This window comes from Curtobacterium luteum, from assembly GCF_014646995.1.
Classification (GTDB): Bacteria; Actinomycetota; Actinomycetes; order Actinomycetales; family Microbacteriaceae; genus Curtobacterium; species Curtobacterium luteum.
Genome location: NZ_BMOI01000001.1, coordinates 498,894 through 612,386, shown reverse-complemented (window position 1 = coordinate 612,386; position 113,493 = coordinate 498,894). Strand labels below are relative to the sequence as shown.

The 113,493-nt window shown below is 71.2% G+C and carries 108 protein-coding genes, 5 tRNA genes and 2 pseudogenes (2 of these 115 running past the window's edge); 55 read left to right on the top strand and 60 right to left on the bottom strand.

What is annotated here, in order from left to right; genetic code table 11:
- The 6 genes from IEY20_RS02745 to IEY20_RS02720 all read right to left on the bottom strand — a co-directional run.
- Positions 1-169, bottom strand: partial view of a hypothetical protein gene (locus IEY20_RS02745; RefSeq protein WP_175327848.1) — the start only. The gene continues 464 nt to the left of window position 1, outside the view; 169 of the gene's 633 nt are visible here — the first part of the coding sequence; its start codon is at positions 167-169; its stop codon lies off the left edge, out of view.
- A 478-nt stretch (positions 170-647) separates the two neighbouring features.
- A complete protein-coding gene (locus tag IEY20_RS02740; protein ID WP_175327847.1) occupies positions 648-2,384 on the bottom strand; it encodes a choice-of-anchor D domain-containing protein in 1,737 nt (578 codons plus the stop codon).
- A 384-nt stretch (positions 2,385-2,768) separates the two neighbouring features.
- Complete coding sequence (gene mgrA, locus IEY20_RS02735) at positions 2,769-3,812, bottom strand: L-glyceraldehyde 3-phosphate reductase (protein WP_175327846.1); 1,044 nt, start codon at positions 3,810-3,812, stop codon at positions 2,769-2,771.
- A gap of 145 nt (positions 3,813-3,957) precedes the next feature.
- Entirely contained in the window at positions 3,958-4,377 is a 420-nt protein-coding gene (locus IEY20_RS02730) for a VOC family protein (protein ID WP_175327845.1), read from the bottom strand.
- Between the two features lie 83 nt (positions 4,378-4,460).
- Entirely contained in the window at positions 4,461-6,752 is a 2,292-nt protein-coding gene (gene katG, locus IEY20_RS02725; RefSeq protein ID WP_175327844.1) for a catalase/peroxidase HPI, read from the bottom strand.
- Positions 6,753-6,764: 12 nt separating this feature from the next.
- The gene (locus tag IEY20_RS02720; protein WP_175327843.1) at positions 6,765-7,229 is read right to left on the bottom strand and encodes a DUF2231 domain-containing protein; all 465 of its coding nucleotides are present in this window, start codon (positions 7,227-7,229) and stop codon (positions 6,765-6,767) included.
- Positions 7,230-7,386: 157 nt separating this feature from the next.
- Between IEY20_RS02720 and IEY20_RS02715 the strand changes: the two genes are divergently transcribed.
- The 6 genes from IEY20_RS02715 (at position 7,387) to IEY20_RS02690 (ending at position 13,216) form a co-directional block, all read left to right on the top strand.
- Complete coding sequence (locus IEY20_RS02715; RefSeq protein WP_175327842.1) at positions 7,387-8,106, top strand: VIT1/CCC1 transporter family protein; 720 nt, start codon at positions 7,387-7,389, stop codon at positions 8,104-8,106.
- A gap of 168 nt (positions 8,107-8,274) precedes the next feature.
- The gene (locus IEY20_RS02710; protein ID WP_175327841.1) at positions 8,275-8,958 is read left to right on the top strand and encodes a response regulator transcription factor; all 684 of its coding nucleotides are present in this window, start codon (positions 8,275-8,277) and stop codon (positions 8,956-8,958) included.
- Positions 8,955-10,313 (top strand): HAMP domain-containing sensor histidine kinase, encoded by a 1,359-nt coding sequence (locus IEY20_RS02705; protein WP_175327840.1) that lies wholly within the window; start codon positions 8,955-8,957, stop codon positions 10,311-10,313. Before IEY20_RS02710 ends, IEY20_RS02705 begins: the two co-directional genes overlap by 4 nt.
- Before the next feature lie 121 nt (positions 10,314-10,434).
- Positions 10,435-11,886 (top strand): ferredoxin reductase family protein, encoded by a 1,452-nt coding sequence (locus IEY20_RS02700; protein ID WP_175327839.1) that lies wholly within the window; start codon positions 10,435-10,437, stop codon positions 11,884-11,886.
- Positions 11,886-12,464 (top strand): FMN-binding protein, encoded by a 579-nt coding sequence (locus IEY20_RS02695; RefSeq protein WP_175327838.1) that lies wholly within the window; start codon positions 11,886-11,888, stop codon positions 12,462-12,464. The genes IEY20_RS02700 and IEY20_RS02695 overlap by 1 nt, the downstream gene beginning before the upstream one ends.
- Complete coding sequence (locus tag IEY20_RS02690; protein ID WP_022904837.1) at positions 12,461-13,216, top strand: FAD:protein FMN transferase; 756 nt, start codon at positions 12,461-12,463, stop codon at positions 13,214-13,216. The genes IEY20_RS02695 and IEY20_RS02690 overlap by 4 nt, the downstream gene beginning before the upstream one ends.
- A gap of 164 nt (positions 13,217-13,380) precedes the next feature.
- Here the strand turns inward: IEY20_RS02690 and IEY20_RS02685 are convergent, their stop codons facing one another.
- Both IEY20_RS02685 and IEY20_RS02680 read right to left on the bottom strand, forming a co-directional pair.
- Entirely contained in the window at positions 13,381-14,133 is a 753-nt protein-coding gene (locus IEY20_RS02685; protein ID WP_175327837.1) for an ABC transporter permease, read from the bottom strand.
- Positions 14,130-15,713, bottom strand: a complete 1,584-nt coding sequence (locus IEY20_RS02680; protein ID WP_175327836.1) for a Na+/H+ antiporter — start codon at positions 15,711-15,713, stop codon at positions 14,130-14,132. The genes IEY20_RS02685 and IEY20_RS02680 overlap by 4 nt, the downstream gene beginning before the upstream one ends.
- A gap of 114 nt (positions 15,714-15,827) precedes the next feature.
- Between IEY20_RS02680 and IEY20_RS02675 the strand changes: the two genes are divergently transcribed.
- Entirely contained in the window at positions 15,828-17,288 is a 1,461-nt protein-coding gene (locus IEY20_RS02675; protein WP_175327835.1) for a hypothetical protein, read from the top strand.
- Positions 17,289-17,385: 97 nt separating this feature from the next.
- On the opposite strand, the gene IEY20_RS02670 is transcribed toward IEY20_RS02675, so the two are convergent.
- From IEY20_RS02670 to IEY20_RS02660, 3 genes are all read right to left on the bottom strand, one after another.
- Positions 17,386-20,475 carry an alpha-mannosidase gene (locus IEY20_RS02670; RefSeq protein ID WP_175327834.1) on the bottom strand — a complete coding sequence of 1,030 codons (3,090 nt, stop codon included), beginning with the start codon at positions 20,473-20,475 and terminating at the stop codon, positions 17,386-17,388.
- Positions 20,476-20,538: 63 nt separating this feature from the next.
- Positions 20,539-21,879: a 6-phospho-beta-glucosidase gene (locus tag IEY20_RS02665; RefSeq protein ID WP_175327833.1), complete on the bottom strand. Its 1,341-nt coding sequence runs from the start codon at positions 21,877-21,879 to the stop codon at positions 20,539-20,541.
- On the bottom strand, positions 21,876-22,631 hold the full coding sequence (locus IEY20_RS02660) for a DeoR/GlpR family DNA-binding transcription regulator (protein ID WP_229727819.1): 756 nt from the start codon (positions 22,629-22,631) through the stop codon (positions 21,876-21,878). The genes IEY20_RS02665 and IEY20_RS02660 overlap by 4 nt, the downstream gene beginning before the upstream one ends.
- A 116-nt stretch (positions 22,632-22,747) precedes the next feature.
- On the opposite strand from IEY20_RS02660, the gene IEY20_RS02655 reads away from it, so the two are divergent.
- The 5 genes from IEY20_RS02655 to IEY20_RS02635 all read left to right on the top strand — a co-directional run bounded on the left by IEY20_RS02655 (position 22,748) and on the right by IEY20_RS02635 (position 29,915).
- A complete protein-coding gene (locus IEY20_RS02655) occupies positions 22,748-23,752 on the top strand; it encodes a carbohydrate kinase family protein (RefSeq protein WP_175327831.1) in 1,005 nt (334 codons plus the stop codon).
- Positions 23,753-23,837: 85 nt separating this feature from the next.
- Positions 23,838-25,103 carry an extracellular solute-binding protein gene (locus IEY20_RS02650; protein ID WP_188888877.1) on the top strand — a complete coding sequence of 422 codons (1,266 nt, stop codon included), beginning with the start codon at positions 23,838-23,840 and terminating at the stop codon, positions 25,101-25,103.
- Positions 25,100-26,056 (top strand): carbohydrate ABC transporter permease, encoded by a 957-nt coding sequence (locus tag IEY20_RS02645; protein ID WP_022904038.1) that lies wholly within the window; start codon positions 25,100-25,102, stop codon positions 26,054-26,056. Before IEY20_RS02650 ends, IEY20_RS02645 begins: the two co-directional genes overlap by 4 nt.
- Positions 26,053-26,943, top strand: coding sequence for a carbohydrate ABC transporter permease (locus IEY20_RS02640; protein WP_022904039.1), 891 nt, complete (start codon positions 26,053-26,055; stop codon positions 26,941-26,943). The genes IEY20_RS02645 and IEY20_RS02640 overlap by 4 nt, the downstream gene beginning before the upstream one ends.
- Positions 26,940-29,915: a glycoside hydrolase family 2 TIM barrel-domain containing protein gene (locus IEY20_RS02635; RefSeq protein WP_175329341.1), complete on the top strand. Its 2,976-nt coding sequence runs from the start codon at positions 26,940-26,942 to the stop codon at positions 29,913-29,915. The genes IEY20_RS02640 and IEY20_RS02635 overlap by 4 nt, the downstream gene beginning before the upstream one ends.
- A 174-nt stretch (positions 29,916-30,089) precedes the next feature.
- Here the strand turns inward: IEY20_RS02635 and IEY20_RS02630 are convergent, their stop codons facing one another.
- From IEY20_RS02630 to IEY20_RS02605, 6 genes are all read right to left on the bottom strand, one after another.
- Entirely contained in the window at positions 30,090-31,649 is a 1,560-nt protein-coding gene (locus IEY20_RS02630) for a helix-turn-helix domain-containing protein (RefSeq protein ID WP_175329340.1), read from the bottom strand.
- Between the two features lie 91 nt (positions 31,650-31,740).
- A complete protein-coding gene (locus IEY20_RS02625) occupies positions 31,741-32,799 on the bottom strand; it encodes a hypothetical protein (protein ID WP_175329339.1) in 1,059 nt (352 codons plus the stop codon).
- A 9-nt stretch (positions 32,800-32,808) separates the two neighbouring features.
- Positions 32,809-33,660 carry an anti-sigma factor gene (locus tag IEY20_RS02620; protein ID WP_175329338.1) on the bottom strand — a complete coding sequence of 284 codons (852 nt, stop codon included), beginning with the start codon at positions 33,658-33,660 and terminating at the stop codon, positions 32,809-32,811.
- Positions 33,661-33,665: 5 nt separating this feature from the next.
- The gene (locus IEY20_RS02615; protein ID WP_175329337.1) at positions 33,666-34,211 is read right to left on the bottom strand and encodes an RNA polymerase sigma factor; all 546 of its coding nucleotides are present in this window, start codon (positions 34,209-34,211) and stop codon (positions 33,666-33,668) included.
- A gap of 97 nt (positions 34,212-34,308) precedes the next feature.
- Complete coding sequence (locus tag IEY20_RS02610; protein ID WP_229727818.1) at positions 34,309-34,962, bottom strand: class F sortase; 654 nt, start codon at positions 34,960-34,962, stop codon at positions 34,309-34,311.
- 2 nt (positions 34,963-34,964) lie between these two features.
- Positions 34,965-35,822 (bottom strand): DUF4397 domain-containing protein, encoded by an 858-nt coding sequence (locus tag IEY20_RS02605; protein WP_175329336.1) that lies wholly within the window; start codon positions 35,820-35,822, stop codon positions 34,965-34,967.
- A 266-nt stretch (positions 35,823-36,088) separates the two neighbouring features.
- Here IEY20_RS02605 and IEY20_RS02600 point away from each other — a divergent pair, with 266 nt between their 5' ends.
- From IEY20_RS02600 to csrA, 13 genes are all read left to right on the top strand, one after another.
- Positions 36,089-36,370, top strand: a complete 282-nt coding sequence (locus IEY20_RS02600) for a flagellar FlbD family protein (RefSeq protein ID WP_175329335.1) — start codon at positions 36,089-36,091, stop codon at positions 36,368-36,370.
- 1 nt (position 36,371) lies between these two features.
- The gene (locus tag IEY20_RS02595) at positions 36,372-37,187 is read left to right on the top strand and encodes a motility protein A (RefSeq protein ID WP_175329334.1); all 816 of its coding nucleotides are present in this window, start codon (positions 36,372-36,374) and stop codon (positions 37,185-37,187) included.
- A gap of 2 nt (positions 37,188-37,189) precedes the next feature.
- The gene (locus IEY20_RS02590; protein ID WP_175329333.1) at positions 37,190-38,155 is read left to right on the top strand and encodes an OmpA/MotB family protein; all 966 of its coding nucleotides are present in this window, start codon (positions 37,190-37,192) and stop codon (positions 38,153-38,155) included.
- Positions 38,156-38,288: 133 nt separating this feature from the next.
- Entirely contained in the window at positions 38,289-39,212 is a 924-nt protein-coding gene (locus IEY20_RS02585) for a flagellar motor switch protein FliM (RefSeq protein ID WP_229727817.1), read from the top strand.
- Positions 39,209-39,919: a flagellar motor switch protein FliN gene (gene fliN, locus IEY20_RS02580; RefSeq protein ID WP_175329332.1), complete on the top strand. Its 711-nt coding sequence runs from the start codon at positions 39,209-39,211 to the stop codon at positions 39,917-39,919. Before IEY20_RS02585 ends, fliN begins: the two co-directional genes overlap by 4 nt.
- Before the next feature lie 2 nt (positions 39,920-39,921).
- Complete coding sequence (locus tag IEY20_RS02575) at positions 39,922-40,479, top strand: FliO/MopB family protein (protein ID WP_175329331.1); 558 nt, start codon at positions 39,922-39,924, stop codon at positions 40,477-40,479.
- Complete coding sequence (gene fliP, locus IEY20_RS02570) at positions 40,476-41,330, top strand: flagellar type III secretion system pore protein FliP (RefSeq protein WP_175329330.1); 855 nt, start codon at positions 40,476-40,478, stop codon at positions 41,328-41,330. Before IEY20_RS02575 ends, fliP begins: the two co-directional genes overlap by 4 nt.
- Positions 41,330-41,605 (top strand): flagellar biosynthesis protein FliQ, encoded by a 276-nt coding sequence (gene fliQ, locus IEY20_RS02565; protein ID WP_058726005.1) that lies wholly within the window; start codon positions 41,330-41,332, stop codon positions 41,603-41,605. Before fliP ends, fliQ begins: the two co-directional genes overlap by 1 nt.
- Positions 41,605-42,381 carry a flagellar biosynthetic protein FliR gene (locus IEY20_RS02560; RefSeq protein WP_175329329.1) on the top strand — a complete coding sequence of 259 codons (777 nt, stop codon included), beginning with the start codon at positions 41,605-41,607 and terminating at the stop codon, positions 42,379-42,381. The genes fliQ and IEY20_RS02560 overlap by 1 nt, the downstream gene beginning before the upstream one ends.
- Positions 42,382-42,387: 6 nt before the next feature.
- Positions 42,388-43,596, top strand: a complete 1,209-nt coding sequence (locus IEY20_RS02555) for an EscU/YscU/HrcU family type III secretion system export apparatus switch protein (protein ID WP_175329328.1) — start codon at positions 42,388-42,390, stop codon at positions 43,594-43,596.
- Positions 43,593-45,647, top strand: a complete 2,055-nt coding sequence (locus IEY20_RS02550) for a flagellar biosynthesis protein FlhA (RefSeq protein ID WP_175329327.1) — start codon at positions 43,593-43,595, stop codon at positions 45,645-45,647. The genes IEY20_RS02555 and IEY20_RS02550 overlap by 4 nt, the downstream gene beginning before the upstream one ends.
- Positions 45,631-46,530 carry a hypothetical protein gene (locus tag IEY20_RS02545; RefSeq protein WP_022904539.1) on the top strand — a complete coding sequence of 300 codons (900 nt, stop codon included), beginning with the start codon at positions 45,631-45,633 and terminating at the stop codon, positions 46,528-46,530. Before IEY20_RS02550 ends, IEY20_RS02545 begins: the two co-directional genes overlap by 17 nt.
- Before the next feature lie 4 nt (positions 46,531-46,534).
- On the top strand, positions 46,535-46,795 hold the full coding sequence (csrA, locus tag IEY20_RS02540; RefSeq protein WP_022904540.1) for a carbon storage regulator CsrA: 261 nt from the start codon (positions 46,535-46,537) through the stop codon (positions 46,793-46,795).
- Here the strand turns inward: csrA and IEY20_RS02535 are convergent.
- From IEY20_RS02535 to IEY20_RS02525, 3 genes are all read right to left on the bottom strand, one after another.
- Complete coding sequence (locus tag IEY20_RS02535; RefSeq protein ID WP_022904541.1) at positions 46,792-47,427, bottom strand: hypothetical protein; 636 nt, start codon at positions 47,425-47,427, stop codon at positions 46,792-46,794. The two genes, csrA and IEY20_RS02535, sit on opposite strands and share 4 nt — an antisense overlap.
- Entirely contained in the window at positions 47,424-48,050 is a 627-nt protein-coding gene (locus IEY20_RS02530; protein ID WP_022904542.1) for a hypothetical protein, read from the bottom strand. Before IEY20_RS02530 ends, IEY20_RS02535 begins: the two co-directional genes overlap by 4 nt.
- Positions 48,051-48,128: 78 nt before the next feature.
- Positions 48,129-50,219 (bottom strand): acyl-CoA dehydrogenase family protein, encoded by a 2,091-nt coding sequence (locus IEY20_RS02525; protein WP_175329326.1) that lies wholly within the window; start codon positions 50,217-50,219, stop codon positions 48,129-48,131.
- 215 nt (positions 50,220-50,434) lie between these two features.
- On the opposite strand from IEY20_RS02525, the gene IEY20_RS02520 reads away from it, so the two are divergent.
- On the top strand, positions 50,435-51,901 hold the full coding sequence (locus tag IEY20_RS02520; protein WP_175329325.1) for a peptide MFS transporter: 1,467 nt from the start codon (positions 50,435-50,437) through the stop codon (positions 51,899-51,901).
- Positions 51,902-52,089: 188 nt separating this feature from the next.
- Here IEY20_RS02520 and IEY20_RS02515 read toward each other — a convergent pair whose 3' ends face one another.
- The 5 genes from IEY20_RS02515 to IEY20_RS02495 all read right to left on the bottom strand — a co-directional run bounded on the left by IEY20_RS02515 (position 52,090) and on the right by IEY20_RS02495 (position 58,482).
- The gene (locus tag IEY20_RS02515; protein WP_022902521.1) at positions 52,090-52,380 is read right to left on the bottom strand and encodes a hypothetical protein; all 291 of its coding nucleotides are present in this window, start codon (positions 52,378-52,380) and stop codon (positions 52,090-52,092) included.
- Positions 52,381-52,601: 221 nt separating this feature from the next.
- A complete protein-coding gene (locus tag IEY20_RS02510; RefSeq protein WP_188888875.1) occupies positions 52,602-55,994 on the bottom strand; it encodes an ATP-binding protein in 3,393 nt (1,130 codons plus the stop codon).
- Complete coding sequence (locus IEY20_RS02505; RefSeq protein ID WP_175329323.1) at positions 55,991-56,770, bottom strand: DUF4194 domain-containing protein; 780 nt, start codon at positions 56,768-56,770, stop codon at positions 55,991-55,993. Before IEY20_RS02505 ends, IEY20_RS02510 begins: the two co-directional genes overlap by 4 nt.
- Positions 56,767-58,314 (bottom strand): DUF3375 family protein, encoded by a 1,548-nt coding sequence (locus IEY20_RS02500; protein WP_175329322.1) that lies wholly within the window; start codon positions 58,312-58,314, stop codon positions 56,767-56,769. Before IEY20_RS02500 ends, IEY20_RS02505 begins: the two co-directional genes overlap by 4 nt.
- Positions 58,315-58,409: 95 nt before the next feature.
- Positions 58,410-58,482, bottom strand: a tRNA-Val gene (locus IEY20_RS02495).
- 255 nt (positions 58,483-58,737) lie between these two features.
- On the opposite strand from IEY20_RS02495, the gene IEY20_RS02490 reads away from it, so the two are divergent.
- The 3 genes from IEY20_RS02490 to IEY20_RS02480 all read left to right on the top strand — a co-directional run bounded on the left by IEY20_RS02490 (position 58,738) and on the right by IEY20_RS02480 (position 59,052).
- Positions 58,738-58,809 (top strand) — tRNA-Gly (locus IEY20_RS02490).
- Positions 58,810-58,891: 82 nt separating this feature from the next.
- Positions 58,892-58,965 (top strand) — tRNA-Cys (locus IEY20_RS02485).
- A 15-nt stretch (positions 58,966-58,980) separates the two neighbouring features.
- A tRNA-Val gene (locus IEY20_RS02480) sits at positions 58,981-59,052 on the top strand.
- Positions 59,053-59,148: 96 nt separating this feature from the next.
- Here IEY20_RS02480 and IEY20_RS02475 read toward each other — a convergent pair.
- From IEY20_RS02475 to IEY20_RS17470, 3 genes are all read right to left on the bottom strand, one after another.
- Positions 59,149-59,979 (bottom strand): DUF1883 domain-containing protein, encoded by an 831-nt coding sequence (locus tag IEY20_RS02475; protein ID WP_049976580.1) that lies wholly within the window; start codon positions 59,977-59,979, stop codon positions 59,149-59,151.
- A 118-nt stretch (positions 59,980-60,097) separates the two neighbouring features.
- Positions 60,098-61,240, bottom strand: a complete 1,143-nt coding sequence (locus IEY20_RS02470; protein ID WP_022904026.1) for a site-specific integrase — start codon at positions 61,238-61,240, stop codon at positions 60,098-60,100.
- Complete coding sequence (locus IEY20_RS17470; protein ID WP_261976562.1) at positions 61,240-61,371, bottom strand: hypothetical protein; 132 nt, start codon at positions 61,369-61,371, stop codon at positions 61,240-61,242. The genes IEY20_RS02470 and IEY20_RS17470 overlap by 1 nt, the downstream gene beginning before the upstream one ends.
- Positions 61,372-61,706: 335 nt before the next feature.
- Here IEY20_RS17470 and IEY20_RS02460 point away from each other — a divergent pair, with 335 nt between their 5' ends.
- From IEY20_RS02460 to IEY20_RS02450, 3 genes are all read left to right on the top strand, one after another.
- Positions 61,707-62,450 (top strand): hypothetical protein, encoded by a 744-nt coding sequence (locus IEY20_RS02460; protein WP_175329321.1) that lies wholly within the window; start codon positions 61,707-61,709, stop codon positions 62,448-62,450.
- 240 nt (positions 62,451-62,690) lie between these two features.
- Positions 62,691-63,566 (top strand): hypothetical protein, encoded by an 876-nt coding sequence (locus IEY20_RS02455; RefSeq protein ID WP_175329320.1) that lies wholly within the window; start codon positions 62,691-62,693, stop codon positions 63,564-63,566.
- A complete protein-coding gene (locus IEY20_RS02450; protein WP_148286195.1) occupies positions 63,563-64,420 on the top strand; it encodes a hypothetical protein in 858 nt (285 codons plus the stop codon). Before IEY20_RS02455 ends, IEY20_RS02450 begins: the two co-directional genes overlap by 4 nt.
- Before the next feature lie 305 nt (positions 64,421-64,725).
- Here IEY20_RS02450 and IEY20_RS02445 read toward each other — a convergent pair whose 3' ends face one another.
- Complete coding sequence (locus IEY20_RS02445) at positions 64,726-65,091, bottom strand: DNA N-6-adenine-methyltransferase (protein ID WP_175329319.1); 366 nt, start codon at positions 65,089-65,091, stop codon at positions 64,726-64,728.
- Between the two features lie 386 nt (positions 65,092-65,477).
- Here IEY20_RS02445 and IEY20_RS02440 point away from each other — a divergent pair, with 386 nt between their 5' ends.
- Together IEY20_RS02440 and IEY20_RS02435 are read left to right on the top strand one after the other, a co-directional pair.
- Entirely contained in the window at positions 65,478-66,656 is a 1,179-nt protein-coding gene (locus IEY20_RS02440) for a hypothetical protein (protein WP_175329318.1), read from the top strand.
- Positions 66,653-67,090, top strand: coding sequence for a hypothetical protein (locus IEY20_RS02435; RefSeq protein ID WP_022904019.1), 438 nt, complete (start codon positions 66,653-66,655; stop codon positions 67,088-67,090). The genes IEY20_RS02440 and IEY20_RS02435 overlap by 4 nt, the downstream gene beginning before the upstream one ends.
- Before the next feature lie 35 nt (positions 67,091-67,125).
- Here IEY20_RS02435 and IEY20_RS02430 read toward each other — a convergent pair whose 3' ends face one another.
- A complete protein-coding gene (locus IEY20_RS02430; protein ID WP_175329317.1) occupies positions 67,126-67,704 on the bottom strand; it encodes a hypothetical protein in 579 nt (192 codons plus the stop codon).
- A 417-nt stretch (positions 67,705-68,121) separates the two neighbouring features.
- Here IEY20_RS02430 and IEY20_RS02425 point away from each other — a divergent pair, with 417 nt between their 5' ends.
- The gene (locus tag IEY20_RS02425; protein WP_175329316.1) at positions 68,122-68,889 is read left to right on the top strand and encodes an SDR family NAD(P)-dependent oxidoreductase; all 768 of its coding nucleotides are present in this window, start codon (positions 68,122-68,124) and stop codon (positions 68,887-68,889) included.
- A 90-nt stretch (positions 68,890-68,979) separates the two neighbouring features.
- Here the strand turns inward: IEY20_RS02425 and IEY20_RS02420 are convergent, their stop codons facing one another.
- Positions 68,980-69,444: a DUF2231 domain-containing protein gene (locus IEY20_RS02420; RefSeq protein ID WP_188888873.1), complete on the bottom strand. Its 465-nt coding sequence runs from the start codon at positions 69,442-69,444 to the stop codon at positions 68,980-68,982.
- Between the two features lie 157 nt (positions 69,445-69,601).
- Between IEY20_RS02420 and IEY20_RS02415 the strand changes: the two genes are divergently transcribed.
- Entirely contained in the window at positions 69,602-70,321 is a 720-nt protein-coding gene (locus tag IEY20_RS02415) for a VIT1/CCC1 transporter family protein (RefSeq protein ID WP_188888897.1), read from the top strand.
- Here IEY20_RS02415 and IEY20_RS02410 read toward each other — a convergent pair.
- The 6 genes and pseudogenes from IEY20_RS02410 to IEY20_RS02385 form a co-directional block, all read right to left on the bottom strand.
- Positions 70,284-71,336 carry a lysylphosphatidylglycerol synthase transmembrane domain-containing protein gene (locus IEY20_RS02410; RefSeq protein WP_175329314.1) on the bottom strand — a complete coding sequence of 351 codons (1,053 nt, stop codon included), beginning with the start codon at positions 71,334-71,336 and terminating at the stop codon, positions 70,284-70,286. The genes IEY20_RS02415 and IEY20_RS02410 overlap by 38 nt on opposite strands.
- A gap of 86 nt (positions 71,337-71,422) precedes the next feature.
- Positions 71,423-72,004 (bottom strand): pyridoxamine 5'-phosphate oxidase family protein, encoded by a 582-nt coding sequence (locus IEY20_RS02405; protein WP_175329313.1) that lies wholly within the window; start codon positions 72,002-72,004, stop codon positions 71,423-71,425.
- A 26-nt stretch (positions 72,005-72,030) separates the two neighbouring features.
- Positions 72,031-74,565 carry a cation-translocating P-type ATPase gene (locus IEY20_RS02400; RefSeq protein ID WP_042726681.1) on the bottom strand — a complete coding sequence of 845 codons (2,535 nt, stop codon included), beginning with the start codon at positions 74,563-74,565 and terminating at the stop codon, positions 72,031-72,033.
- Positions 74,562-74,906 (bottom strand): universal stress protein, encoded by a 345-nt coding sequence (locus IEY20_RS02395; RefSeq protein WP_175329312.1) that lies wholly within the window; start codon positions 74,904-74,906, stop codon positions 74,562-74,564. The genes IEY20_RS02400 and IEY20_RS02395 overlap by 4 nt, the downstream gene beginning before the upstream one ends.
- A gap of 130 nt (positions 74,907-75,036) precedes the next feature.
- Positions 75,037-75,423: pseudogene (locus tag IEY20_RS17410) on the bottom strand (universal stress protein); the annotation flags it as partial.
- The gene (locus tag IEY20_RS02385) at positions 75,423-76,304 is read right to left on the bottom strand and encodes a universal stress protein (RefSeq protein ID WP_167510066.1); all 882 of its coding nucleotides are present in this window, start codon (positions 76,302-76,304) and stop codon (positions 75,423-75,425) included. The gene IEY20_RS02385 and the pseudogene IEY20_RS17410, both read right to left, overlap by 1 nt.
- A gap of 189 nt (positions 76,305-76,493) precedes the next feature.
- On the opposite strand from IEY20_RS02385, the gene IEY20_RS02380 reads away from it, so the two are divergent.
- Complete coding sequence (locus IEY20_RS02380) at positions 76,494-76,883, top strand: bactofilin family protein (RefSeq protein ID WP_022904009.1); 390 nt, start codon at positions 76,494-76,496, stop codon at positions 76,881-76,883.
- Positions 76,884-77,117: 234 nt separating this feature from the next.
- Positions 77,118-77,552, top strand: a complete 435-nt coding sequence (locus IEY20_RS02375) for a DUF8173 domain-containing protein (protein ID WP_175329311.1) — start codon at positions 77,118-77,120, stop codon at positions 77,550-77,552.
- Positions 77,553-77,625: 73 nt separating this feature from the next.
- On the opposite strand, the gene IEY20_RS02370 is transcribed toward IEY20_RS02375, so the two are convergent.
- The 6 genes from IEY20_RS02370 to IEY20_RS02345 all read right to left on the bottom strand — a co-directional run bounded on the left by IEY20_RS02370 (position 77,626) and on the right by IEY20_RS02345 (position 83,084).
- Positions 77,626-78,021, bottom strand: coding sequence for a hypothetical protein (locus tag IEY20_RS02370; RefSeq protein WP_175329310.1), 396 nt, complete (start codon positions 78,019-78,021; stop codon positions 77,626-77,628).
- Positions 78,018-79,088 carry an alcohol dehydrogenase AdhP gene (adhP, locus tag IEY20_RS02365; protein ID WP_175329309.1) on the bottom strand — a complete coding sequence of 357 codons (1,071 nt, stop codon included), beginning with the start codon at positions 79,086-79,088 and terminating at the stop codon, positions 78,018-78,020. The genes IEY20_RS02370 and adhP overlap by 4 nt, the downstream gene beginning before the upstream one ends.
- Positions 79,089-79,170: 82 nt before the next feature.
- Entirely contained in the window at positions 79,171-79,773 is a 603-nt protein-coding gene (locus IEY20_RS02360; RefSeq protein WP_188888871.1) for a hypothetical protein, read from the bottom strand.
- Positions 79,774-79,968: 195 nt separating this feature from the next.
- Positions 79,969-80,520, bottom strand: coding sequence for a BON domain-containing protein (locus tag IEY20_RS02355; protein ID WP_175329307.1), 552 nt, complete (start codon positions 80,518-80,520; stop codon positions 79,969-79,971).
- 145 nt (positions 80,521-80,665) lie between these two features.
- Positions 80,666-81,670, bottom strand: coding sequence for a cytochrome d ubiquinol oxidase subunit II (cydB, locus tag IEY20_RS02350; protein WP_175329306.1), 1,005 nt, complete (start codon positions 81,668-81,670; stop codon positions 80,666-80,668).
- A 1-nt stretch (position 81,671) separates the two neighbouring features.
- Complete coding sequence (locus IEY20_RS02345) at positions 81,672-83,084, bottom strand: cytochrome ubiquinol oxidase subunit I (protein WP_175329305.1); 1,413 nt, start codon at positions 83,082-83,084, stop codon at positions 81,672-81,674.
- A gap of 353 nt (positions 83,085-83,437) precedes the next feature.
- Here IEY20_RS02345 and IEY20_RS02340 point away from each other — a divergent pair, with 353 nt between their 5' ends.
- From IEY20_RS02340 to IEY20_RS17250, 3 genes are all read left to right on the top strand, one after another.
- Positions 83,438-85,966 (top strand): phosphoketolase family protein, encoded by a 2,529-nt coding sequence (locus tag IEY20_RS02340; RefSeq protein WP_175329381.1) that lies wholly within the window; start codon positions 83,438-83,440, stop codon positions 85,964-85,966.
- A 32-nt stretch (positions 85,967-85,998) separates the two neighbouring features.
- Positions 85,999-87,054 carry a 2,3-butanediol dehydrogenase gene (locus IEY20_RS02335; RefSeq protein WP_175329304.1) on the top strand — a complete coding sequence of 352 codons (1,056 nt, stop codon included), beginning with the start codon at positions 85,999-86,001 and terminating at the stop codon, positions 87,052-87,054.
- A gap of 106 nt (positions 87,055-87,160) precedes the next feature.
- Complete coding sequence (locus IEY20_RS17250; RefSeq protein WP_268239137.1) at positions 87,161-87,289, top strand: hypothetical protein; 129 nt, start codon at positions 87,161-87,163, stop codon at positions 87,287-87,289.
- Positions 87,290-87,350: 61 nt separating this feature from the next.
- Here the strand turns inward: IEY20_RS17250 and IEY20_RS17405 are convergent, their stop codons facing one another.
- The 4 genes and pseudogenes from IEY20_RS17405 to IEY20_RS02320 form a co-directional block, all read right to left on the bottom strand.
- The gene (locus IEY20_RS17405) at positions 87,351-87,992 is read right to left on the bottom strand and encodes a response regulator (protein ID WP_229727838.1); all 642 of its coding nucleotides are present in this window, start codon (positions 87,990-87,992) and stop codon (positions 87,351-87,353) included.
- A gap of 435 nt (positions 87,993-88,427) precedes the next feature.
- Positions 88,428-89,702: pseudogene (locus tag IEY20_RS17400) on the bottom strand (GAF domain-containing protein); the annotation flags it as partial.
- 214 nt (positions 89,703-89,916) lie between these two features.
- Complete coding sequence (locus IEY20_RS02325; RefSeq protein WP_175329302.1) at positions 89,917-90,774, bottom strand: universal stress protein; 858 nt, start codon at positions 90,772-90,774, stop codon at positions 89,917-89,919.
- A 1-nt stretch (position 90,775) separates the two neighbouring features.
- Positions 90,776-91,648 carry a universal stress protein gene (locus IEY20_RS02320; RefSeq protein WP_022903771.1) on the bottom strand — a complete coding sequence of 291 codons (873 nt, stop codon included), beginning with the start codon at positions 91,646-91,648 and terminating at the stop codon, positions 90,776-90,778.
- A 252-nt stretch (positions 91,649-91,900) separates the two neighbouring features.
- Here IEY20_RS02320 and IEY20_RS02315 point away from each other — a divergent pair, with 252 nt between their 5' ends.
- The 5 genes from IEY20_RS02315 to IEY20_RS02295 all read left to right on the top strand — a co-directional run bounded on the left by IEY20_RS02315 (position 91,901) and on the right by IEY20_RS02295 (position 96,417).
- Positions 91,901-92,692, top strand: coding sequence for a universal stress protein (locus tag IEY20_RS02315; protein ID WP_175329301.1), 792 nt, complete (start codon positions 91,901-91,903; stop codon positions 92,690-92,692).
- Positions 92,689-93,651 carry an ABC transporter ATP-binding protein gene (locus IEY20_RS02310; RefSeq protein WP_229727815.1) on the top strand — a complete coding sequence of 321 codons (963 nt, stop codon included), beginning with the start codon at positions 92,689-92,691 and terminating at the stop codon, positions 93,649-93,651. The genes IEY20_RS02315 and IEY20_RS02310 overlap by 4 nt, the downstream gene beginning before the upstream one ends.
- On the top strand, positions 93,648-95,255 hold the full coding sequence (locus IEY20_RS02305) for an ABC transporter permease (RefSeq protein WP_175329300.1): 1,608 nt from the start codon (positions 93,648-93,650) through the stop codon (positions 95,253-95,255). The genes IEY20_RS02310 and IEY20_RS02305 overlap by 4 nt, the downstream gene beginning before the upstream one ends.
- Positions 95,256-95,310: 55 nt before the next feature.
- Positions 95,311-96,162 carry a universal stress protein gene (locus tag IEY20_RS02300; protein WP_114851142.1) on the top strand — a complete coding sequence of 284 codons (852 nt, stop codon included), beginning with the start codon at positions 95,311-95,313 and terminating at the stop codon, positions 96,160-96,162.
- 81 nt (positions 96,163-96,243) lie between these two features.
- Positions 96,244-96,417, top strand: coding sequence for a hypothetical protein (locus IEY20_RS02295; protein WP_167510070.1), 174 nt, complete (start codon positions 96,244-96,246; stop codon positions 96,415-96,417).
- 17 nt (positions 96,418-96,434) lie between these two features.
- On the opposite strand, the gene IEY20_RS02290 is transcribed toward IEY20_RS02295, so the two are convergent.
- Positions 96,435-97,145, bottom strand: coding sequence for a hypothetical protein (locus IEY20_RS02290; RefSeq protein ID WP_175329299.1), 711 nt, complete (start codon positions 97,143-97,145; stop codon positions 96,435-96,437).
- A gap of 395 nt (positions 97,146-97,540) precedes the next feature.
- On the opposite strand from IEY20_RS02290, the gene IEY20_RS02285 reads away from it, so the two are divergent.
- Together IEY20_RS02285 and IEY20_RS02280 are read left to right on the top strand one after the other, a co-directional pair.
- A complete protein-coding gene (locus IEY20_RS02285) occupies positions 97,541-98,107 on the top strand; it encodes a hypothetical protein (RefSeq protein WP_175329298.1) in 567 nt (188 codons plus the stop codon).
- 85 nt (positions 98,108-98,192) lie between these two features.
- The gene (locus IEY20_RS02280; protein WP_022903220.1) at positions 98,193-98,708 is read left to right on the top strand and encodes a hypothetical protein; all 516 of its coding nucleotides are present in this window, start codon (positions 98,193-98,195) and stop codon (positions 98,706-98,708) included.
- Positions 98,709-99,050: 342 nt separating this feature from the next.
- On the opposite strand, the gene IEY20_RS02275 is transcribed toward IEY20_RS02280, so the two are convergent.
- Positions 99,051-100,232: an MFS transporter gene (locus IEY20_RS02275; protein WP_175329297.1), complete on the bottom strand. Its 1,182-nt coding sequence runs from the start codon at positions 100,230-100,232 to the stop codon at positions 99,051-99,053.
- 148 nt (positions 100,233-100,380) lie between these two features.
- Positions 100,381-100,797, bottom strand: coding sequence for a DUF2127 domain-containing protein (locus IEY20_RS02270; protein ID WP_188888869.1), 417 nt, complete (start codon positions 100,795-100,797; stop codon positions 100,381-100,383).
- A 60-nt stretch (positions 100,798-100,857) separates the two neighbouring features.
- On the opposite strand from IEY20_RS02270, the gene IEY20_RS02265 reads away from it, so the two are divergent.
- The gene (locus tag IEY20_RS02265) at positions 100,858-101,031 is read left to right on the top strand and encodes a hypothetical protein (protein ID WP_175329295.1); all 174 of its coding nucleotides are present in this window, start codon (positions 100,858-100,860) and stop codon (positions 101,029-101,031) included.
- Positions 101,021-101,470, top strand: a complete 450-nt coding sequence (locus tag IEY20_RS02260) for a glycosyltransferase family protein (protein ID WP_188888867.1) — start codon at positions 101,021-101,023, stop codon at positions 101,468-101,470. The genes IEY20_RS02265 and IEY20_RS02260 overlap by 11 nt, the downstream gene beginning before the upstream one ends.
- Before the next feature lie 40 nt (positions 101,471-101,510).
- Here the strand turns inward: IEY20_RS02260 and IEY20_RS02255 are convergent, their stop codons facing one another.
- The 7 genes from IEY20_RS02255 to IEY20_RS02225 all read right to left on the bottom strand — a co-directional run bounded on the left by IEY20_RS02255 (position 101,511) and on the right by IEY20_RS02225 (position 106,541).
- Positions 101,511-102,134: a cation efflux transmembrane domain-containing protein gene (locus IEY20_RS02255; protein WP_175329293.1), complete on the bottom strand. Its 624-nt coding sequence runs from the start codon at positions 102,132-102,134 to the stop codon at positions 101,511-101,513.
- Entirely contained in the window at positions 102,131-102,904 is a 774-nt protein-coding gene (locus tag IEY20_RS02250; RefSeq protein WP_175329292.1) for a phosphatase PAP2 family protein, read from the bottom strand. The genes IEY20_RS02255 and IEY20_RS02250 overlap by 4 nt, the downstream gene beginning before the upstream one ends.
- Positions 102,901-103,182, bottom strand: a complete 282-nt coding sequence (locus IEY20_RS02245) for a hypothetical protein (RefSeq protein WP_175329291.1) — start codon at positions 103,180-103,182, stop codon at positions 102,901-102,903. The genes IEY20_RS02250 and IEY20_RS02245 overlap by 4 nt, the downstream gene beginning before the upstream one ends.
- Before the next feature lie 108 nt (positions 103,183-103,290).
- A complete protein-coding gene (locus tag IEY20_RS02240) occupies positions 103,291-103,956 on the bottom strand; it encodes a response regulator transcription factor (protein ID WP_022904659.1) in 666 nt (221 codons plus the stop codon).
- Entirely contained in the window at positions 103,953-104,993 is a 1,041-nt protein-coding gene (locus IEY20_RS02235) for a sensor histidine kinase (RefSeq protein WP_175329290.1), read from the bottom strand. The genes IEY20_RS02240 and IEY20_RS02235 overlap by 4 nt, the downstream gene beginning before the upstream one ends.
- Positions 104,990-105,712: a phosphatase PAP2 family protein gene (locus tag IEY20_RS02230; protein WP_175329289.1), complete on the bottom strand. Its 723-nt coding sequence runs from the start codon at positions 105,710-105,712 to the stop codon at positions 104,990-104,992. Before IEY20_RS02230 ends, IEY20_RS02235 begins: the two co-directional genes overlap by 4 nt.
- Before the next feature lie 67 nt (positions 105,713-105,779).
- Positions 105,780-106,541, bottom strand: a complete 762-nt coding sequence (locus tag IEY20_RS02225) for a glycoside hydrolase family 16 protein (protein WP_175329288.1) — start codon at positions 106,539-106,541, stop codon at positions 105,780-105,782.
- Between the two features lie 292 nt (positions 106,542-106,833).
- On the opposite strand from IEY20_RS02225, the gene IEY20_RS02220 reads away from it, so the two are divergent.
- Positions 106,834-106,905, top strand: a tRNA-Gly gene (locus IEY20_RS02220).
- Positions 106,906-107,193: 288 nt separating this feature from the next.
- On the opposite strand, the gene IEY20_RS02215 is transcribed toward IEY20_RS02220, so the two are convergent.
- Genes IEY20_RS02215 through IEY20_RS02205 form a run of 3 tightly spaced genes read right to left on the bottom strand, consistent with a single transcriptional unit; the run spans position 107,194 to position 108,820 of the window.
- On the bottom strand, positions 107,194-107,451 hold the full coding sequence (locus IEY20_RS02215) for a DUF6510 family protein (RefSeq protein WP_022904057.1): 258 nt from the start codon (positions 107,449-107,451) through the stop codon (positions 107,194-107,196).
- Complete coding sequence (locus tag IEY20_RS02210) at positions 107,448-108,230, bottom strand: FAD-binding oxidoreductase (RefSeq protein ID WP_188888865.1); 783 nt, start codon at positions 108,228-108,230, stop codon at positions 107,448-107,450. The genes IEY20_RS02215 and IEY20_RS02210 overlap by 4 nt, the downstream gene beginning before the upstream one ends.
- The gene (locus IEY20_RS02205; protein ID WP_175329286.1) at positions 108,227-108,820 is read right to left on the bottom strand and encodes a molybdopterin-dependent oxidoreductase; all 594 of its coding nucleotides are present in this window, start codon (positions 108,818-108,820) and stop codon (positions 108,227-108,229) included. Before IEY20_RS02205 ends, IEY20_RS02210 begins: the two co-directional genes overlap by 4 nt.
- A gap of 213 nt (positions 108,821-109,033) precedes the next feature.
- Between IEY20_RS02205 and IEY20_RS02200 the strand changes: the two genes are divergently transcribed.
- The 4 genes in view from IEY20_RS02200 to IEY20_RS02185 are tightly spaced (each overlapping or abutting the next) and all read left to right on the top strand, a layout consistent with a single transcriptional unit that may run on beyond the window.
- On the top strand, positions 109,034-110,635 hold the full coding sequence (locus IEY20_RS02200; protein ID WP_188888863.1) for an ABC transporter substrate-binding protein: 1,602 nt from the start codon (positions 109,034-109,036) through the stop codon (positions 110,633-110,635).
- Complete coding sequence (locus IEY20_RS02195) at positions 110,632-111,675, top strand: ABC transporter permease (RefSeq protein WP_031273695.1); 1,044 nt, start codon at positions 110,632-110,634, stop codon at positions 111,673-111,675. Before IEY20_RS02200 ends, IEY20_RS02195 begins: the two co-directional genes overlap by 4 nt.
- The gene (locus IEY20_RS02190; protein WP_022904061.1) at positions 111,672-112,565 is read left to right on the top strand and encodes an ABC transporter permease; all 894 of its coding nucleotides are present in this window, start codon (positions 111,672-111,674) and stop codon (positions 112,563-112,565) included. Before IEY20_RS02195 ends, IEY20_RS02190 begins: the two co-directional genes overlap by 4 nt.
- On the top strand, positions 112,562-113,493 hold the 5' portion of the coding sequence (locus IEY20_RS02185; RefSeq protein WP_175329284.1) for a dipeptide ABC transporter ATP-binding protein. Its footprint extends 928 nt past the window's final position; only the first 932 of its 1,860 coding nucleotides appear in the window; its start codon is at positions 112,562-112,564; the stop codon falls past the right edge of the window. The genes IEY20_RS02190 and IEY20_RS02185 overlap by 4 nt, the downstream gene beginning before the upstream one ends.

Sequence of the window (113,493 nt, the reverse complement as noted above, 5' to 3'; positions counted from 1 at the left end):
CCGCGGAAGACAGACCTGCGGCGTGCATGGTGGCGCGGACGCTGCGCTCTTCGCTGAGCGTGATCCCGCTCTGCGCCGCTCTCGCGGGCGTCGGGAAGAACGAGGCCGTGAGGACAGCGGTGGCGATCGCGAGGGCACCACCCCAGACGTGGACAGGTGAACGTCGCATCAGGACCTTCTCTCCCTGGCAGGACCTGCCAGTGTGTCAGTCGGCGTCATCGCCGACACAGCAATACTGGCCTGCTGCATTTCACACTTCAAGTTCTACGCACATCACCGTGGACTGACCCGGACGCGAGGACTTCCTCGAAACCGATGCGGTGACCCGGATCGCAGCCGTTCTCAATCGGTGCTCGGACGCCGGTCTCGCCGGGCGCGGTGCAGCTGCGGACGGCGGTGCACCGCCGGAATCCGGTCGACACGATCGTGCACGCGGACCGGGCAGCCGGTTCCGGTCGGAGCGGTTCGTCCGCGAGCTCCACGATGCCTTGCCGTTCGGATGGTGGGGGCGAGTCGGAGCATGCGCGGACGGCGCAGCAACGGAATCGTTCCTCACGCGCCTGCAGGAGAACGTCTCGGATCGGCGGCGATCGCCCACGCGCGGAACGCTCCGGCTCGTGTGCGGGTCTGGCTGACGGACCGGAGCCCTACCCGACCGTCACCAGCCTGGCGTAGGCCGGGAGGCTCTTCCCTGATGCGTTCACCGCCATGACGGTGACCTGTGTGCTCCCGGCTGGCAACCCGGTGAGCGTCAGCGGGCTCGACGTCCCCGTCACGGTGCGCTGCCCGGATCCGGAGAGGATGTAGCTCGTGATCGGCAGTCCACCATCACCCGCCGGCGCGTCGAACGACACTGTGACCGACCCAGGACCGGGCGTCGACCCGGTGATGGTGGGCCGTCCCGGCGCCGTCACGGTGACCGGTGTGGTGCCGAAGGACGTCGAGGCTGCCTTGCTGACGTTCCCCGTCCCGTCGACAGCGAACACGACGATGGTCCAACGCTGCCCGGTCGGGAGCTTCGGCACTGCTGCGGAGGCGCCGGAGACCACCAACGGCACACCGCTCTGCGCGGTCGCACCGGCGCCGTCTCCCTGCACGAGTCGAGCGACGACCGATGCCGCATCCTTCGAGACCGAGGACGTCCACTTGACCTTCGTCGGTGTCGCTGACGCGACGCGGACCCCGGTCGGGGCCGCGGGCGCTGTGACGTCGGAACGCGCCTGCCACTGCAGCGTGCCGTGCTGCGCGATCTTGTCCGCACAGTACTGCGTGAACGCCATGTCGACCGTGGCCGGCAACCCGGTCACCGGGTCGAGGGCGAACTGCTTCACCGTCATCGTGCCGGTGGTGTCACATCCGTAGGAGTCGACCGTGGTGACGATCGAGTACTTCCCGCTGGGTGACGTCTTCGTCGTCCCGAGCGGGAACGCCTTGCCGTACGGACCGCCGAGGCGGACGCTGACGATGTTGCCACCGCCGTCCAGGTCGTCCGCCTGGAACCACCAGTCGAGCGCAGCGTACGAGATGGACATCTGGGTCGAGCCGGACGTGGCCTTCGTCGTCTTGCCCTTGTTGACCATGTCCTTCCCGGAGGAGGTGATCATCGTCTTCCCGAGGAACGCCGAACCGGTCAGCGCCACCGTCTGCGTCGCCGCCCCGACGGGCAGGCTCACCGAAGCCGTGGCGGGTCCGGCCACCCTCGGACGGAAGTTGATGCTGAAGGTGCACGTCGCGTCGGCCGCGAGTGTGGCGCCGCAGGTGCTGTTGCTGACGGAGAACGACTTCGCGTCCACACCCGTGACGACGGGCGTCCCCAACGAGACCGGAGCTGTTGCCGTGTTGTGGACCGTCTCGACCTGGCTCTTCTTCGGCAGCCCGATGAACCGCTTCTCGAACACGACGTTCCGCGCGCCGAGGATGACCGAACCGGCCGGGTCCGAACCGAACCGGAACTCACCGATCCCGGGGACGACCGCGTCGAACCGGGTGATCCGACCGTTCGTCGGGTCGGACTCGAGGTCGAGGACCGTGAAGTCCCCGTAGATGTCCGTCCCGTCGATCTCGAGGGCCGGGAGGGCGTCGCTGTGTTGGCGGTCGGGGTCCAGCCAGTACGCGCCGGTCGTGAGCGGCTTCCCCTGCGGAGGGGTCAGCCGGAACGACCCGCGCTTCGATCCGGTCGTGCGCGCGTCGACACCGCGGGTGGTGTCGGCGGTGACGAGTTCGATGTCGTCCCCATCGGCGAACTCGGCGTCGCCCCTGGTCTGGTACCACGGGGACGCGATCTGCAGGACCGCGCCGGGCGTCGCGGCGGCGTCTGCTGCGTCTGCTGCCGATGTGCCGATGGTGCTGATCAGTCCTGCGGTGAGGAGTGTGACAGCGCTCATGGCTGCCGAGCGGGCGATGCGCCGCATTGCGTGGTCCGTTCTGTCCCCGTGCACGCTCCGGACAGAACGGCTCGTTGACGCTACTCCGCGGCAGTCGAGGTGTCCGTTCGTACAGCTGTGGGGTGCACGAGCGGTCAGGGGTGCTGCGCCGAGCGACTCAATCCCACTCGTCGCCGGGGCCGACCGCGCGGGGCGGCTCAGCCGGGCAGGCCGATCGCGGGCTGAACCCGATCACGGTGACGGCCAGCCGAGCACGTCCGCGATGCCCCAGGACCCCGCGAGGGACACGACGATCGGCGTCGAACCGGAGAACCGACATCGAACCAGGTGGTGGCCCTGGTTCGACGTCGGTTCCGTGGTTCGATGCGGCCGCGGTGCCGCGCCTCAGCTCACCGCGCCCGACCGGGCTCCCGACCACAGGTCCACGTCGAGCACCCCGACCGAGTGCTCGTCGATGCGGCGGAGTTCGTCGTCCGTGAACGACAGGTTGCCGAGCGCGGCGACGTTCTGCTCGAGCTGCTCGACCCGCGACGCACCGATCACGAGCGAGGTCACCCGCTCGTCACGGAGTGCCCAGGCGAGCGCGAGCTGCGCCAGGCTCTGGCCGCGCTCGGACGCGATGTCGTTCAGCGCTCGCAGGTGGTCGACGACCTCCGGGGTGAGCGACCCGGCGTCGAGCGACTTGCCCGCCGCCGCGCGCGAGTCCTCCGGCACCCCGTCGAGGTACCGCCCCGTGAGCAGCCCCTGCGCGAGTGCGGTGAAGCCGATGACGCCGAAGCCGAGGTCGCCGGCCGCGTCGAGGAGCCCCTCGTCCTCGATCCACCGGTTGAGCATCGAGTACGACGGCTGGTGGATGAGCAGCGGCGTCCCGAGGTCGCGGAGGATCTCGGCGGCCTGCCGGGACCGGTCGGCGTCGTAGGAGGAGATCCCGACGTAGAGCGCCTTGCCCTGCTGGACGGCGGTGTGCAGCGCGCCCATGGTCTCCTCGAGCGGCGTCGACGCGTCGAGGCGGTGCGAGTAGAACACGTCGACGTAGTCGAGTCCCATGCGCTGCAGCGACTGGTCGAGCGAGGCGAGCACGTACTTCCGCGAGCCCCCGCCCTGCCCGTACGGCCCGGGCCACATGTCCCAGCCGGCCTTCGTCGAGATGACCATCTCGTCGCGGTACGGCCGGAAGTCCTCGCGCATGAGGCGACCGAAGTTCACCTCCGCGGCGCCGTACGGCGGGCCGTAGTTGTTCGCGAGGTCGTGGTGCGTGATGCCGAGGTCGAACGCGCGACGGCTGATCGCGCGCTGCGTCTCGAAGGGCTTGTCGTCGCCGAAGTTGTGCCAGTACCCGAGCGAGAGCAGGGGCAGGTCGAGGCCGGAGCGCCCGGTCCGGCGGTAGGGCATGGAGTCGTAGCGGTCGTCCGCCGCGGTGTAGGACATGCTTCCGAGCCTACGGACGCGGCGCGGCGCGTGTCGCGTCTCCCCGCGGGTCGGACGGAACGGCAGCACGACCGGACCGGAGGCGCACTGCGGCGCCGCCACGTGCCTCCCGTCCGGACGTGGGCACCGCGTCGGCGGTGCCGTGTCAGGACAGCTGCGTGGTGGTCGCGTTGACCAGCCAGGTGGTGCCGAAACGGTCGGTCAGCATGCCGAAGGTGTCGCCCCACGGGGCCTGCGTGAAGGGCTCGATGATCGTCGCTCCCTCGGACAGACCGTGCCACCAGCGGGTCAGCGCCTCCACCTCGTCGCCGCTCAGGGACACCGAGATGCTGCTGCCGGAGTCGACCGGGTGGTCCGCGGGGGCGTCCGAGGCCATCAGGACGAGCCCGCCCCCGACGTCGAGCTGACCGTGCATCACCTTGTCGGCGTCGTCCGGACCCACGTCGGCGCCCATCTCGCGGAAGGTGCCGATCCGGAGGTCTCCGCCGAACACCGAGTGGTAGAACTCGAGCGCCTCGCGGGCGGAGTCCCGGAACCCGAGGTAGGGGTTGAGGTGGACGGTCATGGGGTTCTCCTTCGAACTGCGCGGACGACGGCGCCCGCTCCGCCACCATCGTGACAGAGCGGGCGCCGGGTCGGGAAGGGGTGTCAGGCGGCCATCGGGCCGTACCGCCTGTGCCCCTTCACGTCGAACCGGTCGAGCATCATGAGCTTGTCCCAGGCGGCGACGAAGTCGTGGACGAACCGCTCCTGGCCGTCGCTGCCCGCGTACGCGTCGACGACCGACCGGAGCTGCGCGTTCGACCCGAACACGAGGTCGTGCCGGGAGGCCGTCCAGCGCTGCTCGCCGGTCGCCTGGACGGTGCCGGCGAACACCGTCTCGGTGTCGTCGGTCTTCGTCCACACGAGGTCGGTGTCGGTCAGGTTGACGAACCAGTCGGTCGAGAGCGTGCCGACGCGGTGCGTCAGGACGCCGACGTCGGAGCCGTCCCAGTTCGTGCCGAGCACCCGCAGGCCGCCGGTCAGGACGGTCCACTCCGGCGCGGTCAGCGTGAGCAGGTTCGCCCGGTCGAGGAACACCTGCTCGAGCGCGACACCCGGCGCGAACTGCTCGAACCGCTCGGACCGGAAGTTCCGGAAGCCGTCGGCGATCGGCCGCAGCCACTCGAACATCTCGATGTCCGTGCGCTCCTGTGTGGTGTCCACGCGGCCCGGCGTGAACGGCACGGTCACCTCGACCCCGGCGGCACGGGCGGCGTCCTCGACCCCGACGCAGCCGGCGAGGACGACGAGGTCCGCGAGGGACACGGACGGGTGCTGCTGCTGGATGCGCTGCAGTGCCTCCACGACCGGCACCGTGCGGCGGTTGACCGCCCAGTCCTTCTGCGGGGCGAGGGCGATCCGGCCGCCGTTCGCACCGCCGCGCTTGTCGCTGTCGCGGTAGGTCGACGCGGCTGAGTAGGCGGTGAAGACGAGGTCGGACGAGTTGATGCCGGCGGCACGCACCGCGGCCTTGAGCGCTTCGACGTCGGCGTCACCGATCGGCACACCCTCGGCGTCGGGGAGCGGGTCCTGCCAGAGCAGCTCGTCCTGGATCGTGACCTCCGGGCCGAGGTACCGGTGCTTCGGACCCATGTCGCGGTGGGTCAGCTTGTACCAGGCCTTCGAGAACGCCAGCGTGAAGGTGTCGAAGTCGGCGAGGAACTTCTCGCAGACCTTCCGGTACTCCGGGTCGACCTTGAGCGCGATGTCGGACGTCATCATCATCAGCGCGTGCGTCTGACCCGGCACGTGCGCGTCCGGGGTCCTGGGCGCGTCCGGGTCCTTCGGCGTCCACTGCAGCGCGCCGGCGGGGCTCTTCGTCTGCTCCCACTCGTGCCCGAACAGGTTCTCCAGGTAGCTGTTGTCCCAGCGGGTCGGGTCCTGGGTCCAGCTGCCCTCGATGCCGTTCGTCGAGGTGAACTCGGCGTTGCCCGTGCCGCGGGGGTTGTGCCAGCCGAGCCCCATCTGCTCGATCGGCGCGAGCTCCGGCGACGGGCCGATCTCGGTCGCCGGCACCTGGCCGTGGCTCTTGCCGAACGCGTGACCACCGGCGATGAGCGCGACGGTCTCCTCGTCGTTCATCGCCATCCGGGTGAAGGTGACCCGGATGTCCCGCGCGGAGCCCATCGGGTCGCCGTTCGCGTACGGACCCTCCGGGTTGACGTAGATGAGCGCCTGGTGCGACGCCGCGAGCGGACTCTGCAGGTCGTAGTCCTCGTCGCCGTTCTGCCCGTGCCAGCGCTCGTCGCGCGAGACCATGTCGTCGCCGCTGTGCACGTCGTGCGGGTTCCACACCTCAGGGCCCCACCACGTGCCGTCGTCCGGCTCCCACGCGTCGAGCCGCCCGCCACCGAAGCCGTAGGTCGGCAGGCCCATGAGCTCGAGCGAACAGTTGCCCGTGAGCACCATGAGGTCGGCCCAGCTGAGCGCGTTGCCGTACTTGTGCTTGATCGGCTGCAGCAACCGCCGCGACTTGTCGGTGTTGCCGTTGTCCCACCAGCTGCCGATCGGCGCGAACCGCTGCATCGCAGTCCCGGCGCCCCCGCGACCGTCCGCGATCCGGTACGTGCCGGCGGCGTGCCAGGCCATGCGGATCATCTGCGGGCCGTAGTTGCCGTAGTCGGCCGGCCACCAGTCGACACTCGTGGTCAGCAGCGTCTTGATGTCCTGCTTGAGCTCCTCGAGGTCGATCGTCGCGAACGCTGCCGCGTAGTCGAAGTCGGCGCCGAGCGGGTCCGCGTCGACCCCGTTCCGGTGCAGCAGCTCCACCCGGAGCCGCTGCGGGTACCAGTGCTCGAGCGTCGGCGACTGGCCGAACGCCCCGCCCAGGTGGTCACCGCCCGCCGGGAGCGACCCGGCCATGTGGTAGCTGCACGTGTTCGTCTCGTCGTGCTCCATCGTTCCCGTTCCCTATCCCTTCCAGACGGACACGGCCCCTGCGTGTCCGATGACGACGACCTCGATGAGCGAGCCGATCCCGGCTGCGACCAGGAGGACCGGTCCCACGATCCCGACCGCACGGACGAGTCCGCGGGCGTCGACCCGTGCGACGCCGAAGCGCTGCCACCCCCACCAGAGCGTGAGCAGGGCGAACACCGCGATCGACCACGGGAGCAGTCCGTCGGCGAGGTGCGTGTGCCGCTCCAGCAGCGCCGTCTCCTCCTCGTGGTGCTCCAGCCACTCCCCGGACGAGGTCGCGAGCGGCACCGACACGAGCGCGACGAGCCCGATGATCGGCGCACCGACCGCCAACCACCGGCGGGCTGCGGGCCACGCGGCCACGGCGATCGCGACGAGCGCGGCGACCGGAACGGCGACGGAAGTGAGGTGGACGAACAGTGGGTGGAGCGGGATGCCCCCGAACTGCCAGTTCATCGAAAGCCCTTCTTCGTGCGCCGGACGACCCGGCGCGCTGGTGTCCACACAACGCGGTCCGGCCGCGCGACGCACGGCGCCAGGCCGGTCGGCGCACTGATCCGTTCGTTCGAGAACACACACGAACCCGCGTTCCGCCGCGTGGTTGTCTGGCCGGGTGACCGACACCCCACAGCACGAGGGCGAAGCCCACGCCGGCGGCCTCTCCGCCCGGCTCAACTGGCTGCGCGCCGGCGTCCTCGGCGCGAACGACGGCATCGTCTCGACCGCGGCGATCGTGGTCGGCGTCGCCGGTGCCTCCACCTCCGTCCCCGCCATCGCCACCGCCGGCGTCGCCGCCCTCGTCGGCGGCGCGATCTCGATGGCCCTCGGCGAGTACGTCTCGGTCAGCAGCCAGAGCGACAGCCAGCGCGCCCTCATCGACGAGGAGCGACGGGAACTCGCCGACGACCCCGAGGTCGAGCTCGAGGAGCTCACCCGACTCTGGGAGCAGCGCGGCCTCCGACGCGACACCGCCGAACGCGTCGCGGCCGAGCTCACCGAACGGGACGCCCTCGCAGCGCACCTCTCGACCGAACTCGGCATCGACGAGGACGAGGTCGTCAGCCCCTGGCACGCAGCCCTCGCCTCGGCCGCGTCGTTCGCGATCGGCGCACTGCTCCCGCTGCTCGCGATCCTCCTCCCGCCCGACGGCGCACGCCTCCCGGTCACGTTCGTCGTGGTGCTCATCGCGCTCGCGCTGACCGGTGCGACCGGCGCGAAGATCGGCGGCGGCTCCGTCCCACGGGCCACGATCCGCGTCGTGGTCGGCGGTGCGCTGGCGCTCGCCGCGACCTTCCTCATCGGCTCGCTCCTCGGGACGAGCGGCGTGGCCTGACCCGAGGTGCCGAGCCCGGGGCGGACGGGCGACGGACGGACGGTGACCGCCTGGAGGCCCGGTGCCGGTCCCGCGGACCCGCACCGGGCCTCCAGGCGGTCGCGTCCGCCACCACGCACGTGCGCGACCGGACCGACGTACGGCACCATGGGGACGGGAAGGAACGGCATGGCGGAGATCCTGGTCGTCGAGGACGACCCCGAGATGGGCGCGCTCGTGGAGCGCGGACTCCGCGGCGAAGGTCACACGGTCACACTCGTGACCGACGGGGTCGCCGCGCTGGTCGCCGCCCGCACGCAGGCGTTCGACGCCGCCGCCATCGACGTGATGCTCCCCGAGATGACCGGCTTCGAGGTCTGCCGTCGGCTCCGCGAGATGGGGCAGGACCTCCCGGTCGTCCTCGTGACGGCCCGCGACGCGGTCGACGACCGGGTGTTCGGACTCGACTCCGGCGCCGACGACTACCTCACCAAGCCGTTCGCGATCGCCGAGCTGAACGCCCGGCTCCGCGCCCACCTGCGGCGCCGGGCCGCGGGCACCCCGACCGTCGTCGAGGCCGGCGCCGTGCGGCTCGACACCGTCGCCGTCCGTGCGACGGTCCGCGGACGCGACCTCCCGCTCAGCGTCAAGGAGTTCTCGCTCCTGCGGTTCCTCGTGCAGGGGGTCGGCACCGTACGGTCCCGCACGGAGGTCCTCGACGAGGTGTGGGGGAGCGCCGAGCACTTCGACCCGACCATCGTCGACCAGTACGTCAGCTACGTCCGGAAGAAGCTGCAGGCCGCGGACGCCGACGTCGCGATCCGCACCGTCCGCGGCGTCGGCTACGCGCTCGACGTCGTGGCCGCCCCGTGAGGGTGCTGCGCCGGCTCTCGATCCGCACCCGCATCACGCTCGGGAGCCTGCTCGTCGGCGCCGTCGTGCTCGTCGGCACCGCGCTCGTCCTGCACCTGCAGATCGAGCGCGCGACGATCGAGACCGACCGGTCCCTCGCGGAACGGGACGCGGCACCGTTCGTCGCGGACCTCCGGAGCAACCCCGGCGAGTCGCCGGACCGTCCCTCCCAGGGGGTGCTCGTCGGCGTGCGCGACGCAGCGGGCGCGTGGACCGTCGACGCCCTGCCGCACGAACTGCGGGACCGCCTGCCGGACACCGTGCGCGACGAGACCACCCTGCGGCTCCGCGACCACCGCGGCGTGGTCACCGTCGTCGGTGTCCCGGTGACGACCTCCGCCGGGTCCTTCGTCGTGTGGGCGGCCCAGGACGGCCGCGGCGGGCACGAGACGCTCGAGCGGGTCGACCGGTCGCTCGTCGTCGGGACGGTCCTCGCGCTCGCGGCGTTCGGCGGGACCGCGTGGCTCCTGACGACGCTCGCGCTCCGACCGGTCGGCCGGATGCGCCGCACGGCCGAGGCGATCAGCACGGGCACCGCTGCCGGGCACCTGCCGATCGGCCGCTCCGACGACGAGCTCGCCGGGCTCGCACGGACGCTCAACGCGTTCCTCGACCGGCAGCGCGAGCACGCCGAACGCGAGCGCCGGATGGTGTCGGACGCGAGCCATGAGCTCCGGACACCGCTCGCGGCGCTGACCGCACGGCTGGAACTGGCGCACCGGTCGTCCGGGGATGCGGCCGCGCTCGAACGCGAACTGACCGCCGCCGAGTCGGACGCGGCGCGGCTGGTGGCGCTCGCGAACACGCTGCTCGAGCTGAGCCGGCTCGACGAGGACACCCCCGTGCCGTCCACACCGGCGCGGGACCTCGTGTCGGAGCTGATGGCGTCGGTGGACCGCGCGCGGGCGATCGACGTCGTCGGTCCCCGGGACGTCGACTTCTCGGTCGACGTCGGCGACCCGGACGCCCGCTACGACGTCGCACCCGCCGCGTTCGCCCGGGTGGTCGACAACCTCGTCGCGAACGCCATCGCCGCCGGCAGCGACGGCGGCGTCGTCCGCGCGACGCTCCGGCAGGACGACACCCGCGCGCTGGAACTCGCGGTGACCGACGACGGGCCCGGCGTGCCGGAGGCGTTCCTGCCGCAGGCGTTCGACCGCTTCACGCGTGCCGACGAGTCGCGGACCACGCTCGGCGGCAGCGGGCTCGGGCTCGCGCTCGTCCGGGGCATCGCCGAGCGCGGCGGTGGGACGGCGACGCTCGCAAACCGCGACGGGGGCGGAGCCGTCGCGACCGTGCGGTTCCCGGCGCGCTGAACGGCGCCCGGCGCCATCACTCGAGATCTCGAACGAACGGCTCTGCCCGCTCCGGGCTGGTTCATGGTTCCGATGCAGATGCTGGGTGGCACCCGATCAACCGCTGGAGAGGACCACGACGATGATCGACACCGCCGGCCCTGCCACCCGACCCGGCGCGGCGAGCCGTCCACGGCTCCGCCCCGCCCCCTCCGAGCCGCTCGCCGCCGCAGCCCGTCGACGACGGCGGTCGAAGCGGGCGCGGACCGCCGCGGCCGACCTGCTCGGCGTGCTCGCGTGGGTGTCCGCCGCGGTCGCCGTCCTGCTCTGGCTCGTCACCCCGGCGTCGCGGACGGTGACCGGGGTCGGCAGCGTCCTCACCGACGCCGGCATCGTCGCGGGCCTGATCGGCACCGACCTCACGCTGGTGATGCTCGTGCTCGCCGCTCGTGTGCCGCTCATCGACCGCGTGTTCGGGCAGGACAACGCGATCGCGGTGCACCGGTCCCTCGGCAAGCCGGTGCTGTACCTCCTGCTCGCGCACGGCGCCCTGCTCACCCTGGGCTACTCGGCCGAGTCGGCGAAGAGCCCGGTCGCCGAGACGATCGCGCTGTTCTCCACGCCGGACATGCCCCTGGCGTACCTCGCCCTCGGCCTGTTCGTCGCGGTCGTCGTGTCGTCGCTCGTCGCGGTCCGTCGTCGGCTGCCGTACGAGGCGTGGCACGTCATCCACCTCCTGAGCTACGCGGCCGTCCTGGTGGCGCTGCCGCACATGCTCAGCGTCGGCGGGGTGCTGTCCGTCGGGTCGTGGCAGCGCACCTACTGGATCGCGCTGTACGTGCTCGCGCTCGGGCTGATCGTCCTGTACCGCTTCGTCCTGCCGCTGGTGGTGACCCTCCGGCACCGGATCCGGGTCACGGCCGTGGAGCCGATCGCGCCCGGCGTGGTCTCGATCCACCTCGCCGGCCGGGCCCTGGACCGGCTCGGCGTCGAAGGCGGCCAGTACGGCGTGTGGCGCTTCTGGACCGCGCGCACCTGGTGGCACGCGCACCCGGTGTCGTTCTCGGCGGTCCCCGGCTCCGGGCACGCACGCATCACCGTCCGCGACCTCGGCGCGGGCTCGGCCCGGCTCGGCCGCATCCGCCCCGGCGCCCTCGTGTCGCTCGAGGGACCGTACGGGCTCTTCACCAGCCGTGCCCGCACCGCGCCGTACCTCGCCCTCGTCGCGTCCGGCATCGGCATCACGCCGGTCCGCGCCCTCCTCGAGGACACCGACCTGCGGCCGGGCGAGGCCACCGTCCTGCTGCGCGGGACCGACGCCGACCAGCAGTACCTCTGGGACGAGACCGTCGCCCTCGCGAACGCGACCGGCAGCACGCTCTTCGCCATGGTCGGGCACCGCGCGCACTCGCGGGAGAGCTGGATGACCGAGGAGGACGTCCGCCGCGGGGTCACGCTCCGGTCGGTGTTCCCGCGGCTGCTCGAGTCCGACCTGTACGTGTGCGGGCCGCGGGTGTGGTCCGACCTGGTCGTCCGGGAGGCGCGGCTCGCCGGTGTCCCCGAACACCAGATCCACCAGGAACGGTTCGAGTGATGCGCGCTCGGGTGATCGCCGGCGGCATCGTGTCGTCGGCGGCGGTCCTGGTCATCGGTTGGCAGCTCGGCGGGCAGCCTGCCGCGACGGTGTCCCGGTCCCAGGCGGCGACGTCGGGTGGCACCAGCAGCGCGGACAGCGGCAGCACGGCCGGCGGCAGCGCCGGCAGCGGCAGCGCTGCGGCCACCGGCGGCAGTGGTACGAGCGGCAGCGGCGGAAGCAGCAGCAGCGGCGATGCCGGTAGCAGCACCGGCAGCTCCGCTTCCGGGTCCGCGTCCGGGTCCGCGTCCGGTGCCGTCAAGGACGGCACCTACACGGGGCAGACCGTCCAGACCCAGTACGGGCCCGTCCAGGTGCAGGTCACCGTGGCCGGCGGCAAGCTCACCGACGTCACGGCCCTGCAGCTGACGAACAGCGACGGCCGGTCCGTCATGATCAGCCAGCAGGCGGCGCCGATCCTCCGGCAGGAGGCACTCCAGGCGCAGTCGGCGCAGATCCAGGCCGTCAGCGGCGCCACCTTCACCAGCGAGGGGTACACCACTTCGCTGCAGTCCGCGCTCGACCAGGCGGGCTCGTGAGCGTCCAGACGTTCGAGACCATGGGCACCGTGGTGAGCCTCCGGGGCGCGACCCCCGAGGCCGCCTCCGCGGTCCGTGCGGTCTTCGCCGGCCACGACCACCGCTACAGCCTGTACGACCCGGCGTCCGTCCTCAGCCGTGTGGCGGCCGGGTCGCTCCGACTCGCCGACGCCCCGCAGGAGGTGCGGGACGTGTACGCCCTCGCGCTCGAGTGGCGTGACCGGACGGGCGGCGCGTTCACCCCGCACCGGCCCGACGGCGTCGTCGACCTGTCCGGCGTCGTGAAGGCGCTCGCGATCCAGGAGGCCGGGGCGGTCCTCGACCGTGGGTCGTCCGACTGGCTGATCGCGGCGGGCGGCGACGTCCTCGCCCGCGGGCGGCTCGTCGGACCGGACGGACCTCCCGAGCCCTGGAGCGTCGGCGTCGTGGACCCGGCACGCCGGGACACGGTCGTCGGGGTCGCCCGCCTCGAGGGCACCCGACGCGCCGTGGCCACCTCCGGGACGGCCGAGCGGGGTGAGCACATCTGGCGCCGCTCGACGCCCGCGTTCGTGCAGGCCACCGTGATCGCGGACGACATCGTGACCGCGGACGTCCTGGCCACCGCGGTGGTCGCGGGGGACGCGGACGACCTCCGCGCGCTCACCGCCGACGGTTCGGTCGACGTCCTCGCGTTCGGGGTCGACGGCACGGTCTGGGCGACCCCGGGGGCCCGGTCCGTGGTCGAGCCGGCGGGCGCGACCGGTCCCTGACGCGGTCGGCAGCGGCCTGGAGGCGCGGCTCGCGTCCGTCACGGACGGTGCGCGGCGGGGACGCGCGCCGCTGGCAGCGCCACGCTGTCAGGGCGACGGGCGGGGCACGACGCGACCCGCTGCCTCCAGGCCGGTGCGTCAGCGCGGCGGGGGGCGCGACGGTGTCAGCTCGACGTGACGGGCCGCGTCCGCACCGGCGCGAGCAGGTGCGTCAGCGTGACGGCGACGAGTGCGCCCGCGGCGATGATCGCCGCCAGCACGACGACCTGGAACCGTCCGGCCTCGATCGGGGACACCCCGCCGAACACCGCGCCGACGAAGGCGCCGGGCAGGGTCACGAGCCCGGTGGTGCGGGTCTGGTCCGTGCTCGGGACCATCGCGGCGTGGACGGCCCGTCGGACGAGGGCCGCGGTCGAGCGGCGGGGTGTGGCCCCGAGGGCGAGCCAGCCCTCGACGTCGTCCCAGCGGTCGTCGACGAGCTCCACGAAGCGCCGGCCGGAGAGCGTGGCGCTCGTCATCGCGTTGCCGACCACGATGCCGCCGATGGCGAGGACGTACCGCGGGGTGAACTCGATGGCGCCGGTCACGAAGACGACCGTGAGCGCGGCGCCGATGCCGATCGCCATCGACACGGCCACGGGCAGCAGCCGGTCGCGCAGCGTGCCGAGTCGCCGTGCCGCGGTCGTGGTCGCGACGCCGAACATGACGACGAGCGCGACCGCGATCCACGCCGGATCCCGGATCACCCCGGTCAGGACGACGCTGAGCACCGCGAGCTGGAGGGTGCCGCGGAGGACGGCCAGCGCGGGCGCCCACGGCGACGGGGCCCGGGCGAGCAGGAGCACGGCGGTGGCCAGGGCGACGAGCACCGCGACGCCGAGGAGCGTCCTGAGCAGCACGTCGACGTCGAGGGTCACGGCGGCGTCGCCCCCTCGAGCCGGGCCTCCTCGGCGTCGTAGCCGGCGCGCACCTGGCGGAGGACGAGGTCGTCGATCTCCTCGGCGTCGCGGAGCCGGAGGAGCGTCGCGGCCTTGTGCTGGACGAGGGCGAGCTCCAGGGCGACCGCGGCGTCGTGTCGCTGCAGGGCCGGGTGGTCGTCGTCCTCGGCTTCCTCCCGGGCCTGGATCACGTCGAGGTGTGCCTCGTAGTCCTTGCGCACGCGGTCGACGGTGGCACGGTCGGCGCCGGCCGTGCGGGCGAGGCGGGGGAGTGCGTCGAGGGCCTCCTCGATCGCGGTCCGCTCGGCGTACCGGCGCTCCTCGCCGACCGACTCGTCCTCGGGGAGCGCCGCATGGCGGAGCACCGCGGGCAGCACGAGCGCCTGTCCGACGATCGTGAGCACGACGACACCCGCGGTGACGAAGACGATGAGGTCGCGGTCCGGGAACGCTGCGCCGGACTCGAGGGTGCGCGGGACGGCGACCGCCATCGCGAGCGAGACCGCGCCGCGGAAGCCGGCGAAGCCGCTGACCAGTCGGTCGCGATGGCCCTCCCGCGGTCGGCCGCCGGTGCGCCGGGTGACGAGCCAGATCGTGCCCCCGGCGGCGTTGAGGAACGCGAACCGCACCACGACGAGCAGCACGGCCACCGCGGCGATCAGTCCGCCCGCGCGGAGCAGTTCGGTCGGGTCGAGGGCCCGCGCAGCGATCATCGCCTCGATGCCGACGAGCACGAAGAGGGCGCCGTTGAGCAGGTACGTCAGGAAGGACCAGAACGCGCGCACCTGCTGCCGTGTCTCGGCGCGGTCGAGCTTCGGCGCGACCTGGCTCACGACGATCCCGGCGGTGACGACCGCGAGCACCCCGGACGCGTCGACCGCCTCCGCGCCGAGGAAGGCGACGAACGGGACGAGCAGGGTCACCAGGTTCTGGAGCACCACCGACTCGACGCGGCGGAGGACGAGGGTGCCGACCCAGGCCGCTGCGAGGCCGGCCGCGACCCCGCCGACGTACGACAGGAGGAGCATGCCCGAGACGCCCCAGACCGTGAGCTGCTGCGTGCCGACGGTCACCGCGACGGCGATGCCGTACACGACGAGGGTCGTGCCGTCGTTCACGAGGCTCTCCGCTCGGAGCACGGTGACGTTGCGACGGGGGAGCATCCGCGTGAGCGCCCCCACGGCGGTCGCGTCCGTCGGGGCGACGGCGGCGCCGAGCACCCACGCCGGCCCCCACGGGAGCCCGAGCAGGTGGAGCAGCGCTGCCACGGCGCCCGCGGTCAGGACGACGAGCAACGTGCCCATGAGGACGATGCCGCGGAGGTTCTTCCGGATCTCCCGCAGCGACGTCGTCAGGCTCTCCCAGTAGAGCAGCGCCGGCAGGAAGAGGAGCAGGACGGCGTCGGCGGGCAGCTGCACGTCGGAGAACTGCGGGACGAGCGCGAGCCCGGCGCCGAACACCAGCAGCAACACCGGCGGTGCGACCCGGATGCGGTCGGCGATGCCGGCCGTCACCGCGATGGCGAGGCCGAGCACGACCACCAGTTCGGGTCCGAGCACGCATTCCTCCTCGTCAGGCCGACACCCCAGTCAACGCGGTCCGCGCTGATCGCGTCGCGGTGTCCGCGCTCAGCGCACGAGCCGAGCACGCCAGGCCACGGTAGCGTCGGCCGCGTGACCGCTCGAACCGACCGCGCCGACGATGCTGACCATCTCCTCCCGCTCGACGTCGTCGAGGTCGGGAACCGCCTGGTGGTCCCCGACCTGCACCGTCCGGTGGCGGCGGTGATCGAGGACGGCGCCGTGGTGCGGTGGTTGACGTGGCCGTCTGCGCCGTTGCCGGAGCGTGCCGTCGAGGAGGCCGCGGCCTGGCCCACCACCGAGGGCATCTGGGTCGTGTACTCCTCCGACGGCATCGACGGTGGGTCTCGCACCGCGGTGCACCTCGACCCGGACCGCGTCGGGGCGGCCGTCGACCTCGGCGACCGGCGTGTGGTCGGCGCGGACAGCGGCGGCCTGTGGCTCGCGGATCCTCGCGACGCGTCGGAGTGGATGGCCGTGAGGATCGAGGACGGCCCCTTCGACGAAGACGTTCCGGCGTCCTTCGCCGCGGCCGACCCCCCGTGGGCTGAGGTCGAGCCGTTCTGGCCGGACCCCGAGACGTGGACAGAGCCCGAGGACTCCGAGGACTCCGAGGACTCCGAGGACTCCGAGGACGACGGTGGACCGGCGGCCGATGCCGAGCGGGACTTCGACGGCTCCGACGACCCCGACACGACGGTGGCCACGAAGTACCAGTGGACCATCGGGTTCGCCGACTGGGCCGGCGACTCCGACGGACCCGTGGAGGACGAGACCGATGCCGACGGCTCGGACGACCCCGGCCCGCCGTCGCCGACCCCGCCGACGGACGTCGAACGCATCGCGCCCGACGGCACGCGCACGACCATCCGGGTCGACCACCTCGTGGAGCGGGTCTCGGTGGAGGGCGACACGATGACCCTGCGGTTCCACCGGACCGGTCCGGACCTCGTTCCTGCGGAGGACGGTGGCCGCGACGTCGTCTACCGACCCCGGGAGGTCGTGGTGGACGTGTCCGCCGGTCTCCCGGCCTCGGTGGACACCGACACACTCGACTCGTCGCCGCTGGAGGACGCCGCGGAGGACGACGCCGCCGACCTCGAGTGGGAGCGGTCGATCGAGGAGCGCGAGGCACGTCGGGCGCCGTGGGTCGAACGGCTCGACCTCGAAGGCATCGACGGCAGCCGGTGGCCGCTGTGGGACCGGGACACGGTCAGACGGGAGCACAGCGTCGCCCGGCTCGTCGAGCAGCTCACGCACCTCGACGCCCCCGCGATCACCTGGACGCGCGGCGTCGACGGTGTGCGTCGGATGCGGAGTGACTACCGCGACGTGCACGTCGAGGTCGAAGGAACGTTCCCCGACACCGCGGTGGTGGTGTCCTTCGAGCACACGGCGGTCCCGTTCCTCCGGCTCCGTCGCCGCTTCCGAGTGTTCGACGACACGGGTCGACCCGTCGGCCACGGGTACGTCGGGGTGTACCTCGACGAGGACGTCACAACCGGACACATCCCGCCGCGACGTGACGCGGTCGACGGCGTCCTCGACATCTGAGCGGACCGGCACCGGACGGGATCGACGGACGGGAGGCGCGGTGCGGACCCGCACCGCGCCTCCCGTCCGTCCCGCCGTCGCGTCGTGACGGCGGCCGTCAGCGCCGCGGACGGATCCGCAGGGTGACCACCTGGAACGGCCGCAGCCCGAGCGACACCGTCCCGCCGTCCCACGCGAAGGTCCGGGCCGTGCGCTCCGGGTCGGTGATCGAACGCTCGCGCAGGTCGACCTGCTCCACCGACTCGGCGTCGATCCGCAGGTCGAGCACGGTGTCGGTGCGCGCGCCGAGCGCCTCGTACAGCCTCACGACGACGTCGCCCGAGCGGTCGTCGGCCAGCTTGACCGACTCGACGCGCACACCCGGTGTCGTCGGCACGACCGGCGCCGTGAGCGTCTCCACCGGTGCGGCTCCCTCGGCGGCCGGCACCGCACGCAGCGGCAGGTTCTGGTCGTACCCGCTCGCCACGACGTCCGCGATCGTGGCGCCGGGGTGCACGGCGTACGCGAACGCGTGGTGTCCGAGGTCCTGCTCGGGGTCGGGCGACTGGGCGCCGCGCACCAGGCTGAGCCGGACCTCGGTCTCGACCTCGCCGGAGGAGCCCACGCGGCGGGTGACGTCGTGGCCGTAGGTGCCGGCGTTCGTGACGCCGATCCCGTAGCCGGGCTCCTCGACGTGCACCCAACGGTGCGCCATCACCTCGAAGCGTGCGTCGTCCCACGAGGTGTTCGTGTGCGTCGGTCGCCGGAGGTGCCCGAACTGGATCTCGGCGCTGTGGTGCTGCGCGTGCACGACGAAGGGCAGCGACGCCTTGAGGAGCTTCTCGCGCTCCTGCCACTCGACGTCGACCCCGAGGTGGACCCGGACGTCGTCGGCGTGGACCGCGATGGTCTGCACGAGCTCGGACGACCCGAACACCCGGCGGACGCGGACCACGGCGCGGAGGTCGTCGTCGGTGGTGAGCTCCACCGACCGGGCGGCACGGAGCTCGACGACCGAGTGCCGGTAGTGGGCGTCGATGTCCCACGCGTCCCAGGCGTTCGGCAGGTCCTCGTGCAGGTGCAGCAGGTTGGCGCTGCGGTCCGACGGCACGAGTTCGCGGTCGTGGGCGAGGTCGCGGATCGAGTCGACGAGCCCGTCGGTGTCGACGTGCACGCGGACGAGCCCGTTGTCGAGGACGGTGCCGTCGGCGTCCTGCGTCGCCGTGACGGGGTGCGTCGGTGTGACCGGCCGCAGGGGGGACAGGGCGTGCGCCGCCGCCTCGACGACGCCGATCGGCGAACCGTCCGCGCCGACGACGAGGGCGCGGCGGTCGTGATCGGCGGGGTTCGCGACCGCACCGCCGACACCGAGCCGCGTGAGGGCGTCCGTGATGAGCGCCTCGATCTCCGCGTGGTTGCGGGCGTAGGTGTCCTCGTTCTCCTCGTGCACCCACTGGATCGACGAGCCGGGCAGGATGTCGTGGAACTGCTGGAGCAGCGTGGACTGCCAGAGCCGGTCGAACGCCTCGTACGGGTACTCGGCACCGCGGAGCGCGGCGGCGGTCCACCACAGCTCCGCTTCCCGCAGGAGGTGCTCGGCCTTCCGGTTGCCGCGCTTCTCGCGGGCGTGCGAGGTGAACGTGCCGCGGTGCAGCTCCAGGTACAGCTCGCCGACCCACGTCGGGGCGTCGGGGTACTCCTCGCGGGCCCGGGCGAAGAAGTCGTCCGGGTGCTCGATCTCGACGCGGGGCGATCCTTCGAGGGACTCGACCCGACGCTGCCGCTCGAGCATCTCGCGGATCGGACCGCCGCCGCCGTCGCCGTAGCCGAACGGCACGAGCGAGGTCGTCGCGGCCCCCTTCTCGCGGAACTGCCGGACGGCGTGGTGCAGCTCCTCGCCCTCGAGGGTCGAGTTGTACGTGTCGATCGGGGGGAAGTGCGTGAAGATCCGGGAGCCGTCGATGCCCTCCCACCAGAACGTGTGGTGGGGGAACGTGTTCGTCTGGTTCCACGAGAGCTTCTGCGTGAGGAACCAGTCGAGTCCGGCGAGCTTGGCGATCTGGGGGAACGCGGCCGTGTAGCCGAACGAGTCCGGCAGCCAGATGCCGTGGGTCTCGACGCCGAGCTCCTCGGCGAAGAACCGGAGTCCCTGGGTGATCTGGCGGACCATCGCCTCGCCGCCGGGCAGGTTGCCGTCCGGCTCGATCCACTGCGAGCCCACGACGATCCACTGTCCGCGGGCGATCGCGGCCTTGATGCCCTCGAACACCGCCGGGTACCGCTCCTTGACCCAGGCGTACTGCTGGGCGCTGGACGCGGCGAACTTGAACTCGGGGTACTGCTCGGCGAGGGCGAGCACGTTCGAGAACGTCCGGCCGGTCTTGCGCTTCGTCTCCCGGATCGGCCAGAGCCAGGCGCTGTCGATGTGCGCGTGGCCGATGCCGCTGAGCCGGTGGGCGGACGGGTTCGCCGGGCTCGCGAGCGCTCCGGCGAGCTCGGCCCGGGCCGCGGCGGCGGTCCCCACGATGTCGTCGAGGGCCAGGGCGTCCATCGCGCGCTCGAGGTCGCGGAGCACCTCGTGGCGCCTGGGGTCGGTCTCGGGCAGCTCCTTGACCATCTGGAAGAGCACCTCGACGTCGAAGCGCAGGGCCCAGACCTCGGGCTCGAAGACCGCGAGCTCGGCGGTGCGGAAGGTGTAGATCGGCGTCTCGGGGGCGGTCTTCTTCGACCCGAACCGGGTGGGCACGAACTCGTTGACGAGGATGTCCGGGTTCGCGGCGGCCTCGAGGTACAGGTGCACCTGTTCGCCGCCCTGCGCCTCGTCCGCGATGCGGAGGTAGTGGTTGCGGGGGTGGATGCCCTTGACCGGGGTGCCGTCCGGCGTGTGCAGGAGCCCCTCGGCCTGGTTGCCCGGCCAGTCGCCCTGGAACCCCGGGTCGACGAGCAGCTCGACCGTCCGACCGGCCCACTCTGCGGGGACGGTCCCGCTGACCTCGAACCACCACGTGGACCAGGCACGGCCCCACTGCTCACCGACCGCGAACGGCCGGTACTCGGCCGCCAGGGCCTCGGCCGCGGGCACGGGTTCGTCCGGCACCTGCCACGCGGCGAGGTCGACGGGCGTGCGGGCCTGGTGGACGGCCGGGGTGATGCGTTCGCTGAGGACGCGCTCGATGCGGGCCTCGACGAGCTTCTGGTTCTGGTGCATGGGCGGGGTCTCCACGGGAGGGCGCCGCCAGGTCGCGGATCAGGGACGACCTGGAGGCGCGGTTCAGGAAAGGTAGGACAGGTGCGGGAACGAGGAGCGCGCGTCCTCGAGCAGGGCGCGCGCGACACGCACGGAGTCGACGAGCGGGTGGTGCGCGAGGGCGCGCAGCGCTGCTGCCCGGTCGCCGTGCAGCGCCGCCTGGATGGTCTGCCGTTCGACGTACTTGACGGCGGTGACCGTCCCGAGTCCGAAGTCCGGGACACGCGCGCCCGGGATCGGGTGTGCGCCGGCGGCGTCCACGATGCACGGGATCTCGACCACGGCGTCGTCGTCGAGGCCGGCGAGTGCGCCCCGGTTCCGCACGTTGAGGATGAGCCGGGCGCGCTGGTCGTACGCGATGCCGCGCATGAGCGCGAGCGCGACGTCCTCGTAGCCCCCCGAGGTCATGTCCTCGACGTCGCGCTCACCCATGCCGGCCGAGTCGCGGTTGGTCGCCATGTAGCTGGCCTCGCGCTCGTTGCGGCTGTCCTGCCAGGCTCGGTACGGGTGCTCGCACGCGCCGGCGACGGCCCAGAAGCGGTCCTGCTGCTCCACGAGGTACCGGGCGCGCGTGTGCGGTGCGTACTGGTCGGCCTGCAGGACGTCCCGTCGGTACGAGTAGTAGTGCAGGTACTCGTTCGGCAGCGCACCGAGGGCCTGGATCCACTCGGCTCCGAAGAGCTTGCCCTCCTCGAACGACTCGATCCGGCCGGCGTCCGCGAGGACCTCCGGCAGCCGGTCGACCCCGTCGACGCGCACGGCGGTCAGCCAACCGAGGTGGTTGAGGCCCGCGTACTCGAGCTCGACGTCGGGCCCGTGCTGGACGCCGAGGGTGCCGAGCGCCCGCCGGGCGAGGCCGATGGGGGAGTCGCAGATGCCGATGACCCGTTCGCCGAGCACGGTGGACATCGCCTCCGTCACGACGCCGGCGGGGTTGGTGAAGTTGATCACCCACGCGTCGGGGGCGAGCCGCTTGACGGTGCGCGCGAGCTCCATGACGGTGGGCAGCGTCCGGAGGGCGTAGGAGATGCCGCCGAACCCGACGGTCTCCTGCCCGATCACGCCGTGGGACTGGCCGATGCGTTCGTCGGTCGCTCGGCCCTCCATGCCCGCGACCCGGATGGCCGAGAAGACGAAGTCCGCTCCCGGGAGCGCGTCCTCCACGTCGGTGTGCACGCTCACGGTCGGCGCGTCGGGCACGCCCTCGGCCTGGTCGGCGAGGATCCGCGCCATCGTGCGGAGGCGGTCGGCGTCGACGTCGACGAGGGCGACCTCGGTCACCCGGCCGGGCTCCCGGTCGCGCAGCAGGGCGGAGTGGACGAGCGGTGTGCGGAACCCGCCACCGCCGATCATGACGAGCTTCATGCGACGAGGACCTCCACGCCGTGCGCGGCGAACGCGGCGGCGACCGGGACCGGCGGGTCGTCGTCGGTGACGATCCGCACGATCGATGACGGCAGGTCGATGCGTGCCGCCCCGGTGCCCGGGAACTTGCTGCTGTCGGCGAGGACGGTGACCTCGTCGCACGCGTCGGCGATCGCCTGCTTGATGGGGACCTGGGCGATCGTGGTGTCGCGCAGGTCGCCGCTCGCAGAGATCCCGCTGACGCCGAGGAAGGCGTGGTCGGCGCGGATGAGTCGGAGCGAGTCGGTGGTCAGGTGGCCCGAGACCGAGTGGTACACGGGGTCGTAGTCGCCCGGCAGGAGGACGAGGTGCACCGCCGGGTCGTCCTTCAGGAGCTCGAACACGGCCATGTTCGCGGTGATCACGGTGATCGGACGGCCGCGGAGGAGGTCGGCGAGCTGCAGCACCGTCGTGCCGATGTCGAGCACGATCGTGTGACCGTCCTCGACGAACCGGGCCGCGGCCTCGGCGATCCGACGCTTCGCGGTGCGGTTGACGGTCTCGACCTCGAGGAACGGGGAGTCGCCCTCGTGGGTGTCGGGGAGGACGGCGCCGCCGTGCGTGCGCCGCAGCAGACCGGCGTCGTCGAGGCGCTGGAGGTCACGGCGGATCGTCGCGACGCTCGACCCGGTGGCGGCGGCGAGGTCGGCGACCGAGGCGGCGCGCGACGTCCGGAGGTGGTCGAGGATGGCGAGATCGCGGATGTCCTTCACGTCGATCAGCATACCGATCAACTTCGCTCAACATGCAATTGTTTTCAAACAAAAAGATGCGTGCGATCGATCGAACTGTGTTAGAAAGTGCTCACACGCCGACCGATGGAGCAGCGATGGACGACCGACGAACCTCGAGCACCGATGCCGACGTGCTCGTCGCGGGCCTGCTCTTCTTCGACGCCGTGTTCGCCGACCTCCCGCACGGCCCCGTGCTGGGACAGGAGCACTGGACGCCGCACTTCGCGTGGACGCCGGGCGGCATCGCGAACTTCGCCATCGCCGCAGCACGACTCGGTGCGTCCACCGACGTCGCCGCCGTGGTGGGCGACGACGAGCTCAGCGGCCTCTGCCGCGCCGCGCTCGCCCGTGAGGGGATCGGGACCGCGCTGCTGCACCGAGCCCCGGGTTGGTCGATCCCGGTGAGCGCCTGCATGGGCTACGACGGCGACCGCGCGATCATCACCGGCGGGACGGCCGCTCCCGTCCCGCTGCCGGAACTGCTGCCGGCACAGGGCGGACGGGTCGCGGCACTGCACGTCGACGAGACGACCGCCGACTGGGTCCGGACGAGCGCGAGCCGCGGCCTCCGCGTCTTCGCCGACGTCGGGTGGGACGCCACGGGGACGTGGGACCCCGCGCTGCTCGACGCCGTCGACGGCGCGTACGCGTTCACGCCGAACGACCGCGAGGCCATGGCCTACACCCGGACCGACGACGCCCGCGCCGCGGCCCGGGCCCTCGCCGAACGCGTGCCCCTCAGCGTCGTCACCCTCGGCGGCGACGGTGTCGTCGCCGTCGACTCGTCCACCGGTGAGGAGGTCGTCGCGCCGCCCGTGCGGGTGCACGCGGTCGACGCGACCGGTGCGGGCGACGTCTTCTGCGCAGCCCTCGCGGTCGCGTCCCTCGAGGACCGACCGCTGCGCGAACGCATCGACTTCGCGGCGCTCGTCGCCGCGATCACCGTGTCCCGACCCGGCGGCGCCGCAACCGCGCCCCGACGGGACGAACTCGCACCGTGGCTGGCTGCCAACCCGGCCGCCGCGGACCGGGACCGGTACGGCTTCGTCACCACGGGCCTCCCGGCAGCGACCGCCGCACCGGCGGGCCGCGCCCGCTGAACACCGCACCACCCCCGGCTCCGCCACCCCAGCCCCACCAGTTCCCCCGCTCTTCCTCCCCTTCCACCCGGCCACAGGAGACCCCATGCGCACCCCCACGAAGCGACGCCGCACCGCCGCGGTCCTCGCCACCGCGGTCGCCGCGGCACTCGTCCTCACCGGCTGCTCCGCCGGATCGTCCGCGTCCGACGGCAAGCTGACCGCGTGGCTCTGGCCCGGCGCCCTCGGCGACTCGGTCGTCTCGAGCGCGAAGAAGGAGTTCGCCTCCGACAAGCTGCAGGTGAACGTGATCGGCGGTGACTTCAAGCAGAAGCTCGTCACGACCTTCACCGGCAAGACGAACGTCCCGTCGATCACCGGCGTCAAGGGCGAGGACATGCCCTACTTCCTGCAGCAGTCGAGCCTCTTCACCGACCTGAAGTCGCTCGTCCCGGCGTCCGACCTCGCCCAGTTCCCGAAGTGGAAGCTCGCCGAGGCGACGACGTCGGACGGCAAGCTCATCGGCATCCCGACCGACATCGGCCCCTCGGCCCTGTTCTACCGCGAGGACGTCCTCGCCAAGGCCGGCCTGCCGAGCGAGCCCGCCGCCGTCGCCGCCGCCACGAGCACGTGGGACGAGTACTTCGCGTTCGGCAAGCAGCTCAAGGCGAAGACCGGGGCCTCGCTCGAGGTGTCCATGGGCGACGTCTTCAGCTGGTCGATGGCGCAGGCCGACAGCGGCTTCGTGAGCAAGTCGGGGAAGTTCACCGGCGACAGCGCGACGGTGAAGGAGGCCTGGGACCGCGCGGTGACCGCCGAGAATGCCGGCATCGTCGCCAACATCGAGGACGGCAGCCCGGACTGGGCCTCGGCCGTCAACCAGGGCAAGATCCCGACCGTCATCGGCGCAGCGTGGCACGCCGGTGACATCAAGAGCGCCGCACCCGACACCTCGGGCAAGTGGCGCGTGACCGCCACCCCGGGCGGACCCGGCAACGCGGGCGGCTCGTTCCTCACCATCCCCGCAGCGACCTCGGACAAGAAGGCCGCCCTCAAGGTGATCGAGGCGCTGGTCGCCCCCTCCGCGCAGGCCACCACGTACAGCCAGGTCGGCAACTTCCCGTCCTCGTCGAAGGCCCTCTCCGAGTCCGCGCTCACCGAGGGCGACTCGTTCTTCGGCGGACAGGACACCGTCTCGGTCTTCCAGAAGTCGATCGAGTCGATGCCCACGAAGTACACCAGCCCCTACGACGCGCAGGTGTCGGCGCCGTACCTGGTCGAGCTGACGAACATCCAGGGCGGCAAGGACCCGGACCAGGCATGGAACGACGCGGTGAAGGCCGCGAAGTCGGCACTGGAATCGGCGCAGTGACCACGTCCGTCGCACCGTCGCTGGCGGGGCCGGGTCCCACGACCCGGCCCCGCCGGCGGGGCATCCGCCGCACCTGGCCGATGTACCTCGCGGTCGCTCCGTTCTTCGTCCTGTTCCTCGTCTTCGGGCTCTACCCGACGATGTACTCGCTCGTCCTCTCCTTCCAGGACTGGAACGGGCTGGGCGACCCCACGTGGGTCGGTCTCGAGAACTTCCAGAAGCTCTTCGCCGACCCGACGTTCTACCTCTCCATCAGGAACACGTTCGTCATCTTCGCGCTGTCGACGTTCCCGATGCTCGTCATCGCGATCGTCATCGCAGCGATGCTCAACAGCGCCGTCCGGTACAGCACGGCGTTCCGGATCGCCTACTTCATCCCGAACATCACGTCGGTCGTCGCGATGGCGGTGTTGTTCGGCTCGATCTTCGGGCAGAACTTCGGGCTCGCGAACACGCTGCTGCACGCGATCGGCCTCCCCGCGGTGCCGTGGCTGAGCACCCCGTTCGGCATCCAGGTCACGGTGTCGCTGCTCATCACGTACCAGTGGACCGGCTACAACGCGATCATCTTCCTCGCGGGCATGCAGTCGATCGGCGGCGAGGTCTACGAAGCCGCGAAGATCGACGGCGCCGGGGCCTTCCGGAGCTTCTTCTCGATCACCCTGCCGCTGCTGCGCCCGACCGTGATCTTCGTGCTCGTCGTCAGCACCATCACCGGCCTCCAGAGCTTCACGGAGGCCCAGGTCCTCACCACCACCGCCGGCTCGACGAACAGCGGCGGCGCCGGCCAGGGCGGCCTCACGATGGTCCTGTACTTCTACCAGCAGGCCTTCGGGTTCAACCGCTTCGGCTACGGTGCCGCGATCGCGTGGGGCGTGTTCCTCATCGTCGTCGTGTTCACGATCATCAGCTGGCGCTTCACCGCCGGCCGGAAGGAAGAGGCACGCGCGTGACCGTCCTGACCCGACCGACCACCGCGGCGCCGTCGAGCCGCACCACCGTGACCCGCCGTCGGCGTCGGGGCCCCGGCGCCTCCCGCGTCGTCCTGTACACGCTGCTCACCGTCGGCGCCGTGGTCTCGATCTTCCCGCTCTACTGGCTGTTCGTCATGGCGAGCAACACGACGAGCGACATCTACAAGTCGCCGCCGGTGTTCGTCCCCGGGCCCTGGTTGTTCCAGAACATCGGGGAGGTCTTCGACAAGATCGACTTCGGCGGCGCGCTGCTGAACACCGTCATCGTCTCGGTGAGCGTCACGGCCCTCGTGCTCTTCTTCGACTCGCTCGCCGCGTTCACCTTCGCGAAGTTCGACTTCCCGCTGCGGAAGACCCTCTTCACGATCGTGCTCGTGACCTTCATGCTCCCGATGCAGCTGTCGATCATCCCGCAGTTCATCACCATGACGAACCTCGGCTGGGTGGGGCACCTGCAGGCGCTCATCGTCCCGGCGGCGGCGAACGCGTTCGGCATCTTCTGGCTGCGGCAGTACATCCTGTCGAGCGTCCCCGACGAGCTCATGGACGCCGCCGTGATCGACGGAGCCGGGTTCTTCCGGCAGTGGTGGACGGTCTGCATCCCGCTCATCCGTCCGGGCCTGGGCTTCCTCGGCATCTTCACGTTCATCGGCTCGTGGAACGACTACCTCTGGCCCCTCATCGTGCTGAACGACCCGAACCACCTCACGCTGCAGGTGGCGATGGCGCAGCTGAACACGACGTTCGCGAACAACTACAGCATGGTGATGGCCGGAGCACTGCTGTCCGTCCTGCCGCTGCTCGTGGTGTTCCTCATCGGTGCACGGCAGTTCATCGGGGACATCGCGAAGGGCGCGATCAAGTGACGGCTCCCGGGGCCGTCGGACCGCTCGGCACGACCGCTCCGGGGTCCGGCTCGCGCCTGCCGCCGCGCGCCAGGCTCCGGTCGGACGCCAAGACGCTGTCCCTCGACGGCACGTGGCGCTTCCGGCTGCACGACCGGGCACCGCGGGACGAGGTCGACGGTGTCCCGCCGTTCGCCGCCGGCACGGACCGCGCGACCGGGCCCGACTGGTCCGACCTCCCCGTCCCCTCGCACTGGGTCCTCCACGGTCACGGCGCCCCCGCCTACACGAACATCCGCTACCCGTTCCCGGTCGACCCGCCCCACGTCCCCGACCGCAACCCGACGGGTGACCACGTCCGGACCGTGGACCTGTCGGACTGGTGGCCCGCCGGAGGTCGGACCCTGCTCCGCCTGGACGGTGCCGAGTCGCTCGCGCGGGTCTGGGTGAACGGCCGGACCGTCGGGTGGTCGACGGGCAGCCGTCTCACGACCGAGTACGACGTCACCGGACTCCTCCGCCCCGGCGCGAACACGGTCGCGATCCGGGTGCACCAGTGGTCGCAGGGGAGCTACCTCGAGGACCAGGACCAGTGGTGGCTGCCCGGCGTGTTCCGCTCGGTCACCCTCGAACACCGCCCGGACGGCGGCCTCGACGACGTCTTCGTCACCGCCGACCGCGACCCGGTGACCGGCCGCGGCACCCTCGTCGTCGAGACGGTCACCACCGCGACGCAGGTGACGGTCCGTCTGCCCGAGACCGGCCTGGAGGCACGACTCGCCCCCGGCGCGCCGGCCCGGGTCGACGTGGGCACGGTGGACGCGTGGTCCGCCGAGGAGCCCCGGCTCCACGACGTCGTCATCGCCACCGACGCCGAGACGGTGCGGCTCCGCGTCGGGTTCCGCCGGGTCGAGGTCGTCGGCGACCGGCTGCTCGTCAACGGCGTACCGCTCGTGTTCCACGGCGTCAACCGACACGAGACCCACCCGGACCGTGGCCGGGTGTTCGACGAGGACACCCTCCGCACCGACCTGTCGCTCATGAAGCAGCACGGCGTGCAAGCGATCCGGACCGCGCACCAGCCCCCGCACCCGCGCTTCCTCGAACTGGCCGACGAGTACGGCTTCTGGGTCGTGCTCGAGTGCGACCTCGAGACGCACGGCTTCTGGGAGGTCGACTGGTCGGGCAACCCGTCGGACGACCCCGCATGGCGGGACGCGTACCTCGACCGCGTCCGCCGGACCGTCGAACGCGACAAGAACCACCCGTCGGTCGTGGTCTGGTCCCTCGGCAACGAGTCCGGGACGGGCCGCAACCTCGCCGCGATGGCCGACTGGATCCGCCGCCGCGACCCGTCGCGACCGATCCACTACGAGGGCGACACCGAGGGTGCGTACACCGACCTGTACTCGCGCATGTACCCCACCATCGAGGAGATCGACTCGGTCTGCGGCGACCTCGCCATGCCGGTCCACGAGGTCGGCCCTGCTGCCGGCGCCCGGCAACGCGCGAAGCCGTTCGTCCTGTGCGAGTACGGCCACGCCATGGGCAACGGGCCGGGCTCGCTCGCCGACTACCAGGACCGCTTCGAACGCTGGTCGCGGCTGCACGGCGGGTTCGTGTGGGAGTGGCGGGACCACGGCCTCCGGACCACCACCGACGACGGGGTCGCGTACTTCGGGTACGGCGGTGACTTCGGCGAACCGGTGCACGACGGCGTCTTCGTGATGGACGGGCTCGTCCTCTCCGACGGGACGCCGAGCCCGGCCCTCGCCGACCTCGGGCGGCTCTGGGCTCCGGTCCGCTTCACGCGCGAGGGGTCGTCGCTCACGGTCCACTCGCAGCGGGCGCACGCCGACACGGCCGACCTGGCCGTGGTGTGGGAGCTGCGCGTCGACGGACGCGTGGTCGACGGCGGAGCGCTGGACGTGCCTCCCGTCCGCCCGGGGCGCGACGTCACCGTCGCGCTGCCGAGCGACGCGGTCGCACCGCGTCGGGGCCGGGAGGCCCACCTGACGCTCCGGGCGTCCCTCCGGCAGGACACCGTGTGGGCACCGCGCGGGCAGGTCGTGGCCGAGGTCCAGACCGTCGTCGAGGTCGTGCCGCCGACGCCGTCGGCGCGCCCGTCCGGTGTGCTGCCGAGCGCCGCGGTCTTCGACGAGGACGGGGCGTTGCGGTCCTGGCACGGCATCGACGTCGCCGTCCTGGTGCCCGAGCTCTGGCGCGCGCCGACCGAGAACGACCGGGCGTCCGGCCAGGGCTCCTACGAGACGACGTCGCCGGAACTGAGCTCCGGACGGGGCGACGAATCCGTGCCGCCCTCGGCCGACCGGTGGCGGGAGCGGGGACTCGACCGGCTGACGCACCGTGTGACGGCGGTCGCGCGCGAGGGCGGTGTCCTCGTGCAGCGGTTGCGGTCGATGCCCGCCGGCACCGGGTCCGGCATCGACTCGGAGTTCCGCTGGTCGGGCGACGGCGACGACCTCCGGCTGCGCTGGAGCGCCGTGCCCGTCGGACCGTGGGACTGCACCTGGCCGCGGATCGGCCTGCACCTGGACCTGCCTGACGACCTCGGGGACGCGGTCGAGTGGTGGGGGACCGGCCCGCACGAGTCCTACCCGGACGCTGCCAACGGCGTCGTGGTCGGGCGGTTCGCGTCCGCCGTCGACGCCCTCGGCGTCCGGTACGCACGGCCGCAGGAGACCGGCCACCGTCCCGACCTCCGGGAGCTGCGCATCGGACGGCTCGCGATCGACGCCCTGCGCGGTGCGGGCGCGGACCTGCCCGGGTTCCAGCTCGCCCGGCACACGGCGCAGCAGTGGGCCCGGGCGGAGCACCCGCACGAGCTGCCGGCGTCCGACCGCCTGCACCTGTACCTCGACGCCGCGCAGCACGGACTCGGCTCGCGGGCGTGCGGGCCGGACGTGCTGCCGCGGTTCGCGCTGTGGCCGCGGCAGGTCGCGCTCGAGGTGATGTTCCGCGCGGTGTCGTGAGCGCCGGCCCCGCTGCGCGACGGGCGCTCGGCCGCGGCTGAGCGACGCCGCGCACGCGGTGCGGGTGCTCGGTGCTCGGTGCTCGGTGCGAGCTTGCACACACGGTGCGAGGTGTTCGCCGTCGCACCGTGTGTGGAACCTCGCACCGTGAGGACCGGACCGACGCCGCGCGACTCAGTCGTGGAACGTCTCGATCGACGCGCCGAGCGAGTTGAGGCGCTCCTGCAGGCCCTCGTAGCCGCGCGCGATGATGCCGACGTTGCGGAGGACGCTCTCCCCCTTCGCGGCGAGCATCGCGAGCAGGATCACGACGGCCGGACGCAGCGCCGGCGGGCAGCTGACCTCGGCACCGGAGAAGTGCGTCGGGCCGGTGACGTCGAGGCGGTGCGGGTCGCGGAGCGTGACGTTCGCGCCGAGGCGGGTGAGGTCGAGCAGGTGGATCGCCCGGCCCTCGTACACCCAGTCGTGCACGAGGGTGGTGCCCGTGGCGCACGCCGCGATGACGACGAAGAACGGCAGGTTGTCGATGTTGAGGCCCGGGAACGGCATCGCGTGGATCTTGTCGATCGGCGCGTGCAGCTCGGACGGGTGCACCGTGATGTCGACGAGCCGGGTGCGGCCGTTCGCTGCGCCGTACTCCTCGGAGACGTCGAAGCGGAGGCCCATCTCGGCGAGGGTCGCGAGCTCGATCTCGAGGAACTCGATCGGCGCGCGCGTGACGGTCAGCGTCGACCCGGTGACGATGCCCGCGGTGAGGAGGCTCATCGCCTCCACCGGGTCCTCGCTCGGCCAGTAGTCCACGACCTCGTCGATGACGCTCCGGCCGGTGATGCGGAGCGTGGTGGTGCCGATGCCCTCGACCTGCACGCCGAGGAGCTCGAGGAAGAAGCAGAGGTCCTGCACCATGTAGTTCGGGCTGGCGTTCCGGATCGTCGTCACGCCGTCGCGGGCCGCCGCGGCGAGGATCGCGTTCTCGGTCACCGTGTCGCCGCGCTCGGTCAGGACGATCGACTTCGTCGGGACGTCCTTGTTCGCCACGTCGACCTCGTACCAGCCGTTCGTGGCCTCGACGTCGACGCCGAACGGCCGGAGCGCGATGAGGTGCGGCTCGACCGTGCGGGTACCGAGGTCGCAGCCGCCGGCGTACGGGAGGCGGAAGGCGTCGAACCGGCCGCTCAGCGGGCCGAGGAACATGAGCACGCTGCGGGTACGGCGGGCGGCGTCGGCGTCGATGGCGTCGAGGCGGAGGTCGGACGGCGCGACGATCTCGAGCACCTCGCCGTCCTCGGACCACGTGACACTCGCGCCGAGGCTGCGGAGGACGTCGATGATGCGGTCGACCTCGACGATGCGCGCGACCCTGTGCAGCCGCGTGACGCCCCGGTTGAGCAGGGAGGCGCACAGGAGCGCGACGGCGGCGTTCTTCGACGAGTTGACCGCGATGGAGCCGCTGAGCTTCCGACCGCCCTGCACCCGGAGGTGAGCGCGCTGCGGGGCGCCGCCGATGGAGACGATCTGCTGGTCGAGCGCGTCGCTGATCCGGGTGAGCATCTCGAGGCTGAGGTTCTGCCCGCCCTGCTCGATCCGGTTGATGGCGCTCTGGCTCGTACCGACCCGTTCGGCGAGCTGCGCCTGGGTCATGCTGCGGCCCTTGCGCGCGCCCCGGATGAGGGCTCCGACCTCGCGGAGGGGGGCCGGGGTGGTCGGGGGAGCGACGATGGTGGTGTCGGTCATGAGGGCACGCTAACACGCTCATGAGATAAATCGGGTGACATCACTCGTCGAACTCGCAGGAACGCATCGGGAATATCCCGTCTGTGAGAAGTCAGTCTCCCGTATGCGTCCACGGTCCCTGGTTCCGGTCGCGGGCCCAGGTGCAGGACTCGCCCCGCTCGGGACCGGGGTCGGTGAGCCAGTACCGGGAGCCCGGCGTCCACCCGGCGACGACGCTCGCGCGGTCCGCGTCGACCGGTACGGCGAGACCGGAGCAGCGGAACCAGCCGGCGATCGTCAGTTCGACGACGTCGACCTCAGCGGCGACCGCGGACCAGTCCGGCATCACCCACGCACCCGCTCGTCCTGTGGCGACACCCCAGTCCCACCGCCGGGTCGTCGCGCTGACGTCGAGCGGGAACCGGCGGCAGAGGTCGGCCCAGTCCTCGGGGCGGTCCACGACGATCGTCCGGCTCACCCGTCCGCCGTGCGCCTCGGTCACCTCGGCGCGCTGCCACCCGAACGAGTCCTCGACGGCCCAGAGCGCCAGTGGCCCCTGGTCGGCGAAGGGCGCCGGCGTGGTCTCCGGTGCGGGCCAGGGCGGCGTGGTCCACCACTCGCCGCTCGCGGGGCCGTCGGTGCCCTCCTGCTGGTCAGCGCGGATCTGTTCCGCCCAGTCGACGAGAGCCTCGTGGACCGGGGCTGCCGGACGCCCGGGGTCACCGCCGTCGAACGCCACCGCCCAGTGTGCGGCTACGGGGGCGCCGAGCCGCTGCACGGCGGGACTCGAGGCAGCCCACCCGGCGAGCCGCCGGAGCGCGTCGCGGAGTTGTGGATGGACGAGGAGGTCATCGACGGCGTCGCGCTCCTCCCACCAGCGGGCTGACTCGGCCGCCTGTTCGAGGGCCTCGACGACCTCTCCTGGGGCCGGATCGGTGCGCTCGACAGCATCCAGTGCCGCGGCGACGGCGGCGAGGGTGCCGGAGTCGTCGAGCGCGAGCCCCCACAGCGCGACCTCACGGCCCTGCTCGCGCGTCAGGTGCACGTCCGCCCAGAACAGCACGTTGCCGAGGTGCTCCGCTGCCGCAGACCTCCCGCCCGCGGCACGGAGCAGCTCCAGGCTGAACCGTCGGCCGCGCGGGCCCTCGAGCAGGTCCGCGGCGGTGATCACGGCCCGAGGCTACCGGTCGTGCAGGTCGCCGCGGACGATCGAGTCGCCCGAATGCGTCGGGTTCCCGTCGTCGCGCTCGGCCGAGACGTCGACCACCGGGTACTTCGCCAGGTCCATGTCGGCGGGCACCGTGAACCGGCCACGGTCGCCGTCGAGGAACCCGACGCTCACGAGGCCCTTGAGGTCCGACTGCATCATCCACACCTCCCGCAGTGTCCCCGTGTCCGAGGCGTCGCGGTCACCGCTGACGTCGACGACGAGCGTCAACCGCCCGTCGCGGTCCCGCTCGAGCTCGGCGGTGCCACGCGCGCCGCCCCAGTCGGGCAGCGCGTCGAGGGTGGCCCGGGCGACGACGGTCTCGCCGCTGCCCGGACCCGGGACGACACCGGTGACGACGCCGACACCGACGAGCAGCGCGAGCGCACCGACGCCGGCAGCCACGACCCCGGCGATCGTCCGGCGTCGCCGGCGGCGCGTGGCGGTGCCGGGCCGGTCCCGTCGGCCGGAGGGTCGGACCGCGGCCACGCCCGGACGCGTCGGGGACACGACGGGCTGCGCAGGCGACCCGACGTCGGGTGTCGAGCCGGGACGAGCGTCGGGCTGCACCGGCGGGGCGGGATCGACCCGGGCCTCCAGGCCGTCCCCTGCCTGCTCAACCCGCACGGTCGCGGCGATGCGGTCCCAGACCCGCTCCGGAGGCGCGACGAGATCGACGTCGGCCGCCGAGCGGGTGACGGCCGCGACGCGCTGGAGGTCCGCGACCTCGGCGCGGCACCGCGCGCACGCCACGAGGTGGGCGGCGACCTCGTCGTCCGCCACGACGTCGGTGACCGCGAGCATCGCCAGCGTCTCGTCGTCCACGTGCTTCACTCGATCACCTCCAAACGTGTTCGGAGCCGAGCCAGGCTCCGATGGATGTGGCTCTTCACCGTGCCGAGGGGGATCTGCAGCCGCTCCGCGATCTCACGATGGCTGAGGTCCTCGTAGAACGCCAACCGCATGACGCGTCGCGGCTCCTCGTCGAGGCGGTCGAGCTCCCCGGCGACGAGGGCCCGCTCGGCGAGGTCGAAGGGCGACTCGGGTGCCGCCGCGGTCTCCGCGACGATGGTCGGCTCGACGGTCGGCGCCTGCCGTGCGCGCTCGGTCAGGGCGTCCGCGATGCAGTTGCGCGTGATGCCGACGAGCCACGCGCCGAGCGGACCGCGGGCGGGGTCGAAGCTGCCGGACCGCCGCCAGGCCTTCACGAAGACCTGCTGCGTGACGTCCTCGGCGGCCATCGCGTCACGGAGGGCTCGCAGGGCCAGGGTGTGCACCAGGGGCGACCACCGGTCGTAGACGGCACGCAGGGCGGCTTCGCTCCCGGCGCTGAAGGCGCGGGAGAGCTCGCCGTCGTCGGGGAGGGTGGTCGTCACGTGGTCCTGTCGTCGGGGCGGTCGGCTTCGACCGTGGCTCGATCGTACGGGGGCCGGAGGGACGGGGTGCGGCGGGTGCACGGTGCTGTCTCCGGGGTCACGGCACCGGTGTCGCGGTGATGACGAGGTTGCTCTCGTAGTGGCGGGTCCGCTCGTCGAACACACCACCGCAGGTGACCAGCACGAGTCGTCGGTCGCCGTCGGTGCGGAACACCTCGTCCCAGGGCAGCCCGCGCTTCTCGAGCAGGGACACCGAGTCGATCCGCCACCGCGTCTCGGCACCGGCGGTGTCGGTGATCGTGACGGTCCGGCCGTCGGGCACGTCCCGGAGGTGCGCGAAGGGTCCGACGCCGTAGCCGACGGCGTCGACGTGGGCCGCGAGCACCACCGTGCCCTCCGCCGAGGACGGTGCGGCGCCGTAGCGGTACCAGCCGGCGACCGACGGGTCCGGCGGGAGCGCCATGCCGCCCTCGTCGTCGACGCCCTCCGGCCGGACCGGCGCGGTGACGCCGGCCCAGTCGACGGCGACCCGGGCGGGTGCCGCAGCGGCCGGGGCGACCGGTGGGACGGTCGCTGCCTGCTGCGGTACCGCCGTCGAGAACGCCGCAGGGGGAGGCGTCGGCGTGCTCGTCGGGGCGAGGGAGGGGTGCCCGCCGGGGAGGGGGCCGGCCGACGAGCACCCGGTCAGGACGGCGACGGCCGCCGTGGCGACGGCGACCGCCGCCACCGACGACCGTGCCGTGCGGAGCACGATCAGCGACCGGAGTCCGGCCGACCGGCGTCCGCGGTGCGACGCCGCCGGACGACGACGGTCCCGAGCGCGGCGGCTGCGAGGAGTGCTGCGGCGGCTCCGATCCAGGGTGCGACGTCGGGCTGGTTCGTCGCGACGAGTCCGGCGTTGCCCGCGGGCACGCCGTTTGGGGTGCCGCCGAGGCCGGAGATCGTCTGCGTCGCGAGGGCGAGGTTCCCGTCCGCGAGGCTGCCCCACGCGTACACGATCGTGTCGGTGCCGGCCTTCACGGCGACGTCCGCCGGGCCGATCACCGGGTCGGTGGTGCCGGCAGCGGCGACCGAGGCCGAGACGGTGCCCGCGGGGAGCTCCAGCGCCTGCTCGTCCGGGTTCGTCAGCCCGGAGACCACGGCCTTGCCGCCGGCCAGGACGTCGACGGCGGGGGCGGCGGCGACGTGGCGGACGATCAGACGACCCTGACCCGCCGGAGTGGCCGAGGTGTCGTTCGTGAACAGGGTCGCGGTCGGCTTCCCGTCGGTGTCGTCGTGTGCGACCGCGGTGTAGTTGACGCCGGCGTCGAGCGAGACGTCCACCGGGCCGATGATCGGCTTCGAGTCGTCCGTCGCGTCGCCGGCGGTGATCGCGATCGAGTGCGCGCCGGCGGGGACCGTCATCGGGCCGGCGAGGGTGCCCGGCGTGAAGTCGTCGAGGGCGCGCTTGCCGTCGAGGTACACGTCGACGGTGACGGACGGGACGGCGTGCAGGACGGAGAGGGTGGCGTCGCCGCTGGCGGCCGCGGCGGTCGCGGCAGGCAGCACCGCAGCGGTCGCGGCGAGCAGCACACCGGACGCGAGGCCGGCGGCGAGGGTCTTCTTGCGCATCGTGTCGTCTCCTTCTCTGGCCCGGAGCGGGCCGGTCGGTGAGACGTCGTCCTCGACGTCTCACCGGGTACTACCGGCCGGACCCCCGCACCGGTTGCGCTCGGTTCCTGGGCATCTGCTCACGATGACGTACCCCGTCCGGGGCGCTGCGCCCCGATGCGCTTACGAGCGGCGGGCCCGGACCGATAGGCCCCGGTGCACGCCCACGGAAGGGCGGCATCCCGCCCCACGGACGGCGGCGGGACGATCGAGAACCAGGACGGGCCATGATCGTCGTCACACGACTCAACGGCAGCGGATTCGCTGTCAACCCGGACCTCGTGGAGCGCATCCAGGAGACGCCGGACACGACCCTCATCATGGTCGACGGCGCGAAGTACATCGTGCGCGAGTCCATGGTCGAGGTCATCGACCTCATCGCGGCGTACCGCGCGCGCATCGTCGGGATGGCCTACGGCACCGATGTGCAGCCGACGCGGAACGCCACGGGGCCTGCGCCGACCCTCGCCGCGGTCGCCCCGCTGCACGCGCACGACGGAGGCCGCTGACGTGGACATCGCGACGATCATCGGCATCCTCATCGCGTTCGGCGCGCTCTTCGGCATGGTCGAGATGGAGCACGTCGAGCTCGCCGGGGTCTTCCTGCCCGCGCCCATGCTCCTCGTGTTCGGCGCCACCATCGGCTGCGGCATCGCCAGCACGACCCTCAAGGACGCGATCGCCAGCTTCACGGCCGTCCCGAAGGCGTTCACGGGGAAGGTCACGCCACCGCAGTCGGTCATCGACGACGTGGTCGGGCTCGCCGAGACCGCCCGCGCGAACGGCCTGCTGGCGCTCGAGCAGGAGGCCGACAAGCACGACGACCCCTTCATGAAGAAGGCGCTGCAGAACATCGCCGACGGCACGGACGGCGACGAGCTGCGGATCCTCCTCGAGGACGAGATCGAGTCGAACGCCGCGCCGGTCCGGAGCGCGAGCGCGTTCTTCATGGGCCTCGGCGGCTTCGCGCCGACGGTCGGCATCATCGGCACCGTCGTGTCGCTGACGCACGTGCTCGCGAACCTCGGCAAGCCGGACGAGCTCGGGCCCCTGATCGCGAGCGCGTTCGTCGCCACGCTCTGGGGGCTGCTCACCGCGAACTTCCTCTGGCTGCCCATCGGCGGCAAGCTCCGCAAGCTCGCGCAGCTCGAGACCGACCGGCAGACGCTGCTGATGGAGGGCCTCCTCGCCGTCCAGGCCGGCAGCCAGCCCCGGCTGCTCGGCGAGCGGCTCAAGGCGATGGTCCCGCCCGCCGCTCGGATCGCGGACGCGAAGTCCGCGAAGAAGCAGCGCGCCGCCGACGACGACCAGCAGCTGGCGGCCTGACGATGAGCGCGAACCCCCGCGGTCGCGGTCGTGGTCGTGGCAAGAAGTCACACGACGAGGCGGAGCACCCGGACGAGCGCTGGATGGCGTCCTACATGGACATGATCACCGTCCTGATGTGCATGTTCCTCGTGCTCTTCGCGATGTCGACGGTCGACCAGCAGAAGTACATCCAGCTGAAGAACTCGCTCGCGACCGGGTTCGGCGAGGTGAAGTCGCAGAAGATCGACACCGCGTCCGGCACCGTCGTGACGAAGGACCAGGTGGAGGACGGCTCCGGCTACTCGATCGACAAGTCCCAGGCGGACCACTCGAGCGCGTCGAGCGGCCAGGCGGGCAGCAACGCCGAGGCCGGCCCCGGCACGGCCACCGCCGACCCGACGAGCACGGCCGTCCCCGCGGCCGCGTCGAAGGCCGACGTCGCCGCGGCGGAGCGGGAGCTCGACGACCTCCAGGGCATCGAGCGCGCGATCAAGCAGAACCTCCGCCGAGCAGGGCAGACCTCGAACGTGCAGTTCACCGTCGACGCCCGCGGGCTCACGGTCCGGCTCGTCGGCAGCGAGACGTACTTCGCGACCAACAGCGCCAACCTCTCGGACCAGGCGAAGCGGATCATGGACGCCATCGCGCCGGTGCTCCGGACGAGCGGCCACGACGTCAGCGTCGAGGGGCACGCCGACCAGCGCAACTCCACCGCGCCGTACGCGACGAACTGGGAGCTCAGCGCCGCGCGGGCCACCGGCGTGCTCCGCGACCTCGTCGAGCGCGGGGGGATGCCCGCCGCGCACGTGCAGAGCGTCGGGTTCGGGTCGAGCCGGCCGCTCGCGGAGGGCGACTCGGACCAGGCCCTCACCCTGAACCGACGGGTCGACATCGTGGTGCTGTCCAACCAGGACCAGGACGTCAGCGCGCTCATGCCGGCCCTCGCTGCGGCGCAGGACAGCGCGAAGGGGGTCGCGAGCGGCTGAGCCCCACCGCCCCGCGGGGGCACGCACGGCTGAGCCCCACCGCCCCATGGGGGCACGCACGGCTGAGCCCCCACCGCCCCAGAAGGGGGCACAGCGCTGACGGGTGGTCCCCAGCGGACCGATAGACGCACCCGTGATCGAGACCGCGTCCGCAGCACCGTCGTCGACGTCCGGCGTGCTCGACGCGTCCGGGCCCGACGTGTACGACTTCGCGCGCCCCTCGACGCTCGCCCGCGAGCACGCCCGGGTGCTCGAGCTCGCCTTCGAGACCTTCGCCCGGCAGTGGGGCACGCAGCTCACCGCGAAGGTCCGTGCCGTCAGCCAGGTGACGTGCGAGTCCGTGCAGATGAAGACGTACGACGAGTACGCCGCGTCGCTGCCCGCCCTCACCGGCATGGTGCTGCTGCCGATCGTCGACGTGCTCCCGAAGGGCGTGCTCCAGGTACCGCTCGACGCCGCACTGACCTGGGTGTCGCACGCGCTCGGCGCCTCGAAGCCCCTGCCGACGCCGGAGCGCACCTTCACGCCCATCGAGCAGGCGCTCGTCCGCAAGATCGTCGAGGACGCCCTCGACGACCTCCGCTACTCGTTCGGCGGCCTGCTCGCGCACGACGTCACCGCCGGCGGGTTCCAGTTCAACTCGCAGTTCGCCCAGGCCGCGCAGAAGGGCGACCTGATGATCGTCGCGTCCTTCGAGATCCGCGTCGGCGACCGCGTGGCCCCCGGCACCCTCGCGCTGCCCGCCGAGGCGGTGCTGCCCCAGCTCGGGGAGCAGGCGACGCACGTGTCGTCCGCCGAGGCGCGCCACCTGCTCGACGAGCAGCTCGCGAACGTCCCCGTCGGCGTCAGCCTGCGCTTCGCGCCGGCGACGGTGCTGCCGGCGCAGGTCCTCGGCCTCGCCGTCGGTGACCTCCTCCCGCTGCCGCACCCGCAGCACCGGCCCCTCACCATCGCGGTCGACGGCGAACCCGTCGGCACCGCGGCCGTCGGCGCGAACGGGTCGCGCCTCGCCGGCATCGTCGTCACCACCACCGCAGCTACGGAGCCCTCCGCATGACCGCCACCACCACCCTCCACGCCACCGCCGCCGACGCCCTCGTGGTCGCCCTGCCGACGGCGGCGCCGCTCAGCGCGGTGGCCCTGCCTGGAGGCGCGACACCGGCCGTGCTCGAGGCGGCGGCCACCGGGGTGGTCGCGTCGTTCGTCGGCGGCCTGTCGGCCGACCTCGCGCTCGTCCTGACCGACCTCGGTGCGGTCACGGCGGCCGGCGGCACCGAGCACGGCATCGTGGAGGTCACGGACGTGCTGCGGCCCTCGCTCGAGGCCGCCGCCGGCGTGCTCGGCATCGGTGTCCTCGGCGACGCCCGCGTCGAGTCGGCCGCGTCCCTCCTCGCCGACCCCGAGACCGCGGTCTTCGAGCTGACCGCCGGCGGCGTCCCCGGGGGCTGGTTCGGTATCCGCGTCCGGGAGAACGGCACCGTCTCCGCGTCGACCGCACCCGCCGTCACCGTCCCGACCGGGAACCTCGGCCGCATCAACAACGTCGAGATGACCCTGACGGTCGAGATCGGCCGCACCCGGATGTCCGTCCGCGACGTCCTCGGCATGGAGCCCGGCGCCGTCGTCGAGCTCGACCGGAGCGCTGGCGCACCCGCCGACGTGCTGCTGAACGGCCGGCTCATCGCGCACGGCGAGGTCGTCGTGGTCGACCAGGACTACGCCGTCCGCATCACGAAGATCCTCGACGTCGCCGAGACGGTCTGACCGTGGACACCGCGGTCATCGTCCTCCGCGTCGCGCTCTCGCTCGGCGTGGTGCTCGCCCTCATGTGGGTGCTGCACCGGGTCAGCCGGAAGAAGCTCGTCGGCGGGAAGGCGCACGGTCGTCGCTCGGCCTCGGTCGAGGTCGTGGGGCGCCAGGGCATCGGCGGCAAGGCGAGCGTCGTCGTGGTCGACGTCGAGGGCGAGCGCCTCGTGCTCGGGGTCACCGAGCACGGCGTCTCCCTCCTCACCAGCGGTGCGACCCCGGCACCGGAGCTCACCGTGGTGACCGCACCGGTCGTCCTGCCGGCCGCCCGCGCGGAAGCGGTCCGGCGTGACGCGGAACCGACCGCGTCGGCCGACGCGTTCCGTCGGGAGCTCGACGAGCACGTCGGAGCCGAGCCGCGCCTCCCGGTCGCCGCAGCGCCGCTGCCGATGCGCCCGCGCAACCGGCGTCCGCAGCGCACCGTCGTCCCCACCGCGGCGCAGCTGCAGGGGTCGATCCTGTCCGCGGACACGTGGCGGCAGGCCGCCGCCGCGCTGCGGAACCGGCGGGCCGGGTGACCGCGGCAGCGCTCCGGACGGCGAGGTCCCACCGGTTCGCGCGGTCCGGCCGGACCGTCGCGCTCGTCGTCCTCGGGCTCGCCGCGGTCGCCGGGTTCGTCATGCTCACCGCGACCGGCGCGCACGCCGCAGGGGTCGTCCAGCCGACTGCTCCCACGACCCCGACCCCGCCCGCGAGCGGCGACTTCAGCGTCAGCGTGAACGGTCCGGACGGCACGCCGTCGTCCGCGGTCGTCACGCTCATCGGCATCACGCTGCTGAGCGTCGCCCCGGCCCTCATGCTGATGATGACGTCGTTCACGAAGATCTTCGTCGTCCTCGCGATGACCCGGAACGCACTCGCACTCCAGTCCATCCCGCCGAACCAGGTGCTCGCCGGCTTGGCGCTCTTCCTGTCGCTCTTCGTGATGGCGCCCGTGATCGGGCACATCAACGACGACGCCCTGCAGCCGTACCTCGCCGGCCACCTCGACTTCGCGCAGGCGGTCGAGGTCGGCACGAAGCCGCTGCGCACGTTCATGCTGCACCAGACGCGCGAGGAGGACGTGGCGCTCATCACCCGGGCGGCCGGTCAGGCGAACCCGAAGGACATGGCCGACGTGCCGATGACCACCGTGATCCCGGCGTTCATCATCTCCGAGCTCCGCAGCGCCTTCATCATCGGGTTCGTCATCTTCGTCCCGTTCCTCGTCATCGACCTCGTCGTCTCCGCGGCGCTCATGTCGATGGGCATGATGATGCTCCCGCCGGTGATGATCTCGCTGCCCTTCAAGATCCTGCTGTTCGTCCTCGTCGACGGCTGGGGGCTCATCATCAAGTCGCTCATCGAGTCGTACCAGGTGGTGCACTGATGGACCAGCAGGCCGTCCTCGACCTCGTGCTGCAGGCGCTCCTCGTCGCCGGCAAGCTCGCCGCGCCCGTGCTCGTGACGAGCCTCGTGGTGGGCTTCGCGATCTCGCTCTTCCAGTCGGTGACCCAGATCCAGGAGGTCACGCTCTCCTTCGTGCCGAAGGCCGTCGCGGTCGCGATCGCCCTCGTCGTCTGCGGCAACTGGATGATCTCCGAGATGATCGCGTTCACGCACGCCGCGTTCGACATGATCCCGAAGCTGCTCGGAGCGGCCTGATGGAGTTCGCGTTCGACGCAGCACGCCTCGAGGGCACCATGCTCGCGGGCGTTCGGCTCGTGGCGTTCTTCGTGATCGCACCGCCGTTCTCGTACCGCGCGTTCCCCGCGACGGTGAAGGTCGTGCTCGGCATCGGGCTCGCCATCGGCGTCGCACCGCGCGTCACCGCGGGGTACGCGAGCCTCGACACCGGGGGGTTCGTCGTCGCCCTGGTGACGCAGCTCGTCGTCGGCCTCGCGCTCGGGTTCCTCGTCTCCCTCGTGTTCGCCGCCGTGCAGTCCGCCGGAGCGCTCATCGACCTCTTCGGCGGGTTCACGCTCGCGGCCGCCTTCGACCCGCAGTCCCAGGTGCAGGGAGCGCAGTTCACGCGGCTGTTCCAGATGACCGCCCTCGCGCTCCTGTTCGCCTCGGGCGGGTACCAGCTCATCGTCGCCGGACTCGTCCGGTCCTTCGACGCGGTGCCGCTCGTCGGCGCGGACGGCACCCCGGGGGGCTTCGCGCTCGGCGGGTTCTCCGGGGTGCTCGTGCACGCCCTGACGCAGATGTTCCTGTCGACGCTCCAGATCGCGGGGCCCCTCGTCGTCGTGCTCTTCCTCGCCGACGTCGGGCTCGGGCTCCTCACCCGCGTGGCGCCGGCGCTCAACGCGTTCCAGATGGGGTTCCCGATCAAGATCGGCCTGACGGTGCTGTTCGCGGGCGCCCTCGTCATGGCCCTGCCCTCGGTGGTGTCGTCGCTCACCGGCGACGCCGTCCAGGCGGTCACGGGCGGGGGGTGACGTCCCGTGTCCGACAGTGGAGAGCGGTCCGAGAAGGCGACCGACAAGCGCATGCGCGAGGTGCACCGCAAGGGGCAGCTCGGGCGGTCGCAGGACCTCGGCGCGTGGGTCGGGATCGCGGCCGCGGCCGTCATGATGCCGGCGGCGGTCGGGAACGCGGCAGCGGCCGGCACGTCCCAGCTCGCCGCAGTGCAGACCGTGATCGCGGACCCGACGATCGGCACCATGAACCGGGTGTTCGGTGAGGCCATGGCGTCGGTGGGCACCATCATCGGCCCGATGCTCGGCGTCACCGCCGTCGCCGCGCTCGCGACCGCGGTGGCGCAGGGCGGTGTGCACTTCCGGCGCATGGCACCCCAGCCGGACCACTTCGACCCGGTGCAGGGGTTCAAGCGCGTGTTCGGCGTGCAGGCGCTCTGGAACGGCGTGAAGGCGCTGCTCAAGACCGCGGTCGTCGGGCTCGTGCTCTGGTTCGCCGTGCAGGGACTCGTGCCCGTGCTCATGACGAGCGGGTCGCTGCCGCTGACGTCGGTCCTCTCGGCGGCGTCCGACGGCGTCGGCACCCTGCTCCGCGCGGCGATCGCGGCCGGGCTCCTGCTCGCGGCGGTGGACGTCTTCGTCGTGGTCCGCCGGAACCGCAAGCGCACCATGATGACCAAGCGCGAGGTCAAGGACGAGAACAAGCAGTCCGACGGCGATCCGCTCATCCGGTCGCAGCGGCGGTCCCGGCAGATGGCGATGAGCCGCAACCGGATGATCTCCGCGATCGGCACGGCGGACGTCGTCATGACGAACCCGACCCACTACGCCGTCGCGATCGCCTACGAGCCCGGGAAGTCCGCGCCCCGGGTCGTGGCGAAGGGCGCCGGTCCGGTGGCGGAGGCGATCCGGGAGAAGGCGCTCGACGCCCGCGTCCCGATCGTCCAGGACGTCCCGCTCACCCGTGCCCTCCACGCCGCGTGCGAGCTCGGACAGGAGATCCCGGTCGACCTCTACACGCCGGTCGCCCGCGTCCTGTCGTTCGTCATGCAGCTCACCGCCCGCGGTGCCGCCGCGGGCACCCACGCGGCGCCGCGACCGACCACGGCGGACGAGGTCGCGACCGTGCTGGACCCGACCACCCTCACGGGCGACGTCCGTCCCCGCAGGCTCCGCTCCCCGCGCCCTGCTCAGACCCCGAGCGGAGACGCTCCCACGGAAGGGGTTCCCGCGTGAACCGCAAGGACCTGCCGAAGCTCGTCGTCCCGGTCTTCATCGTCGGCATCATCCTGCTGCTGATCCTGCCGGTGCCGTCGTTCCTGCTCGACGTGCTCATCATCTGCAACATCCTGCTGGCCCTCGTGATCCTCCTCACGACCCTGTTCGTGAAGAAGCCGCTCGACTTCTCGGTCTTCCCGTCGCTCCTGCTCGTCGCGACGCTGTTCCGGCTCGGCCTCAACGTCGCCTCGACGCGCCTCGTGCTCGGACAGGGGTTCGCCGGCGACGTCATCCAGGCGTTCGGGCACGTGGCGGTGTCCGGGTCGATCATCATCGGCGCGGTGATCTTCCTCATCCTCGTGGTGATCCAGTTCGTCGTCGTGACGAAGGGCGCCGAGCGCGTGGCCGAGGTCGGCGCCCGCTTCACCCTCGACGCGATGCCGGGCAAGCAGATGGCGATCGACGCGGACCTCAACGCCGGGCTCATCACGGACGCGGAGGCGAAGGAACGCCGGGCCGCGGTGTCCGCCGAGGCGGACTTCTACGGCGCGATGGACGGCGCGTCGAAGTTCGTCAAGGGCGACGCGATCGCGGGCATCCTCATCATCGTCATCAACCTCGTCGGCGGCATCGCGATCGGCATGCTGCAGAACGGGCTCTCGATCACGGACGCCCTCGGCAAGTACGGCATCCTGACCATCGGCGACGGGCTCGTGACGCAGATCCCGGCCCTCCTCATGGCGGTCTCGACGGGCATGATCGTCACCCGCTCCGGCGCCGAGACCGAGATGGGCTCGAGCGCGGCGGCGCAGCTGTCCCAGTCCCGCAACGCGCTGACGATCGCGGGTGTCGCGGCCGTCGCGATGGGCTTCATCCCCGGCATGCCGGTCCTCGCCTTCCTCCTCGTCGGGGGCGTGCTCCTGTTCACGGGGTGGCGGATCGGACAGAACGCGAAGCGGGAGGCCGCCGCGGCGGAGCAGGCCCGTGCCCTCGAGTCGGCGGCACCGAGCGCGGACACCCCCGAGGACCTCATCGAGCAGATGCGGGTGCACGCGCTCGAGATCCTGCTCGCCCCGGACCTCGTCGACATGGTCTCCGGCGCGTCGGACGACCTGCTCGGTCGGGTGCGGGCGCTGCGGCGCAAGATCGCGGTGGACATGGGCATCGTCGTCCCTCCGGTCCGGACGCGTGACAGCATCGACCTGCCCCCGTCGACGTACGCGATCCGGATCGCGGGCGTCGAGGCCGGCCGCGGCACCGCACCGTCGCGGAGCGTCCTCGCCCTCGGCGACCAGCTCGACGGGCTCCCCGGCACGACGACCGTCGAGCCGGTGTTCGGCCTCGCGGGCAAGTGGGTGCCCGCCGAGCTCCGGCACGCCGCGGAGATGACCGGTGCCACCGTGATCGACCGGGTGTCCGTGCTCGTCACGCACCTGCAGGCGGTCATCGGCGACAACGCCGCGCGCCTGCTCACCCGCGAGGACGTCAAGGTCCTCACCGAGGGCGTCAAGCAGGTGAACCCCGCCGCGGTCGACGAGCTCGTCCCCGGCATGCTCTCGATGGCCGAGCTGCAGCGCGTCCTGCAGGGGCTCCTCGCCGAGCGGGTCCCGATCAACGACCTCGGCCGCATCTGCGAGGCCCTGACGCTCCGGGCGAAGGTGTCCACCGACCCCGAGGGACTCGTCGAGTCCGCCCGCGCGGCCCTCGGCCCGGCGCTCGTGGCCCGGCACACCGACAACGGTGTCCTGCGCGTCATCATGATCGACCCGCTGCTCGAGCAGGCGATGCTCGAGGGGCTGCGTCCGTCGGAGCAGGGGACCCAGATCGTGCTCGACGCGCACCGCATCGAGCAGGTGCTCGGCTCGGTCCGCGACGCCGTCCGCTCCGTCGAGGACCAGGGCTTGTCCGCCGTGCTCGTCTGCGCGCCACAGCTCCGCCCGGCGGTGCACCGCATGGTCGCCGCGCAGTCGAACGGGCTGCCGGTGCTCTCGTACCAGGAGGCGACGGCGGCGGGCTCCACCATCGAGACCGTGGGGGTGGTCCGTGTCACCGATGCGGTTGCAGCGTGACGGGGCGACCCTCGACGCGGTGCGCGACGCCGTCCGCGAGGAGTTCGGTCCCGCGGCGCGCATCGTCGCCGCCGAACGGGTGACGACCCCTGGCATCGCCGGACTGTTCCGCAAGGCGCACGTCGAGGCCACCGTCGAGGTGCCCTCGCCCGACGAGCTCCCCACCGCGGTCGTCGCGATCGCCGACGGTCCCGTCCAGCGCGCGGGCATCGCCGCGCTGCTCGCCGACGCCGAGGCCGCCGAGGCGCGCATCGCCGCCGCGGACGGCACGGGCGCCACCCGCGCCGACGCGTTCGCGTCGGTCCTCGACGGCTTCGTCGCGGACGGGATCGCGCCCGCGATCGCGGTGGCACCACCGTCCGCACCGGCGGTCCGCAGCCTGCCCGACCAGGGCGGGTCGCGCCTCCAGGCCGTCACCGACACCCTGACTGGAGGCGCGTCACCCCTCCTCGACACCCCTCCGGTGCGCGTGCGGCCGGTCCCGCCGCAGGTGCGCTCCGCGGACGGCGACCTGGTCCTGCTCGTCGGCCGGGCCGGCGACGTCGACGCCGTGGCCGGGCTGTTCGCCACCCGTCACGCCCTCCGTCCCACGTCCGCCGCGGACCGGCGCGCGGCGATCCTCGCGCGCGCCGACGGCGTCCGCGACGGCGCGACCGTGCTCGCGGTCGCGGCGTGGGACGACGGCGCGACGATCGAGGCACTCGGCGCGGACCAGGTGTGGCTCGTCGTGGACGTCGGACGGAAGACCGAGGACGCCGAGGCGATGCTCGGCGCGGTCGGTGGACGCGTGACCGTCGCCGGGGTCGTGGCGATCGGAGCCGCCGAAACCGCCACGCCGGAGTCGGTCCACCTGCTGGGAGTGCCCGTCCTGTCGCTAGGCTGACGGGGTGCTGGTACTCACGCGGAAGGTCGGCGAGCGGATCCTCGTCGGTGACGACATCGTCATCACGGTGCTCGACGGGCGTGGCGACGGGGTCCGCATCGGGATCGACGCGCCGCGCGGTGTGAAGATCCAGCGCGAGGAGGTCGTCCGGGCCGTGACCGAGGCGAACGCCGAGGCTGCTGCGGCGGCCTCCGCAGGGACCGACGAGGACGCGGCGGCGCGGTTGCGGCGTGCGCTGGGGGAGCTGGGCGGCTCGTCGTCCTAGAGCAGGACGACCGCGGCCGCGAGGCCGGCCCAGCACGTGCTCGTGAGCGTGCCGACGATGAACCGCTCGCGTGCGGCCGGTGAGTCGAGCTCGGAGAACCGGCCGAGTCCCTTGACCGCGATCACGGCGGCGACGATCTCGAGGTGACCGACGAGCGCAGCGCCGACGATCGCGAAGCGCTCGAGGAAGCCGATCACGGACCCGCCGCGGAGGACCTCCGACGGCTCCGGCGCCGTGCTGCTGCCGAGGGGCTCGTCCCGGGTGCTGACGAGGATGCCGCCGTGCGTGCCCCGGCGCACGTCCCCGCGCCGGAGGTCGCCCCGCATCGCGACCCCGAGGACGGCGCCCGTCACCGCGCTGCCCGCGAGGATGCCCACCAGGCACACCGCGGCGGCGAGCACGGTGCCGACGACCGCGTCGGGCGCGGACGCGACGAGACCGTGCGGCGGGTGGGCGGTGCGCTCGGCGGGACCCGGGGCGATCGTCCCGGTGCCGATCCGGACGGCGAGGAGGGCCAGCAGGACGACGACCGCGGGGACCGCGCGCGCGACAGCGGGCACCGGGCGGACGGTGCTCCACGCGGCGGTCGCGAGGACGACGGCGGCCGCGACGAGCCAGAGCGTGGTGGTCACGGGGTGGGCTCCTCGTCGTCGTGGCGTTCCCGGTCGGCGCTGCCGAGGAGCGACGCGAGCGCTCCGCGGACCGGGGCGTCGCTGCGCAGGTCGGCCGAGGCGTACCGCTTCGCCACCGCCTGCGGGGTGATGTCGAGCCGCGCAGCTGCCTCGGTCCGCGAGTACCCACGGTCGAGCAGGTCCGCGAGCTCCCATCCCTCCCGGGAGCGTCGGGCGAGGGACCGGACCGTCTGGGCGACGAGCGGTTCGACCTCGGCCGTGGTGCGCGCGAGCCCGGGCGCGACCTCCAGCGCGAACCGCTCCGGGACGGCCTTCGCCCGCTCGACGGCGTCGCGCGCCGCGTAGAACGCCGGGCCGGTCGCCGCCCGGGTCGTCGTCGGGAGCGGTCGCTCGACGGGACCAATGCCGACACCGATGCTCCAGCCGCCCTGCCGGGTCAGGGTCCGGACCACGTCGACGGCCGCCCCGGGTTCGGCGACGAGCACCTGGAACTCGTCTCCGGCCGTGCGGTCCGGTGGGAGCGCCGCAGCGTCCCCGAGCACGTCGCGCACCGAGCGCAGCGCGGCCTCGACACGGTCGGACCCCGCTCGGCTGTCGACCTGGTCGGCCGTGATCACGAACATCGCCCCTCCTCGTGTCAACCCTACGAGGTTGACAACCCCAGAATCAACCCCGCAGGGTTGACCGGGCGTGCGGGAGTGTCACGCGCGCGGCTTCTTCTCCTGTTCGGGCAGTCGTCCCGCCGCGGCCTCGGCGGCGAACCAAGCACGGGCCTCCTCCTGACGCTCCTGCTCGGCACCGAGGGCGATCGGGGCACGGACGTGACCGGGCTCGTACCCGAAGGTCTCGAGCAGCTGCGGCACCACCGGGCGCACCCGGGCGACCAGGCGGTCGGTGTACGCGGACACCGCACGCGCTCGCTGCGCGGTGAGCCGCCCGTGCACGAGGTACCAGTCGAGGTGCTGCTCGAGCAGGCCGAGGGCGAACATGTCGCGGAGCCACACGAGGACACGACGGGAGTCGCCCTCGGGGACCTCCTCGAGCGCCTCGGTGAAGGCGTCCCACTGCATGAGCTGCGCGTGTGCCTTCGCCGCCTCGATCAGGTCGTGCTGGGAGCGGTTCAGCAGCCGTGCTGCGCGCGCACGGTCCTTGCCCGCCGCCGCGAGCCGCATGCCGATCTCGGTGACCATCGTGTCGACCCGCCCGGCGAGGAGCTCGCGCTGCGTCTTCGGGTCCTGCAGGTCCGTGACGCTGGCCGCGAGCGAGCCGCGGTCCGCGAGGGTCTGCTCGAGGCGACGGATCCCGGACGCGTCGGCGAGCTTGGCGGCCGCGGTGGCCGCGACGAAGCGCGCGGTGGCGGCGGCGTCCTTCGGCGCCCGGGCGCGGAAGTCGGTGAGCAGTCGCTTCCCGACGAGCTGCAGCAGGACGGTGTTGTCGCCCTCGAACGTCACGTAGACGTCGAGGTCGGCGCGGAGGCCGGTGAGACGGTTCTCGGCGAGGAAGCCGGCGCCGCCGCAGGCCTCGCGGCACTCCTGGAGCGTGTCGAGGGCCGACCAGGTCGACATCGCCTTGAAGGCGGCGGCCTGGGTCTCGAGGTCCTCCCGGCGCTGCGGGGTGTCCTCGCGCCCACTGAAGACGTCGTCGAAGGTCCGGAGCAGTTTTTCGTGGGCGAACGACTGTGCGAACACGGTGGCGAGCCGGGGGATGAGCCGACGCTGGTGCCGCCCGTAGTCGAGCAGGACGCCCTCGGTGCCGTCGCCCGTCGGGAACTGCCGACGCTGCATCGCGTACGTCAGCGCGATCTCCAGGCCGATCTTCTGGGCGACGACCGCGGCGCCGTCGAGGGAGACGCGGCCCTGCACGAGCGTGCCGAGCATCGTGAAGAACCGCCGGCCGGGCGAGGCGATCGGCGACGAGTAGGTGCCGTCCTCGGCGACGTCGCCGTAGCGGTTGAGCAGGTTCGTGCGCGGGACGCGGACGTGGTCGAAGTGCAGCCGGCCGTTGTCGATGCCGTTCAGACCGCCCTTGTAGCCGTCGTCCTCGCCACCGACGCCGGGCAGGAAGGTGCCGTCGGCGTCGCGGATCGGCACGTAGAAGGCGTGCACACCGTGGTCGACGCCCTGCGTCACGAGCTTCGCGAACACGACGGCCGCCTTGCCGTGGAGGGCCGCGTTGCCGATGTAGTCCTTCCAGGCGCCGCGGAACGGCGTGTGGATGACGAACTCCCGGGTCTCCGGGTCGTAGGTCGCGCTCGTGGCGATGCTCTGCACGTCGGACCCGTGGCCGGTCTCGGTCATCGCGAAGCACCCGGGCACCTCGAAGGACACGATGCCCGGCAGGAACTCGCGGTGGTTCCGCTCGGTGCCGAGGTGGTGGACGGCCGAGCCGAAGAGGCCCCACTGCACGCCCGCCTTGATCTGCATCGACGGGTCGGCGGTGGTCAGCTCCTCGAACGCGGCGAGGTTGCCGCCGTGGTTGTCCTGGCCGCCGAACTCCGCCGGGCAGGGTCGCTGGATCGCGCCGGCCTCGACGAGGATCCGGAGCTGGTCGAGGGTTCGCGACCGGGCGTCGGCGTACGGCATGCCCTCGATCTTGTGCATGGCCGGGTCGAGCGCGAGCCGCCGCGAGATCCGACGGTCCTCCGCCCAGCGGCCCAGGAGGAGTTCGGCGACGAGGTCGACGTCGATGCGCACGTCGGCCGCGGTCGAGCCGACCGGGGTGCCCGCTGCGGGGTCGCCGGTGGCGTCGGCCTTCGGCGTGCTCGTGCTCTGCGCGGATGCGGTGTCGACCATGGTCGGGAGTCCTCCTGAACTGCGGTGTCCGGTGTTGCAGAACCCACGCTATGCACCGCACCTGCTCGCGGCGTGAACGCCGTGCGGGCGGGACAAAGACCGGGGTCCGGGACCGGTCGGCGCTCGTGGGAACCCTCCAAGGCGCGGGCCGCAGATTTTGTGAGCACCCATCGACGATTGTGAGGGCACCGGCTCTCGAGGGCAGACTGTGCGGCATGTCAGGTACCACCGCACCGGGCCACGAGCCCCGCACCGAGCGCACCTTCTTCGGACAGCCGTTCGAACTGTCCACGCCGTTCGCGGTCGAGCTGTGGGAGCGGTTCTCGTTCTACGGCATGCAGGGCATCGTCCTGATCTACATGTACTACACGGTGTCGCAGGGCGGGCTCGGCATCGACGAGAAGCTCGCCGGCGGCATCATGGGTGCGTACGGCGGTGCCGTGTACCTCTTCACGATCATCGGCGCGTGGATCTCGGACCGGTTGGTCGGCGCCGACCGGACGCTCTTCGGCAGCGCGGTCGTCGTCATGCTCGGGCACATCGCGCTCGCGCTCCTGCCCGGGGTCGCGGGTGTCGGTGTCGGTCTCGTCCTCATCGCGCTCGGCTCCGGTGGGCTCAAGGCGACCGCCACGACGATCGTCGGCGGCCTCTACCGGAAGGACGACCCGCGGCGGGACGCGGGCTTCTCGCTGTACTACCTCGGCGTGAACCTCGGCGCGTTCTTCGGGCCGCTGCTCACCGGCCTGCTGCAGAGCGCGCTCGGCTTCCACTTCGGGTTCGGCCTCGCCGCGATCGGCATGGCCGCCGGTCTCGTCCAGTACGGCATCCGCCGTCGCCACCTGCCCGAGGTCGTCCGCCACGTCAGCAACCCGATCGACCGTCGACGCCTGCCGCTCGTCGCGATCTTGGTCGTCGTGGCCCTCGCGCTCGTCGTGACCGCGGTCCTGACCGGGCTGCTGAACGTTCGGAACCTGCCGACGGTCGTGGTCGCCATCGTGATCGTCGCGACCGTCGGCTACTTCGTCGTCATCCTCGGCAGTGGCATCAGCGCCGTGGAGCGCTCGCGCGTGTTCGCCTTCATCCCGCTGTTCATCGGGAGCGCGGTGTTCTGGTCGCTGTACCAGCAGCAGTTCACCGTCGTGACGATCTACGCGGACCAGCGCCTCGACCGGTCGCTCTTCGGGTGGGAGATGCCCGTCTCGTGGGCACAGTCGATCAACCCGGTCTTCATCATCGTGCTGTCCGGGGTGTTCGCGGCGATCTGGACGAAGCTCGGCGACCGCCAGCCGTCCACGCCGACGAAGTTCGCCCTCGGCACCGGCATCATGGGCGTGGCGTTCCTGCTCTTCCTGCCCTTCGTCGGCACCGGTCGGAACGGGACGCCGCTGCTGGTCCTGGTCGCGATCCTGCTCGTCTTCACGATCGCCGAGCTGCTGCTCTCGCCCGTCGGCCAGTCCGTCGCGACAAAGCTCGCACCCGCGAAGTTCCAGACCCAGATGGTCGCGCTGTTCTTCCTGTCGGTGTCGCTCGGCACCGCGGCCACGGGTGTCCTGTCGCAGTACTACGACCCTGCCGACGAGGCGCCGTACTTCACCGTGCTCGGCCTCGCCGCCGTCGTGGTGGGCGTCCTCCTGCTCGTGTTCGCCAAGCCGGTCCTGCGCCTCATGCGCGGCGTCCGCTGATCAGCGCGCCCGACCGCACCGCCGGGTCGCATCCGGTAGCCTGAGGGCTGCCACATCGGCCCCCGCTACCAAGGAGTCACGGACATGCTCGAAGTCATCGCAGGCGTCATCATCGGGATCGGCGTGCTCGGCGGCGTCGGGCTGTGCATGGCCGCGGCAGCCATGATGAAGAGCGGCTCCGAGGAGTACTAGGCCTCGGGCCCAGCTGCCGGCTCGACCGGCACCAACTGACGACTCAGGACGGTCGCGCGCTCGAAGGGGCCGCGGCCGTCCGTCGTGTAGGCGGGCTCGTCGAACGCGACCGTCCAGGTGCGCTGGGTGCCGCCGAGCTGGCTGGCCCCCGGCGCGACGATGACGCCGATCGGCTCGTCGGCCCAGTGCTCGCCGCCCTGGCCGGGGTCGACGACCTGCACGAGCGCGCCGATGCCGAGGCCGGCACGGTCGTCGGGGCGAGGGCTGGGGGAGCGGCGTCCGAACACCCGCCCACCGTACCGCCCCGTGTCCGGCGCTCTGGTCCGTCCCCTCCCACGGCCCTCCAGTCCCGGAGGACCACGCGCCGGTCACAACACCCCGCGCGCGCCACCTCCGTTGGTCACGAGGCGTCGCTCTCGCGCGCGCCGGGCGACGGCTCGTGACCTTCGGTCGTACGTGAACGGGGTGTCGTGACCTTCGCGCCGCGCCCGCCCGCCCGTGCGCGCCCCTACGCCCCCGGCGCCACCCGGGCGATCTCCGTGATCGACGAGTAGCCCGTGTCGGGGTGCTTCCGCATCGACAGCAGCCGCTCCATCGACGGCTCGAGCGCCGTGACCTTGTCGAGCGGCGCACTCACGACGAGCTGGAACCCGAGCCGGAGCCACGCCGTCACCGCACGACCGGCGAACTCCGAGTCCGCCTTGATGAACGCCTCGTCGAGGAACACCGGGGCGAACCGGGGCCGCGGCCGCGTCTCGTCGCCGAGCTGGTACCGCAGCGCCGCACCGACGATGAACGCCACGAGCTCCTGTGTCTCGCCGCCCGACTTGTCGCCGAGGGAGGAGTACACGCCGAGGTCGTTGCCGTCGACGTCGTACCGCACCGCGGTGATCTCCATGTGCCGTCGGACGTCGAGCACCGCGTCACGCGCGGTCGTGCGACCACGGGGTGATGCGGGGTCGGGGCGGATGATCGCCATGAACCGGCGGAGTCGGCGGAACCGGGTCTCGAGCACGTCGTCGGTCAGCTCGGTGTCGACGGACGCGGACAGTGCGCGCAGCTCCTTGCGGAACGACGCGACCTCCTCGCGGGTCACGCGGCGGATGACGATCTTCAGCCGGTCGCGGTTCGCCCCGAACGGCAGCTCCCGGAGGATCTCGTTGACGGGTTCGAGGCGCTCCTCGATCTCCACGACCGCGCGGTCGAACGCGCCGGCGAGCGGGACGAGGTCCTCGCCGCTCCACTGCGACAGCCGTCGACGCCACTCGGTGCGTCGGGCGTGCAGGCCGGTGGCGACGATCTGGTCGAGGATCGCGTGGTAGTCGGGGTAGGAGGCCACGCCGGTGCCGAGGTTCGGGTCGGGCCACGCGTCCTGGTAGCGCTGGAACGTGAGCGTCAGCGCGGTGGAGGCCGCCGCCGCACCGTCGAGCGCCTGCGAGAGTCGTTCCTCGAGCCGTCGCCGCAACCGTCGGGCCGCGTCGTCGAAGCCGTCGATGCCGTCCGGTGCGCCGACCTCCGCGAACGTCTCGGTCAGCAGCCGGGCCTGTTCGTCGTCGGGCATCGCCTCCGGGGCGTCGTCGAACCGCGCGAGGATCTCGGCGGCCGCGTCCTGCCCGTCGACGAGCACGCCGTGCCGCTCCTCGAGCCGTGTGACGGACAGCCGTGCGGCGGACCGGCGGTCGGACGCCTCGTCGAGGGCCGCGCGGAGCCGGCTGGCCGCCGCGCGGAGGGTCCGCAGTCCGTCGTCGGCGGCGAGCAGCGCCTGGCGTTCCTCGTCGAGCTGGGTGAGGGAGGCGTCCACGCCGGCGACGTCGATGCCGTCCCAGGTGGCGTCGACCACGTGCTGGTGCGCCGCACGGAGGGTGTCGAGGGACGCGATGTCCTGCGCGACGACGGTCCGACGCGCCTCGAGCGTCGCGAGGTCCTGCGCGATCGAGGCGAGTTCGTCCTCGACGGCGGTGACCCGTGCCTCGTTCGTGAAGCCGATGACGTTCGCCTGGCGCCGGTCGCCGTGCGCGCCCCGGCGGCCGTCGCGGAGCTGTCCGGCGATCGTGACCCGGCGACCACCGCCACCGAGGTCCGCTGCGTCCTGCACGCACCGGGCGTCGGTCCGCTCGGACTCGATCCGCTCGCGCACCCAGGTGCTGAACGGGGAGGGCTTGATCGCGAGCTTGCCGGACACCATCGCGGGGTCGCCGTCGAGGTCGATGTGCGGACCGGTCGGCACACCCTCGAACTGGACCCGGACCGGCAGGCGCAGCCCGTCGATCGCCGTGCTGAAGGCGTCGAGCCGCTCCTGGTCGACCAGGAGCGTCCGCGCGACCGGTGCCAGGACGGACTCGATCGCCGTCCGCCAGGGCTCCTCGCCCGGCAGGACGTCGAGCAGCTCGGCCACGAAGGGCAGGTCGGCGGGGTCGATGCCGGCGGCGCGTGCCATCGCGACCCGGGCCTCGTGCATCGGCAGCGGCATCGCGCCCTGGCGGTGCTCGAGGGACTGCCGCTCCTGGCGCAGGGTCCGCTCGCGGTCGAGGAGCGGGTACTCCTCGCGGGTCAGGGCGTCGCGCCGTTCGTCGAGCGACGAACGCGAGTCCGCGTAGGAGCCGAGGAACTCGTGGGCGGTGCGCTGCGCGGCCCCGAACGACTGCTCGGAGTCGATCGCGGTCTCGAGGACCGCGGTGCGCTCCTCGAACGTCGCACGCGTCCGGGCGACGGTGTCGCGTTCGCGGGTCCGGCGGTCGATGCGGTCCTCGAGCTGCGCGAGGGCGTTGCCGCCCTGGTCGCGGAGTCGGGCCTCGGCGTCGCGGAGCTCGATCTCGACCGCTGCGTGCCGGGCCTCGGCCGCGGACACCTCCGCGCGTGCCGCGGTGCGCTCGCGGGCGTTCCGGGCGACCTCGTCGTCCAGCAGGGCACGCTTCCGCGACGCCGTCCAGTGGGCGAACGGGGAGACCTCGGCACCCGTGGCGATGCCGTCCAGCGCGGCCGCGGCGGCCTTCGACCGGGAGATCTCGGCGTGCAGGTCGACGATGGGGGAGAGGATGCGGACCTTGCGCTCCTCGGTGTCCATCGCCTCGTACGCCTCGTCGAGGGCGGAGAAGTGCGCGAGCGCCCGGTCCGCCGCCTCGTAGGTCGCCGGGGTCTCGAGCACGAGGGACTTGTAGAGCGCGTCCACGGTCGGCAGGTGCTGTCCGGCCTGGATGCGCGCGAGCAGTCGCATCGCCCGGTTGCCGCCACCGGAGTCGCCGATGCCGAGCCGGGTCTGCAGCGTGTACGCGAGTTCCTGGTACGTGTCGCGGATGACGAGTCCGGGGGCCCGGCCCGTCAGTTCGAGGTGGTGGAACCGCGAGGGCACGAACTCCTCGAGCCGCCGCAGGTCGAAGGTGTCGTCGACCGTCGCCATGGTCATCTGGATGTCGCCGACGCCGCGGGCGCGCTTCGGCACGATGTACGTGCGCAGGACGGTGAAGCGGCGCTCGTCGTCGTTCCGGAAGGTGACCGCGACCGCGCCCCACGTCGTCCGGTCGTCGCCGCGGAGGTTCACGTCCCGCAGGGCGCCGGTCTCCGGGTCGCGCTGCGTGTCGACCTTGCCCCGCAGGTACGTGAGCAGGTTGCGCTGGTCCGCGCCGCGCGCACGCCCGGTCGTGGTGTCGTTCGACGCCCCGTTGAACGGCACGTCGGACGGCATCATCACCGCGAGGTACGCGTCCATCAGCGTCGACTTGCCCGTCCCGGACGCCCCCGAGATCAGCGTGGCCGTGCCGGACAGCTCCACCTGGCGGTGCCCGTGGAAGCCGCCCCAGTTGACGACCTGCATCGACTCGGCGCGCCACTGCGCCACGGTGTCGAACAGCGCGGGCGTCGCGTACTCGTCCGGCGCGGTGCGGCCGATCGCGGTGTCGGTCATGCTGCCGGCTCGCCTTCGTCGTCGGTGTCGGCCGGCTCGGCCTGGAGGCCCGGTGCGGCTCCGTCGACGACCTCGCCGCCGTCGCTGGTCGCGGTCCGCAACCAGGTGTCGAGTTCCAGCAGTCGCTCGAGGGGGAGCAGCACCTCGACCACGCTCGCGACGCGGAACCGGTCCGGGTCGCTGGTGCGCAGCAGGATGCGCGCACGGACGAGCCGGTCGACGGCGCTCGCCACGCGGGCCTCGTCGCGGGTGCGGTCGGTCGACCCGGCGGGCAGGAACCCGGCCACGTGCCCGAGGATCTCCGACCGGTCGACGACCACCTGGTCCGGACCCGGTCGGGTGTCCGCGCGCAGTCGCATGCGGAGCCAGACGAGCACGATCGTCTCCTCGCGCGTGTACGGCACGTCGCGGAGGAGGGTCGGGAACGCCCGGCGCTGGCTCTCCGAGCGGGCCTGGCGCTTCCAGGCGACCTCGCGGTCGCGGTCCACGTGGAGCTCGAGGAAGAGGTCGTTGAGCCGCGACCGCAGCTGGGCCTCGGCGTCGAGCACCGCACGCCACTCGTCGGCGTGCGTGCGCGCACTCACGTAGGTGTGGCGGAGCAGCGCGACGAACGCGCGTCGCTGCGGCTCGTCGAGTCGGCCCTCGTCGCCCTCGAAGAGGGCGAAGCTCGTCTCGTCGCGGACCTCGTCCTGCGGGACCGTGCCGAAGTCGTCGACCTCGGCAGTGTCCGCGAACCCGGCCGTGTCGTCGACCGGTGCCGGCGTGGTGTCGCTCACCGTGCCTCCTGTCCGTGTGGTGTTGAAGGTGCTGGGTCGTCCGCCGCGTCGACGCGGACGGTGGCGTCGCCGTCCGCGAGGTCCGCGGTGGGCATGTGGAAGGTGACCGCGCTGCCGTCGGGACGCACGGTGTGGTGTGCGACGACGTGCCGGGCGTTCTCGAAGTCGGGCCGCCCGGTGAGCAGGTGGGCCAGGCCGAAGAGCTCGACCGGCCGCCGCTGCTCGTCGGGCAGGCCGTGGAAGGCGGCGGAACTCGTCGCGGCGGTCGCGGACCGGAGCGCGTCGCGGAGCTCGGCCAGCAGCGGGCCGCCGTGCCGTCGGAGGGTGTCGACGTCGAGGTCCTCGAAGACGTCGTCGTCGGGTTCCTCGATCGGTGGGGGCACGGACTCGGTGTCGGGGTCGTAGAGGCGTTCGCGGAGCGTCTCGACCTCCGCCTGGTCGGGGAGCAGGCCGAGCGGGACGCGGTCCCGCGCGGAACCCTGCTCGATCCAGGCCGCGAGGCCGCGGTTGACCGAGCGGAGGACCGTGTCGAGCTCGCGGTCGCGGACGACGTCGTGCGCCACGATCTGGTCGCGCAGGGTCGCGGTCAGTTGCCGGCGCCGGGCGAGGACGTCCTCGATGCCCTGGCGGAGGATGCTCACCGTGTTGCGGAAGGCCCGGCGCTCCCCGGGTTCGAGCGTGGCGGCGAACGGGTGCGCGAGGATCGTGCCGATGTCGTCGCGTAGCCGGAGCAGCAGGGCGTCGTCGCGGAGCAGCTCGAACGCGCCCTCGAAGGCCCGGCCCTCCGGCGTCGACTGCATGAGGTTGTCCGTGCGCGCCAGGTAGTCGTCGAGGATCTCGCCGATCGGACGCACCTCGCCGCGGAAGTCCTCGACGATCGAGCGGTGCATCGTCGCCACCGCTTCCTCGACCCGCTTGAAGTCGCTCGGCAGCTGCCGGATGAGGTCGGAGATGTTCGTGTAGCCGTCCCGCATCCGGTCGTCGTCGACCGTCTCGACGGCGTCACCGCTCGCGAGCCGGTCCCGCTCGGCACGGAGTTCGGCGATCTGCGCGTCGAGCCGTCGGATCTGCACGTCGGGGTCGGGTTCGGCGCGCGCCGCCCACCGGTGCACCGCGTCGACGATCATCGCGAGGCGGCTCTCGCTGATGAGGGCACGGTCGGCGCTGAGGGCGTCCACGAGGCTCAGGGCCTCGAGCGCGTGGCTCGTCAGGGAGTACTGCTCGTCGCCGTCCGGGGAGTTCGAGCGGACCAGCCAATGCGCGGCCACCCAGTCGCGGCACAGCGCGCGTCCGTTCGGCCGGGCGTCCTCGGCGTCGCCGGACTGGTCGCCCGCCGGCACGCGCGCGCCCGTCGACTGCAGCCGCGCGACGTGCTCCTCGACCTGCAGGTGCATCCGGTCGGCAGGGACGTACTGCACGTCCCGGTCGAACACCGCACGGAAGACGGCGACCACCGCGGCGCTCGTCGGACGCGAGAGGAGCCGCAGGGTCGGCCGGTCGAGGACGGCGCGCACACGGGCGAACTCGAGGTCGACGTCGGTCATGTGCCCCTACGAACTGGACGGAACTGGTCAGATGACGAGAGCCCGACGCGTGCTGCGTCGGGCTCTCGGTCGTGTCGTCGAAGCGACACAGCGGGTGGGCGATACCAGACTCGAACTGATGACCTCTTCGGTGTGAACGAAGCGCGCTACCAACTGCGCCAATCGCCCGCTGCACTTGTCGTGCCAGTCGATAGTAGCGGATGTCCGGCGTTCGGCTGAACACGACGCGTCGCCCGGGTGTGGCGCGGTCGGCGGGGCGCCCGCGGCAGCCCTCGGTTCCGCGTGAACACGGGGGACACGCCCGGTGAACCGGAAGGATTTTGGTGGATGCGCTCGGCTTCGTATAGAGTTTACGACGTCGCCGAGACGGCCGGCCAGCACGAACGGCCAGCACGACGGCAATCCGCTCTTCTCGAAGAGCATGCGGATGTGGCGCAGTGGTAGCGCATCACCTTGCCAAGGTGAGGGTCGCGAGTTCGAATCTCGTCATCCGCTCGAGTGTCAGGATCTCCGGATCCCGACGACTCACCAGAGGGTATCCCACCGTTCGGGTACTCACGGAGACGTGAACCTCGATGGTGGGGTGGCCGAGAGGCTAGGCAGCGGCCTGCAAAGCCGTCCACGCGGGTTCGAATCCCGTCCCCACCTCCAGCTCCACACTCCTCTGGGCGATTGGCGCAGCGGTAGCGCGCTTCCCTGACACGGAAGAGGTCACTGGTTCGATCCCGGTATCGCCCACAGCAGGAAACCCCCGGGAAACCGGGGGTTTTTGTGTCTCTGTGGCCACGTCCCGGGATGGACGCAGGATGCTTGGCACAGATTTGGCACGGTCTGCTAATCCGCCGCATTGTGTCCGCGTTGTCCCTCCGCACGTCGCGCATCGTTCACGAGTTCGGTGATCTCGTCGGCGATCGCGTGGATCGTCGTGTCTGCGGTCGAGCGTGCCAACTTGTCGGCGAGGCTCGGGCTGTTTGCGGCCACGCCGGCCTGATTGACGCCGTGCCAGATCGGCAGCAAGTTCTGCCGCCCGCCGACACCTAGGGTGACGATTCCGTCGAGCTCGTACTGTGTCCAGCCCTTGCTGAAGTACGCATCGCTCAGGACCACGGCCGCGAACCGACTGCTCCGGATGCCTCGATCGATTCGCTGGCGCAGACTGTCGCCCATCCGGATGACGGCCTGGTCCAGCCAGACCGTGATGCCACGAGCTTCAAGCGCCTTCGCGAGCGGTACGGCGACGGTCTCCTTGTCTTCGCTGGCGTGAGACAGGAACACGTCCCATGTCTGACCGTTCAACTCCGTCGCCGATGTCGGAGGAGTGGGGGTTCGAGTGGCGATGCTGCCTGACAGGGTCGGTTCCGCCGCGCTCCGGAACTCTGGGAGGTTCCCGCGAGGGGGTGCTTCGACGGAGACCTTCGCGTTGATCCGACCGGCGGCGCCGCCGAGGTCCACTGCGAGGATCCAGTGTCCGTTCGTCGGAACGGTGATCCTCGCGGGACCGCGCTTCACCAGCCCGCCCACGTACTTGATGTTGCCGCCTCGCCCCGATGCGTACCGGCGGTAGTTGTTCGAATCCATCAGCAGCACGTTCGCCTGGTTCCTGAGCGTGACCACGACGGTCGCACCCTTCTTGAGCGTGCCGAGGTCCTTCTTCAGATGCTCCACGCCACCACCGTACGGCCGGCCGCCGACGAACAAGACATGTGCGGGAACGACGATGCCGACTCGTCGACGAAGCGAACGAGCCGGCATCAGGAGCGGGTCGAGAGGTGGAACGAGGCGCTCAGAGTCGCTGCGCGATCCCTGCACCTGAGGCGAGTCCGTCGAGTTTCTCGACGAGCGGGGCGAAGTCGGACGGGAACAGACCGGTGTAGACGTCGAGAGTGATGCTCGGCTTGGCGTGTCCGAGCATGTCCTGCACGAGCCGCACTTGTGCACCAGCGGACACGGTCAGGCTCGCCGCCGTGTGGCGCAGGTCGTGCGGCGTCAGGGCGGGGAAGAGCTTGGGGGAGTCTTCGCCCGCGAACTCGCTTCCCGGCCAGCTGGCGATGGCTCGCTTGACTGCGGGCGCGAAGACACGCCGACGCCAGGTGGTGAGCCTGAGGAAGCCACCTTCAGGCGCGGTGAAGACGAGGTCTTGACCGTCGCGCCCCTTCGCGTGCCGTCGGAGTGGCCCCATGACCTGGGGGACGCCTGGCACCCGACGGGACTTTCCGCTCTTCGGCTGACCAACGACGAGCCTGCCCCTGACCTCGGTCGCAGACCGACGGACGTGAACGATGTTGTTCTCGAAGTCCAGGTCCGCGAACGTCAGTGCTGCTGCCTCACCGAACCGCAGCCCGGAGAAGGCGAGGAAGGCGATGAGCAGCCGGTCTCGCTCCGCGGACTCGTCGAGGAGGTGGGCGACTTGCTGCGCGTTCATGTAGCCGTGCTCCCGGGTGACCACCTTCGGTAGCCGAACGCCGCGCGCCGGGTTTCCGGTCATCAGCGCCTGCTCGACGCACTCCTCGAGGACGCCGCCCAAGATCTGGTGAGCCTTCTGGATGGTCTGAGCGCCGGCCCCGTTCGCGTGGATGGTTTCCACCCAGGCCTTGACTGCTTTCTTCGTCACAGCATCCAAGGGCTCTTCGCTCCAGTACGGCGTCACCCACTTGCTCGCTACGGCCGCACGGTTCGCGACGGTGCTCGCGGCGAGGGTCGCTCTCCGTGCCAAGAACTCGTCGATGAACGGCCCGAGCCTCTGCGACAGTTCAGTCTGGGTCCGGTAGGTGGGCTTGCTCATGGCGACCGTGTTGACGGCCGACCACTCCTTCGCGTCCCGCTGCGTTCGGAACCCACGCTTCCGTGTGGTCCGCCCGTCGGGCTTGGTGTAACCGACTTCGTACCGCTTGCCCTTTGCGGTCTCGTAGGCGCGGATGGTGGCCATCAGGCGGCCGCCCCGTTGTGCGAGACGCGAGTTTGCTCGACGTAGTCGAGGAGGTCACTGAGGCGGTACGCCACGGAACGGCCGACCTTGATGTAAGCGGGACCTCGGCGGAGGTAGCGCCACTGCGCCAACGTCCCGACGGTCGTGAGGAGGAAAGCCGCGGCTTCTGCTGGCGTGACGAGAGCAGAAGGCTGGGCAGCGGGGCCGTGGGCCGCCGACGCTGGGGTCCCTGGGCGGGAGGTTGTGGACATCCTTGATTCCGATTCCGTGATGAACTGCCCGCGACGTTGGTCACGGCATCTGCCCTGCGGGCCGACGGTAGCCCTATGCGCGTACTCATCGGGCGGCTTCTGAGATGAATTGGGATGAAGAAAATGCCCCGTCAAGGGCCGGTTGGCGTCTCCATTCACCGTCGACGCAACACCGGTGGCAAGAGGCGACTGGCAGGTCTCGGTAGGGTCGTGCGGTGGCTAGCCTCCTTTCACCGGCCCGAGGGCACCGGCTCCTCATCACCCTGCTGTCCGGCATGGGGGTGAACGAAGCCGATGTGATCCGGACGGAGACGACCGCCCGGCAGGCCACCGTGCGGTCCGAGGGCGTGATCGCCACCGTGATGATGAACACGAGGCCCGCATCTGCGGCGCGAGTCGTCGCGCTGCTCGAAGAAGCGGCGGGCGCCAACGTGCTGGCGGTCGCTGTCAACGGTTGGGGGAGCGCAGGCCTGGAGCAGTTCGACGGGATGGGCGGGGCCCGCTTCGACCTCCAGTCAGACATGTCGGTGCGTCCTGCTAACTTCGTGGCAAGGGTCGTGACGGCTCTCGGCCCCGTGGACGCGAAAGCGGTCGAACGGTGGATCCTCGATACGAGGAACCGTGCGACATCAGCAACGGGAGCCGGCGACGAACTGGACTCGCTCGCCTTGCAAGTGCGGACGGCGCAGCAGAGCAGCAATACACCAGCGTCCGCGTGGCTCGATGTCATCGAGCTCCGGGAACGCACATCGGTGCTCCGGGGAGCCCTCCGAGAGGCACTCGGCCGTGCTGAGCGCGGGGATGGTCTCGAGGTGCTCCGCACTCTTCCGCCGATGCGACTTGCCCGTTGGCAGAAAGTGCATGATCTCACCGTTGAGCTGGAAGAAGCCGTGGATCGGGCCTCGGGCGAGATCCGGGCTGCTCTGGAGGGACTCGCGGCGCAGAAGCCTTCTCACTAAAGTCGGACCGAGTTCGAGTTTGTTGGAGCGTCAGCGGGAAACGATGACGAGCAAATGTGCGTTCGTGTACCCGACCGGACAGTGAGCACCGACTCAGACGCCGGACGGCGCTCGGACAGACTGGCTGTCCGACGGTTCTGAGTTGAGCCAGAGGCGATGTAGGTCGGCAACAAGCCAGCGATCACGCCGGTACCAGGGGCGAGCGGTTGCAGCGTCGGATGCCATGGCTACGCTGCAGTCGTGAAGGTTCTCCGGCGATGCGCCTTCTGCGGCCGCACCGATTCTCCGCTGACGAAGGAACACGTGTATCCGCGCCATTGGGCAAACTTCTTCCCGAGGAGCGGTACCGGTCCGGTGAACGTGTTCCAGACGACACCGAAGGGGCACGTCCAGCGGCGGGGCGCAAACCACCAGTTCGACGAGCAGGTTCGGGACGTCTGTGCGGTGTGCAACAACGGTTGGATGGCAGAGCTGGACGAAGCCGCCAAGACGGTGGTCGTTTCCCTTGGGCAAGCAACGACCGCGATGATGGATGCTTCGGCTACCTCGACGTTCCGAAGCTGGGCCACGAAGATCGCCTTGGTGAGGACGTTGCAGGACAAAGCGCACGCACAGCAGGCACACGAAGACCGCTTCCACGACTTCTACCGGGATCGAAAGCCATTCGGCCCGCTAGTCGTACAGGCGGCGCGGTGCGAGATGCCTCATGGGGACAACAACACCTCCTGGGTGATGCCGGGTGCCAACAGTGCCACGAGCAACACAGTCACCGTGACGCTCGGCCGGCTGTTGTTCCAAGTCGGCATCTTCGCGCCTGGGGACGAGACCTACGGGCCGCTGACACGTCTGCAACTCGCCGCGGTTCGGAACATGACGAAGGGGAAGGTTCGCCTGGTTCGCGACCAGCGAAGGTTCGAGCTCGGAGAAGAAGTTACCGAGACCGAGATGATGCTGGTTCGTGAGCCGGCAGCGCTGATCGGTGCTGGCCCGGCGGCCGAGAACAACATCAGCCGTACCCCCATCAAGCGATCCAGGGGCGGCAGCTTCGGCAATCCATACGGAGTTCCGAACATCAACGATGTTGCGTGGCAAAGATACGGAGATGAAAGCCTTTGAACGCACCTGAAGACAACCACGACTTCCCGTTCCTCGACGTGTGCGTCCTATCGGAGCCTCGAGCGAACGAGATGGACTTCGAAATGGCGCAGGCGACCCGCGACATGCCCCATGTCCGCGTATTCGGAGCCCACGTTACGGTGGCGCAAGCGGTTCAGATAGGCATCGACACGCTGGACGAGGCGATTGAGGCGATCGGTGCCTACCGGAGGAACGTGTACGGCGACGACCGGGTTCGATTCGTAGTTCTTCCGGGTGTGGGTGACGACGACGCCACGCCGATCGCCTGGACGAAGCGCTTCGATGCGCCAATCTACGGCATCCGCGCGGATGGCTCCCTTGTCGCAGCCGACGGCTTCCACGAAAACATCACTATCAGCGACCTCGCGCGTTCCGCGGGTGAGTTTGGCAACGGCACGAACGATCGCCTGGTGCTGGTTGCTCCGACCGGCCTTGGAGATGCCAGCGTCTATCACGAGGTGGTCGCGTTCCTGCTCGATCACTGGTTGGAGTACGCGCTCGCGACCTGGAGTGGATTCAAAACGGTGCGGCGCGCGGTGCTGCGCCGCAGTGCAATCCGTGCGGCACGCCGGGCCGCCGAGGCCATGCTGCACGCCGGGCTCGCTCAGCCGTGGCAGCTTCGGAGGTTCACTGACACGAGGAGCGAATGGAAGCTGCCCCGATTCGCGAGATTGATGCAGATTTCGCACACGGACGCGGCGCGCCTTCTTCGGGCCCTGGGCTACGAGCCTCGCGGTGGTGGTGGCGGTGTCTGGGAACCGAGCGAATCGCGGCGAGCCTCTCGGGCTCGTGGGCGCTGGATCCGCGACGAGTCCCGTCGTACCGAGAGCTGAACGCCAGTAGACCAGGGAGAGGGAGGTCCGAAGCAGTGTACGAGGGCCATCCTATTCCGGCTCAAACCTGCCGCTGCTCGCGCAGCCGCTCCACTCAGGCGGACGTTCCGTGGTCGATCCGCACGCCGGAGCAGGCCGCGGACTCGCTCGAGGAGCGCTTCCGCTCTGGCGCGGCCGACCGCCGACCGCCGACCAGGCCAGGGCTAGAGCCAGCTCCAACGGACATGCACCGTCGGCTTCCATCCCCACCAAAGATGTTGTCGGCGCCGCGGCCGTCCATCACGGACGCGGCGCCGAAGGGGAGTTCAGCCAGAGATGCTGTCGAGATGGAAACAGAGTCCGAGGCCTGACGCCCCGAGCGCCGCGGCCGCTGTGGCTCCCCACGCCAGGAAGACGCTGCCGGCGCCGGGGGAACCTCCCGGCTGCATGGTGCGGCCGTCGATGAACTTGATGCGGCCAGACGTGAAGCACACGAGGTCCGCGCTCTTGGCGGCTTCGTGGAACCACTTCGTGTCCGTGCGCGCGAAGACTAGAGCGATGCCCTCGCCGTGGTCGGCCAGACGCTGGAGCCAGGTTCGGGTGTCGTCGTACGGCGGGTTCACCCAGCAGAGACCCCGCCACGGCGAGGAGAGTCCGTCATCGGCGAGGGTGTAGACGGCTCCCGCGGGCACGTTCGACCTGCTGGACCCGGGGGGAGCATGGGTCGAGGTCGAAGGTGACGGCGAGTGCCTGGAAGATGTAGTCAGGCGTGTACCAGTCGATGGTGGCGCTCGGCGCCTCGTGGGTCCAACCTCCCCGGCCTGCGCGCGAGTTGGTGGTGGTGGAGGTGATTTCTCTCATGCCAACGCTATGCGGGCCACCATCATCCGGGTCCTGAAACACCAAAAAACCCAGGTCACGACCGAGTTCACCGGCCGGTTTGCTATTCCTCGCCGGGCCGCGCCCATCCGAGCGCCTGATGGACGAACCCGCAGGTCACTCGAACGCGGGGTCGCACGGCAGATGCGGGATGAGCAAGAGTCAGTCGCATGGAGGACACTGAGAGGTCAAGCGCGCCATGACCGCGCGCCTCGATGTCGTCCTCCAGGGCTCGAGAACCCCGATCGACGTGGCGGTCTTCACGGACCTCATCGAGAATTCCGTCGCGGCCGGACGGTTGCCGTACAGAAAGGCGCTCGTCCGCGGCGAGATCCGTCTCTCAGATCTCATCGACCTGGCGAGGGTCGCCCACGTGCCGTGGCCGCTGTTCTTCGCGCCGTTCGACGTCGTCCATGCTCAGGTCGAGGCGAAGACGGCGAAGCTCCTGCAGGGACTGAGCAAGGACACGTTCTCCATGAACTCGCGAGCCACGGTGCAGCTCCGGGATGTGGAGCTCATCGTCAAGGACCTGCTGCGTAAACAGATGCTGCTCCGCACGCACGACGAGACGCTGGCGGACAACGCGATCGTCGGGATGCTCCGGAAGCCTCGCGGGAGCGCCGCAGACGACGCTCTCGCGCTCCTCGATGCGATCGGTCTCGAACCGAACGGACTGCGCCAGGCGCCGACGAAGAAGGGTGCGCTCGAACTCCTCATCGCTCATCTCGAAGCGAACCAAGTCCTCGTCGCGCGGAGCGTACGAGGTTTCATGCCGCAGCTCATCGAGGTCAAGTTCAGCGGCCTGACGGTGAAGGATCGGACGGTTCCGTACATCTTCCTCGCTCGGGGCGACCAAGGAGACGCACAGGAGCCGGAGGGACGTCAGCTGTTCACGCTGACGCTCATGGCGGTGCTCGTCGCGCGCAACATCTTCGCGCCGGTGACCTACGACGGGCGGACCCCCGCGATCGACGGCGGGCGAGAGTACGAGATCACCGCCGAGATCCTGATGCCGGCTGCGGACGTCCGACAGCGGGAGTTTGGATCCCTTGACGACATCCGTGCGGCGGCGGACACGTTCAAGGTGACACCGAGTGCGATGCTCGTGCGCGCGGAACACCTCAGGCTCGTCACGGCGGCCGAGACGAGGTCTTATCTCGCCGTCCTCGAGCGGGACTTCGCTGCACTTGCTCGTTCCCAGGCTCGGACCCCGAAGCCCGTGAACGGGGTGCGCACATACAACGGACGGGCGCTGTCCACCCGCATGCTCGGCGCGCTCGACTCCGGCAAGATCACGCCCGGCGAGTTCTGTCGGTCCGTGTGCGGGAACCGGATCAAACCGTACGAGATCAGCGAGTTCCGTGAGGCGCTGCGATGATCGGCCGCCGCTACCTCCTGGACAACAACGTCCTTCCCCGTCTTACGGTCGAGCAACGACGGTCGGACTTCGTCGTCGAGAACTGTCGAGTGCCGTCAGAGGTGCTTCATGAAGCCCGATTCCTCCCGGACATTGAAAAGCTGCTGAGCTTGGAGTACCCGACTACCGGGCGCGTGCTGCGACACCTGATGGTCGTGATGTCGAGGGTCCCGATCGGCGACACCGCTCTGGTTGACCTCTACAAGAACCGTGGCAATGCCGACCCACTCCTCGTCGCGTGTGCGCTCGACGGCCTCGAAGAAGCGAACGAGGGCCTCTTCGGAATCGAGTGGGTGGTGGTGTCGGACGACGGCGCGGTTCAGGGGATGTGCGAGGAGTTCCGCATTGTCACGCTGACGAGCGTCGACTTCTTGCGCTTCCTCACCCGCGGCTGACCGACTAGCGCTCACGCCGCCGGAGTTGGCGTTGGTCACGAATCACCCGGCTGAGGGGGCGGGGGTTCCGCGCGCAGACGGAGGAGTTGCGCGTCGAAGGACTTCATCGCGTCGACGATCGCGTCGTCGTCGTGGAACGGCACCGACCACCTCGCCGCTTGCAGACGGTGGAGGTCGATCACCGCTGAATCGCGGGTCCCACCGCCGGTCACGCGCGTGACGAGCTCCGCCATCACCCCTCGCGCTGATTCGTGCATCCGCAGGTAGGGCGAGAGCTCTGACTGCGTGTCGAGAGGCGGCCCGATGACGGTGAGGACGTCGATGAAGAGCTCGATCGACGTCACTCCGATCGTTCTGGCTGCACGGAGTCGCGCGACGACGAGGTCGACCCGTCGCTGCGCCGCCTCCATCGTCGACTCGCGGCCGGAGCTCACGGCCACTCGCCGCAGCCGTCTCACTCGGCGGACGACCTCGATCGCGGCTTCGTCGAGAGAGCTGTCTTCTGCCAGCGAGAGCGCGAGACGTTCGGCGGCTCGACTCGATCCGGCGAGCCGTCGGCGTGCTGTCTGTTCCTCCGCGAAGTTCATGCGCGTCCTATGCGCGGTCGCGTTCACCGGTGACCTGAAGCGTCCCGGCCCATCGAAGCCGAGACGGAGACAAAGTGGGTCAGATCAAGAAACTCGCTTTTACGGATGTCCGGTTCGGATCGCACGAACTGTCCCGCCGACAGCTCCTCGGTGGGACACCATTCACGCTTGCTTCACGCGCTGTGTGAGTGAGCCCGACCATGCGTTCGGCGGTCGAGGAATTGGGCAGACGCCGCCGCTGCCCTCGCGTTTCGGACACGACCAATCTCGCCCGACGGCTGCCCGAGATTCTGCGCGGGTCCTCTCCCTGATCCCGTGGCGGTTGGCGCTCGCGAGGCCAGATGGCAGGGCGTCCGAGAAGGTCGGAAGTCCCTGGTGCACGCGTCGCGTCCGGACTGGGATGGCCTGAGCCGGACCACCGGCGATGGACAGATGGGAGTGGACATGGACGACGCGGTAACGACCTCGAGGGCGCGCTTCGATGGGCGGACGGTGATCGTGACCGGAGCGGGTGCCGGCATCGGCAGGGCGACGACGGAACGGCTCATCGCGGAGGGGAGCCGGGTGGTCGCGGTCGACCTCCTTGAGGATCGTCTCGCGGCACTCGCGGAAGACGTGGCTTCCGAACGCCTCGTCACGGTCGCCGGTGACCTCGCCGACCGTCGGACGATCGACCACGTCGTCGCCGAGGCAGGCGAGCACATCGACGGCCTCGCGAACGTGGCGGGCATCATGGACGGCTTCCTCCCGACCGCCGAACTCGACGACGACGTCTGGGACCGCGTCCTCACCGTGAACCTCACCGCCGTGATGCACCTGACGCGCGCCGTCCTCCCCACGATGATCACGGCACGAACCGGCAGCATCGTGAACGTGTCGTCCGAGGCCGGCCTCCGGGGCTCCGCGGCCGGGACCGCGTATACGACGTCGAAGCACGCCGTGAACGGGTTCACGCTCAGCACCGCGTTCTTCTACGCACCCGCCGGTGTCCGCTGCAACGCGGTTGCACCCGGGGCGGTCGTGACGAGCATCGAAGCACCCTTCCGGTCCCAGTACGCGGGTGAGCGGCTCGGACCGTTCATGCAGACGAACGTCCCGCCGATCGCGACCGCCGTGCAGCTCGCCGCCGGGATCGCCTGGCTCCTCAGCGACGACTCCTCGAACGTCACCGGCGTCGTCCTGCCCTCCGACGGCGGCTGGTCCGCCATCTGATCGGTCAGAAGTCGCACAGGGAGGTGCGGGATCACCTGACCCCGCGCCTCCCGTCCCGCAATGCGTTGATCATCGATGACGCTCAGGCTCCTACCCCTTCCAAACTGCCTCGGCACCGGCGTGGCCGATGACGACGACCTGCACGATTGAGACGACGGCGACCGCGACGAGGAGCACGGGGCCGATGATCGAGATCACCCGCACCACACCAGTGCGCTTCTGGCGTCCGGCTCCGAAACGGTGCCATCCCCACCACAGCACGAGGAGGGCGAACACCGCGATCGACCACGGGAGCATGCCGTCAGCGAGCTCGGTGTGCCGCTCCAGCAGCGCCGTCTCCTTCTCACGGTGTTCGAGCCATTCACCCGATGACGTCGCGAGGGGGACGGACACGAGTGCGACCAGACCGATGTTCGGCCCGCCCACACCGAGCCACCGCCGCGCCGCCGGCCAGACGGCGACGGCGATCGCCGCGAGCGCGGCGACCGGGACTGCCACGGAGGTGAGGTGGACGAAGAGTGGGTGGAGCGGGATCCCGCCGAACTGCCAGTTCATGTCGGCCTTCCTGGTCGTGCGCCGTCCGGTGTCGGCGCTGCCCGATCAGCCAATCCGAATGGGTCGCGGACGTCGCGGTGATCGTCCGCGCGGCGCCCGATCCGAATGTTCGAGATCCCACACGAACACCTCCGTCGAAAGCTGGTTGCCTGGGGTCATGACGACGCCTGTGCCGCACCCTGGCGAAGCCCACGCCGGTGACCTCGCCGCGCGGTTGAACTGGCTGCGCGCCAGCGTACTGGGCGCGAACGACGGCATCGTCTCGACGGCTTCGATCGTGGTCGGCGTCGCCGGCGCCTCCACCTCCGTCCCCGCGATTGCGACCGCCGGTGTCGCCGCGCTGGTCGGCGGCGCCATCTCGATGGCGCTGGGGGAGTACGTATCGGTCAGCAGCCAGAAGGACAGCCAGCGCTCGCTCATCGAGAAGGAGCGCCGCGAGCTCGAGGACGACCCCGTCGCCGAACTCGAGGAACTCACCCAGCTGTGGGAGGCGCGTGGTCTGCAGCGCGCCACTGCCGAGGCGGTCGCCGGTGAGTTGACAGAGCGCGACGCTCTCGCGGCGCACCTGACGACGGAACTCGGAATCGACGAGGACGAAGTAGTCAGCCCCTGGCACGCGGCATTCGCCTCGGCGGCAGCATTCTCGATCGGCGCGGTCCTGCCCCTGTTGGCGATCCTCGTGTCGCCCGGATCGGTCCGGGTGCCGGTCACGTTCGTCGTCGTGCTCCTCGCGCTCGCGCTGACCGGTGCGGTCGGTGCGAGAATCGGCGGCGGATCGGTGCTAAGGGCCACGTTCCGAGTGGTCGTCGGTGGTGCGCTCGCCCTGGCGGCGACCTTCGTCATCGGGTCCATCCTCGGTACGAGCGGCGTGGTGTGAGCCGGTGGTCACGCAACCGTGACCGGGGTGACGTCGCGCTGCGGCGGCGGGTCGAGGCGAGCAGGAACGGTGCGACGACGAGTGCGGCGAGCATCGGCAGCCAGTACTCGACGGCGCGCCAGCCGAGGACGCCGAGCAGCGCAACCGACGTCGGGACCCCTGCGACGTGAAGCGTGGTCACTGCGGCTCCCTCGACCAGCCCGAGCGCCCCGGGTGTGATCGGAACGGTGGCGAGGACGTTCGCGATGCCGTACGCCAGGACGACGACCGGCCACGGGGGCCGGGCGCCCGCAGCGACGAGCATGAGCCCGAACGCCAAGAGATCGGCAGCCCAGTTGCATCCCACCCAGGCGAGCAGGGTCGCGAGCGTCCGGACCGATCGGAGGCGCCCCATCCCAAGGGCCAGTCCGTCGACGTAGCCGAAGATGGTGGCTTCGGACGGGTGCCCGACGGCTCGCCGCAGCGGCGTCGTCAACCACATGGCACCCTCCCGTACGCGATCGGGCCGGCGAGCGATGACCGCGCCGCCCAGTCCGACGGCGACGGCGAGCAAGAGGACCGTTCCGACGAGGACGGCGACACCAGGGGAAGGACGGCCGTGCCAGGCGGTCATCGCTACACCACTGATGAAGAGTGCGCCGAGCACGACGTTGGAGACGATGACACCGGTCGTGGCCGCGGAGGCAGCAATCGGGACCGGGACGTCGAACCGTCGCAGGAGTGAGATGCGCAACCCCGCGGAGGTCGCCGCTCCACCGGGCAGAACGCTGCGGACCCCCTGCGCGACGAGGTCGACCGCGAGGACGTGCCGGAAGCTCGGCGCGTCGGGGCCCAGGAACGCGCGGGTAGCACGAGACGCGGCCGTCAGGGACACCGCCTCGGCGAGGACCGCCACGCCGGCGACGATCGAGGCGCTCGGCGGTAGTTCGCGGAGGACGAGGAACGCCTCCTCGGCGTGCGGCGCGGCGATGACCACCGCCGCGGCGACCAGAAAGGGTGCGGCGATCGCGAGCATCCAGCGTAGTCGTGACGGACGGGAGGCGCGGTGCAGGTTCGCACCGCGCCTTCCGTCCTCCCGCCCGGCGCGACCGCGAGGGGCTGTCATGGAGCGGCTTGGTCGAAGAGCCGGCCGGTGACGCTGGTCGGCTCGAGCACGACGGTGGCGCGCTTCGGTGTCGCCAGCATCGAGCGGATCCGCTGCGCCGTCACGTGCCGGGTGTCGGGGATGTGGGCGGTTCCCCTCGCCACGACGCTCCAGGCGGTCCACCCGTCGTGTTCGTCCACCTCCATCAGGATCTCGCGCCCGGAGTGGACGGCGTCGAGGATCACACTGCTCGAGGTCGCGAAGGCCAGTTTCCGTGTCTCTGTGACGTAGTTCACCGGGATGATCTCCAGCGATTCCTGGGTGCGGAACGCTACGCGGGCGATCCGGCTGCGGTGCAGCCGTTCCCAACACTGGTCCGCGTCGAGCGTGACGACGAGTTCGTCCAGCGGGTTCGCATCGAGTCCGCCCGCTCCCTGAGCCCGCGGATCCTTCGCCTCGTTCGATGGTCCGGTCGCCGCTGCTTCCATGGTCTTTCCTCCTGGTCTGCGGGACGGAACGAGCGTGATCGCTCTGATTTCTCGCCCGGTCGGACCAGCATGCGACGCACCGTTGCTCGTGCGCAGGGCCGGAAGTCCCACCGACCCGGGGCGCGACGCGCCTGCGGTCAGCGGGTCCGACCGAAGCGAGCTGCGAAGCGGCGCACGTGGTGTGCGGTGCGGTGCGCTCCGAGATCGTTCCGGAACACGTACCGGAACGCGAACGCCTTGAGCCCCTCGACGAGGAGCAGGTAGACGACGGCGATCACGGCGACGACCGCGAGCAGGCTGCCGGGCAGCGGCGCGAAGTCGACGAGCACTCCGATCGGGCTCAGCGGCAGCACGACTCCGAGGGCCGCCGAACCGAGTGCACCGAGGGTGAGCCACCGTCCTGGCCGACTGCGCCAGGACGGAACGCGGTTCGTGCGAACGACGAACACGACCAGCGACTGGGTGAGGAGCGACTCGACGAACCAGACCGTCCGGAACTCCGTCGGGCCGGCGTGCACCACACCGAGGAGGACGGCGAACGTGATGAAGTCGAACAGTGAGCTCACCGGTCCGAAGACGAGCATGAACCGACGGACCGCGCCGACGTCCCAGCGCGCGGGAGACGTGAGCCGTTCGCGATCCACACGGTCCGTCGGGATCGCCAGCTGCCCGAGGTCGTAGATCAGGTTGTTCAGGAGGACCTGCGCGGGCAGCAGCGGGAGGAACGGCAGGAAGCTCGCCGCGACGGCAGCGCTGAGCATGTTGCCGATGTTCGACGAGGTGCCCATCATCACGTACTTGAGGGTGTTGGCAAACACCCGCCGACCGGTCCGGACGGCGGTGGCGACTGCGTCGAGTCGTTTGTCGAGCAGGACGACGTCCGCCGCGTCCCGGGCGACGTCGGTCGCCGAGAGCACCGAGATGCCGACGTCCGCCGCGTGCAGCGCGAGCGCGTCGTTCACGCCGTCGCCGAGGAACGCGACGGTCCTCCCCGCGTCGCGGAGCGCACGCACGACGACCGCCTTGTCCGCGGGGCGGACACGAGCGACCACGCCGGCGTCGAGCACCCGGGAAGCGAGGGCAGCCAGGGGCTGGTCGGCCGCAGCACCGATCTCGCTCCCGAGCAGCGCGGAACCGACGGGGATGCCGACGTCGCGCGCGAGACCGGCGGCGACCACCGGGTCATCGCCGGTCACCACGACGACCTGGACACCGAGGTCACGCAACGCGCCGATGGCGTCCGCGACGCCGGCGCGGGGCGGGTCCTCGAACACGAGGAACCCCTCGAGCACGAACGCACTGCTGACCGCGATCGGGTCCGCGGTCGTCGTCGCTCGGGGCACGGCCGCGGTCGCGACCGCGAGCACCCGGTGACCGGCGGCGAGCAACCGCTGCAAGGTCTCCTGGCCAGCGGGTGCGACGTCGCTGCACCGCGCCAGCACGACGTCCGGAGCGCCCTTGACGACCAGGCGGCGGCTTCCGTCGTGTTCGAGGACCAGCGCCGACGAGGTCATCCGCTCGTGGTCGAACGGCCGGGTGGCGAGGACGACCGGTGAGCCGTTCCGTGCCGCGTTCGCCGCCGACGCGTCGAGGATCTCGCGGTCGAGGACGTCGGCGACCGAGCCGGCCGCACCGTCGGCGCGCACGTCTGGTGGCACGGTAACCCGGGCCACGCCCAGGAGCGTCGAGGCGGGGCGACCACTGGGGTCCAGCGCATCCTGGAAGCGGAGGCCCCCCGACGTGAGCGTGCCGGTCTTGTCGGTGACGAGGACGTCGACACCGCCGAGATCCTCGACGCACACGAGACGCTTCACGAGCACATCCGACCGCTTGAGGAGTCGGGCGCCGGAGGCGAGCGCGGTGCTCACCACGGCGGGGAGCAGCTGCGGCGTCACCCCGACGGCGATCGCCAGCGCGAACAGCACCGTCGTCAGCAGTGGGCGGGAGAACGCGATCCCGGCCACCACGATCAGGACCATCAGCGACACGGCGACCCAGACCAGTAGCATCGAGAAGCGCGCCAGGCCGGCCTGGAACGCTGTCTCGGGCGCACGGGAACGCAGACCAGCAGCGATGCCGCCGAACTCCGTCGCCCTCCCGGTGGCCGTCACCCGCGCATCACCGGAACCGGCGACGACGACTGCGCCCTGGAGCACGGACTCGTCGGTCCGGTGTTCCACGGGACGGGACTCTCCCGTGAGGACGCTCTCGTCGAGTTGGAGATCCTGTGCCGACACGAGTGCTGCGTCCGCGGGCACGACGCTGCCGACCCCGAGGCGCACGAGGTCACCGACGACCACGTCGCGCACGTCGACGGTCGTCCAGACCCCGTCGCGGAGCGCCCGAGCGGTGTGCCGCAACTGGTCGGCCATCGCCGAGGACACCAGCGCGGATCGGTACTCGTTGACCGTACCGAGCCCGACGCTCGTGAGGAGGATGACGGTGATCACGACGGCGTCCTGCACCTGCCCGAGCACTGCGGAGACGACCGCGGTGGCGAGCAGGAGGAGGAGCACGACGTTGCGGAACTGTCCGGCGATCGTGCGCACGAGGCTCGGTGCCGATGTGCCAACGGCGTTCGGCCCGTCCTCGGCGAGCCGCGCCGCCGCGGCTGTTGACGTGAGCCCTTCGGCGAGGTCGGCAGTGGGCGCCGTGGAGGTCGGACCGTTCATCGTCGGCGCGGGTCCGGTGAGCGCAGCGGCGCGATGCACACCGGAGTTCGCGAACCACTGATGAGCTCGTGTGCAGTGGAGCCGAAGAGCCGACCCTCAAGCGTCGACGTGTGGTGTCGTCCGAGGACGACAATCGACGCGTCCTCGGCGTACCTGCCAAGGACGTCGGCCGTGTCGCCTTCCTCGACGACAGGTCGGTGTTGCAGTCCGGGGAACCGGGTGTGGAGGAGCCGTTCGGCGTCGATCAGGACCTCCCGTGCGTGCGTTTCGACGAGTTCGGGGTCCTCGAAGGCGCTCAGCGTTCCGACCCGGGCGGGTTCGGCGACCTTCCACGAGCGCACCAAACTGAGCCGCCGGTGCTCCCGGACGGCCTGGGACCCCGGCGAAGCGGAGCGCGGTGTCACCAGTGGCGTCGTCGACCCCGAGGACGACGTCCCCGTGCGTCGGTCGCCAGTCCTCCGGGACGACGACGGTCGGACCGTTCGCGAGGGTCGGCACGCGTTCGGGCATCCACCCGTCGAGCGCTGTTCGGACGCGGTGCTGGCGCCGGTTCCCGATGACGAGCAGGTCCGCGGTCGATGCAGCGTCCGCGAGCATCCGGTCAGGCACCCCTGACAGCCGGAACACTGCGACGTCAACCCGCTGGTGTGCCACGGTCAGGCGCTCTGCGGCGCGGGCGAGCCGTCGGTCGAGGGCCAGTCGGTCACCTCCCCATCCGTTGGTGACGGTGATGAGCTCGACCCGGCTCCCTGGCGTGAGGCGCCGGACGGCCACCCAGTCCACCGCTCGGTCACTCGCCTCGTGTCCGTCGATGCCGACCACCACGTGTTCGGTCCCGACGACGCTGCTGTCGCGCATCACCGCACCTCGGCGTGCAGCTGTTCCGGACGGCGCTCGGACTCCGCGCCCCCACCGGTGTGCGTCGGTTCGGGGACGATGCACACCGGCGCGTGCCCCTCGTGCATCAGGCGTTCACCGACCGACCCCGTGATGAACCCGCCCAGTGCCGTCCGGTGGCGACGCCCGACCACGATCAACGACGCACCCCGGGACGACCGGAGGACCACGTCGCGAGCTTGCCCCTCGACGGCTTCGCCGGTGACGTGGAGCCCTGGCTGCGCGGCACCGACCGCCCGGAGCGCGGCCCGGAGTTCGAGGTCGGCCTCCTTCGACCAGAGGTCTCGGTCCTCCTGGAGGTCGACCGCAGCGTAGGCGTCGACCGCGCTCGGGACCGCCCAGGCGCGCACGAGGGCGAGCTCGTGACGGCCACGGGCCGCTCGGTCGGCGGCCCAGGACAGCGCGGCGGACGCGGACCGCCCGTCGACACCGACGACGACCGGACCGTCGGACCGCTCCCAGTGTTCCGGGACCACCACGACCGGGGTGACGGCGTGCGCGACCACCCGCTCGGCCACGCGTCCCCGCGCCGCGGCGACGAACGTGTGCACCTGGTTGCCGCCGATCACGAGCATGTCGCCGCGCGTGGCGTCCGACACGAGGCGATCCACGGTCGGCCCGCCGGTCACGTCGTGCCGGACGGTGAGCTCGGCATGCGTCGAGCGCAAGCGCTGCTCCGCCGCCTCGAGTCGCTCTTCGGACCGTTCGAGGGCCTCGCCGGTGTACTCGCTCACGGTGACCAGCCGCACGCTGTCCGTCGCAGGGTCGACGGCGTCCGCGATCCAGTCCACGGTCCTCCAGGCGGCAGTCGTGTCGTCGATGGCGACGGTGTAGGCGGTCATGGTCACTCCCTTCGCAGTGGACACCGGTTGCGCCCACCTGCGGCTCCAGCCGCATCCCATCACCGCACGCTAGGTGCGGGCGGACGACGCCGGCAGGGCCGAAGGTCCCGCCCACCGGCGCTCCCTCGCGGCGCCGAGCAAGGACCTCCGACCCTGTCGTGCCGACGGCCAGCCCGCGACACTGCCGCCATGATGACCAGACACCGAACCCAGCCCACCGCCCGCCGTCACGTCCCGCGCTCGGCGGTCGTCCTCGGCATCGTCGTCGCTCTGACAGCCGTCACGGGAGGCGCCGCCGCAGCCGTCACGACGACACAGGACGACCCGTCCAGGATCGGCGCGACGGAGCGCGTGACCGGCCCGCGGTTCCTCAGCGGCACCGACGTCGAGGTCGCCGGGAACGTGGACGGGGACGTGTACGCCGCCGGCCAGAACGTGACCGTGAGTGGGCGGGTCACCGGGGACGTCATCGCGGCCGCACAGACCGTGACCGTCACCGGAGAGGTGGACGGAGACGTCCGGCTCGCTCGGTCGCGGGCGACCTCGGCCGCGACGCGCGACTCAGCGTGGACCGGCTGACCGTCGCCGGGACGATCGGCGGGGACGTCGTCTACGTCAGCGACCACACCGCGCAGATGCGTGCCGACCACGTCGACGGGTCGGTGCAACACGTCCATCCGAACCGGACGACCTATCGCCCCACCGCCGGCGAGGCGTTCGCGTCCTGGCTGGTCGGCCTGCTGTACGCACTCGTCGCACTGGGCCTGATCACGCTGGCCGCCGGGCTCCTCGTCCCTCGGGCAGCTCACCCGGGTGACCGACCGGCTCCGTGCGGCGCCCTGGAGGGCCGCACTGGTCGGCTTCGTCACAGCAGTCGCCGCTCCGCTCGCCCTGCTCCTCCTGCTCGTGACGGTCATCGGCGCACCCCTGGCCCTGACTGGACTGTTGGTCCTGCTCGTCCTGACCCTCGCGGCGTTCCCGTACGGAGCGTTCATGATCGGACGCCTGATCCTCCGCGGCCGACGCGGGCCGGTCGTCACGGCGCTCCTGGGCGGTGCGGTCCTCGTCGTGGCGCTGCACATCCCCGTCCTCGGAGTCCTCGTGACCGTGGTGACGATCGTCCCCGGGCTCGGTGCCCAACTGCTCGACATCGCCGACGCCCGTCCGTGGGACCGTGCCGGACGGAGGACGGACGTGCGCGGTGGTGAGGGGATCCCCGCGACGCCCGGAGGCGCGGGGAGGATCTGACCGGAGCATGGAGACGGCCCGGTGCTGCTCGCACCGGGCCGTTCTGCTCGTCCCTCCGTGCCGTGCCTGCAGGTCAGGTACGGACGGCGTCAGCCCGGTCTGCCCGAAGCGCGTCGGACGTGAACACGACCCCGCTGAGTTCCTGGACGTCGAAGCGCCAGCGCTGCAGCGGTCCGTCGCGTCCGGCCCGGATGACGAGCGGTTCGGCGCGTCCGACGACGATGACGCTCCAGCCCCCCGTCGGATCTTGGGCGCCCGTCTCGAACACAGCCGTCGTACGCGAACCGAGGTCTCCGAGGCGGGGTCCCTCGAGGTCGAGGCACCCGCTTGCGGGGTCCACGACGACCGCCTCCGCCTGGGACACGGTGCCTCGGACGAGCCGGCCGCTCCGGACGCGTCCGATGAGCGACCAGCACTCCGACGCGACGAGCGTCCGGTCGTCGTGGACCGCGAGGCCCGTGCCGATCATCGCGTTACAGCCTGCGTGGACTCGTCCTCGGCGACGATCTGCTCGCGCTGGACGGGCGGCATGTCGAACACGATCCGGGCCGGCACCCGACCGGCGAGCACGTCGGCCATCGCCTCGTTCACGTCGGCGAGCGGGCGGCGGACCGACACGACCCGGGTGCGTCCGGCGGCGTGCAGGGCGAAGACCTCAGCGAGGTCCTGCCGGGTCCCGACGATCGACCCGATGATCGAGATCCCCTTGAGGACGGTGTCGAAGATCGGGATGCTCATCGTGCCGTCCGCCGGCAGTGCGACGCAGACGAGGCGTCCTCCCCGCTTCAGGGAGGCGAACGCCTGCTCGAACACGCTGGCGGACGCTGCGAGCACGACGGCGACGTCCGCGCCGCCGAGCTCCTGGATCTGGGCGGCGGCGTCGCCCGAGGACGCATCGACGGCGCGGTCCGCACCGAGGTCGCGGGCGAGCTGGACCTTGGCCGGTTCGACGTCAACGCCGATGACCTGCGCGCCGAACACCCGTGCGTACTGCAGAGCGAGGTGTCCGAGCCCGCCGACGCCGAAGACCGCGACGGTCTCGGACGGCGTGATCCCGGCGACCTTGAGCGCCTTGTAGGTCGTGACGCCGGCGCAGGTGAGCGGGGCTGCGTCCTCCGGGGCGACGCCGGCGGGGACCGGGACGACGTAGTCCGCGTCGGCGACGGCGAACTGCCCGAAGGCGCCGTCGATTGAGTAGCCGGTGTTCTGCTGCTGTTCGCAGAGGGTCTCGCGGCCTTCCACGCAGTAGCGGCAGTGGCCGCAGGCGTGTCCGAGCCAGGGGAGCGCGACCCGGTCACCGATCTGTCGGTTCGTGACGCCGTCACCAAGCTCCTCGATGATGCCGACGCCCTCGTGGCCGGGGACGAACGGCGGCGTCGACTTGACCGGCCAGTCTCCGCGTGCTGCGTGGATGTCGGTGTGACAGAGGCCGGAGGCCTCGATCCGGACGAGGACCTGTCCTGCGCCGGGTGCGGGGAGCGGCCGGTCCTCGACAACGAGGGGCTGACCGAACTGGTGGACGACTGCTGCCTTCATGGGATGACCTCTCCTCACGGGCGTGCCGGGCCCCGGTGTCCCGCGCCAATCGGCGCCCGTGGAGTCACCCTACCGCGGGCGCTCATCGCACGGCAAGGTCAGAAGTCCCACCGAGCACCGAGGTGGGGAGCGACGTCGACGTGGTCTGATCGAGGATGCGCAGGTCGAACGGCGAGGACTCCGCGCAGCAGGACGGCGACAACCAGCTCACCCGGTCGTACCCACCCGACACGAGCCGATCACCGAAGCGGACGCGGAGGACGCGCCCGGGCAACAGTGCCGCCAGCGACCGGACGTAGGCGGCGGACGCTCGGTCCAGGCCGCCCACGAACCCCAGAGTCACCGTTTCCCCCACGATCAGCGCCGCGGCGACGGACACGACGGCGCGCTCGAGCGGGAACCCGCTGTCGACCACGACCTGCGCGCAGCGCATTGTTCGTCGCCGAGGAACGGACGCTGTTCGGAGCAGGTCGGCCATGACGATCATGGCCCGGTCGCAGCGGGCGGCGGGGGAGTCGAGGATCGCCGCATCGGTGCCTCCGCACGGCGTTCGACTGGCACTCGTCCCCGCCACCGCGAGGTGGCTGATCTCGCTGAGGAGTCGCGCGCGTGCGCCTGGTTCGAGCTCGAACCAGGCGCGACGCGCGGCGGCCGCGGCTCCCGCTGGGGCTGGCTGAGTCGTCACTCGAGGGTTCATGATCGCGCGCTCAGCGCTCACGTGGGTGCAGTCGGTCGGCGGCGCGGAGCGTCGCACCGATGCCGAGCACCGTCTCGACGTCGAGTGGTTCCGTCGGGCGCAGCTCGATGGTCACGCTCGGATGGTTCTCGGTCGGGTCCCCGACGGCACCGTGACGAGGCGGTGTGGAAGCGATCTGGTTGTTCATGACGACGACGGTTCCATGGCCCGCGAACGGGGGAAAGGGACCAAGGTCCGCCCGGGACTCAGGTCACTCCCGGTGATCGTGGTGCGGTCATCGACGAAGTGCACGCCGCGGCTCCGCGCCGCCGCGGCATGCACGCGCCGCCGCTCGTGGTCGCCGCTGAGCCGACCCGACAACCGGACGACGTGGTCGCTTGCGGAGATCGTCACGTCGGCATGCGGCGCGGCTTCGCGGACAGCACCCTCCACCCTGGCCTGGAGGACCGCGTCCGGTTCGGTCGGATCGCACTCGAGCGGACGCACGACGATACGGTTCCGCACCGGGAGCAACCCGGTGGCGTGTCCGGACGCTATCTCGTGGGCTGTCAGCCGATCGGTGTACGACCCCACATCACCGGTCAGGACGATCTGGTTGCCGCCGACGTCGACGGCCACGTCGAGTGTCGAGGCGTCCAGGGACCGTTCCGAGCGCCAGGAGCGGAGGATCAGGTCGCGGACTCCGAGGTCCACGACCGCGGGTGTCATCGTGCTCACTTGGTTCGTCGTGCTCATGCGGAGATGATCGCGCCCTGACGCGACCGGCGGCAGGGCACAACGTCCTGCCATGTCCACGCGGCGACCAGGCACGGTCTGGAGGCGCGGTGCGGGCCCGCAGCGCGCCTCCAGACCGGCCGTGGTGGCGTCAGACCGTCACCGGTCACGCCGTAGCACCCTCGATGTGGGTGCGGGTAACGCGCTTGCGGAAGACCCAGTACGTCCAGGCCTGGTAGGCGAGCACGAGCGGGACGAAGACCAGCGCCACCCAGCTCATCACCGTGAGCGTGTACTGCCCGCTCGACGCGTTCCACACGGTCAGGCTGTTCGCCGGGTCGTTCGAGGCGGGCATGACGTCGGGGAAGATCGCCGTGAACATCGCCAGCACGACCGCGGCGATCGTGACCGCCATGAGGGTGAACGCGCGTCCCTCACGGCCCCAGGCGTTGCAGAGCACCGCGAGGACGAGGGCGAGGGCGGCCACCACCGAGAGCACGAGGCTCGCCGGCGTCGCTCGGACGAACGCCATCGCCACCAGGAACGCAGCGCCGACGACGATCGTGAGCACGCCCGCGCGGGTCGCGAGCCGCTTGGCCCGTTCGCGGATCTCGCCCTCGGTCTTCAGCGCGACGAACACGACGCCGTGCGTGAAGAAGACCAGGAGGGTGGCGAGCCCGGTGAGCAGGGCGAACGGGTTGAGCAGGTCGAACAGGGTGCCGGTGTAGTTGTGTCCGGCGTCCATCGGGATGCCGCGGACGACGTTGCCGAAGGCGACGCCCCACAGGAACGACGGCACCGCGCTGCCGACGATGATCATCAGGTCGAAGCGGCGCTTCCACTCCGGGTGCCGGCGCTGGTGCCGATACTCGAACGACACGCCGCGGGCGATGAGGGCCGCGAGGATGAGCAGGAGCGCCAGGTAGAACCCGGAGAACATCGTCGCGTACCACTCGGGGAACGCCGCGAACAGGCACGCTCCGGCGACGATGACCCACGTCTCGTTGAGGTCCCAGACGGGGCCGATGGTGTTGATCAGCACGCGGCGGTCGGTGTCGTCCTTGCCGAGGAAGGGCAGGGACATCCCGACGCCGAAGTCGAAGCCGTCGAGCACGAAGTACCCGACGAAGAACACCCCGACGATCGCGAACCAGAGAACGGGCAGGTCCATCTCAGTACACCGTCGCGATCGTCTCAGGAGCGTCCTGCGCTGGGTCCTCGGGCGGGGTGAGCTCGTCGGCGCGTTGGGCGGCGCGGCGGAGCAGGCGGAACTCGACGACCGCCAGCGCGCCGTACAACAGGGTGAAGACGACGAGGGAGATGAGGACCTCGACCCCCGTCACGTTCGGGGACACACCAGCGCTCGTCTTCAGCAGCCCGAACACGAGCCACGGCTGGCGGCCCATCTCCGTGAAGATCCAGCCGACGGTCATGGCGGCCATCGGGAGCGGCGCCGACCAGACCGCAATCCGCCACACCCACCGGCGCTGCGGCACCCGTCCGCGGCGGAGCAGCACCAGACCAGCGATCGCGAGCAGGACGGAGACGGCTCCGAAGCCGATCATCCAGCGGAAGGCCCAGTAGGTGACCCAGATGGTGGGGGAGTAGTCGCCGGGTCCGTACACCTGCGTGTACTGCGCCTGGAGCTCGCGGATGCCCCCGACGGTGCCGTGCGTGGTGTGAGTCGACAGGAAGGACAGCAGGTACGGGATGCGGATCGAGAACAGCTCGTGGACTCCGTCCGGGGTGCCGAGCGTGAAGATCGAGAACGACGCGTCCTGGCCGGTGGCCGTGTTGTAGAGCGCCTCGGCTGCAGCCATCTTCATCGGCTGCGTGTCCACCATGACTAGGCCGAGCTGGTCGCCGGTGAGCAGCGTCACGGCCCCGGCGGTGACCATCGTCCAGAGGCCGAACTTGATCGCCGGGAGCATCGTCTCGAGGTGCTGGTTCCGGGCGAGGTGCCAGCCGGCGACCGCGATGACGACGGCCGCGGCGACCATGAACGATGCTGCGATCGTGTGCGGGAACGCTGCGAGTGCGACCTTGTTGGTGACGACCGCCCAGATGTCGGTCAACTCTGCTCGACCGCGGGACGCGTCGAGCCGGAAGCCGACCGGGTGCTGCATGAAGGCGTTCGCGGCGATGATGAAGTAGGCCGACAAGAGCGTCCCGAGTGCGGTGAGCCAGATGCTGGCGAGGTGCACGCCCTTGGGCAGGCGGTCCCAGCCGAAGATCCAGATGCCGATGAACGCTGCCTCGAGGAAGAAGGCGAGGATGCCCTCGAGCGCGAGCGGCGCCCCGAAGACGTCACCGACGAACCGAGAGTACGTCGACCAGTTCATGCCGAACTGGAACTCCTGCACGATGCCCGTCACGACACCCATCGCGAAGTTGATCAGGAAGATGCGTCCGAAGAACCGGGTCAGCTGCAGGTAGTGCGCGCGGCCGGTGCGGACCCAGGCGGTCTGGAACACCGCGACCACGAACACCATGCCGATGGTGATGGGGACGAAGAGGAAGTGGTAGATCGTCGTGAGGCCGAACTGCCACCGGGACAGCACCAGGGTGCTGAGCAAGTCGTTCATGCGGTCGACCCTGCTGCCCTCAACGCTTGGGCGCCAGGGACCTTCGTCCCGCGCACATCACTCACTCGGCTCACCGTCAGCGCAGCGCGGCGACTCCGATTCGGTCTGTCGCTGGGCGCGGTCGCGCGCTTCCCGCTTGAGGCGCTCCCACTCGGCCTCGGGAACGCGGTGATGATGGTCGTCTGCGTGGATGTGCTCCAACCTCGCTCACGATCGCCGAAGACCGCAGAGTCCAAGGTCCCGTCGTGCACGCGGGACCTTCGACCCTGCGCGCGGCACCCAGCGGCGCCGAGGATCGAGTGGTCCGCGACCGTTCGGCCACGGACGGGGAGCGAGGAAGACGCATGAGCGACATGACCACGACGATCACCAGAACGCCCACCGGATCGGAGGCAGCAGCATTCCGGCGCGGTTCCGGCAGATCGGTGGACGACCGGGTGCTCGATCAGCTGCACACGTGGTGGCGGACGGCGAACTACCTGTCCGTGGGCCAGATCTACCTGCTCGACAACCCGCTGCTCCGCCGCCCGCTCACTCGTGACGACGTCAAGCCGCGCCTTCTCGGACACTGGGGCACCACTCCAGGTCTCAACTTCGTGTACGCCCACCTCAACCGGGTCATCCAGGAGCGTGACCTCGACACGCTGTACGTCACGGGTCCGGGACACGGCGGCCCCGGCATGGTCGCCAACGCGTACCTGGACGGAACCTACAGCGAGGTCTACCCGGGGATCTCGCAGACCGAGGACGGCGTCCGGAAGCTCTTCCGGCAGTTCTCCTTCCCCGGCGGCATCCCCTCCCACGCAGCACCGGAAACCCCGGGCTCGATCCACGAGGGCGGAGAACTCGGCTACGCACTGTCCCACGCGTACGGCGCCGCCTTCGACAATCCCGGGCTGCTCGTCGCCGCGGTCGTCGGCGACGGCGAGGCCGAGACCGGGCCGCTCGCCACGAGCTGGCACTCCAACAAGTTCATGGACCCCCTGCACGACGGGGTCGTCCTGCCGATCCTGCACCTCAACGGGTACAAGATCGCCAACCCCACGGTCCTCGCCCGCATCCCGGAGGACGAGCTCCTCGCCCTGATGCGCGGCTACGGCCACACGCCGTACGTCGTCTCCGGCGGCTTCGACGGCGAGGACCCCCGCGCCGTGCACGCCCGCATGGCCGCGACGCTCGACCGGGTCCTCGACCACATCGCCGACATCAAGGAACAGGCCGGCGCGGGCACGCTCGACGGTCGACCGGCCTGGCCGATGATCATCCTCCGGACGCCGAAGGGCTGGACGTGCCCGCCGGAGATCGACGGCAAGCCAGCCGAGGGCAACTGGCGCGCCCACCAGGTGCCGCTCGCGAACGCCCGCGACACCGAGGAGCACCTCCACGTGCTCGAGGGCTGGCTCCGTTCCTACCGTCCCGAGGAGCTGTTCGATGATGCGGGCGCGCCCGTGGCGCTCGCGACCGCACTCGCACCCGAGGGGGACCGCAGGATGAGCGCGAACCCGGTCGCGAACGGCGGCCTGCTCAAGCGGGACCTCGTGCTCCCCAACTTCCGCGATCACGCGGTCGAGGTGCCCACGCACGGCGGCTCGGTCAACGAGTCCACGCGGGTGCTCGGCGAGTGGCTGGCCGAGGTCGTGCGCCTGAACCCGGACAGCTTCCGGATCTTCGGCCCGGACGAAACAGCGTCGAACCGCCTGAGTGCCGTGCTCGAGGTCACCGACAAGCAGTGGGACGCCGAGTACCTCCCGTCGGACGAGCACCTCGCCCGAGCCGGGCGCGTCATGGAGATGCTCAGCGAGCACCAGTGCCAGGGCTGGCTCGAGGGGTACCTGCTGACGGGGCGGCACGGCCTCTTCACCAGCTACGAAGCGTTCATCCACATCGTCGACTCGATGCTCAACCAACACGCCAAGTGGCTGAAGGTCAGCAAGACGATCCCGTGGCGTCGCCCGATCGCCTCCCTCAACTACCTGCTCTCGTCGCACGTCTGGCGGCAGGACCACAACGGGCTCTCGCACCAGGACCCCGGGTTCATCGACCACGTCGTCAACAAGAAGCCCGACGTGGTCCGCGTCTACCTGCCCTTCGACGCGAACACGCTGCTCTCGACCTACGACCACTGCCTGCGCTCCGTCGACTACGTCAACGTCGTCGTCGCCGGCAAACAGCCCACGTTCAACTGGTTGTCGATGGACGAAGCCATCGCCCACATGACCCGCGGGCTCGGGATCTTCGAGTGGGCGGGCAACGAGCTTCCCGGCGAGGAACCCGACGTGGTGCTCGCCTGCGCGGGGGACGTGCCGACGCTCGAGACCTTGGCGGCCGTGTCGATCCTGCAGGACGAGGTACCGGACCTGCGCGTCCGCGTCGTGAACGTCGTCGACCTGATGCGCCTGGTGTCCGAGGGGGAGCACCCGCACGGGCTGTCCGATGCGGAGTACGACGCGGTCTTCACCACCGACAAGCCCGTCGTCTTCGCTTACCACGGGTACCCCTGGCTCATCCACCGGTTGACCTACCGCCGTCACGGCCACGCGAACCTGCACGTGCGCGGCTACAAGGAGGAGGGCACGACCACGACGCCGTTCGACATGGTGATGCTCAACGACATGGACCGGTTCCACCTCGTGATCGACGTGCTCGATCGCGTCCCCGGTCTCGGGTCCCGCTACGCCGGACTCCGCCAACGGATGCAGGACGCCCGGGTCGCTGCGAGGGCCTACACGCGGGCCCACGGCGAAGACGCGCCGGACGTCGCCGACTGGACGTGGACCGACGGTGACACCGCGACGCACGACGCCACGTCGGTGCGCTCCGCCAACGTCGGCGTCGGCGCGGCCGCCGCCGCGTCCGCCGCTACGGGTGGGGACAACGAATGACCATCCACCAGCACAACGAGGAGACAACGACCATGAAGGCAGCCCGATACCACGACCGCGGTGACATCCGCATCGAGGACGTCCCGGCACCGGAAGCCACCCCGGGCACCGTGCTCATCGATGTCGCCTGGTGCGGCATCTGCGGTACCGACCTGCACGAGTACCTCGACGGACCGATCTTCGTCCCGCCGGCCGGACATCCGCACCCGATCTCGGGGGAGGCCGCTCCCGTGACGCTCGGGCACGAGATGTCGGGCACGGTCGCGGCGCTCGGGGCCGGCGTCACGGACCTGCAGATCGGCGAGCACGTCGTCGTCGAGCCGTACATCATCCGCGACGACGTGCCCGCCGACCCGGGCACCGAGTACCAGCTGTCACCGGACATGAACTTCATCGGGCTCGCCGGCCGCGGTGGAGGCCTGTCAGAGCGCATCGCGGTCGAGCGCCGATGGGTGCACCCGGTGGGTGACCTGCCGCTCGACCAGGCTGCACTCATCGAACCCCTCTCGGTGGGCCACCACGCCTTCGTTCGCAGCGGGGCGCGCTCCGGCGACGTCGCACTCGTCGGCGGTGGCGGACCGATCGGCCTGTTGACCGCGGCGATCTGCAAGGCGGAGGGGCTCACCGTCATCCTCAGCGAGGTCAGTGCTGCACGGAAGGCCATGGCGACCCGCACCGGGGTCGCCGACCACGTGCTCGACCCGACCGAGGTCGACGTACCGTCTGAAGTCCGTGCCCTGACTGGCGGTCGCGGGGCCGACGTCGGATTCGAGTGCGCCGGGGTCGACGTCGTGCTCGACACCCTCCTCGACGCAGTGCGTCCAGGCGCAGCGATCGTGAACGTCTCGATCTGGGGCCACCGGCCCGTCGTCGACCTCGAGAAGCTCGTCGTCAAGGAGATCGACCTCCGCGGCACCATCGCGTACGCGAACGACCACGCTGCGACGATCGAACTCGTACGGTCCGGCAAACTCGACCTCGCACCGTTCATAACCGGTCGGATCGCGCTTGACGACCTCATCGAGCAGGGCTTCGACCAGCTGATCCACCACAACGAGGACCACGTCAAGATCCTCGTGCGCCCCTGACTCCCACCAAGGACCAGAGGAGGGGCCCGCCGGTCGATGACCGGCGGGCCCCTCCTCGTCCGCCCTCCCGCGAAGCAGCCAGCCGGGACCAACGACGAACCCGCTCGTGGACTACCACATCGTCTACGCGCTCGCGCTGATCGTGGTCGCCGCGCTCTCGGCCGGGGACACGTGGGGGCTCGGTGTCTGGTGGAAGCGACTCCCCGCTGTTCGCAAGGCGCCGTGGCTCATCTGAGCCGAACGGACGCAGGGACAGAGCCCGAGGACGAGAGACCCTGTCCTCGGGCTCTGTCGTGTCACCGTGCGTCGGGTTTGCGTATCCCGTGGTCGGCGCCGTACAGCGCGGCCTGTGTCCGGCGCTCGAGTCCCAGTTTGGCGAGCAGCCCGGACACGTAGTTCTTCACGGTCTTCTCAGCGAGATCGAGCCGTTCGCCGATCTGGCGGTTCGTCAACCCGACGGCGATGAGTTCGAGCACCTGCCGTTCCCGGAGCGTGAGGTCCGGCAGGTCGTCCTCCGGCCGCCTGGTGATGCGTTCGACCGCCTGCGCCACCGGGACGGCCGGGAGGAGACTGCGACCTGCCGCGACCTGCCGGATGTCCTCGACCAGGGTCTGCCCGCGGATGTCCTTCACGACGTACCCGGACGCGCCGGCGAGCAGCGCTGCTTGCATCGCCGACTCGTCGTCGTACGCGGTCAGCATCAGGCACGCGATCTCCGGGTGCGCGGACCGCACCGAGCGGCACGCGTCGACGCCGCTGCCGTCCGGGAGGCGGACGTCGAGCACGACGACGTCGGGTCGGGTCGCGGCCACCCGTCCCGTTGTGTCCCGCACGGTGGCGGCTTCGCCGACGACCTGCAGGTCGGGTTGCGCGTCGATGAGGTCGGCGACGCCGCGTCGCACGATCTCGTGGTCGTCGACGAGGAACACCTTGATCATCGTGGTTCCTTCCGTTCGGTTCGTCCGAGGGGTGCGGCCCAGACGACGGTGGTGCCGCCGTCGGCCCCGGGGCCGAGCTCGTAGCGTCCGCCGCGCATCGTCGCGCGGGCGGCCAGGTTGGCGGTACCGCTCCGACGCTCGCTCGACCCCGGGACCAGGGCCGTCGTCCTCGACGACCACCTGCACGGCGTCGTCGGTGACGGCGACCTCGACCCGGCATTCCGCGCCCGGGGCGTGTCGCGCGACGTTGGCGACGGACTCCCGAACCGCGGCGACGACGTCGTGGGCGAGCGCCCCCGTAACGTCGATGTCGACCGGACCGCTGAAGGTGATGCGAGGCGGGCGGGAGAGTGCTGGGCGGAGCTCTGTGACGACGTCCAGCAGCCGTTCCCGGGTGCTCCGTGCGGCTGGGCGGTTGGAGCTGCCGAGCGTGAAGACCGCTGTGCGGACCTCAGCGATCGCCGCGTCGATGGCGCTGACCTGCTCCTCGAGGTGGTCGCGGAGGTCCTCCGGGACGCGCAGGGCGGTCGCCTGCAGTGCCAGTCCGGATCCGAACAGCCGTTGGATGACGTGGTCGTGCAGGTCCCTGGCGATTCTGCTGCGGTCCTCGGCGAGTTCCAGGCGCCGTCGGTCTCGACGGCCCCGCGCCACTGCGAGTGCGACGCTGGTCTGCCGGCCGAACTCGCCCGCCATGCCCAGTTCGGCGTCGGCGAACACCGGGCCGCCCGGCCCGCGGGCGACGACGAGCGCGCCGAGTGCGTCGCCGGCCACCCGGAGCGGGATCGCGATCGTCGGCCCGAGCGGGGGCGTCCACTCGACCCCGGCGACCGCGGTTCCGGTCGTGTCCGCGACGACGGCACCCGTGTCGATGGCACGCCCGGCGAGCGATTCGGCGGCGGGGTACCGGCGGTCGCGGACCGGGTCCGCGACAGGACCGACCGCGATCGCCACCTGCAGGTACTCGGCGTCGGCGTCGGGCAGGACGATGGTGACCAGGTGCGCGTCGACGAACGCGAGGACCCGGTCGGCGATGATCGTGAGGACGTCCTCGATGGACTCGTCCGCGACGAGCGCCGAACTGACGTCGGCCGTCGCGGTCGCCCACCGTTCGCGCAGCTGGCTCTCTTCGAACAGACGCGCGTTGTCGATAGCCACGCCTGCGGTCGCGCCGAGCGCCTCGACGAGCTCCTGATCCTCCTGCGTGAAGTGCCCGCGACGCGGGTTCGTCAGGTAGAGGTTGCCGTAGACCTTGTCGCGCACCCGCAGCGGCACCCCGAGGAACCCCTCCATCGGCGGGTGACCCGCCGGGAACCCAGCGGAGCGCGGGTCCTCACCGAGGTGCTCCAACCGGACGGGGCGCGCGTCCTGCACGACGGCCCCGAGCACACCCTTGCCTCGGGGGAGGTGTCCGATGCGCCGGACGTGCTCCTCGTCCATCCCGACGTGGATTAACCGTTCGAGTTCCTCGCCGTCCGGTGCGATCACGCCGAGCGCGCCGTACTCCGCGTCGACGAGTTCCAGGGCCGCGGCCACGACCGCGTGCAACGTGTCCTCGAGGGCCAGGTGCTCGACGATCCGCCGGTTCGCGGCGAGGAGGTTCCGCAATCTGCCCTGCGTGCGGAGCACCGCCTGCGCACGGTCGACCAGTTCATCGATCGTGCGCTCGAGCGCGGACCGCGGGGCATCCGGGAAAGCGAGCGGATCGGTCATGAGGTCCCTTCGGATGTGGACTTTCCGATCCTATGACGGCATGTCGATCGGGGTCCACGGTCCTTGACCGGGGGCCCGGCGCTGACCGGACCGGGGCGCCCGATCCGCTTCGGGTCCGGATCAGGCGCCCCGTGTTGAGCAACGTAGAGGGCGCCGGGGTCAGCGGTAGGACCAAGGCCCCACGACCTCATCGCACCCACTACGCCAGGCAGACTCATCGGTCCAGGAGTTCGCGTCGCCGCTGCGGCACCACTGCCAGCGGTGTGCGCCCCTGTGTGATCAGGCCGTGGGCGGTGGAACCGGTGAACACACCGCCGAGGGTTGTCCGGTGTCGACGGCCGACGACGACGAGTGAGGCGAACGGGGCGTGGGCGAGGAGCCGTGCCGCGGGGTCGCCTTCCTCGAGCAGTGGGCGGTGTCGCAACCCGGGGTAGCGCAGGTGCAGGAGCCGCTCACTGTCGGCGAGGATGGCGCGGTTGTGGTCCTCGTACAGCTGCGGGTCCTCGAGCACGCTCAGCGCGCCCGTCGCCGTCGTGACCGGAAGCTTCCACGCCCGGAGCGCGCCGAGGCGGTGGCGGCTCCGCAGCGCCTCTTCGGCGGCGAACCGCAGAGCTGCGTCCCCCGTCGACGTGTCGACTCCGAGGAGGACGTCACCGTCGACCGGGACCCAGTCCTCGGGAACGACAACGACCGGGAGGTCGGCGACCGTCGGGATGCGTTCCGGCATCCAACCGTCGAGCGCCGTCCGCAGTCGGTGTTGGCGGCGGTTGCCGATCACGAGGAGGTCCGCGTCGGCGGCGACTTCGAGCAACGTGCGGTCGGGTGCCCCGAACCGCACCAGGGTCTCGACGTCCACGTGACTCCTGTCAGGGAGCCGCGCCGCTGCTGCTTCCACCAGCGCTCGATCGGCGCGGGGATCCGTTGACCATCCGTTCGTGACGGTGACGACGTCGACACGGCTGCCGGACGGAAGATCCCGTTCGATCACCCAGTCGATCGTGCGCAGACTCGCCTCGTGCTCGTCGATACCGATCACGACGTGCTGCGGCACGAGAGCCGCCGCGTCGTGCATGTCAGTGCACCTCCGCCGGCGCGGGTACGTCGGAGGCCGTCGCCGGCACTGCGGCGGCCGGCTGGGGGACGATGCAGATCGGCGCGTGGGAGCGATGCATCAGCGCTTCACCGACCGACCCTCCGAGGAACGCCCCGATGGCGGTGCGGTGCCGCCGCCCGGTGACGATGAGCGAAGCATCCGCCCCGGCTTCATCCAGGAGAGCGGTCGCAGTCTGGCCGTGTCGACGAACCGCGCGGACGTCGAGGTCTGGGTGACGGTCCGCCACGGCACGGCTCGCGGCCTGGAGCTCGAGCGTGCTCTCGTGCTCCCACAGCTCCCGGTCGTCCGCGAGGTAGATGTTCGCGTACGGGGAGATCGTGAGCGGAATGTCCCAAGCCCGGACGAGGACGAGTTCGCTGCCACGGACGGCGGCCTGGTCCGCGGCGAACGCGAGCGCGGCTGAGGCGGTCCGACCGTCGACGCCGACCACGACCGGGCCCGCACCGTGGTGCCAGTGCTCGGGCACGGCGACGACAGGCACGGTGGTGCGGGCCACGACGCGTTCGGCGATCCGTCCGCCGAGCGTCGCGAGCACGACGTGCGCCTGACGGGCCCCGAGCACGAGGACATCGCTGTCCTCGGAGTCCAGGAGCAGTCGCTCCACCGTCGGCCCCTCCGGCACGGACTGCTCGACCATCAGCCCAGGGTGACGCCGACGCAACCGCGTCTCTGCCTGTTCGAGCCGCTGCTCGGTCCGCAGCACCGTCTCGGAGTAGAGCTCGCTGACCGTGAGCAGCCGAACGCGGTCTCCTGGGCGGAGGTTCTCGTCGATCCATTCGATGGTCCGCGAGCCGGCGTCGGTGTCGTCGACCGCGACGGTGTAGCTGGTCATGGTTGCTCCTCGGCAGGTTCTTCCGGTCTGTGCCCGGCTGGCGACCGCGGTGGTCGCCTGCCACGACGGTAGGTCGACCACAGCGAGCCGTGGAGGGTCGAACGTCCTACCGGTGTTGGCAGGCTTCTCCATTCCGAGACGGTTGCCGGGTCGGTCCGGGCGCACCGGGACCTTCGACACTGTTCCCGCGGCGGATGGACCCGCATCCTCGTAGCGGAGGGGGTACCGACCGCCTCCGGGAAGGGGTCAGCGATGACCAGACGATTCGTCGTCGGGTGGGATGGGTCGACCGCGGCTCGCGGCGCACTCGCGTGGGCACTGGATCGCGTTGAAGGCGGGCCGAACCGCCTCATCGTCGTCCACGCTGTCCCAGCGGACTCTGCCGCGCCGTCCCTGTCGACCGCCGACTTCTCCGTGCGGGCGGCCGTCAACGCCGTCATCGACACCGACCACGCCGTTCGGGTGGACGTCGAGGTGCACCGTGGGCACCCGACCGCGGTGCTGCTCGCTTCGGTGGACGCAGACTCCGTCCTCGTCGTGGGCCGGGACGGGGTGCCGGCAGCGCGTGGCTCGCGGCCCTCGCTCGCGGACCGCCTCGTAGGCGCGGCCCCCTGCACGGTCGTGGTCGTTCCGCTCGCGCCCGGGGCACGTCGGGACGGGATCGTCGTCGCGGTGGATCCGGGCGCTTCGTCGCGTCCTTCGCTGCGCTTCGCGGTTCAGGAGGCGCGGCGCACGAGACAGTCGATCGTGGCCGTCAGCGCATGGTCACCCCGACACGGCAATGGTGCCGAGGACCCGGGCGGCGTCGAGCGGACCCGTCGGTTGCGCATGCTGGAGGAACAGGTGGAGGACGCTCTCGCCGAGGCGCCGGACGTGGACGTCGTCCGGCGACTCGTTGCGGGTCCGCCGGCGCGGCGCATCGTGGAATCCGCCGAGGCCGCGTCATTGCTCGTCATCGGAGCGGGACACCGGCGCGCGAGGGCCGGAACAGTGACCGAGCAGGTCGTCCGCGCGTCCCGCACGCCTGTCGCGGTCGTCCGGTGAATCGGTCATCGACCGGGCTGACGGGCTCTGCCGCCGTCCGGATCCGCGGGCTCGAGAAACGCTACGGGCGTGTCCGAGCAGTCGATGGCCTCGACCTGGACGTCGCCGCGGGGGAGGTGCACGGGTTCCTCGGGCCGAACGGCGCGGGCAAGACCAGCACCATGCGGATCCTCCTCGGTCTCAGTAAGGCGACGCGCGGGGACGTCCGAGTGCTCGGTGGCGATCCGTGGAGCGACGCGGTGTCGCTCCACCGCCGGATGGCGGCCGTTTCCGGGGACGCGGCTCTGTGGCCCGGGCTGACCGGGGGCGAAACGATCGACCTCCTGACTTCGTTGCGCGGCGGCGCGGTGCGATCCCGTCCCGTCCGAGCGAAGCGGGCCGCGCTGCTCGAGGATTTCGCACTCGACCCCACGAAACGCGTCCGTGCGTACTCGCGAGGCAACCGCCAGAAGGTTCTCCTCGTCGCCGCACTGCTCCTCCCGGCGGAGCTCTACCTGTTCGACGAGCCGACGACGGGACTCGACCCCCTGATGCAGGAGGTGTTCGCGCGACACGTCCGAGCGTCGCACGACGTTGGAGCGACCGTGCTCCTGTCATCCCACGTCCTGAGCGAAGCACAGGCGCTCTGCACGACCGTTTCGATCGTCCGCGCCGGTCGGGTGGTCGAGACGGGCTCGATGGCGGAGCTGCGACGGCGCACGCGGACCACTGTCTCCTTCGACGCCGCAGGATCGATCCGCGAGGTGCGCGCCGCCCTGCCCGAAGCGCGCGATCTCTCCGTGACGGGCGCCCGGTTCTCCTGCAGCGTCGCGGAGTCGGACGTCGTGGCCGCTCTCCCCCGGCTCGCGGCACTCGACGTCACCGGTCTCGTCATCGCTCCGCCGTCCCTGGAGGAGTTGTTCCTGCACCAGTACGAGACCGAGTCGGTCTCGGCGGCAACCGCATGGAGCACGTCATGATCCTGCTGCTGGTCCGGTCACGCCTCCGGGCAGACCTGTGGCAGCTCGTCGGCTGGGTCCTGGGGCTCGCGGTCACGACGTCGCTGGTCACCGTCCAGGTCGCCGCGACGTTCCCCACCGGAGCCGCTCGTGCGGCCACGCTCCGCGTACTCCTCGCCACGCCCGTCGTCCTGGTGTTCAGAGGGACACCTGACGGCGCCTCTGCTGGGGCGTTCTTGACCGCCCTCAGCCTGTCGTTCGTCGCTTTCCTGGTCGGGATGATGAACGTCTTCCTCGTCACCCGGCACAGTCGCGCGGCCGAGGAGAGTGGTCTCGGGGACACTCTGAGCTCAACCGCGACGGCCCGGACCGGACCAGTCGTGAGTGTGCTGTTGTTCGTGGTGGCCTGGAACGCCATCGCCGGTGTCGCGGTTGCATCGGGCACCGCCCTCACAGCGGAGCCTCCGGGCGGATCGATGCTGTTCGGTGCAGCGTGCGCGGGCACCGGGGTGGGTACGGCCGGAGTCGTCCTGCTCCTCGCACAGTTCTTCCCGTCTGGACGCGCCACCAACGCCACGGGAGCCATCGTCTTGGTGGCGTGGTACTTCATCCGGGGCATCGGGGATGCAACCGGCACCGCAGACATGCGCACGCTGGTCCTGCGACCGTCGTGGGTCAGCTGGGCGAGTCCGATCGGTTGGGCGCAGGCGACCCGGCCGTTCGGCGAGCAGTCGCTCTGGCCCCTCGTCCTCGGACCCACGCTCTTCGTCGCGGCCGGCGTGGGTGCCGTCGTCACGGCGGGCCGTCGAGATGTCGGGTCGGCGACCATCGGCCACCGACCGGGACGAGCGGATGCCCGCCTGTGGCTGCGGGGAGCGTTCGGCCTGGCTGTCCGCCTCGACCGGGCGGTCCTGGTCACGTGGACGATCGCGATCCTCGCCTTCAGTGCGCTCGTCGGTTCACTGTCGGGTGTGGTCACCGACCAGCTCACTTCCGTATCTCCGGCGGTCACGAGGACGATCACGGCCATGGGCGGCGGAGCGCAGGACGTGTCGGAGTCGTTCGTCCGACTGGGTGCAGAGACCATCGGAGTCCTGGTCTCGGCCATGTGCGTGCAGGGAGCGCTCCGACTGCGGCGGGAGGAGGCCAGCGCGCGAGCAGATCTCCTGATCGTCAGCGGTGCCAGCCGCACGGCGTGGTTCTTCGCGTTCGCTGCACTCCCCGGCGCGGTCGCTGCTGTGGTGCTTTTGCTGTCCGGACTGGTCGCGGCCGTCGCCGCGGGGGAGGTCGGCGGCACGTCGGCGCCTTGGGCGACAGCGCCGCTCGGCCAACTGCCGGCGGTGCTCGTCATGCTCGCCGTGTCCGCGTTCGTCGTCGCGATCGTGCCGCGCACGAGCGTGGCGCTCGCCTGGTCGCTCTACGCTGCCGCGGCCTTCGTCGGCGAGTACGGCAGCATCGCCGGCTTGCCGGAATCGCTGCGCCGACTGAGCCCGTTCGAGCACGTCGTGGATCCCTTTCACACGGGGCCGAGCGTGGCCGCTGCCGTCGCGATCACGGCCGGCGCGCTCGTCGTCGGGATCTCGGCGCTCGCTTTGCGGTTCAGGGACACGGGGTCAGACCATTGACGAGCACGCCGAGCGCAAGGAAGCGGACGACCGAGGAACGAGAAAGGAACCGACGATGCTGAAGCAGGTGCGTTGGAGCGTCGCGATCGACGAGACCGCGGCGGGCTGGAACACGCTCCAGTGGATCGCGCACAACGTCGCGGATGGTGACGTAGTACGGCTGGTGACCATCCACGAGCGGTTCGGTGAGGCAGCGGAGCGTTCAACGGGTCGGCTGACGATCGCACGGCATCTGCTCACCGAGCGGCATCCCGATCTCAGGATCGAGCAGGAAGTCATGAACGGCCCGACACTGGGTCGACTCGTTGGGGAGACCGGCGAATCGGACATCCTGGTGATCGGCGGACGCCGCAGCGACCGGGTCTGGGCGTCCGTCACCGGTCGTGTCGCGGAACGAGTCATGGCCGGGGTGAAAGGCCCGGTGGTGGTCGTACCCGAACGGTGGCAGCCCACTCCCGCTCCTTCCGTCGTGGTCGGTGTCGAAGCCCAGACAGCCACGAGCGCACTCGAGTTCGCCTCGGAGAGAGTTGGGCAACGCGGCGGCGACCTCGTCCTCGTCCGAGCCTGGGAACCACCGACGAGCGTGTCGCCGATCGGTCGGGTGTACCTCGCGCGGGACGCGCCACGCTGGGAGCACGAGGGACAACTCGAACTGGACGCTGCCATCCGCAGGGTGAGCCGAGAACTCCCTGACCTGCGCGTGCGCGCGGAACTCCGTCAGGGGCGCCCGGCAGCAGTCCTGCAGCGCAGCGGAGAAGCCGCGGCACTCATCGTCATCGGACGACGCCACCGGTCGGCCGTCGCCGGCAGTCTCTTCGGGTCCGTAGGAGAACACCTCGTGCACGACGGCCGCGTCCCCGTGTGCGTGGTGCCCCAGCAGCTCGATAGGCCCTCCGCGGACCTGTGACACCGGCGACACCGCCCACGAACGGCCAGTCTCCGCGCATACCTCCCCTGTACCGATCAACGGTTCAAGGATGGAGACGACATGTTGCAGGCAGGTACGCTCGTGGTAGCTCTTCAGGATCACGGCGGTGTGAGCCGGTCGTTCGTCCGTAGCGGCGAGCAGGGCGTGGTCACGCAGGGCGGGTGGTGGCCGGTGCAGGTGCGGTGGCAAGGGCGGTCCTACAGTCAGCCTGCCTACGTCGACGAGATCGCCTGACAGGCAGCGCGGCGTCGTCACTGCGCTGAGGATGCGCGGGTCCCGAGCGCCCGCTCCCACACGCGGCGGGTACGGCGCGCGGTCGGGGTGTCCTCGCCCAGTCCGTCGCAGAACGCGCGGACCCAGCTCAAGGCGTCCTGCCGAGGCACTCGGAACTCGTTGCCCACGTGGTAGGCGGAGTCCGGCAGCGGCACGACGTTGATGATGTAGTACAGCGACCGGCGCGGCACACCGATCTCATCCGCGATCCAGCCCAGGCCGACGGAGGAACGGTCGGGGTGGCGGTGGCGGGGGAACGGTCGGCGGCGGGTGGTGGGACGCTCTTCCACGAACTGGCGGGCATCGTCGATGGGGATCTGGATCGAGTTGCCGATGCGGCGGGCAGAGTCGGGTAGGGCACCCTCGGAGCTGAGCACCCACACGCGTCGCTGGGTCACGTTCAGCTGCGCGGCGATCCACGCGAGGTCCACGGTCTCGACGTCGTCCGGGAAGGGTTCGATGCCGTACCCGTAGAACCGGCGCTTGTCGGATCGGCGTTCCTCGATGAACGGCTCGGCGCTGGTGAGGGGGATGCGCAGTTTCCCGGTTTCGTCCCGGTAGGTGCCGGCGGGCAGTTTGCCCTTCGAGGACCAGGCGTAGGCGCTCCCCATCGCGACACCGACGGCGCCGGCGAGCTCGCGGAGGGTCATGGTCTCGGTCACCGGGACGTTCTTCGTGCTGGTGGTCATCTGGGGCTCCTGGTGCTAAGGGCCGACCTGTTGACGACCTCATCCACGTGTATGCGGCGAAACCAGGACGAGCTGTGGGTGCCGGTCGTCGTCAGTCGGTCAGCGGGGCCGGCTTCCCCGCCGACTTCACGTCCGGAAGTCGGAGCTATCCGCAGGGGCATGCCGATCGGCGGGGTTCCAGGGCACTAGTCTCGTCCCTTCCGGCCGGAGGGTAAGAGCTATGGATAGGGATCTATATGTATGGGGGAGGTGGGAGGGGAGATGTATCCCTCTTCTTCTTCAGATCTATATCTGTGTTCAAGAAGTTAAGAAGAAGAAGAAAGAAGGCCCTACTTCCGCAGCAGGCTGCGGAACTGGCTGACTTGCCAGACCGCTCAACCCGTTGAGCGTCAGCCGTGATCTTCGCAAGCCAGGGGCTGGATCAACTCGGGTTTCGCCGCATCGTGTTGAGCATGGCCAGCACGACCCACTTCTCTCGGTTCACCTCAGGACTCTCGCGCTGCCCGGGAGCCGAGCTGGAAACCGAACCCATGGACCTCACGACCGCGGTTGGAGTCCCGGTGACCACGATGATCATCAGCTGCGGCAGAGACTGCGCGGTCGTGGACGATGCGACGACCGCATTGCAGTGGATGTTCCCGGGCGCGACCACTCGGGCAGACTTCGCCTCCCGGACTGCCGAGGCCGCTCAGGCCGCGGAGCGAGCGCACTACGAGCGGGTCCGGCGGTGCGTCGCTGCCCACAGGATGTCCGCTTCGCAGCACCGGCTCTACGCAGCACCGAAGGACACCCACTTCGACGGGCCGCTTCCGTTGCGGTGGCTCGGAGTCCCGCCGCTGTACCTGACGGGAACGCAGCTCGGCGAGCGACCGCTCCCGAGCGGTCTCACCGAGCGGGTGTGCGGAGCGCCCGATGCGTGCTTGCGGCTGCTCGCTGACGCAGGCGTCATCGAGTTGTGGTGAATCGACGTGGGTTGCCTTGCTCCGCGCATAGGTGCTCCGAGGACGACGTCCGTCAAGGACGGGGATCCGGAACGGAGAAGACACGTTGACCGAGGTACACCCCGAAACGACGATCGAGCACTGGGGTGGTGTCCTCGTCACGTTGGACGGCGCGTCGGGCACTGAATGGCGCGAGTTGCCGTGGTCCCTCCTGCGCGAGGCGCTCCGTGCGCACTCGCTCGGTCCGGGCGGGGAACTGCTCGTCATCGAGTGCCGCGACACCGACGCCGAAGACGCCGCGGTCCGCGGGCGTGCGCAGGTGCTCTCCCTCGGTGCCGGGTACGGCGTCATCGTGGAACTCCGGGACGACACCAAGGACGTGTCGTTGTACGAGCGCATCGCACTGCGCGACGAGCCTCGGGATGTCCTCCGACTGACGCTCTCTCCGACCTGGACCGCCGTCGTGCGCCAGGCCGAGATCCTCTCGCCGTGGCAAGCTGCCTCTGTCCTCGGGTGGATGATGCCCTGCGACGTTCCCCTGCTCGACGACTACTGGACGTCAGAGCAGGCTCTCGACTTCTGGCAGGACGTCCGAGCGGGCCGTCGCCGCCCACCGGTGTGATGCCGGACGACATCGTCTCGTCGCCAGTTCGTGGCACGTTTCTTGGCACGAATCTGTACGCATCGCCGTTCATCTCCGTTGATGTCGGTTCCATTCGGAAGCCCGCACCGGCGCGGATCTCGGGCCAGATGCCAGCCACGACGGGCAGGCCGTTCGACGGCACATTTCCCTGACACGGAAGAGGTCACTGGTTCGATCCCAGTATCGCCCACCACGCACGAACCCCCGGCTGGATCTTCGGATACGGCCGGGGGTTTCGTCGTTCACGGGGTCCTGGTGTCCACGAAGACCTGTCGCTCCCGGGGTTCGCTGTCCGAGCGTCGGTCCGCACGCCGTGCCCGCTCAGCCGCGCCGACGTTCCCGCTCGCGGAGCCCGACCCAGCCGACGACCGCGGCGCCCGCGGTCGTCGCCGCGAGCACGCCGAGGGCCGCGGGGAGCGTCCACGCGGCAGCGACGGCCCCGACGAGGAGCGGACCGCCGGCGTCGCCGACCTCGCGGCCGAGCTCGGCGTTCCCCATCGTCCGGCCCATCCGTTCCTCCGGTGTGGCGGCGGCGAGGTGCGCGAACGCCAGCGGGGTCACGACGCCGACCACGGCGCCGAACACGACCGCCGTGAGGAAGAGCGTGACGGCGTTCGGCGCGACCGCGACCACCACCAGCACGGCGGTCGCACCGGCGAGTGCTGCGGCGCTCCCGGCGCGGGTGGTGATGCGTCCGGCGTCGCGGAGCCGTCCGGTGCGGGGCTGCACCACCGTCGAGACGAGTGCGAGGACGGCGATCGCCGCCGCGCCGACGGGGGCGGGGAGGTCGAGCCGTGTGGCGAGGAGCGGGAGGAAGCCGACGGCGACCCCGAGGACGGCCGTCGTCGACGCCAGCACGACCGTGGGCACGAGGAAGCTGCGGTCGGTGGTCTGCCGCACGAGGTCGACGAGCGTGTAGCGGGGCCGGGGCTGCGGCGCCAGGGCCGGCACCGACACGACGACCCAGGCCGCGGCGACCACGGCGAGCACCGCGAGGGCGAGGTACAGGGCGCGGATGTCGAGCGTCTCCACGAGGAGGATGCCGAGCAGCGGCCCGAGGACGTACCCGAGACTCTTCCAGGCGCCGTACCGACCGAAGTACCGGCCGAGTCGCTGCGTGCCCGCGAGCCGGGCGACCGTGGCGGAGGACGCCGGGCTGAACGCGGCGGCCGCTGCTCCCTGGCCGACGCGCGCGACGGCGAGCACCGTGATCGACGGGACCACGAGCGCCAGGAGCGACGCTAGGGCGAACCCGAGCAACCCCGCGACGATGACCGGCTTCGCTCCGACACGGTCGCTCAGCGCGCCGAACACCGGCTTGAGGACGACCTCGGCGACGTCGTAGAGCGCGAGCACGATCCCGAGGCCGAGGAGGCTCAGGCCGATGTCGTCGGTCTCGGCGCCCAGGACGCTCCCGACACCGTGAGCGCCGAACGCGGTCGTGAACCCGGCGAGGGAGAGCGGTGCGACGTGCCGTGCCGGCAGGCGCTGCGTCGTCGTCACGGGCCGAGTGTGGCCGAGGTCCCGACCGACGGTTTCTGTCCACGCGGCACGTCGTCCCGTCCCCACAGGCTGCGCAGGGCGTCACGGAGCCCGCGGTGGTGCCGTTGCTCGCGAACGGTCAGGGCGACGATGCCGACGTCGAACAGCGTCAGCAGCGCCAGGCCGATGCCGGGGTGGCGCACGAGTTCGTACCCTGCCAGACGACGAACGCGCTGAGCGCGGCGACCGCCCACGGGTACAGGCGCCGGGAACCCCGGAAGATCGCGGCGACGATGCCGAGCTTCACCAGTCCGTGGACGATCAGGTAGGCGGCGGCGAACAGGGTCGCGTCGGCGCTGAGGGTCGCGGCGCCGTGCCGGACGAGGTGGGCCACGAGGTCGTCGGGGTCCTCCTGGAGTTCCCCGGCGGTGATGGTCCGTGCCGCTGCCTCGACCTGGCCGGGCCGCAGGACGAGCAGGGGGATGCCCGCCGCGAGCTCGACGAGGCCGTCGATCCCCTTGAACGCGAAGCCGACCAGGAAGATCACGTCGAACCGCCGCTCCCGTGTCCATCGTCTGCGCTCCATGCACCGAGTCTCCGCCTGCGGGACCCAGGAACGACCAAGACGGACGGTGCGGTCCCGGTCTTGCCGATCTCTGGGAAGACGGGTCAGAGGCTCGTCAGCGAGGTGGTGGAGATGACGCTCTGGATCGTGCTCGCAGTCGCGGGCATTGCTGTGCTCGGGATGGTCAGCACCGCGGCCGCGCTGGTCGCGGTCGCCGCGGAGGCGGACCGGGAGGGACTGCTCGATGCCGACTGAGTCGAGGGTGCTCGCACGGTCGGTCCCGGCGAGGCCGGACGGTGGCCCCCGGCGACAGGTGCCGCGGGGCGTGGTCCCGCTGGTCGTCGGCCTGCTGGGGTCCACCGTCTCGGTCGTCGGCAGTTGGGTGCCGAGCGTCTGGTACGACGAGGCGGCGACGGTCACCTCCGCGACACGATCCTGGGTCGCGCTCGGCCGGGAGGTGCCTCACGTCGACGTCGTGCACGCGCTCTACTTCGCCGTCATGCACGTCTGGTTCGCGGTCGTCGGGTACTCGCCCTTCACGCTCCGCCTCCCGTCCGCCATCGCCGTGGGGACCACGGCCGCACTGGTCGTGCTCCTCGGCACGCCGCTGGCGGGGCAGCGGGTCGGTCTCGTCGCCGGGCTCCTGTTCCCGCTCCTGCCCAGGGTCACCTGGATGGTGCTCTACCGTCGCTGAGACCGGGGTCGTCGTGCTGAGGAGACCCGCTCGGGCGGGCTCAGGGCGACGGCCGCACTGCGGGCCGCAGCAGGTGCAGGGCCTCGCGTGCCGCGTACCCGGCGAGGACGTACCCGGCCAGGGGGTCCGCCCACCACCAGCCCGCGGCCGCGTCGAGCACGAGACCGACGAGCACGGCGACGGCGAGGAGCCCGTCGACCACCGTGACCCGTGCCTCGGTCTGCAGGACCGAGTTCCGCAGGGCGGTGCCGACGGACCGCTTCCCGGCGGCGAGGCCGAACATGACGACCGCGGTGAGGGCCGTCCAGACGACACCGCCGGGCGACGGCGTGGCGTGGTGCCCGGAGATCAACGCGACGGAGGAGTGCACGGCCAGGTAGGCGGTCAGCAGCGCGAACGCGGCCCCGATGAGCCGGAGCGCGGTCCGTCGCCGTCGTTCGCCCGTGTCGGCGAGCTCCCAGAGGACGACCGCCGACGCGCCGATCTCGATGAGGGTGTCCGCGCCGAACCCGGCGAGCGCCACGGAACCGGACTTCGCGACCAGCGTGGCGAGCACGACGACCCCGACGACGTTCCAGGCGAGGGTGGCCCACTCGAGCAGCCGTCCACTGCGGAGCAGGCGGCCCGCACGGCCCGTCGGTCGTGCTGCGGCGGGTGGGGTCACCGGACGAGGTCGCCCGTCGCGGCCGCCGGGCCGGTCTCGCTCCGGTCCGCCGAGAGCTCGGGGACCTTCGCGGTGAGGCGGGTGTCGACCGCGATGGCGACCGCGGTGATCATCATCGAGAGGCCGACGGACGACAGGGTGTCGGTGAGCCAGTGGTAGCCGAGGTAGAGCCGGCTCACCACCTGGGCGGTGATCATGAGTGCCGCCAGCGCGAACACGGCGACCGTCACCCAGCGGCGGTGGCTGCGGGACGCGACGAGGAAGGCGCCGATGAGGAAGAAGTCGCTCGCGCCGAGGACGTGGCCGGACGGGAACGAGAACGTGTGGTCGGGGCCGAGCAGCATCTCGGCGATCGGCGGTCGGGGGTGCCGGACCAGCGGCGCGAGGAGCTGCGCCGTGGCGACACCGAGCACCATGCCGCACGCGAGGAGCAGCGGACGGTAGGCGTGCCGGGCGAACACGGCCCACGTCACCGTCACGACGGCCACGACGATGGGCATGCCCACCGGTCCGAAGACGGTGGCGAGCACGACCGCGACGTTCGTACGGTCGGGGTCGCGCTGGGTGTCGAACCAGGCGTCGACCGGCCCGTCCAGGCGCTGGATGCCCGTGTGCGTCAGGACGCCGACGAGCATGGTCCCGAACACGAGGGTGCCGACGATCGCCAGGACGACCGAGCTGCGCAGCAGCACCGCGCGTTCGACCCGGCCGACCGACCGGACCTGCGGGGCGAACTTCCGGTGCCACCACCCGGGCTGGTCGGCGCTCATCGTCCGGCTCCCGTGGTGCGACGAGTGCGGACGAGCGCGCCGACGATGTTCCGTGTCATGGAACCAGCGAACCGCATCCGGGCCGTTCCCGCCGCGAGCGGGACGAACGTGCGCACGACGGGCACGAACCGTCGGCCGACGCGGACGTCGGGGAGGAAGGGGAACAGGACCCCGGACTCGACGACGACGAGCAGGGCGATCCCGCCGAGGACCCACGGTCCGAAGCCGTGCAGGATCGAGGCGGCGTCGAACAGGTGGACGGCGAGCGGGACGGTCACGTGACGTTCCTCCGGTGGGTGCGGGTGGGCGTGCGGGACCGACGCCCCGGGAACGGATCCTGGGGGCGCTCTTCCCAGAAAGCACCAAGGACCCGCTGGCGGCCGGGATCAGGCGGGCGTGCCGAGCCGGTACCCGCGTCCGCGGACGGTCGCGATGAGGTCGCGTTCGGTCTTCTTCCGGATGTAGTGGACGTAGGTGTCGACGGTGCCGAGCTGCTCGCCGCGCTCGAAGACCGCGGACAGCAGCTGCTCGCGGGAGAACACCCGGTCCGGTGCCGCTGCGAGGACGGCGAGCAGCTCGGACTCGCGGTCGGTCAGCGCGACGCGACCGCTGTAGGGGGAGTGCACGGTGTGGTCGTCGGGGCGGAACGACCACCCGCCGATCTCGATCGACGGACCGGGTGCGTCGTAGTCCCGGGTGAGTGCCCGCAGTCGTGCCTGGAGTTCGTCGAAGTCGAACGGTTTCACCAGGTAGTCGTTCGCGCCGGCGTCGAGGCCGGACACCCGGTCGTGCACCTCGCCGAGCGCGGTGAGCACGAGCACGGGGGTGGCGACGCGGAACCGTCGCAGTTCGCGGACGACGTCCAGGCCGTCGCCGTCGGGGAGGCGTCGGTCGACGACGAGCACGTCGAAGAGCCGGTGGAGTGCGGCCTCGAGCGCGGTGACGCGTGTGGTCACGAGTTCGACGTCCCACGCGTCGGCGAGGACGTCGCGCACGATCGGACCGAGGCGCGGGTCGTCCTCGACGAGCAGGAGCCGCGGTCGTGCGGTCACCGGGCGGCTCCGCGGCGGGGGAGCGGCTCCACGATCGGCAGCGTCAGGGCGAACACCGTGCCGAGTCGTCCGGTGCGTTCGACCCGGACGTCGCCGCCCGCGCGGACGGCGATGTCGCGGACGAGCGCCAGCCCGATGCCGTTGCTGGTCCGGGTCGGGCCGTCCGGAGGGACGCTGCCGTGCGCGAAGCGGTCGAACACCCGGCGCGGCGCGATGCCGGTGATCCCGGCGCCCTCGTCGCGGACCCGGATGACGACCGCGCTGCCGACGCGCTCGTTCTCGATCCACACTGCGCCGCCGGTCGGACTGTGACCGACGGCGTTGTCCACGAGCGCGACGAGGGCACGTCGGAGCTGGGTGGGCGTCACCCGCACGACGACGTCCCCCGGCGAGACGACCAGCTGGACGCGGCGGTCCCGGGCGAGGACCGCCGTGTCGCTCGCGACGGCCGTGAGCGCGTCGTCGAGCGGCGCCTCCGCGCGTTCGTCCGTGCGTCCGGCGGCGGTGGCGAGGAGGTCCTCGACGACCTCCGTGAGGGACCGGGTGTCCGTGCGCAGTTCGTCGGCGACGGCGCGCTCGGGGCTCGTCGGCGGGAGCATGGCCTGCAGCTGTTGGACACGGGCGCTCAGGACGGTGAGCGGCGTGCGGAGCTCGTGCCCGGCGTCGGCGACGAAGGTCCGCTGCAGCCGGTGGGCCTCGGCGAGCGGCCGCACCGCGCGGCCCGCGATCAGCCAGGTGGCGACCCCGGCGAGGAGCACGGCCGCCGCGCCGACGACGAGGACCGCGACGAGGAGGTCGACGGTGTCGAGGTAGACGTGCACGTCCTCGGGTCCGTGCCGCTCGGACTGCTGCCCCGGCGTCAGCTGCCAGGCCACGTAGAGGACCACGAGCACGACCACGGAGACGACGAGCGCGGCGGACACGACCGCGACCCGGAAACCGATCGCGAGCGCGGACCGTCGGTAGACGCGACGGTCGGGGTCGCGGTCACCGATGCGCCGGAGGGCGTCGGGGACCCCGTCGAGCAGTGTCCTCACGGGTGGTCCTCCTTCCGGACGCGGTGCCGACCAGTCTGCTCCAGCCGACGGGCGAGCGGATCCACGACGTTCCCGACCCAGACCGCCCTGGCCGCCGGCGCGACCGCGAGTGCCCACACCACGGACGCGGCGAGGTCGGTCGGCCAGTGCACGCCGTCCACCGCGAGGGCGAGCACGACGAACAGCACCCCGAGACCGCCCACCACCGCGACCGCCCGGCGACGGCGCCCCGGGGGCACCAGGGCGAGCACTGCGAGCAGGAGCGCGGTCACGAACACCGCGTGACCGCTGGGGAAGGACGGGTCCGGTTGCACGGGCACGAACGGGTGGGGCAGCACGGAGCCGTCCGGACGCGGCCGAGCGACCACGAGTTTGAGCAGGTCCGACGTGATCCAGGTCAACGCCACGGTCCCCGCGAACCCCGCGGCGGTCGCGACGCGTCGGGTCCGGATCCAGACGAGGGCGGTCAGTGCGACCGTCAGGAGCACGGCCGGCACCGGTTCGAACGCCGCGTAGACGGCGGACCCGACCGCGGCCGCCGTCCCGGTGTGCGCGGCGTTGAGGGAGCGGGCCAGGGGCTCGTCGACGGGGTGTGCGCGGAGCAGGAAGCCGATCAGCACGAGCGCGGCGACGATGACAGCGGCGCGCACGACGCGGCGGCCGAGGGCCCGCTGGTCGAGGGGTGCGGTCGGGGGAGCGGTGGTGGGCGGGGTGGGCACGGGTCCAGTGCACCCATCCCGTCCCAAGAATCGACGAAGAACGTCCCGGTCCTCGTCGCAGGCGGTGTCAGCCGCTGTACGTGTACGTCGAGACCCAGTCGATGTAGAGGTGGCCCTTGGCGCCCCAGTTGCCCACCTGGAACATGTACCGGTGCGCGGAGGTCGGCACGTCCCAGGTGACCGTGCTGATCACCTTGCCGTCGAGGAGGTACCGGACGCTCTTCCCGGGGATCCACTCGATCGAGTAGACGTGCCAGTCGCGCCACGAGGCGCGCGTGGTCTGGCTGGTCGCCATCACCTCGTTGCCGGGCTGCATGGAGTGCTGGTGCGACATGGGAGAGTCCTCGAAGTTGCTCTCCGGGTAGTCGATCTCACCGTCGCTCCACACGTTCGACGTCGGCCAGAGCATGAACGCGGCACCGTTCCCGACGCCGCCGGTCGCCTTCGCCCGCACGCTGAACTTGCCGCCCTTGTGGCCCCAGGCGCCGGTGGGGGTGCCGAACGTGCCGGCGGCTCCGTGCTTGCCGTCGAGGTAGACGTCCATGTGCCCGTTCAGGGAACGGATCTGCTTGCCCGACCAGTACATGTTGCTCATGCCGTCGGGGTACGGTTGCCAGCTGTCGGCGTACGTCCTCGCGAACTTGCCGCCCCAGTTGGCGGTGGTCCTGAACTCCTCGACGAACTGCTGCTTGAACTTCCCGACGTTGCCCCGTGGCGCGGCGGTGGCGGCGGCCTGCGCGACCGATGCGCTCCCGATGGGCGTGATCACGAGACCGGCCGCGAGCACGGCGACCGCGAGCACGGCGCGGATCGAGGTCTGCTGACGCATGGTTCTCCCACTCCCTGATGTGCGATGAGGACGGTCGGTCCTGCGCCGTCGGTGGAACGGCTCCGACCAGAGGTGCCACCGGTCCCTCGGTGGCCCTGCACGCCCGGTCGCCGACCTCCCCAGGAGGGTTCCCGTGCGTGTGCCACGAGCCTATGGAGACGTCCGCGGCGTGGCGCGCCCAGGACGTCCCCAGAAGGTGGTACGCGGCTACCCCACTTGGAGGGGGTCGACGCGCCCGAGGGAGCCGGACGGTGTGCTGCCGTGCCCCGGAGGGGTTACGCTTGACCGGTACGCGGATGTGGCGCAGTGGTAGCGCATCACCTTGCCAAGGTGAGGGTCGCGAGTTCGAATCTCGTCATCCGCTCGGACAGAAGGCCCCGGTCGACCGACCGGGGCCTTCGTCGTACCGCGGCAGGCACCGCGGCCGGCGGTGGGTCGGGACGTTCGTCGCGACCGTGCGACACGCGACGAACGCAGGATTCGGGTGCCCGCGCTCGTCGGCGTCGGGGCCACCGTGCCCCTGGGCCGGGACGGATGGGTGGTCCGTCGGCCCGGGAGAGCATCCGGAGCCGTGCGCACTCCGGATGGGTCACCGGGCCACCGTTGCGGTTTCCCGCACAATTCCCGCACGACACGCGGGACGACCTTGCGCTCAGTGGGACGGTGTGGAGGAGGCCCGCGCTCCCGGGAAGCCGACCCAGCGCCGGCCGGGGGCGTCGACCACGGTGACCAGGACGGCGTCGCAGTCCCGGCAGCGCGCGACGGCTCCCATCGCGCACACGTGGACGCGAGCCCGGGCGAGGACCCCGCCGCCCCCGCACCCCGCGCACCGCAGGAGTGCGGTGGTCGCATCCGGTCCGAGCCGCTCGGCGAGCGTGCCGGCCAGGGCGTTCCCGTCGACGACCGTCATCCGTTGCCCCCGAACCGCTCGGCGCGCACGTCGGTGGTGTCGTGGCCGAGTTCGCCGAGCCACCGCAGGACCTGTTCGACGAACGGCGTCGACCCGCAGACGTAGACCAGCGCCCCCGAACCGGGTGGGAACACCGCCGCCGCGAGCGACTCGCGCGTCAGACGGCCGACCGGTTCCCCTGCGGGCGCCCGTCGGCTGTGCACGACCGTCGTCGCGACGCCGGCCGCGGCCGCACGGGCGAGCTCGTCGCGGAAGAAGACGTCCTCCGGGGTGCGGACGGCGTACAGCAGCCGGAACGGAGCCGCGTCCCCGGCGTCGACGTGGGCGGTGGCGATCGCCGCGAGCGGCACGATGCCGGATCCGCCGGCGATCAGCTGCACCGGTCGGTCCTCCGTCCCCGGGCGCCACACGAACCACCCGCCGAGCGGGCCGTGGACCTCGAGGGCGTCGCCGACCTCGACCGCGTCGACGAGGAACGGGGACACCTCGCCGCCGTCGACGCGGTCGACAGCGAGGACGACCCGCGTGGCGTCGCCGGACGATGCGATCGAGTACGACCGCGATGCCTGGTAGCCGTCCTCGGCGGTCAGCCGCAGGTCGAGGTGCTGGCCCGCGTCGTTGCCGGGCCACGTCGGGACGTCGAGGACGATGCGGCGCGCGTTCGGCGTCTCCCGGGCGACCGACGCGACCGTGGCCGCGTGCCAGGCCGGCCGCCTGCGCACCGCCGGCGACGAGGACGCGGCGATCCGTGCCTCCAGGCCGGTGTCGGGGAGCGTCACCAGTACCGCTCTTCCTTCCAGGGATCGCCGTGCATGTTGTAGCCCGCGTTCTCCCAGAACCCCGGCTCGTCGTCGGACTGCATGACGATCCCGCGGACCCACTTCGCGCTCTTCCAGAAGTACAGGTGCGGCACGAGCAGGCGGGCCGGGCCGCCGTGCTCGGGTGTGAGGGGCTCGCCGTCCGCCTCGAACGCGATCCACGACTGCCCGTCCAGGAGCTCGTCGAGGGGCAGGTTCGTCGTGTAGCCGCCGAAGCTGTGGACCATGCAGAAGTCCAGCGAGGTCTCGACGTCCGCGAAGAGGCGGTCGAGCGGGACCCCGCGCCAGGGCATGTCGAGCTTGGTCCAGTGGGTGACGCAGTGGATGTCCACGGTGACGTCCTCGACCCCGAGCGCGTGCACCTCGTCCCACGTCCACGAGTGCAGCCCCGACTCGGTCCGGATCGAGAACGACCAGTCGCTCGGCTCGATGTCGGGCGTGGCGCCGGCGGAGAGGACGGGCCAGTCCTGCACCAGGGTCTGCCCCGGTGGGATGCGGGAGTCGTCGCGCTCGTGCCGTCGTCCGCCGAAACCGCGGGTGAAGGTCGCCATGCAGCGATCCTCCCGCGCTCCTCCGACCCTGCATGTAACGGGTTGGTAAACACTCGGGCCGTCCGCACGGCCTCGACCGACCCCGCTGCTTCCGCGACACCGCGGGCATCGACGGGGGTCCTCCGGCCCCGATGCCTCTCCGACGGGGGCTTGGGGGATCGGCCGACCTCCCTTATCGTTCACCGGAACGATTACCAGGAGGGGCCACTCCGAATGCAGCCCATCGTCCACGAACCCCGGAACGACGGCGGCCCGAGCCGTCGGACGCTCCTCACCGGCGCGGCCGGCATCGCCGGTCTCGGCCTGCTCGCCCTGACCGGCTGCAGCAGCGGCGCGAGCGCCGGGCCCGCAGACCTCCCGCGAACCGCGGCCACCGGGACCGCCTGGCGTGGCGGACGGCTCCGGGTCGCGCGTCCGGCGGCGTCGGCGGCCGAGACGCTCGACTCCGCCGGGTCCCTGTCCGCCTACGAGTACCTCGGCGCGCTCTACAACCGGCTGGTGAAGCTCGACGAGCAGGGACGGACCGTACCGGACCTCGCAGAGGAGTGGTCCGCGAACGCCGACGGCACCGAGTGGACCTTCCACCTGCGCCGTGGCGTGCGGTTCCACGACGGCTCCGGGTTCACCGCCGCCGACGCGATCGCGAGCATCCAGCACATCCTCGACGAGGAGACCGCCAGCCCGCAGGCCGGGGTCCTCGGCGAGGTGATGGACGCCCGGTCGATGACCGCCGTCGACGCGCACACGCTCCGTTTCGCCCTGACGAAGCCGAACGCCGAGTTCCCGTCGCTCCTCACCGCGTACCAGTGCTACATCGTGCCCGCGGCGGCGATCGCGGACATCAGTCGCACCGGCATCGGCACCGGACCGTTCCGGCTGTCGTCCTTCACCCCGGCCGGCGCCGGCAGCGTCGAGGCCTTCGACGACCACTTCGCCGGGCGTCCGGCGCTCGACGGCGTCGACTTCTTCTCGGTCCAGGACACGACCGCCCGGGTGAACGCGCTGCTCGCCGGGCAGGTCGACCTCATCTCGCAGACGAACCTCGACTTCGCGACCGCCCGCGTCGTCGCGGCCTCCGACCGGGCGACGATCGCGCGCTCCGAGAACGCGCAGTGGTACACGATCCCGATGCTCGCGACCAGCGACGAGTTCCGCGACCCGCGCGTCCGCCGGGCGATGAAGCTCGCGTACGACCCGCGCGCGATCGTGGCGACCGCGCTGCAGGGCACCGGTTCGCCTGGATGGGACAACCCCGTGCCGCCGCAGCTCGCCGCCTTCGTGGACGACCACCGCGAGTACGACCCGGACAAGGCCAAGGCGCTGCTCAAGGACGCCGGGCGGTCGGACCTGCGTGCACCGATCTACACGTCGAGCTACGAGTCGGTCTTCACCCCGATGGCCGTCGCCTACCGTGACGCCGTCGCGGACGCGGGCATCCGCCTGACCGTGAAGAACGCCAGCTCCGACTCGTACTACACGCAGATCTGGATGCAGAAGCCCCTGATGGTGAGCTACTGGTTCACCGGGCGCCCGATCGACCAGCTGCTGAACCAGATCTTCCGGTCCGGGTCCTCCTACAACGAGAGCGCGTGGTCGAACGAACGGTTCGACGCGCTGCTCGACGACGCCCGCGCCGAGATGGACGACGCCAAGCGCCTGACGCTCTACCAGGACGCCCAGCGACTCGTCGTCGAGGACGGCGCCGACATGACCCCGATGTTCGGGGACCGCCTGGTGGGGCTGTCCCGGGACGTCGTCAACTACTCGGAGTACGGCTTCGAGTTCGACTGGCTCCGGATCGGACTGCGACGATGACCTCCACCACCAGACCGATGGACGTCCTCGTCCCGGTCCTCCGCCGACTCGGGATCGCCGTCCTCACGGTGGTGCTCGCGTCGTTGTTCGTGTTCCTCGCGGTGCAGGCGCTGCCCGGCGACGTCGCGCAGCAGCTGCTCGGGCAGAACGCCACGCCCGAGGCCGTGCAGCAGCTCCGCGCGTCGCTCGGCCTCGACCGGAACGTGTGGCTGCGGTACCTCGAGTGGCTCGGCGGCGCGGTCCACGGCGACTTCGGCACCTCGCTCGTCAGCGGGTCGCCCGTCGCGCCGACGCTGTTCACCGCGTTCCGGAACAGCATGCTCATCGCCGTGCCCGCCATGCTCGTCGGCGTCACGCTCTCGCTGTTCCTCGGCGTCGTCGCCGGTGTCCGGCGCGGCCGCACCACCGACCGGGTCGTCTCGGTCGTGAGCCTCGTCGTGATGAGCGTCCCGGAGTTCATGGTCGCCACCGTGCTCGTGCTCTGCTTCGCCATCGGCCTGCCGCTGTTCCCCGCCGTCGTCCTGCGCGGCAGCGACGCGACCGTCGGTGAGCTCCTGCCGACGATCTGGCTGCCGATCACCGTGCTCACCCTCGCGATGGCGGCCTACATCGTCCGGACGGCGCGGTCGTCGACGATCGACGTGATGGCGTCCGAGTTCGTGACCACCGCGGAGCTGAAGGGCCTGCCGATCCGCCGCGTCGTGTGGAAGCACGCGCTCCCGAGCGCACTCCTGCCCACCCTGACCGTCATCGCGCTGAACGTCGCGTGGCTCCTCGGCGGCGTGGTCGTCGTGGAGAACGTCTTCAACTACCCGGGCATGGGCAAGCTCATGCTCGAGTCCGTGTACGACCGCGACCTCCCCACCATCGAGGCGATCGCGCTCCTGAGCGCCGTCGCCTACGTCGTCTGCAACCTCGTCGCCGACCTCGTCGCGCTCGCACTCGACCCGAAGCTGCGCACCCGGCAGCGCCGCACCCGCGTGCGCCGCCGGAGCACCGGCAGCGCCGTGACCCGACCCTCCCGGAAGGCCGCAGCATGACCGCCGTCACACCGCGCCCCCGTGGCGTGCTCCGTCCGGGGACGACCGGTCGGTTGCTCGCGCCGCTCCGGGGCTCCACCGCCCTCGCGATCGGTGCGGGGCTGATCGCCCTGCACCTGGTGCTCGCGCTCCTCGCACCGGTGATCGCCGGGCACGACCCGGTGGCGACGAACGCCGCCGACGTGCTCGCCGGACCCACGTGGACGCACTGGCTCGGCACCGACCAGTACGGGCGCGACGTCCTGTCCCGCACCCTGAACGGCGGCCGGTACGCGCTCCTCGTCACCTTCCTCGCGACGACCACCGCCGTCGCGGTCGGGACCGTGCTGGGCTGCACGACCGCGTACGCGGACAACTGGTTCGACGAGGTCGTCATGCGGGTCGTCGACGCCCTGCTCAGCGTCCCGTCGATCCTCGCGCTCCTCGTGGTCGTGACCGTGTTCGACGCCGGACTCTGGGTGATCGTGCTCGCCGTCACGGTCGTGTACGCCCCCGCGGTCACCCGCGTCGTCCGCGGTGCCGCGAGGACCGTGATCACGCAGGACTACGTCACCGCGGCACGCGCCCGCGGCGAGCGCCCGCTGTCGATCGTGTTCCGCGAGATCCTCCCGAACGTGCTCGACGTCGTGCTGGTCGAGTACGCGATGCGCGCTTCGTGGATCGTGCTGCTCGTCGCCTCGCTGTCCTTCCTCGGCTTCGGGGCGAACCCGCCGACGCCGGACTGGGGTCTCATGGTGCAGGAGAACCGGACGGCCCTCACCGTCGTGCCGCTCGGGACCCTCGCACCGATCGTCGCCCTGGCCACCCTCGTGGTCGGGCTGAACCTCGCCGCGGACGGGCTCGCGAAGTCCCTCGGCGTCGACCGTGCGAAGCAAGGAGCCGCCGCATGACCAGCACCTCGACCGTGACCTCGACCGCGGCGGGCGACGCCGGCGCGGTCCCCGTGGTCCAGGTGGACGACCTCGCGATCTCGTACGCTGCCGGGGCCCGCACGGTCCCCGTCGTGCGCGGGGTGGGCTTCTCGATCCGGGCGGGCCGGACCCTGGGGCTCGTCGGCGAGTCCGGCAGCGGCAAGTCCACCGTCGCTCGCACCCTCCTCGCGCACCTGCGCGCCGGCTCGGTCGTCGAGCGCGGCAGTGTCCGGGTGGCCGGTGCGGACGTGTTCGCCCTGTCGGTGGCCGGGCGACGGGCCCTCCGCGGCGGCACGGTCGCGGTGGTCGCGCAGAACGCGGGCCAGGCGTTGACCCCGTCGATGCGGATCGGGGAGCAGATCCGCGAGGCCCTCCGGGCGCACGGCGAGCCCGACGGCCCGGACCGGGTCGCCGAACTCGCCCGTCTCGTCCGGCTGCCGTCGCCGGAGACGATCGTCCGGCGCTGGCCGCACCAGCTGTCGGGCGGTCAGCAGCAGCGAGTCGCGATCGCGATGGCCGTGGCCGCGCGGCCCCGGGTGCTCGTGCTCGACGAGCCGACCACGGCGCTCGACGTCGTCACGCAGGCAGCGGTCCTCGACCTCGTCGCGGACCTCGGCCGCGAGCTCGGCATGGCCGTCCTGCTCGTGAGCCATGACCTGGGCGTGGTGTCGGCCATGGCCGACGAGATCGCGGTCATGCACGACGGGTCGATCGTCGAGCACGCCGCGACCGCGGCGCTCTTCGCCGCGCCGCAGCACCCTTACACGCGTGCCCTGTTGTCCGCGGTCCCGGACGGACGGCGGCCCGGGCCCGCGTCGCCGGTCCCGGATCGACGCGTCAGCGGCGGGTCGGCCGTGCCGGCGGGGGGAGGCACGGATCGCCCCGCCGACGACGCCACCGTCCCGGG

Bases quoted from the DNA above. Each gene is read 5' to 3' on its own strand.
- IEY20_RS02740 (WP_175327847.1), bottom strand. From the start codon at position 2,384: ATGAGCGCTGTCACACTCCTCACCGCAGGACTGATCAGCACCATCGGC.
- mgrA (WP_175327846.1), bottom strand. From the start codon at position 3,812: ATGTCCTACACCGCGGCGGACGACCGCTACGACTCCATGCCCTACCGC.
- IEY20_RS02730 (WP_175327845.1), bottom strand. From the start codon at position 4,377: ATGACCGTCCACCTCAACCCCTACCTCGGGTTCCGGGACTCCGCCCGC.
- katG (WP_175327844.1), bottom strand. From the start codon at position 6,752: ATGGAGCACGACGAGACGAACACGTGCAGCTACCACATGGCCGGGTCG.
- IEY20_RS02720 (WP_175327843.1), bottom strand. From the start codon at position 7,229: ATGAACTGGCAGTTCGGGGGCATCCCGCTCCACCCACTGTTCGTCCAC.
- IEY20_RS02710 (WP_175327841.1), top strand. From the start codon at position 8,275: ATGGCGGAGATCCTGGTCGTCGAGGACGACCCCGAGATGGGCGCGCTC.
- IEY20_RS02700 (WP_175327839.1), top strand. From the start codon at position 10,435: ATGATCGACACCGCCGGCCCTGCCACCCGACCCGGCGCGGCGAGCCGT.
- IEY20_RS02695 (WP_175327838.1), top strand. From the start codon at position 11,886: ATGCGCGCTCGGGTGATCGCCGGCGGCATCGTGTCGTCGGCGGCGGTC.
- IEY20_RS02670 (WP_175327834.1), bottom strand. From the start codon at position 20,475: ATGCACCAGAACCAGAAGCTCGTCGAGGCCCGCATCGAGCGCGTCCTC.
- IEY20_RS02665 (WP_175327833.1), bottom strand. From the start codon at position 21,879: ATGAAGCTCGTCATGATCGGCGGTGGCGGGTTCCGCACACCGCTCGTC.
- IEY20_RS02655 (WP_175327831.1), top strand. From the start codon at position 22,748: ATGGACGACCGACGAACCTCGAGCACCGATGCCGACGTGCTCGTCGCG.
- IEY20_RS02650 (WP_188888877.1), top strand. From the start codon at position 23,838: ATGCGCACCCCCACGAAGCGACGCCGCACCGCCGCGGTCCTCGCCACC.
- IEY20_RS02630 (WP_175329340.1), bottom strand. From the start codon at position 31,649: ATGACCGACACCACCATCGTCGCTCCCCCGACCACCCCGGCCCCCCTC.
- IEY20_RS02605 (WP_175329336.1), bottom strand. From the start codon at position 35,822: ATGCGCAAGAAGACCCTCGCCGCCGGCCTCGCGTCCGGTGTGCTGCTC.
- IEY20_RS02600 (WP_175329335.1), top strand. From the start codon at position 36,089: ATGATCGTCGTCACACGACTCAACGGCAGCGGATTCGCTGTCAACCCG.
- IEY20_RS02590 (WP_175329333.1), top strand. From the start codon at position 37,190: ATGAGCGCGAACCCCCGCGGTCGCGGTCGTGGTCGTGGCAAGAAGTCA.
- fliN (WP_175329332.1), top strand. From the start codon at position 39,209: ATGACCGCCACCACCACCCTCCACGCCACCGCCGCCGACGCCCTCGTG.
- fliQ (WP_058726005.1), top strand. From the start codon at position 41,330: ATGGACCAGCAGGCCGTCCTCGACCTCGTGCTGCAGGCGCTCCTCGTC.
- IEY20_RS02560 (WP_175329329.1), top strand. From the start codon at position 41,605: ATGGAGTTCGCGTTCGACGCAGCACGCCTCGAGGGCACCATGCTCGCG.
- IEY20_RS02545 (WP_022904539.1), top strand. From the start codon at position 45,631: ATGCGGTTGCAGCGTGACGGGGCGACCCTCGACGCGGTGCGCGACGCC.
- IEY20_RS02530 (WP_022904542.1), bottom strand. From the start codon at position 48,050: ATGTTCGTGATCACGGCCGACCAGGTCGACAGCCGAGCGGGGTCCGAC.
- IEY20_RS02525 (WP_175329326.1), bottom strand. From the start codon at position 50,219: ATGGTCGACACCGCATCCGCGCAGAGCACGAGCACGCCGAAGGCCGAC.
- IEY20_RS02520 (WP_175329325.1), top strand. From the start codon at position 50,435: ATGTCAGGTACCACCGCACCGGGCCACGAGCCCCGCACCGAGCGCACC.
- IEY20_RS02510 (WP_188888875.1), bottom strand. From the start codon at position 55,994: ATGACCGACACCGCGATCGGCCGCACCGCGCCGGACGAGTACGCGACG.
- IEY20_RS02500 (WP_175329322.1), bottom strand. From the start codon at position 58,314: ATGACCGACGTCGACCTCGAGTTCGCCCGTGTGCGCGCCGTCCTCGAC.
- IEY20_RS02470 (WP_022904026.1), bottom strand. From the start codon at position 61,240: ATGGCCACCATCCGCGCCTACGAGACCGCAAAGGGCAAGCGGTACGAA.
- IEY20_RS02440 (WP_175329318.1), top strand. From the start codon at position 65,478: ATGACCGCGCGCCTCGATGTCGTCCTCCAGGGCTCGAGAACCCCGATC.
- IEY20_RS02435 (WP_022904019.1), top strand. From the start codon at position 66,653: ATGATCGGCCGCCGCTACCTCCTGGACAACAACGTCCTTCCCCGTCTT.
- IEY20_RS02425 (WP_175329316.1), top strand. From the start codon at position 68,122: ATGGACGACGCGGTAACGACCTCGAGGGCGCGCTTCGATGGGCGGACG.
- IEY20_RS02420 (WP_188888873.1), bottom strand. From the start codon at position 69,444: ATGAACTGGCAGTTCGGCGGGATCCCGCTCCACCCACTCTTCGTCCAC.
- IEY20_RS02415 (WP_188888897.1), top strand. From the start codon at position 69,602: ATGACGACGCCTGTGCCGCACCCTGGCGAAGCCCACGCCGGTGACCTC.
- IEY20_RS02410 (WP_175329314.1), bottom strand. From the start codon at position 71,336: ATGCTCGCGATCGCCGCACCCTTTCTGGTCGCCGCGGCGGTGGTCATC.
- IEY20_RS02400 (WP_042726681.1), bottom strand. From the start codon at position 74,565: ATGAACGGTCCGACCTCCACGGCGCCCACTGCCGACCTCGCCGAAGGG.
- IEY20_RS02385 (WP_167510066.1), bottom strand. From the start codon at position 76,304: ATGACCGCCTACACCGTCGCCATCGACGACACGACTGCCGCCTGGAGG.
- IEY20_RS02380 (WP_022904009.1), top strand. From the start codon at position 76,494: ATGATGACCAGACACCGAACCCAGCCCACCGCCCGCCGTCACGTCCCG.
- IEY20_RS02370 (WP_175329310.1), bottom strand. From the start codon at position 78,021: ATGATCGGCACGGGCCTCGCGGTCCACGACGACCGGACGCTCGTCGCG.
- adhP (WP_175329309.1), bottom strand. From the start codon at position 79,088: ATGAAGGCAGCAGTCGTCCACCAGTTCGGTCAGCCCCTCGTTGTCGAG.
- IEY20_RS02355 (WP_175329307.1), bottom strand. From the start codon at position 80,520: ATGAGCACGACGAACCAAGTGAGCACGATGACACCCGCGGTCGTGGAC.
- cydB (WP_175329306.1), bottom strand. From the start codon at position 81,670: ATGGACCTGCCCGTTCTCTGGTTCGCGATCGTCGGGGTGTTCTTCGTC.
- IEY20_RS02345 (WP_175329305.1), bottom strand. From the start codon at position 83,084: ATGAACGACTTGCTCAGCACCCTGGTGCTGTCCCGGTGGCAGTTCGGC.
- IEY20_RS02340 (WP_175329381.1), top strand. From the start codon at position 83,438: ATGACCACGACGATCACCAGAACGCCCACCGGATCGGAGGCAGCAGCA.
- IEY20_RS02335 (WP_175329304.1), top strand. From the start codon at position 85,999: ATGAAGGCAGCCCGATACCACGACCGCGGTGACATCCGCATCGAGGAC.
- IEY20_RS17405 (WP_229727838.1), bottom strand. From the start codon at position 87,992: ATGATCAAGGTGTTCCTCGTCGACGACCACGAGATCGTGCGACGCGGC.
- IEY20_RS02325 (WP_175329302.1), bottom strand. From the start codon at position 90,774: ATGCACGACGCGGCGGCTCTCGTGCCGCAGCACGTCGTGATCGGTATC.
- IEY20_RS02320 (WP_022903771.1), bottom strand. From the start codon at position 91,648: ATGACCAGCTACACCGTCGCGGTCGACGACACCGACGCCGGCTCGCGG.
- IEY20_RS02315 (WP_175329301.1), top strand. From the start codon at position 91,901: ATGACCAGACGATTCGTCGTCGGGTGGGATGGGTCGACCGCGGCTCGC.
- IEY20_RS02305 (WP_175329300.1), top strand. From the start codon at position 93,648: ATGATCCTGCTGCTGGTCCGGTCACGCCTCCGGGCAGACCTGTGGCAG.
- IEY20_RS02300 (WP_114851142.1), top strand. From the start codon at position 95,311: ATGCTGAAGCAGGTGCGTTGGAGCGTCGCGATCGACGAGACCGCGGCG.
- IEY20_RS02295 (WP_167510070.1), top strand. From the start codon at position 96,244: ATGTTGCAGGCAGGTACGCTCGTGGTAGCTCTTCAGGATCACGGCGGT.
- IEY20_RS02290 (WP_175329299.1), bottom strand. From the start codon at position 97,145: ATGACCACCAGCACGAAGAACGTCCCGGTGACCGAGACCATGACCCTC.
- IEY20_RS02270 (WP_188888869.1), bottom strand. From the start codon at position 100,797: ATGGAGCGCAGACGATGGACACGGGAGCGGCGGTTCGACGTGATCTTC.
- IEY20_RS02260 (WP_188888867.1), top strand. From the start codon at position 101,021: ATGCCGACTGAGTCGAGGGTGCTCGCACGGTCGGTCCCGGCGAGGCCG.
- IEY20_RS02250 (WP_175329292.1), bottom strand. From the start codon at position 102,904: ATGAGCGCCGACCAGCCCGGGTGGTGGCACCGGAAGTTCGCCCCGCAG.
- IEY20_RS02225 (WP_175329288.1), bottom strand. From the start codon at position 106,541: ATGCGTCAGCAGACCTCGATCCGCGCCGTGCTCGCGGTCGCCGTGCTC.
- IEY20_RS02215 (WP_022904057.1), bottom strand. From the start codon at position 107,451: ATGACGGTCGTCGACGGGAACGCCCTGGCCGGCACGCTCGCCGAGCGG.
- IEY20_RS02205 (WP_175329286.1), bottom strand. From the start codon at position 108,820: ATGGCGACCTTCACCCGCGGTTTCGGCGGACGACGGCACGAGCGCGAC.
- IEY20_RS02200 (WP_188888863.1), top strand. From the start codon at position 109,034: ATGCAGCCCATCGTCCACGAACCCCGGAACGACGGCGGCCCGAGCCGT.
- IEY20_RS02195 (WP_031273695.1), top strand. From the start codon at position 110,632: ATGACCTCCACCACCAGACCGATGGACGTCCTCGTCCCGGTCCTCCGC.
- IEY20_RS02190 (WP_022904061.1), top strand. From the start codon at position 111,672: ATGACCGCCGTCACACCGCGCCCCCGTGGCGTGCTCCGTCCGGGGACG.